At 72.1% G+C, this 114,137-nt stretch carries 101 protein-coding genes (2 of these 101 only partly in view); 37 read left to right on the top strand and 64 right to left on the bottom strand.

All coding sequences use genetic code 11. The features are described from left to right. Window positions 1-725 carry the 3' portion of an enoyl-CoA hydratase/isomerase family protein gene (locus KV381_RS32215; RefSeq protein WP_086777583.1) on the top strand. Its footprint begins 43 nt before the window's first position, so only the last 725 of its 768 coding nucleotides appear in the window; its start codon lies off the left edge, out of view; the stop codon is at window positions 723-725. Window positions 726-743: 18 nt separating this feature from the next. Here the strand turns inward: KV381_RS32215 and KV381_RS32210 are convergent, their stop codons facing one another. Together KV381_RS32210 and KV381_RS32205 are read right to left on the bottom strand one after the other, a co-directional pair. Next, on the bottom strand, window positions 744-1,379 hold the full coding sequence (locus tag KV381_RS32210) for a DJ-1/PfpI family protein (protein ID WP_218786907.1): 636 nt from the start codon (window positions 1,377-1,379) through the stop codon (window positions 744-746). A gap of 100 nt (window positions 1,380-1,479) precedes the next feature. Continuing rightward, window positions 1,480-2,451, bottom strand: a complete 972-nt coding sequence (locus tag KV381_RS32205; RefSeq protein WP_218786906.1) for a GlxA family transcriptional regulator — start codon at window positions 2,449-2,451, stop codon at window positions 1,480-1,482. 126 nt (window positions 2,452-2,577) lie between these two features. Between KV381_RS32205 and KV381_RS32200 the strand changes: the two genes are divergently transcribed. Further along, window positions 2,578-3,447, top strand: coding sequence for a hypothetical protein (locus KV381_RS32200; RefSeq protein WP_218786905.1), 870 nt, complete (start codon window positions 2,578-2,580; stop codon window positions 3,445-3,447). A 202-nt stretch (window positions 3,448-3,649) separates the two neighbouring features. Continuing rightward, complete coding sequence (locus tag KV381_RS32195) at window positions 3,650-6,100, top strand: Tex family protein (protein WP_218786904.1); 2,451 nt, start codon at window positions 3,650-3,652, stop codon at window positions 6,098-6,100. Between the two features lie 108 nt (window positions 6,101-6,208). Here KV381_RS32195 and KV381_RS32190 read toward each other — a convergent pair whose 3' ends face one another. The 3 genes from KV381_RS32190 to KV381_RS32180 form a co-directional block, all read right to left on the bottom strand. After that, window positions 6,209-7,846, bottom strand: coding sequence for an ABC-F family ATP-binding cassette domain-containing protein (locus KV381_RS32190; RefSeq protein WP_218786903.1), 1,638 nt, complete (start codon window positions 7,844-7,846; stop codon window positions 6,209-6,211). 93 nt (window positions 7,847-7,939) lie between these two features. Beyond that, entirely contained in the window at window positions 7,940-8,674 is a 735-nt protein-coding gene (locus KV381_RS32185) for a carbonic anhydrase (protein WP_030076374.1), read from the bottom strand. Window positions 8,675-8,854: 180 nt separating this feature from the next. Beyond that, window positions 8,855-10,105 (bottom strand): glycoside hydrolase family 64 protein, encoded by a 1,251-nt coding sequence (locus tag KV381_RS32180; RefSeq protein WP_256995191.1) that lies wholly within the window; start codon window positions 10,103-10,105, stop codon window positions 8,855-8,857. 258 nt (window positions 10,106-10,363) lie between these two features. Between KV381_RS32180 and KV381_RS32175 the strand changes: the two genes are divergently transcribed. Beyond that, on the top strand, window positions 10,364-11,296 hold the full coding sequence (locus KV381_RS32175) for an FAD-dependent oxidoreductase (protein ID WP_032785703.1): 933 nt from the start codon (window positions 10,364-10,366) through the stop codon (window positions 11,294-11,296). A 96-nt stretch (window positions 11,297-11,392) separates the two neighbouring features. Here KV381_RS32175 and KV381_RS32170 read toward each other — a convergent pair whose 3' ends face one another. Continuing rightward, the gene (locus KV381_RS32170; RefSeq protein WP_030076361.1) at window positions 11,393-13,171 is read right to left on the bottom strand and encodes a BCCT family transporter; all 1,779 of its coding nucleotides are present in this window, start codon (window positions 13,169-13,171) and stop codon (window positions 11,393-11,395) included. A gap of 73 nt (window positions 13,172-13,244) precedes the next feature. Next, entirely contained in the window at window positions 13,245-14,630 is a 1,386-nt protein-coding gene (locus KV381_RS32165) for a M14 family metallocarboxypeptidase (protein WP_030076359.1), read from the bottom strand. 269 nt (window positions 14,631-14,899) lie between these two features. On the opposite strand from KV381_RS32165, the gene KV381_RS32160 reads away from it, so the two are divergent. Further along, window positions 14,900-16,459 carry a M1 family metallopeptidase gene (locus tag KV381_RS32160; protein WP_218786902.1) on the top strand — a complete coding sequence of 520 codons (1,560 nt, stop codon included), beginning with the start codon at window positions 14,900-14,902 and terminating at the stop codon, window positions 16,457-16,459. Window positions 16,460-16,537: 78 nt separating this feature from the next. Here KV381_RS32160 and KV381_RS32155 read toward each other — a convergent pair whose 3' ends face one another. Both KV381_RS32155 and KV381_RS32150 read right to left on the bottom strand, forming a co-directional pair. Continuing rightward, the gene (locus KV381_RS32155; protein ID WP_218786901.1) at window positions 16,538-17,443 is read right to left on the bottom strand and encodes an oxygenase MpaB family protein; all 906 of its coding nucleotides are present in this window, start codon (window positions 17,441-17,443) and stop codon (window positions 16,538-16,540) included. A 131-nt stretch (window positions 17,444-17,574) separates the two neighbouring features. Continuing rightward, window positions 17,575-18,051 (bottom strand): macro domain-containing protein, encoded by a 477-nt coding sequence (locus KV381_RS32150; protein ID WP_098025086.1) that lies wholly within the window; start codon window positions 18,049-18,051, stop codon window positions 17,575-17,577. 147 nt (window positions 18,052-18,198) lie between these two features. Here KV381_RS32150 and KV381_RS32145 point away from each other — a divergent pair, with 147 nt between their 5' ends. Beyond that, a complete protein-coding gene (locus KV381_RS32145; protein ID WP_030076350.1) occupies window positions 18,199-18,936 on the top strand; it encodes a MerR family transcriptional regulator in 738 nt (245 codons plus the stop codon). A 30-nt stretch (window positions 18,937-18,966) separates the two neighbouring features. Here the strand turns inward: KV381_RS32145 and KV381_RS32140 are convergent, their stop codons facing one another. From KV381_RS32140 to KV381_RS32125, 4 genes are read right to left on the bottom strand one after another with little or no spacing between them, the layout of a single operon-like run. Continuing rightward, window positions 18,967-21,144 carry a 3-hydroxyacyl-CoA dehydrogenase NAD-binding domain-containing protein gene (locus KV381_RS32140; RefSeq protein ID WP_218786900.1) on the bottom strand — a complete coding sequence of 726 codons (2,178 nt, stop codon included), beginning with the start codon at window positions 21,142-21,144 and terminating at the stop codon, window positions 18,967-18,969. 40 nt (window positions 21,145-21,184) lie between these two features. Further along, entirely contained in the window at window positions 21,185-22,399 is a 1,215-nt protein-coding gene (locus KV381_RS32135; protein WP_218786899.1) for an acetyl-CoA C-acetyltransferase, read from the bottom strand. A gap of 45 nt (window positions 22,400-22,444) precedes the next feature. Continuing rightward, a complete protein-coding gene (locus KV381_RS32130; RefSeq protein WP_030623319.1) occupies window positions 22,445-23,587 on the bottom strand; it encodes an acyl-CoA dehydrogenase family protein in 1,143 nt (380 codons plus the stop codon). 8 nt (window positions 23,588-23,595) lie between these two features. Continuing rightward, window positions 23,596-24,735: a CaiB/BaiF CoA-transferase family protein gene (locus tag KV381_RS32125; RefSeq protein ID WP_218786898.1), complete on the bottom strand. Its 1,140-nt coding sequence runs from the start codon at window positions 24,733-24,735 to the stop codon at window positions 23,596-23,598. Between the two features lie 208 nt (window positions 24,736-24,943). On the opposite strand from KV381_RS32125, the gene KV381_RS32120 reads away from it, so the two are divergent. Further along, window positions 24,944-26,134, top strand: coding sequence for a trans-acting enoyl reductase family protein (locus KV381_RS32120; RefSeq protein ID WP_218786897.1), 1,191 nt, complete (start codon window positions 24,944-24,946; stop codon window positions 26,132-26,134). Between the two features lie 24 nt (window positions 26,135-26,158). Here KV381_RS32120 and KV381_RS32115 read toward each other — a convergent pair whose 3' ends face one another. The 4 genes from KV381_RS32115 to KV381_RS32100 form a co-directional block, all read right to left on the bottom strand. Next, window positions 26,159-26,722, bottom strand: coding sequence for an O-methyltransferase (locus KV381_RS32115; RefSeq protein ID WP_030623326.1), 564 nt, complete (start codon window positions 26,720-26,722; stop codon window positions 26,159-26,161). A 23-nt stretch (window positions 26,723-26,745) separates the two neighbouring features. Then, a complete protein-coding gene (mmpA, locus tag KV381_RS32110) occupies window positions 26,746-26,889 on the bottom strand; it encodes a morphogenic membrane protein MmpA (protein WP_167396344.1) in 144 nt (47 codons plus the stop codon). Window positions 26,890-26,970: 81 nt separating this feature from the next. Beyond that, window positions 26,971-27,408 (bottom strand): glutaredoxin domain-containing protein, encoded by a 438-nt coding sequence (locus KV381_RS32105; RefSeq protein WP_218786896.1) that lies wholly within the window; start codon window positions 27,406-27,408, stop codon window positions 26,971-26,973. Between the two features lie 75 nt (window positions 27,409-27,483). Then, the gene (locus KV381_RS32100; protein ID WP_030076334.1) at window positions 27,484-28,176 is read right to left on the bottom strand and encodes an endonuclease V; all 693 of its coding nucleotides are present in this window, start codon (window positions 28,174-28,176) and stop codon (window positions 27,484-27,486) included. 108 nt (window positions 28,177-28,284) lie between these two features. Here KV381_RS32100 and KV381_RS32095 point away from each other — a divergent pair, with 108 nt between their 5' ends. Continuing rightward, the gene (locus KV381_RS32095; RefSeq protein ID WP_030623336.1) at window positions 28,285-28,581 is read left to right on the top strand and encodes a YciI family protein; all 297 of its coding nucleotides are present in this window, start codon (window positions 28,285-28,287) and stop codon (window positions 28,579-28,581) included. Window positions 28,582-28,652: 71 nt separating this feature from the next. Continuing rightward, window positions 28,653-29,519, top strand: a complete 867-nt coding sequence (locus KV381_RS32090) for an alpha/beta fold hydrolase (RefSeq protein WP_218786895.1) — start codon at window positions 28,653-28,655, stop codon at window positions 29,517-29,519. Window positions 29,520-29,558: 39 nt separating this feature from the next. On the opposite strand, the gene KV381_RS32085 is transcribed toward KV381_RS32090, so the two are convergent. After that, complete coding sequence (locus KV381_RS32085) at window positions 29,559-30,674, bottom strand: oxidoreductase (RefSeq protein WP_086778895.1); 1,116 nt, start codon at window positions 30,672-30,674, stop codon at window positions 29,559-29,561. A gap of 206 nt (window positions 30,675-30,880) precedes the next feature. Between KV381_RS32085 and KV381_RS32080 the strand changes: the two genes are divergently transcribed. From KV381_RS32080 to KV381_RS32065, 4 genes are all read left to right on the top strand, one after another. Beyond that, window positions 30,881-31,300: an SsgA family sporulation/cell division regulator gene (locus tag KV381_RS32080; RefSeq protein WP_218786894.1), complete on the top strand. Its 420-nt coding sequence runs from the start codon at window positions 30,881-30,883 to the stop codon at window positions 31,298-31,300. Between the two features lie 231 nt (window positions 31,301-31,531). Further along, window positions 31,532-33,163: an ABC-F family ATP-binding cassette domain-containing protein gene (locus KV381_RS32075; protein WP_218786893.1), complete on the top strand. Its 1,632-nt coding sequence runs from the start codon at window positions 31,532-31,534 to the stop codon at window positions 33,161-33,163. 67 nt (window positions 33,164-33,230) lie between these two features. After that, window positions 33,231-35,618: an excinuclease ABC subunit UvrA gene (locus KV381_RS32070; RefSeq protein WP_218786892.1), complete on the top strand. Its 2,388-nt coding sequence runs from the start codon at window positions 33,231-33,233 to the stop codon at window positions 35,616-35,618. Window positions 35,619-35,805: 187 nt separating this feature from the next. Further along, complete coding sequence (locus KV381_RS32065) at window positions 35,806-36,780, top strand: acyl-ACP desaturase (RefSeq protein ID WP_098025077.1); 975 nt, start codon at window positions 35,806-35,808, stop codon at window positions 36,778-36,780. A gap of 13 nt (window positions 36,781-36,793) precedes the next feature. Here KV381_RS32065 and KV381_RS32060 read toward each other — a convergent pair whose 3' ends face one another. The 3 genes from KV381_RS32060 to KV381_RS32050 form a co-directional block, all read right to left on the bottom strand. Then, window positions 36,794-40,174 (bottom strand): hypothetical protein, encoded by a 3,381-nt coding sequence (locus KV381_RS32060; protein WP_218786891.1) that lies wholly within the window; start codon window positions 40,172-40,174, stop codon window positions 36,794-36,796. 97 nt (window positions 40,175-40,271) lie between these two features. Beyond that, the gene (locus tag KV381_RS32055; RefSeq protein WP_030076314.1) at window positions 40,272-40,526 is read right to left on the bottom strand and encodes a WhiB family transcriptional regulator; all 255 of its coding nucleotides are present in this window, start codon (window positions 40,524-40,526) and stop codon (window positions 40,272-40,274) included. A gap of 71 nt (window positions 40,527-40,597) precedes the next feature. Further along, a complete protein-coding gene (locus KV381_RS32050) occupies window positions 40,598-41,392 on the bottom strand; it encodes a VOC family protein (protein ID WP_218786890.1) in 795 nt (264 codons plus the stop codon). Window positions 41,393-41,766: 374 nt separating this feature from the next. Here KV381_RS32050 and KV381_RS32045 point away from each other — a divergent pair, with 374 nt between their 5' ends. Next, complete coding sequence (locus KV381_RS32045; RefSeq protein WP_218786889.1) at window positions 41,767-43,998, top strand: DEAD/DEAH box helicase; 2,232 nt, start codon at window positions 41,767-41,769, stop codon at window positions 43,996-43,998. Between the two features lie 39 nt (window positions 43,999-44,037). Here the strand turns inward: KV381_RS32045 and KV381_RS32040 are convergent, their stop codons facing one another. Then, window positions 44,038-45,108, bottom strand: a complete 1,071-nt coding sequence (locus tag KV381_RS32040) for a multicopper oxidase domain-containing protein (RefSeq protein WP_218786888.1) — start codon at window positions 45,106-45,108, stop codon at window positions 44,038-44,040. A 302-nt stretch (window positions 45,109-45,410) separates the two neighbouring features. Here KV381_RS32040 and KV381_RS32035 point away from each other — a divergent pair, with 302 nt between their 5' ends. Continuing rightward, entirely contained in the window at window positions 45,411-47,915 is a 2,505-nt protein-coding gene (locus KV381_RS32035) for a ThuA domain-containing protein (RefSeq protein ID WP_234024515.1), read from the top strand. Next, complete coding sequence (locus tag KV381_RS32030) at window positions 47,912-50,152, top strand: OmpL47-type beta-barrel domain-containing protein (protein ID WP_256995190.1); 2,241 nt, start codon at window positions 47,912-47,914, stop codon at window positions 50,150-50,152. Before KV381_RS32035 ends, KV381_RS32030 begins: the two co-directional genes overlap by 4 nt. 27 nt (window positions 50,153-50,179) lie before the next feature. Here the strand turns inward: KV381_RS32030 and KV381_RS32025 are convergent, their stop codons facing one another. Both KV381_RS32025 and ligD read right to left on the bottom strand, forming a co-directional pair. Then, a complete protein-coding gene (locus tag KV381_RS32025) occupies window positions 50,180-51,265 on the bottom strand; it encodes a hypothetical protein (RefSeq protein WP_103536659.1) in 1,086 nt (361 codons plus the stop codon). Then, window positions 51,262-52,284, bottom strand: coding sequence for a non-homologous end-joining DNA ligase (gene ligD / locus KV381_RS32020; RefSeq protein WP_230543496.1), 1,023 nt, complete (start codon window positions 52,282-52,284; stop codon window positions 51,262-51,264). Before ligD ends, KV381_RS32025 begins: the two co-directional genes overlap by 4 nt. A gap of 76 nt (window positions 52,285-52,360) precedes the next feature. On the opposite strand from ligD, the gene KV381_RS32015 reads away from it, so the two are divergent. After that, on the top strand, window positions 52,361-53,422 hold the full coding sequence (locus tag KV381_RS32015; protein ID WP_030623364.1) for an ATP-dependent DNA ligase: 1,062 nt from the start codon (window positions 52,361-52,363) through the stop codon (window positions 53,420-53,422). Here the strand turns inward: KV381_RS32015 and KV381_RS32010 are convergent. The 17 genes from KV381_RS32010 to KV381_RS31930 all read right to left on the bottom strand — a co-directional run bounded on the left by KV381_RS32010 (window position 53,411) and on the right by KV381_RS31930 (window position 71,084). Continuing rightward, on the bottom strand, window positions 53,411-54,664 hold the full coding sequence (locus KV381_RS32010; RefSeq protein WP_218786887.1) for a lytic transglycosylase domain-containing protein: 1,254 nt from the start codon (window positions 54,662-54,664) through the stop codon (window positions 53,411-53,413). The genes KV381_RS32015 and KV381_RS32010 overlap by 12 nt on opposite strands. Window positions 54,665-54,685: 21 nt before the next feature. After that, complete coding sequence (locus tag KV381_RS32005; protein ID WP_218786886.1) at window positions 54,686-55,447, bottom strand: hypothetical protein; 762 nt, start codon at window positions 55,445-55,447, stop codon at window positions 54,686-54,688. A gap of 76 nt (window positions 55,448-55,523) precedes the next feature. Next, complete coding sequence (locus KV381_RS32000) at window positions 55,524-56,102, bottom strand: nuclear transport factor 2 family protein (protein WP_050495438.1); 579 nt, start codon at window positions 56,100-56,102, stop codon at window positions 55,524-55,526. A 59-nt stretch (window positions 56,103-56,161) separates the two neighbouring features. Then, window positions 56,162-56,782 carry a hypothetical protein gene (locus KV381_RS31995; protein ID WP_078611028.1) on the bottom strand — a complete coding sequence of 207 codons (621 nt, stop codon included), beginning with the start codon at window positions 56,780-56,782 and terminating at the stop codon, window positions 56,162-56,164. A 23-nt stretch (window positions 56,783-56,805) separates the two neighbouring features. Then, window positions 56,806-57,327 (bottom strand): hypothetical protein, encoded by a 522-nt coding sequence (locus KV381_RS31990; protein WP_030076288.1) that lies wholly within the window; start codon window positions 57,325-57,327, stop codon window positions 56,806-56,808. Continuing rightward, window positions 57,324-58,559 (bottom strand): MCE family protein, encoded by a 1,236-nt coding sequence (locus tag KV381_RS31985; protein WP_030076286.1) that lies wholly within the window; start codon window positions 58,557-58,559, stop codon window positions 57,324-57,326. The genes KV381_RS31990 and KV381_RS31985 overlap by 4 nt, the downstream gene beginning before the upstream one ends. Then, on the bottom strand, window positions 58,556-59,761 hold the full coding sequence (locus KV381_RS31980; protein WP_030076284.1) for an MCE family protein: 1,206 nt from the start codon (window positions 59,759-59,761) through the stop codon (window positions 58,556-58,558). Before KV381_RS31980 ends, KV381_RS31985 begins: the two co-directional genes overlap by 4 nt. Next, entirely contained in the window at window positions 59,758-60,888 is a 1,131-nt protein-coding gene (locus KV381_RS31975) for an MCE family protein (RefSeq protein ID WP_030076282.1), read from the bottom strand. Before KV381_RS31975 ends, KV381_RS31980 begins: the two co-directional genes overlap by 4 nt. Window position 60,889: 1 nt before the next feature. Next, window positions 60,890-61,909: an MCE family protein gene (locus tag KV381_RS31970; protein ID WP_030076280.1), complete on the bottom strand. Its 1,020-nt coding sequence runs from the start codon at window positions 61,907-61,909 to the stop codon at window positions 60,890-60,892. Continuing rightward, complete coding sequence (locus KV381_RS31965) at window positions 61,906-62,937, bottom strand: MCE family protein (protein WP_030076277.1); 1,032 nt, start codon at window positions 62,935-62,937, stop codon at window positions 61,906-61,908. The genes KV381_RS31970 and KV381_RS31965 overlap by 4 nt, the downstream gene beginning before the upstream one ends. Then, window positions 62,934-64,232 (bottom strand): MCE family protein, encoded by a 1,299-nt coding sequence (locus KV381_RS31960; RefSeq protein ID WP_086777083.1) that lies wholly within the window; start codon window positions 64,230-64,232, stop codon window positions 62,934-62,936. Before KV381_RS31960 ends, KV381_RS31965 begins: the two co-directional genes overlap by 4 nt. After that, a complete protein-coding gene (locus KV381_RS31955) occupies window positions 64,232-65,035 on the bottom strand; it encodes an ABC transporter permease (RefSeq protein WP_030076273.1) in 804 nt (267 codons plus the stop codon). Before KV381_RS31955 ends, KV381_RS31960 begins: the two co-directional genes overlap by 1 nt. A 3-nt stretch (window positions 65,036-65,038) precedes the next feature. Beyond that, the gene (locus KV381_RS31950) at window positions 65,039-65,920 is read right to left on the bottom strand and encodes an ABC transporter permease (protein ID WP_030076271.1); all 882 of its coding nucleotides are present in this window, start codon (window positions 65,918-65,920) and stop codon (window positions 65,039-65,041) included. Next, window positions 65,917-66,903, bottom strand: a complete 987-nt coding sequence (locus KV381_RS31945) for an ABC transporter ATP-binding protein (RefSeq protein WP_030076269.1) — start codon at window positions 66,901-66,903, stop codon at window positions 65,917-65,919. Before KV381_RS31945 ends, KV381_RS31950 begins: the two co-directional genes overlap by 4 nt. Window positions 66,904-67,372: 469 nt before the next feature. Next, window positions 67,373-68,863, bottom strand: a complete 1,491-nt coding sequence (locus tag KV381_RS31940; protein WP_086777082.1) for a DUF6801 domain-containing protein — start codon at window positions 68,861-68,863, stop codon at window positions 67,373-67,375. A gap of 463 nt (window positions 68,864-69,326) precedes the next feature. After that, on the bottom strand, window positions 69,327-69,983 hold the full coding sequence (locus tag KV381_RS31935) for a hypothetical protein (RefSeq protein WP_030076266.1): 657 nt from the start codon (window positions 69,981-69,983) through the stop codon (window positions 69,327-69,329). 165 nt (window positions 69,984-70,148) lie between these two features. Next, on the bottom strand, window positions 70,149-71,084 hold the full coding sequence (locus tag KV381_RS31930; RefSeq protein WP_030076264.1) for a hypothetical protein: 936 nt from the start codon (window positions 71,082-71,084) through the stop codon (window positions 70,149-70,151). An 809-nt stretch (window positions 71,085-71,893) separates the two neighbouring features. Between KV381_RS31930 and KV381_RS31925 the strand changes: the two genes are divergently transcribed. The 8 genes from KV381_RS31925 (at window position 71,894) to KV381_RS31890 (ending at window position 79,715) form a co-directional block, all read left to right on the top strand. Continuing rightward, entirely contained in the window at window positions 71,894-73,108 is a 1,215-nt protein-coding gene (locus KV381_RS31925; RefSeq protein ID WP_030076262.1) for a helix-turn-helix domain-containing protein, read from the top strand. A gap of 201 nt (window positions 73,109-73,309) precedes the next feature. After that, window positions 73,310-73,573, top strand: coding sequence for a hypothetical protein (locus KV381_RS31920; RefSeq protein WP_030076261.1), 264 nt, complete (start codon window positions 73,310-73,312; stop codon window positions 73,571-73,573). 105 nt (window positions 73,574-73,678) lie between these two features. Continuing rightward, complete coding sequence (locus tag KV381_RS31915) at window positions 73,679-74,152, top strand: SCP2 sterol-binding domain-containing protein (RefSeq protein ID WP_218786885.1); 474 nt, start codon at window positions 73,679-73,681, stop codon at window positions 74,150-74,152. Between the two features lie 4 nt (window positions 74,153-74,156). Continuing rightward, window positions 74,157-75,371 (top strand): acyl-CoA dehydrogenase family protein, encoded by a 1,215-nt coding sequence (locus KV381_RS31910; RefSeq protein WP_086777080.1) that lies wholly within the window; start codon window positions 74,157-74,159, stop codon window positions 75,369-75,371. Between the two features lie 165 nt (window positions 75,372-75,536). Further along, window positions 75,537-76,061: an excalibur calcium-binding domain-containing protein gene (locus KV381_RS31905; RefSeq protein WP_181007823.1), complete on the top strand. Its 525-nt coding sequence runs from the start codon at window positions 75,537-75,539 to the stop codon at window positions 76,059-76,061. Between the two features lie 344 nt (window positions 76,062-76,405). Beyond that, complete coding sequence (locus KV381_RS31900; RefSeq protein WP_158101219.1) at window positions 76,406-76,582, top strand: hypothetical protein; 177 nt, start codon at window positions 76,406-76,408, stop codon at window positions 76,580-76,582. Between the two features lie 127 nt (window positions 76,583-76,709). Continuing rightward, complete coding sequence (locus KV381_RS31895; RefSeq protein ID WP_030076242.1) at window positions 76,710-77,564, top strand: hypothetical protein; 855 nt, start codon at window positions 76,710-76,712, stop codon at window positions 77,562-77,564. 57 nt (window positions 77,565-77,621) lie between these two features. Next, complete coding sequence (locus KV381_RS31890) at window positions 77,622-79,715, top strand: MDR family MFS transporter (protein WP_030076240.1); 2,094 nt, start codon at window positions 77,622-77,624, stop codon at window positions 79,713-79,715. Between the two features lie 39 nt (window positions 79,716-79,754). Here the strand turns inward: KV381_RS31890 and KV381_RS31885 are convergent, their stop codons facing one another. The 3 genes from KV381_RS31885 to KV381_RS31875 are packed head-to-tail and all read right to left on the bottom strand — an operon-like array spanning window position 79,755 to window position 81,830. Beyond that, window positions 79,755-80,342, bottom strand: a complete 588-nt coding sequence (locus KV381_RS31885; protein ID WP_030076238.1) for a GNAT family N-acetyltransferase — start codon at window positions 80,340-80,342, stop codon at window positions 79,755-79,757. Between the two features lie 59 nt (window positions 80,343-80,401). Continuing rightward, window positions 80,402-80,836, bottom strand: a complete 435-nt coding sequence (locus KV381_RS31880) for a YchJ family protein (RefSeq protein WP_030076236.1) — start codon at window positions 80,834-80,836, stop codon at window positions 80,402-80,404. 28 nt (window positions 80,837-80,864) lie between these two features. Beyond that, window positions 80,865-81,830 carry a GlxA family transcriptional regulator gene (locus tag KV381_RS31875; RefSeq protein ID WP_030076234.1) on the bottom strand — a complete coding sequence of 322 codons (966 nt, stop codon included), beginning with the start codon at window positions 81,828-81,830 and terminating at the stop codon, window positions 80,865-80,867. Window positions 81,831-81,883: 53 nt separating this feature from the next. Between KV381_RS31875 and KV381_RS31870 the strand changes: the two genes are divergently transcribed. Next, complete coding sequence (locus tag KV381_RS31870; protein WP_030076232.1) at window positions 81,884-82,309, top strand: cupin domain-containing protein; 426 nt, start codon at window positions 81,884-81,886, stop codon at window positions 82,307-82,309. Window positions 82,310-82,321: 12 nt separating this feature from the next. Here the strand turns inward: KV381_RS31870 and KV381_RS31865 are convergent, their stop codons facing one another. From KV381_RS31865 to KV381_RS31855, 3 genes are read right to left on the bottom strand one after another with little or no spacing between them, the layout of a single operon-like run. Further along, the gene (locus tag KV381_RS31865; protein WP_030623432.1) at window positions 82,322-83,131 is read right to left on the bottom strand and encodes an SAM-dependent methyltransferase; all 810 of its coding nucleotides are present in this window, start codon (window positions 83,129-83,131) and stop codon (window positions 82,322-82,324) included. Window positions 83,132-83,189: 58 nt separating this feature from the next. Beyond that, complete coding sequence (locus tag KV381_RS31860) at window positions 83,190-83,426, bottom strand: DUF397 domain-containing protein (protein ID WP_030076228.1); 237 nt, start codon at window positions 83,424-83,426, stop codon at window positions 83,190-83,192. Beyond that, window positions 83,426-84,286: a helix-turn-helix transcriptional regulator gene (locus tag KV381_RS31855; protein ID WP_030076226.1), complete on the bottom strand. Its 861-nt coding sequence runs from the start codon at window positions 84,284-84,286 to the stop codon at window positions 83,426-83,428. The genes KV381_RS31860 and KV381_RS31855 overlap by 1 nt, the downstream gene beginning before the upstream one ends. A 207-nt stretch (window positions 84,287-84,493) precedes the next feature. Here KV381_RS31855 and KV381_RS31850 point away from each other — a divergent pair, with 207 nt between their 5' ends. Both KV381_RS31850 and KV381_RS31845 read left to right on the top strand, forming a co-directional pair. After that, window positions 84,494-84,970, top strand: a complete 477-nt coding sequence (locus KV381_RS31850; RefSeq protein ID WP_030076224.1) for an ATP-binding protein — start codon at window positions 84,494-84,496, stop codon at window positions 84,968-84,970. Beyond that, entirely contained in the window at window positions 84,964-85,401 is a 438-nt protein-coding gene (locus KV381_RS31845) for a hypothetical protein (RefSeq protein WP_030076222.1), read from the top strand. The genes KV381_RS31850 and KV381_RS31845 overlap by 7 nt, the downstream gene beginning before the upstream one ends. A 20-nt stretch (window positions 85,402-85,421) precedes the next feature. Here the strand turns inward: KV381_RS31845 and KV381_RS31840 are convergent, their stop codons facing one another. The 9 genes from KV381_RS31840 to KV381_RS31800 all read right to left on the bottom strand — a co-directional run bounded on the left by KV381_RS31840 (window position 85,422) and on the right by KV381_RS31800 (window position 95,361). After that, window positions 85,422-86,768, bottom strand: a complete 1,347-nt coding sequence (locus KV381_RS31840; RefSeq protein ID WP_103537108.1) for a 6-phospho-beta-glucosidase — start codon at window positions 86,766-86,768, stop codon at window positions 85,422-85,424. Window positions 86,769-86,899: 131 nt separating this feature from the next. Then, complete coding sequence (locus KV381_RS31835; protein WP_030076218.1) at window positions 86,900-88,465, bottom strand: cytochrome P450; 1,566 nt, start codon at window positions 88,463-88,465, stop codon at window positions 86,900-86,902. A 161-nt stretch (window positions 88,466-88,626) separates the two neighbouring features. Continuing rightward, window positions 88,627-89,241 (bottom strand): ATP/GTP-binding protein, encoded by a 615-nt coding sequence (locus tag KV381_RS31830; protein WP_010058144.1) that lies wholly within the window; start codon window positions 89,239-89,241, stop codon window positions 88,627-88,629. After that, window positions 89,222-89,593 (bottom strand): DUF742 domain-containing protein, encoded by a 372-nt coding sequence (locus tag KV381_RS31825; RefSeq protein WP_030076210.1) that lies wholly within the window; start codon window positions 89,591-89,593, stop codon window positions 89,222-89,224. Before KV381_RS31825 ends, KV381_RS31830 begins: the two co-directional genes overlap by 20 nt. Beyond that, on the bottom strand, window positions 89,590-89,997 hold the full coding sequence (locus tag KV381_RS31820; protein ID WP_007454741.1) for a roadblock/LC7 domain-containing protein: 408 nt from the start codon (window positions 89,995-89,997) through the stop codon (window positions 89,590-89,592). The genes KV381_RS31825 and KV381_RS31820 overlap by 4 nt, the downstream gene beginning before the upstream one ends. Next, complete coding sequence (locus KV381_RS31815; protein WP_218786884.1) at window positions 89,994-91,634, bottom strand: sensor histidine kinase KdpD; 1,641 nt, start codon at window positions 91,632-91,634, stop codon at window positions 89,994-89,996. The genes KV381_RS31820 and KV381_RS31815 overlap by 4 nt, the downstream gene beginning before the upstream one ends. 486 nt (window positions 91,635-92,120) lie before the next feature. Continuing rightward, the gene (locus tag KV381_RS31810) at window positions 92,121-92,627 is read right to left on the bottom strand and encodes a MarR family winged helix-turn-helix transcriptional regulator (RefSeq protein ID WP_030076203.1); all 507 of its coding nucleotides are present in this window, start codon (window positions 92,625-92,627) and stop codon (window positions 92,121-92,123) included. Beyond that, a complete protein-coding gene (locus KV381_RS31805; protein ID WP_218786883.1) occupies window positions 92,624-94,321 on the bottom strand; it encodes an FUSC family protein in 1,698 nt (565 codons plus the stop codon). Before KV381_RS31805 ends, KV381_RS31810 begins: the two co-directional genes overlap by 4 nt. A gap of 143 nt (window positions 94,322-94,464) precedes the next feature. Further along, complete coding sequence (locus KV381_RS31800) at window positions 94,465-95,361, bottom strand: phospholipid scramblase-related protein (protein ID WP_218786882.1); 897 nt, start codon at window positions 95,359-95,361, stop codon at window positions 94,465-94,467. A 73-nt stretch (window positions 95,362-95,434) separates the two neighbouring features. Here KV381_RS31800 and KV381_RS31795 point away from each other — a divergent pair, with 73 nt between their 5' ends. The 4 genes from KV381_RS31795 (at window position 95,435) to KV381_RS31780 (ending at window position 98,623) form a co-directional block, all read left to right on the top strand. Next, window positions 95,435-95,866: a hypothetical protein gene (locus KV381_RS31795; protein WP_030076196.1), complete on the top strand. Its 432-nt coding sequence runs from the start codon at window positions 95,435-95,437 to the stop codon at window positions 95,864-95,866. 126 nt (window positions 95,867-95,992) lie between these two features. After that, window positions 95,993-96,643 (top strand): DUF3105 domain-containing protein, encoded by a 651-nt coding sequence (locus KV381_RS31790; RefSeq protein WP_218786881.1) that lies wholly within the window; start codon window positions 95,993-95,995, stop codon window positions 96,641-96,643. Next, window positions 96,640-97,299 carry a DUF305 domain-containing protein gene (locus KV381_RS31785; RefSeq protein ID WP_208635512.1) on the top strand — a complete coding sequence of 220 codons (660 nt, stop codon included), beginning with the start codon at window positions 96,640-96,642 and terminating at the stop codon, window positions 97,297-97,299. Before KV381_RS31790 ends, KV381_RS31785 begins: the two co-directional genes overlap by 4 nt. Before the next feature lie 76 nt (window positions 97,300-97,375). Next, window positions 97,376-98,623, top strand: a complete 1,248-nt coding sequence (locus tag KV381_RS31780; RefSeq protein ID WP_098024130.1) for an ROK family protein — start codon at window positions 97,376-97,378, stop codon at window positions 98,621-98,623. A gap of 58 nt (window positions 98,624-98,681) precedes the next feature. On the opposite strand, the gene xylA is transcribed toward KV381_RS31780, so the two are convergent. Then, window positions 98,682-99,848: a xylose isomerase gene (gene xylA, locus KV381_RS31775; RefSeq protein WP_030076188.1), complete on the bottom strand. Its 1,167-nt coding sequence runs from the start codon at window positions 99,846-99,848 to the stop codon at window positions 98,682-98,684. Between the two features lie 244 nt (window positions 99,849-100,092). Here xylA and xylB point away from each other — a divergent pair, with 244 nt between their 5' ends. After that, a complete protein-coding gene (xylB, locus tag KV381_RS31770; RefSeq protein ID WP_218786880.1) occupies window positions 100,093-101,574 on the top strand; it encodes a xylulokinase in 1,482 nt (493 codons plus the stop codon). 29 nt (window positions 101,575-101,603) lie between these two features. Here xylB and KV381_RS31765 read toward each other — a convergent pair whose 3' ends face one another. Next, window positions 101,604-102,218, bottom strand: a complete 615-nt coding sequence (locus tag KV381_RS31765) for a hypothetical protein (protein WP_218786879.1) — start codon at window positions 102,216-102,218, stop codon at window positions 101,604-101,606. A 111-nt stretch (window positions 102,219-102,329) separates the two neighbouring features. On the opposite strand from KV381_RS31765, the gene KV381_RS31760 reads away from it, so the two are divergent. The 3 genes from KV381_RS31760 to KV381_RS31750 all read left to right on the top strand — a co-directional run bounded on the left by KV381_RS31760 (window position 102,330) and on the right by KV381_RS31750 (window position 105,191). Next, a complete protein-coding gene (locus KV381_RS31760) occupies window positions 102,330-103,610 on the top strand; it encodes a VWA domain-containing protein (protein ID WP_030623459.1) in 1,281 nt (426 codons plus the stop codon). Next, window positions 103,610-104,467: a hypothetical protein gene (locus KV381_RS31755; protein ID WP_218786878.1), complete on the top strand. Its 858-nt coding sequence runs from the start codon at window positions 103,610-103,612 to the stop codon at window positions 104,465-104,467. The genes KV381_RS31760 and KV381_RS31755 overlap by 1 nt, the downstream gene beginning before the upstream one ends. Before the next feature lie 253 nt (window positions 104,468-104,720). Beyond that, window positions 104,721-105,191, top strand: a complete 471-nt coding sequence (locus tag KV381_RS31750) for a hypothetical protein (RefSeq protein WP_030076178.1) — start codon at window positions 104,721-104,723, stop codon at window positions 105,189-105,191. Here the strand turns inward: KV381_RS31750 and KV381_RS31745 are convergent. Then, window positions 105,167-105,913, bottom strand: coding sequence for a GNAT family N-acetyltransferase (locus KV381_RS31745; RefSeq protein WP_030076176.1), 747 nt, complete (start codon window positions 105,911-105,913; stop codon window positions 105,167-105,169). The genes KV381_RS31750 and KV381_RS31745 overlap by 25 nt on opposite strands. A 221-nt stretch (window positions 105,914-106,134) precedes the next feature. Here KV381_RS31745 and KV381_RS31740 point away from each other — a divergent pair, with 221 nt between their 5' ends. After that, window positions 106,135-107,502 carry a cytochrome P450 gene (locus KV381_RS31740; protein WP_030076174.1) on the top strand — a complete coding sequence of 456 codons (1,368 nt, stop codon included), beginning with the start codon at window positions 106,135-106,137 and terminating at the stop codon, window positions 107,500-107,502. A gap of 72 nt (window positions 107,503-107,574) precedes the next feature. Here KV381_RS31740 and KV381_RS31735 read toward each other — a convergent pair whose 3' ends face one another. From KV381_RS31735 to KV381_RS31715, 5 genes are all read right to left on the bottom strand, one after another. Continuing rightward, the gene (locus KV381_RS31735) at window positions 107,575-108,549 is read right to left on the bottom strand and encodes an ABC transporter substrate-binding protein (RefSeq protein WP_218786877.1); all 975 of its coding nucleotides are present in this window, start codon (window positions 108,547-108,549) and stop codon (window positions 107,575-107,577) included. A gap of 1 nt (window position 108,550) precedes the next feature. Further along, window positions 108,551-110,536 (bottom strand): proline/glycine betaine ABC transporter permease, encoded by a 1,986-nt coding sequence (locus tag KV381_RS31730; protein ID WP_218786876.1) that lies wholly within the window; start codon window positions 110,534-110,536, stop codon window positions 108,551-108,553. Further along, on the bottom strand, window positions 110,536-111,738 hold the full coding sequence (locus tag KV381_RS31725; RefSeq protein WP_218786875.1) for a glycine betaine/L-proline ABC transporter ATP-binding protein: 1,203 nt from the start codon (window positions 111,736-111,738) through the stop codon (window positions 110,536-110,538). Before KV381_RS31725 ends, KV381_RS31730 begins: the two co-directional genes overlap by 1 nt. Next, entirely contained in the window at window positions 111,735-113,348 is a 1,614-nt protein-coding gene (locus KV381_RS31720) for a GMC family oxidoreductase (RefSeq protein ID WP_218786874.1), read from the bottom strand. Before KV381_RS31720 ends, KV381_RS31725 begins: the two co-directional genes overlap by 4 nt. Window positions 113,349-113,446: 98 nt before the next feature. Then, on the bottom strand, window positions 113,447-114,137 hold the 3' end of the coding sequence (locus KV381_RS31715; protein WP_086777673.1) for an aldehyde dehydrogenase family protein. 812 nt of this gene lie beyond the right edge of the window; 691 of the gene's 1,503 nt are visible here — the last part of the coding sequence; its start codon lies off the right edge, out of view; its stop codon occupies window positions 113,447-113,449.

Here is a 114,137-nt window from a genome sequence, read left to right as displayed (position 1 = left end):
GCGTCGCCACCGTCGTGATCACGAACCCCGCCAAGCGCAACGCGATGACCGCCGCGATGTGGCGGAGCCTGCCGGAGCTGCTGGAGCGGCTGGCGGCCGACCCGGCGGTCCGGGTCCTGGTGCTGACCGGGGCCGGGGACACCTTCTGCGCCGGGGCCGACATCTCCACGCTGCGGGAGAGCGCGGACACCGCCCAGGGCCTGGCGGTGGCGGCCGAGGAGGCGCTCGCCGCGTTCCCCCGGCCGACGCTGGCCGCGGTACGCGGCTACTGCGTGGGCGGCGGCAGCCAGCTGGCCGCCGCCTGCGATCTGCGGTTCGCGGAGGAGGGCGCCTCCTTCGGGGTGACCCCGGCGAAGCTCGGCATCGTCTATCCGGCTTCCTCGACCCGGCGGCTGGTCGCCCTCGTCGGCCCGGGCACGGCCAAGCATCTGCTGTTCTCCGGCGAGCTGATCGACACCGGACGGGCGCTGCGCACCGGCCTGGCCGACGAGGTGCTGCCCGTGGGCGGCCTGGACAAGCGGGTCGAGGAGTACGTACGGGTCCTGGCATCCCGGTCCCGGCTGACCCAGGCCGCGGCGAAGGAGTTCGCGGCGGGCCGGACGGACCGGGACGCGTACTGGGCCGGTGAGGCGCGGAGCAGTACGGACACGGCGGAGGGCGTCGCCGCCTTCCTGGAGCGGCGCGCGCCGGTGTTCACCTACACGACGGGCCCCACCTCCGGGTGAGCCGGTGGGGCCCGGGCCCTACCGGGCGCTGTGACGGCTCCTGGACCGCCACTCCTCGACGAGGGCGGCCGGGGCCTTGTGCGGCGAGCCGGAGTCGTAGGGCGGCTGCGGGTCGTACTCCGTGAGCAGCTGCACCGAGCGCGCCACGTCGTCGCCGGCGATCCGGCCGAGCAGGGTCAGCCCCATGTCGATGCCGGAGGAGACCCCGGCGGCGGTGACGTACTTGCCGTCGAGCACAACCCGCTCCCCGGTGGGCTCGACGCCGAACTCCTCCAGCAGCTCCAGCGCCAGCCAGTGCGAGGTGGCCCGTCGTCCCCGCAGAAGTCCGGCCGCCGCCAGCAGCAGCGATCCGGTGCAGACCGAGGTGGTCCAGGTGGAGGTGGCGTCGACCGTGCGCAGCCAGCCGAGCAGGGTGTCGTTCTCCATCTGGTCGCTCTGGCCGGGGCCGCCGGGCACGATCACCAGATCGGGCGACGGCACCTCGGCGAGCGTCTTCTCCGCGACGAGCGCGAGGCTTCCGCTGTCGTTGCGGACGGGTCCGGTCCGTTCGGCGACGAAGACGGTCTCGGCGCCGGGGGCGCGGCTGAGGATCTCGTAGGGGCCCACCGCGTCCAGGGCGGTGAAACGGTCGAAGAGCAGGATGGCGATCTGCACGGAAGCTGCCTCTCGGTTCGGACGGACGGGCCGGATGGTGGCTGACGGCTGACTGACCGGCTGACCGGCTGGTCGGCCGACCGGCGGTGCGTTTCGGGTGTCAGCTGCCGGCCGCGGGTGTGCGGAAGCGGCGGCGGTATTCGGCCGGTGCCGTCGCGAGGGTCTTCACGAAGGCCCGGCGCATGGCCTCCGGGGTGCCGTAGCCGCTGGCGCGGGCGATCCGCTCGACGCCGTCGGCGGTGTCCTCCAGGAGCCGGCGGGCGTGCTCCAGACGGACGCGTTCGACGTACCGCCCCGGGGTCGTGCCGGTCTCCGACCGGAAGGCGCGGGCGAAGTGCCGGGGCGAGAGCCGGGCGCGGGCCGCGAGGGCGTCGACCCCGAGGTCGGCGTCCGGGTGCTGGGCGATCCAGTGCTGGACCTCGCGCAGCGGTTCGCGCCGGGCGGTCTGGGCGCTGAGCTGGGCGCTGAACTGGGCCTGGTTGCCCGGGCGGCGCAGGAACACCACGAGGTGCCGGGCGATCGTCAGCGCGAGGTCGCGCCCGTGGTCCTCCTCGACGAGCGCGAGGGCCAGATCGATGCCCGCGGTGACGCCCGCCGAGGTGGCCAGCCGCCCGTCCCGTACGAAGATCGGCTCCGGGTCGACCTCGACGGCCGGGTAGTCACGGGCCAGCCGCTCGCAGTAGTTCCAGTGGGTGGTGACCCGGTGCCCGTCCAGCAGGCCCGCCTCGGCCAGCAGCAACGCCCCGGTGCACACGGAGACCAGCCGCTCCGCGCGGGGCGCGTGCTCCCGCAGCCAGCCGGTCAGCCCGGGCTGCGAGCCCCGGGTGCCCTGCCCGCCGGGCACCAGCAGCGTGTGCGGGGCGGGCGCGTCGGCCAGGCTGCTGTCGGGCACCAGGGTCAGACCGCTGGTGGACCGGACCGGGCGACCGTCGAGCGAGGCGGTCCGCAGGTCGTAGGAGACGCCGGGCGACCGGGAGGCGCCGGAGAAGACCTCCATCGGGCCGCTCACGTCGAGGCTCTGAACACCGTCGAAGAGGACGACGAGCACGGTTCGCTGCTTCACGTCCGTCATCCTGGGCGACGGGCGACGATGGCCGCAATGACGAGTACCCCACCTTTCCTGCCATCGGCCTTCCGTGGCACGGCCACCCCTCCCCCGGGGTTCCCTTCCGTACCGACCAGTCGGTAACGTGCCCGTATGAGTTCTCTCCCGGCCCGCGCGGAGCGCCGCTGCCACAACGCCGTCAACCCGCTGCACTCGTGTCTCTTCTTCTCCCCCGACCTGGGCGCGGAGATGGCGAAGATCGGCATCGAGGACCCCAGCGCCGCCTACTTCGCGACCCGGGCCGCCGCGCTCGGCGCGGTGGGCGCGGGGACCGTCAGCGCCACCTTCTACAACTTCAACCCCGCGCTGGTGGCCCGCCATGTGCCCGCCGTCTGGGAGACCGCCGCTCCCGACGTGGTCCTCGGGGCCCGGCTGCGGGCGGCGGACTCGACGCTGCGGCGGCTGCTCGGCGAGGAGATCGTCGCCTCCGCCGAGATGGCGGAGGCGGCCCGGCTCGCGCTGCGCGCCACCGAGGCCTGCACCCCGCACGCCCGCCCGCTGTACGCGGCGCACGCGGAGCTGCCGGTGCCCGAGGAGCCGCACCTGGCGTTCTGGCACGCGGCGACCCTGCTGCGCGAGCACCGGGGCGACGCGCATCTGGCCGCCCTGCTCGCCGCCGGTCTCGACCCGCTGGAGTCACTGGTCAGCCACACCGCGACCGGCAAGGGCATGGCGATCCGCTGGATCCTGTCCTCCCGGGGCTGGCGCCGCACCGACTGGGAGGCGGCGTCCGAGCGACTGCGGGAGCGCGGGCTGCTGGCGGGCGGCGAGGAGTTGGCGCTCACCGAGGCCGGAACGGCGCTGCGCGCGGAGGTCGAGCAGGCGACGGACCGCATGGACGCGGCCCCGTACGAACACCTGGGCGCGGAAGGCGTGGAGCGGCTCACCGAGCTGGGGCGCGGCTTCCTGTTCACGGCCGCGGCGGCGGGCGCGTTCCCGGCCTCGGCGACCGGCCGGGGCTGACCCGGGACGGGCCCCGGCACGGCCCGGGACCCCCGCGCACCGCGTCGGGGCTCCCGGGCGTGTTGCCCGAGGTCACGCGACACGGCCCCCGGCCACCCGGCACAATGCAGGCCTGGGGGATGCCCCCGGCAAGCAAGAACGTGCTCATCACGACCCGGGCACGGCCAGCACAGCCAGTACGAGAAGGCGAGTCGGGAAAACCGTGACGACGTCCATCGAAGGCAGGATCGCCGAGGAGCTCGGCGTACGTGAGCGACAGGTCAGGGCCGCCGTCGAGCTGCTCGACGGCGGATCGACCGTGCCGTTCATCGCGCGCTACCGCAAGGAGGCGACCGAATCCCTCGACGATGCGCAGCTGCGCACGCTGGAGGAACGGCTGCGCTATCTGCGGGAGCTGGAGGAGCGGCGTACCGCGATCCTCGAATCCGTGACGGAACAGGGCAAGCTCGACGCGGCGCTGGAGGCGAGCATCCGGGCCGCGGAGACCAAGGCGCGCCTGGAGGACATCTATCTGCCGTTCAAGCCGAAGCGGCGCACCAAGGCGCAGATCGCCCGGGAGGCGGGGCTCGAACCGCTGGCGGACGGACTGCTCGGCGACCCGTCGGTCGACCCGCTCGCGGCGGCCGCCGCGTTCGTGGACGGCGACAAGGGTGTCGCGGACGCGGCCGCCGCGCTGGACGGCGCCCGCTCGATCCTCACCGAGCGGTTCTCCGAGGACGCCGACCTGACCGGCGAGCTGCGCGAGCGCATGTGGACCCGCGGCCGGCTGGCGGCGAAGGTGCGCGAGGGCCAGGAGGAGGCGGGCGCGAAGTTCGCCGACTACTTCGACTTCGCGGAGCCGTTCACCGCGCTGCCCTCGCACCGGGTGCTCGCGATGCTGCGCGGCGAGAAGGAGAACGTGCTCGATCTGGTCCTGGAACCGGAGGAGCCGGAGGCCGCAGGGCAGCCCGGTCCCTCCTCGTACGAGAACATGATCGCCCGCCGCTTCGAGATCGCCGACCGGGGCCGCCCGGGCGACAAGTGGCTGGGCGACACCGTGCGTTGGGCGTGGCGGACCCGGATCCAGGTGCACCTGGGCATCGACCTGCGGCTGCGGCTGCGCACGGCGGCGGAGGACGAGGCCGTACGCGTCTTCGCCTCGAACCTGCGCGATCTGCTGCTCGCCGCCCCGGCCGGCACCCGCGCCACGCTCGGTCTCGACCCCGGTTTCCGTACGGGGGTGAAGGTGGCGGTCGTCGACGCGACCGGCAAGGTGGTGGCCACCGATGTGATCCACCCGCATGTGCCCGCGAACAAGTGGGACCAGGCGCTGGCCAAGCTCGCGCACCTCGCGAAGGAGCACGCGGTCGACCTGGTCGCGATCGGCAACGGCACGGCGTCCCGCGAGACGGACAAGCTCGCCGGTGAACTGATCGACAAGCACCCGGAGTTGAAGCTCACCAAGGTGATGGTCTCGGAGGCGGGCGCCTCGGTGTACTCCGCCTCCGCGTTCGCCTCGCAGGAACTGCCCGACATGGACGTGTCGTTGCGCGGCGCCGTCTCCATCGCGCGGCGGCTCCAGGACCCGCTGGCGGAGCTGGTGAAGATCGACCCGAAGTCGATCGGCGTCGGCCAGTACCAGCACGACCTGTCCGAGGTGAAGCTCTCGCGGTCCCTGGACGCGGTCGTCGAGGACTGTGTGAACGGCGTCGGCGTGGACGTCAACACCGCGTCCGCACCGCTGCTTTCACGAGTCTCGGGGATCAGCTCGGGGCTCGCGGAGAACATCGTCGCGCACCGCGACACCAACGGCCCCTTCCGGTCCCGGAAGGCGCTCAAGGACGTGGCGCGGCTCGGCCCGAAGGCGTACGAACAGTGCGCGGGCTTCCTGCGGATCCGGGGCGGCGACGACCCGCTGGACGGCTCCAGCGTGCACCCCGAGGCCTACCCGGTGGTGCGGCGGATGGGGAAGAGCGCGGGCGGCGAGGTGGCCTCGCTGATCGGCAACGCGGACGCCCTGCGGGCACTGCGCGCGGCGGACTTCGTGGACGACATGTTCGGGCTGCCGACCGTGACGGACATCCTCAAGGAGCTGGAGAAGCCGGGGCGCGACCCGCGGCCCGCCTTCCGCACGGCGACCTTCAAGGAGGGCGTCGAGAAGCTCGGCGACCTGGAGCCGGGCATGGTGCTGGAGGGCGTCGTGACGAACGTGGCCGCGTTCGGCGCGTTCGTCGACGTCGGCGTCCACCAGGACGGTCTGGTGCATGTCTCGGCGCTGTCGAAGACGTTCGTGAAGGACCCGCGGGACGTGGTGAAGCCCGGGGACATCGTGAAGGTCAAGGTCATGGACGTCGATGTGCCGCGCAAGCGGATCTCACTGACGCTGCGGCTCGACGACGAGCCCGGCGCGGGCGGCGGTCCGGGCGGCGGGCAGCAGGGCCGCGGCGAGCGGGGCGGCCGGCCCCCGAAGCAGCGCCAGGGTCAGGGCCAGGGACAGCCGTCCGGTGGCGGTCAGGGCCAGCAGGGCGGCGGCGGCCGGGACCGGCGCGGCGGTGGCGGTGGCTCGCGGCAGGGCGGCCAGGGTGCTCCGGCTCCGGCGAACAGCGCGATGGCCGATGCGCTGCGGCGGGCCGGGCTGGCCGACCCGAAGCCGGGCGGCGGCCGGGGTCGCTGAACGAGGCGGGAGGTGAGGGGCGGGTCGCCGGGTTCGGCCCGCCCCTCACCGCCTCGCGTGGTTACGGGGGTCGGGGTGCGGGCCGCACCCCGGCCCCCGTAACTCCGCTCAGACCTCCTTGACCTGACCGTCCGTCACTTCGATGCGGCGGGTCGTCCGGACTGCCTCCAGCATCCGCCGGTCGTGCGTGACCAGCAGCAGGGTGCCCGTGTACGTCTCCAGGGCCGCCTCCAACTGCTCGATGGCGGGCAGGTCGAGGTGGTTCGTCGGCTCGTCGAGCACCAGGAGGTTGACGCCCCGGCCCTGGAGCAGGGCGAGGGCCGCGCGGGTGCGCTCGCCCGGGGAGAGGCTGGTGGCCGGTCGCATCACATGGTCGGCGCGCAGGCCGAACTTGGCGAGCAGCGTGCGGACTTCGGCCGGTTCGGTGTCCGGCACGGCCGCGCAGAACGCGTCCAGCAGCGACTGTGCGCCGAGGAACAGCTTGCGGGCCTGGTCCACTTCGCCGACGACGACGCCCGAACCGAGCGTGGCGTCGCCGGAGTCCAGCGGCAGCCGCTCCAACAGGGCCGCCAGCAGTGTGGACTTGCCCGCGCCGTTGGCCCCGGTGATGGCGACCCGGTCCGCCCAGTCGATCTGGAGCGAGGCGGGGCCGAAGGTGAAGTCGCCGCGGGCCACCCGGGCGTCGCGCAGGGTGGCGACGACGGATCCGGAGCGCGGGGCGGAGGCGATCTCCATCCGCAGCTCCCACTCCTTGCGCGGCTCCTCGACCACGTCGAGACGCTCGATCATGCGCTGGGTCTGCCGGGCCTTCGCGGCCTGCTTCTCGCTGGCCTCGCTGCGGGCGTTACGGCCGAGCTTGTCGCCGTCGGTGGCCTTGCGGCGGGCGTTCTTGACGCCCTTGTCCATCCAGGAGCGCTGCATATGGCCGCGCGCTTCGAGGGACGCCTTCTTGTCGGCGTACTCCTCATAGCCCTCGCGGGCGTGCCGGCGGGCGGTCTCCCGCTCCTCCAGATAGGCCGCGTAGCCACCGCCGTACAGATTGATCTGCTGCTGGGCGAGGTCCAGCTCCAGCACCTTGGTGACCGTGCGCATCAGGAACTCACGGTCGTGGCTGATGACGACCGTTCCCGCGCGCAGGCCGGACACGAAGCGCTCCAGACGCTCCAGCCCGTCGAGGTCGAGGTCGTTGGTGGGCTCGTCGAGCAGGAAGACGTCGTAGCGGGAGAGGAGCAGCGAGGCGAGTCCGGCGCGGGCCGCCTGGCCGCCGGAGAGCGCGGTCATGGGCCGGTCGAGGCCCACGGTCAGCCCGAGCTCGGCGGCGACCTGCTCGGCCCGCTCGTCCAGGTCCGCGCCGCCGAGGGCGAGCCAGCGCTCCAGGGCGTCGGAGTACGCGTCGTCCGCGCCGGGCGCTCCCGCGACCAGGGCCTCGGTCGCCTCGTCCATGATGCGCTGGGCATCGGCGACGCCGGTGCGGCGGGCCAGGAAGGCGGCCACGGTCTCGCCGTCGCGGCGCTCGGGCTCCTGCGGGAGGTGGCCGACGGTGGCGGTGGGCGGCGAGAGGCGCAGCTCGCCCTCCTCCGGGCGGTCGAGCCCGGCGAGGAGGCGGAGCAGGGAGGATTTTCCGGCGCCGTTGACTCCGACGAGACCGATCACGTCACCGGGGGCGACGACGAGGTCGAGCCCGGCGAAGAGCGTGCGGTCACCGTGTCCGGCGGCGAGGTCCTTGGCGACGAGAGTGGCAGTCATCAGGGTGCCGATCCTAGTCGCCGGTTCTCGATGCCCCGGCCGGCCGATGCCCTCTCCGGCCGAAGCACCGCGACCCGACGCCCTCTGTGGCGGTCAGCCGACCCGGTGGACCAGCTGGGTGCTCAGTTCGTACCGCGCCCCCACGATCGCCAGCTCCCCGGCGGCCACCTTCGCCGCGAGATCGGCCTCGCGCGCCAGGCGGGACCGGACCAGCCGGACCTGGGCGCTGACCGTGGCGTCCACCCGGGCGTCGCCGTGCTGCCCGTGCACGATCGCGGGCCTGATCTGGTCGGCCACGTACTGGATGTGCGCGGGCAGGTGCTCCCCGGTCTCCTCCGCGTGGACCGCGGCGGCGACCGCGCCGCACGACTGGTGTCCCAGGACCACGACCAGCGGGATGCCCAGTTCGAGGACGCCGTAGGCGATGCTGCCGAGCACCGCCTCGTCCAGTACCTCGCCGGCCGAGCGGACGGTCATCAGGTCGCCGAGTCCCTGGTCGAAGACCAGCTCCGGCGGGACGCGGGAGTCGATGCAGCCGAGTATCAGCGCGAACGGCGACTGGCCGGACACGAGAGCGGTGCGCACCCCGGCGGCCTCGTGGGGATGCCTTTGGTGGAGCGTGCGCCAGCGGCGGTTCCCGGCGGCGAGTGCCTTCAGGGCCGCGGCCGGGGTCGCGGGCCTCGCCGCGGTCGCGGACCGGGTGCGCGGGGCGGCGCCCACGGGCGAGGAGCCCGCGGCGAGCACGCCCGCCGCGGCGGTGGCGGCGGAGGCGCGGAGCAGGGTGCGGCGCGTGGTCGGCGCCGTGCGGGGGGTTCGGGTGATTCTCACGCGCGGACGCTAACCCCCCTGCCCAGGTGGGAAGTTGACGCCGGACAACCCTTGGCCGGACCTTGACCATCTCTTGGACGAGTGAGAACGGAGCAGCGCAGAGCGGTGCGGGGGGCACGGACGGCACCGGCCCGGCGGGATGCTGCGGAACGCGGCCCGCCGGGCCGGAGAGCAGGGCGGTCAGCTGAAGCGGTCGAGCGTGATCAGCGCCTCCTGCGGGTTGCCGTCGTGGACGAGCGACTCGTGGGCGCCCACGTCGTCGAAGGCGAAGCCGTACGCCTTGCCGTCCACCATCTGCGCGTGGATGAGGCGGGAGTAGTGGTTGGTCACGGAGTCCTTGTAGAAGTTCGCCGCGTTGTTGTCGGGCTGGTTCGCGCTGGTCAGCAGGGTCGAGCGGTTGAAGCCCGCGCACAGGGTGCGGGAGATCGGGCCGCGCACCTGGTCGTTCGGCGCGTCCAGGTGCTTGTAGCAGCCGAAGACGCTGTCCGAGTCCGGCTTCTGGAACGAGGTCACGACGGCGCCCGAGCCGTTGGTGAAGTTCATGACGTTGCCGGAGACCCGGCCGTAGTACTTGGTGTTCGGCTCGTGCGCGAACGGCGTCACCGTCAGCACGGAGCTGCTGTAGCGGCTCCAGACCCGGTTGATGTAGTCGTCCATGATCCCGGACGGCAGGCTGCCGCTCCCGACGCCGTGCCCCGGGGACAGGGCGCGCAGCACCGTTCCGTCGGACCGGGTCTGGATGAGGCCGGACCAGCCGCCGGACTGGTTCCTGAGGTTGCTGAAGACGGCGTTGTAGCCGCCCGGCTTGAGCTTGCCGGTGCTCTTGACGGCCCCGCCCGGCGCCTTGACGCCGACGGAGTAGGGGGCGGAGAACATGTCGACCTGGGTGCTGTTGATCCACAGACCCGCGTCGTTGAGCGTGTACTCGGTCCAGTTGAACAGGATGTTCCTGTTCGGGTCGCTCGGGTTCTGCACCGCGGGCTGGACGAGACCGCCCGTGGTGACCTTGAAGACGAGCTTCTGTCCGTACGAGAAGTAGACGCGACCGGAGAACTTCGGCATCCGGATCGTCACCGACCGGCCGTTCCCCGGACCGGCGATCGACGCGTCCGGGGCCGGGGTGGGCGGGTTGCCTCCGGCCGGCCAGGGGTGGAACGTACCGTTCGCGTCCGCCCAGCCCTGACGGCCGGTGGAAAGCTCCGTTCCGAGGTTGTAGACGTAGATCTGGTCGGCGCGTCCCGAGTCGTTCGTGATGGTCAGCGGGATGGTGGCGGGTACCGCCGCCTCGGCGGGCGGCTGGCCGACGCCGGTGGTCAGCCCTAGGGCGAGGGCCAGGGCCGCGGTCAGCGCGCCGAGGCTTCTCCGTGAGCCGGGACTTCTCCGTGAGCCGGGACTTCTCCGTGAGCCGGGATTTCTTCGTAAAGCGGGCATGCTCGTTCTCCTCATCGGGCGGATGCGTGGGTGGAACGGGGGGCACATCACCTGCGAGCCTGAGAGCGCTCTCAGAATCCTGCGGTGGGCGACCTCTGTCAACGAACCTGTCTCAACTTGTCGAACCCGCCGAGCGCCCCGCGCCGTGCCGGCCGGCCGCCGTGTGCCCCCGGCCCCGGGCTTCCGGTTCCGCTGGCCCCGGGATTCCGCTTTCGGTTAGCGTCCGGGCAGCGAGGGGCGAGGGCCGAGCGAAGAGGAGTGACCGTGGTGGCGGATGTGATCGTGGTGGGCGGCGGGGTCGTCGGTCTCACCACCGCCGTGACACTGGCGGAGCGCGGGCTGCGGGTGCGGGTCTGGTCGCGCGATCCGGCCGGGGCGACGACGTCGGCGGTGGCGGGGGCCCTGTGGTGGCCGTACCGGATCGAGCCGGCCGAGCGGGTGGGCGACTGGTCGCTGGAGACGCTGGCGGTCTACGAGGAGCTGTCGGGCGCGCCGGAGAAGACCGGGGTACGGCGGGTGGCGGGGCTGCACGCCGGTGAGCGGTTCGCGGCGCTGGGCGACTGGGCGGCGGGGCTGAAGGACGCGGTGGAGGTGCCCGAGGGGCTGCGGGTGACGCTGCCGCTGCTGGACATGCCGGTCCATCTGGCCTGGCTGGAGCAGCGGCTCGTGGCGGCGGGCGGTGCGGTGGAGCGGCGGACGGTGAAGGGGTTCGACGAGGCGGCGGAGCTCGGCGCTGTGGTGGTGAACTGCACGGGGCTCGGGGCGCGCGAGCTGGTGCCCGACGCCGGGGTGCGGCCGGTGCGGGGGCAGCTGGTCGCGGTGGAGAACCCGGGGATCGAGGAGTGGTACACCGCGGCGGATCCGGCGTCGGCCGCGACGACGTACTTCTTCCCGCAGCCGGGCCGGCTGGTGCTGGGCGGTACGGCCGAGGCGGACGATCGGCGCACCGAGCCCGACCCGGAGACGGCTCGGGAGATCGTGGCGCGGTGCGCCCGGATCCGGCCGGAGATCGCCGGCGCCCCGGTACTCGGGCACCGGGTGGGGCTGCGGCCGGCGCGGGAGGCCGGGGTGCGGATCGAGGCGGAGGCGCTGCCGGGCGGCGGACTGCTGGTGCACAACTACGGGCACGGTGGCGCGGGCGTCACCGTCGCCTGGGGGTGTGCGCGGGCGGCGGCGGCGCTGGTGGACTGACCGCGACCGGAATCCGGCTCCACAACGGCCGCGGAGCCCGCGACCGGTCGATGGTCGCGGGCTCCGGAGCCGTTGTGCGGTTCTGCGGTCACCGGGTCAGTCGGATGGCCGCTTCTCGGTGGAGGTGGACGTGGCCGTCGAGCCCGATCCGCCGGACTCGTGCTTGTGGCGCTCGTCCGAGACCGGAGTCGTCCCGGGGCCGATCCGGATCTCGAAGTCGCCGTCGTACTTGGCGTGCCCCTCGATCACCGCGGACTCGACCGCCTCCACGCCGAACTCCTGGCGGACGATCTGGGGGTCCTTGCGCAGGTCCCGCATCAGGGCCACGCACATACCGATCATCACGATGGTGAAGGGCGCCGCCACCAGGATGGTGAGGTTCTGGAGCCCTTGGAGGGCGTTCTCCTTGCCCTCCCCGATCAGCAGCATGATCGCGGCCACGGCCCCGGTCACGACGCCCCAGAAGATGACGACCCACCTGCCCGGTTCGAGGACGCCCTTCTGCGAGAGGGTTCCCATGACGATCGAGGCCGCGTCGGCTCCGGAGACGAAGAAGATGCCGACCAGGATCATCACGAGGATGGAGGTGACCGTGGCGATCGGGAACTCCTGGAGGACGCCGAACAGCTGCGCCTCGGGGGTGTCGGCGCCCTGGAGCTTGCCGGCCTCGTCCAGCTTCATGGCCGAGCCGCCGAAGACGGCGAACCAGATCAGGCTGACGGTGCTGGGCACCAGGATGACGCCGCCGACGAACTGACGGATCGTCCGGCCGCGGCTGATCCGGGCGATGAACATGCCGACGAAGGGCGTCCAGGAGATCCACCAGGCCCAGTAGAAGACCGTCCAGCTGCCGAGCCAGTCCGCGACGCCCTCGCCGCTGGACGCCTCGGTGCGCCCGACGAGCTGCCCGAGGTCGCTGAGGTAGGCGCCCAAGGAGGTGGGCATCAGATCGAGCACGATGATCGTGGGACCGGCGATGAAGACGAACGCCACCAGGAGCAGCGCCAGCACCATGTTGGTGTTGGACAGCCACTGGATGCCCTTCTCGACGCCGGAGACCGCGGAGAGGACGAAGCAGACGGTCAGCACGGCGATGATCGCGACGAGGAGACCGGTTCCGGTCTTCTCCATCCAGTCCAGCTCCTGGAAACCGCTGCCGATCTGGAGCGCGCCCAGACCGAGCGAGGCCGCGGAGCCGAACAGCGTGGCGAAGATGGCCAGGATGTCGATGAAGCGGCCGAAGCCGCCGTAGGCGTGCCGCTTGCCGATCAGCGGCTCGAAGACCGCGCTGATCGTCTGCCGCCTGCGCATTCGGTACGCACTGTAGGCGATGGCGAGGCCGACCACCGCGTAGATCGCCCAGGGATGCAGCGTCCAGTGGAAGAGGGTCGTGGCCATCGCCGTTCCCATGGCGTCGGCCGCGTCCGCGGGGTCGGTGCCCGGCGGCGGGGTACGGAAGTGGGCGAGCGGTTCGCTCACGCCGTAGAACATCAGCCCGATGCCCATACCGGCGCTGAACATCATGGCGACCCAGGAGATGGTCCGGAACTCCGGCTCCTCACCCTCCTGACCGAGGCAGATCTTGCCGTACCGGCTGACGGCCAGCCACAGCGCGAAGACGACGAACCCGGAGGCGGCCAGCATGAAGGCCCAGCCGCCGTTGTGGATCAGCCCGTCGAGCAGCTTGCTGGACACGCTCTCCAGGGAGTCGGTGGCGGTGGCTCCCCACACGACGAAGGCGAGGGTGAGGACCGCCGTGACGCCGAACACCACCCGGTCGGTGGTCGGAGTCCTGGTACTGACCGGCTCGGGGGGAAGGTCCGCCGTGACCGACAGCCCCTCCCGCCCGTCCGCGGTCTGGTCGTCCTGGGACACAAATGGCACCTTTCACCGAGTCTGAAAAACGCTCTCCGTAGGCAGTACCACACCTGCCCCGGATCTCGAAGGATCAACAAGCAGTTCTGGCTTGACCGTTTGTGAGGTGATATGTCGCCCGCTGATCGAGAAGCAACGGAATCAGGCTTCTGGCCGACTGACGCAGGGACACAAACGCGCCATCTCCGTCCGGCCGGGCCCTGACGCCGTGCAGGGCCAGCTCGTCCTTCACCCGCGCGTACTGGGCCGCGTCCAGCCGGTAGCCGCACGGCGGGTCGGCGAGGATCTCGGCGGGTTCGGCCGGGTCGTTGTCGGCACCGCCGAGGTACACGGGCCCCCGGTCGGCCAGGCCGGTCAGCCGTGAGAGGGCGGTGGCCGTCCGGAGCCGGGCGCGCTGCTCGTCGGTGAAGGCGAAGAGTCCGCCGAGCGCGGTCCGCTGGGAATGCACCCTGCGCCGGTGGTTGAGCGCCGGATCGTCCTTCTCCGCGTCGCTCAGCGCGTCGACCCGGGATTCGATGAGCAGGCCCACCGCGTGCTTGAGGCCGGAGGTGTTGCGCAGGATGCGTTCCTGGCCGTCGCCCGCGACCTGCTTGATCGGGTCCCCGGTGGCCGGATCGGTCCAGATGCCGTAGTGGCCGCTGCTGTAGCCGCCCGCCGTCGCGGCGGGACGGACATAGCGTTCGGAGAGGGTGCGCGAGGCGTCGTGGACCCGGTCGTCAACGTTGAGGTTGCGCGGCCACAGGGCGAACAGGTCCTTGTCGTAGTACGGCGGGGTCGCGCCGTACTCGTGCAAGTCGTAGATCACCTGCGGTCGTTCGTCGCGTACGACGGCGGCGATCGCCCGTGCCTCGGCGGTCTCCAGGGCGATGTGGTCGCGGTTGATGTCGACCCCGTCCGCGTTGCCGCGGGTGTCGGCGGCGCGTCCGTCGGGGTTGGCGGTGGGCAGCACCAGCAGAGTCGTTCGGGCCAGGAAGGCGCGGGTCGCCCGGTCCTCGGCGAACGCCAGGTCACGGACCGTGGTCAGACAGGCCTCGCGCCCGGCGGGCTCGTCGCCGTGCTGACTGCAGATCAGCAGGACCGTGGTGGCGTCGGGGCGCTCCTGGCCGACGCGTACGAGGCGGAGCGGGCGGCCCTGTTCCGTCGTGCCGATCCGGTCCACGGAGACCCGGTCGCTCCCCCGGTCCACCGCGGTGAGGAAGGCCCGCTCCTCCGCCTCGCCGGTCCAGCGGGCCCCGTCGCTCGTCTCGAACCCGGTGCGCGGCGGGCGGTGCGCGGCCTCGGCGGGTGCGATGGCGAACGGCAGGGCCAGCGCGGCGAGCGTCGCCGCCACGGCCGTGCGGCGCATCGCCCTGGCGCCCCGGCGCGGCGGCTCCGACTCCGGCCGGGCGGGTCCGGTGACCGGCGCGAGCCACGGGTGCGGGCTGAGCATGCGGAGTGCACGAGCGACGCGATGGGTCATCGGCGGCTGCCTCCCGGGCATGTGGGGCGGGCACGGGCATGGGGGCGGGTGCTGTGACACCCGTGGGGCCCGCGGCGATGTGCGGACGTTACACCGGTCAACTCCCGTGCAACAGGGGGCGATCACTGCGCCGGGGTGCTGCCGCCCGTGACGGCGGAATGGCGATCGTGTGACGGATGTGCCCGGAATGGGCCGTCCCGCTCCGGCGGGTGCATAGCCTCGTGACGACCGGTCGGAAGATCATCCGCCCCGACTCATTGGAGCTTGTTGTGCACCGCAGATTCATCGTCCCCAGCGCGCTGGCGGCCACCCTTCTGCTGGCGATCCCGGCAGCGGCCGCACCGGGCACCGTGGGCGCCCCGGGTATCGGCGACCCCTATTACCCGGCCAGCGGAAACGGTGGCTACGACGTCTCCCACTACGACCTGCGGCTGAAGTACCAGCCGGTGACCGACCTGCTGGAGGGCACGGCGACGATCCTCGCCACCACGACGCAGGAGCTGTCCCGCTTCAACCTCGGCTTCGGGCTCGATGTCTCCGAGGTACGGGTGAACGGCAGGAAGGCCCGCTTCGCCACGAGCGGCGACCACGAGCTGGAGGTCACCCCGGCCGACCCGCTGGCGAAGGGCAAGGACGTCTCGGTGGTGGTCCGGTACGCCGGGAAGCCCTCCGAGCTGAAGATCAACGGCTGGACCGCCTGGGCCAGGACCCCGGACGGCGGTGTCGCCGCGCAGGAGCCGGAGTCGGCCGTGTGGTGGTACCCGAGCAACGACCACCCGCTGGACAAGGCCACCTACGACGTGTCGGTCTCGGTGCCGGACGGCACCCAGGCGATCAGCAACGGGGTGCTCCAGTCGCAGAGTTCGAAGCTCGGCTGGACCCGCTTCAACTGGCGCTCCGACAAGCCCCAGGCGACCTATCTGACGACGCTCGCCATCGGCAGGTTCGACATCACGACCGACAGGACGGCGGACGGTCTGCCCGTCCTGAACGCCTACAGCAAGGACCTGGGCGCCAACGCCGGTGCGGCCCGCGCGAGCATCGAGCGGACCACCGAGGTCGCCGAGTGGCTGACCGAGGTGTTCGGCCCGTATCCGTTCAACGCGCTGGGCGGTTACGTGCCCAATGTGACGAGCGGTTTCGCCCTGGAGACCCAGACACGGCCCTTCTACAGCCCGCGACAGTTCGCGAACGGCGCCAACGTCTCGGTCGTCGTCCACGAGCTGGCCCACCAGTGGTATGGAGACAGCGTCTCGGTCGACGGCTGGAAGGACATCTGGATCAACGAGGGCTTCGCCCGCTACAGCCAGTGGCTCTGGTCGGAGAAGGAGGGCGAGGGCACCGCGCAGGAGCTGGCCGACTACGCCTACGCCCAGCACCCGGCCGACGATCCGTTCTGGCAGGTGAAGCCGGGTGACCCGGGCCCGGACAACCAGTTCGACATCGCCGTGTACGACCGGGGCGCGCTGGCGCTCCAGGCGCTGCGCAACGAGGTCGGCGACGACACCTTCTTCGAGCTGCTGAAGGGCTGGCCGGCCGAGCACGCGTACGGCAACGCGAACGTGGGCGACTTCGTCCGGTACGCGGAGCGGGTCTCCGGCAAGCCGCTGGCCGCGCTCTTCGACACCTGGCTCTACCGGCCGGCGCGGCCGGCGGCCCCGGCGGCGGCCGACGCGGGACTCGCCGAGGCGGCGCTGTCGGCCCGTTCGGCGGCGCGGGTCGAGCGGCCCGCGTCCTGGAAGAAGATCGCGGCGACGAACACCGTGCACGACCACGGCGACCACACGGCTTCCGCCCACCGGTCCGAAGGCGGTCACGAGCACCGCTGACGGCCGTACGCACGGACACCGGGGCCGTCGGAGCGGCGAAGTCCAGCTGCTCCGACGGCCCTTCGGCCGTTCCGGGGATCAGCCGCCCGGCATGGCCGTACGCCGGGCGGCGCGGGCCGCCCGCGCCCGGGGCAGATAGCGGACCCGTTCCGGAAGGGCGGGGACGACGACCCGCAGGACCGCGCACATCCGGCGCAGCCGCTTCTCCTGGTCGTCGGTCCACGGCAGACCGATGGCGGCGCGGGCGTCGGGCGGCATGAACCCGATGGTGACGAACCGCCGGAAGCGGGCCAGCGGCGGCAGCAGCACCGGCCACAGGGCCCGCAGAACGACGCGCAGCGGCCACGGGCCCCGGTCCGGCGGCGGTACGGGCTGGTCGACGTCGACCAGCTCCCGCACCACGGTGGTCGCCTCGATCTCGCCGGCGAGCATCTTCTGCCAGTACGGCCAGAACTCCTCGATGGTCTGCGGCATGTCCCGGTCGTGGATGCCGAGGATCCGGCCGACCCGGAGCCACTCCGCGTACAGGGCGCGCTCCTGGGCGGGGGTCATGGGCCGGATGAGATAGCGGGCGGCGTGCTGGTAGACGGGGAAGCCGGTGGAGTGCACCCAGGCGTAGTTGGCGGGCGTCAGGGCGTGGTACGGACGGCCGCGGGTGTCGGTGCCCCGGATCGTGCGGTGCAGCCGGCGCAGTCTGCGGCCCTCCTCGGCGGCCTCCGCGCCGCCGTAGACCCAGAGCTGGAGCGAGCGCAGCGAGCGTTCGCCGCGCCCCCACGGATCCGTGCGGAAGACGGAGTGTTCGTCGACCCCGGCGCCGACCGCCGGGTGGGCGACCTGGAGGGTGAGGGCGGCGGGCAGCATCAGCAGGGCGCGGATGTCGCCGGACAGGCTCCAGAGCACCCCGCCGGGCGGAGGCGGCTCGGGGTCCTTCGCACCGCCGGGCTGCGGCGGCTCGGCGGTCCTGGCGTCGGTCGCGCTGCTCATCCGGTGCTCCCGCGGTCCCGGCGGGCCTGCCGTGCGCTGCCCGTCCCCTTCCTCTCCATGATCCCTCGGGTGCGGGAGGACCGCGGTGGCGGGGTCCGGGGCGGTCGCGTCCGGGGTGGTCGGTGAGCCGGTCAGTCGTGGTCGTACACCGTCACCGGCAGGCCGGCGGATATCAGCCGTCGCTCGATCAGCGGCTCGATCCTGGACCAGGTGCCGCCCGCGAGCCCGCAGCCGATCCGGGGCATATGGACCGAGGCCCCGAGCTCGCCCGCCCTGACGGCCACCGCGCCGAGCGCCGCGTCGATCGCCTCGTACCGCACGGGCACCCCCTTGCTGCCGGTGCGCATGCCCCGCTGGCCGATCATGTTGGCCACCCAGAGATAGGGCCCGACCCGCACGAACTGCGCCGCGCCGAGTGCGAAGTCGTTGGCCGCGCGCTCGCGGTGCCAGCGCCGGTAGGCGGCCTCGGGCTCCGGCCAGCGGCGCGAGAGGGCCAGCACGAAGCCCTTGCCCCAGCCGCCCAGGTCGTTGCAGACGTGGACGATCAGCTTGACGCCCTTGCCCTGCGGCGCGGTGGCGTCCCCCCGTACGTACGTGATCTCCGACATGACCTCACCGTACGGGCGGCCACTGACAACGGGCTCGGACCGACCACGGGGCCGGGGTGGACGGCGGGGCGCCGGTGCCGGAGACTTTCGCAGTAGTGGTGAGACAGCGGAACTGTCCGATACGAGGTTCGACCGCGGGGAGCAGAGATGGCGACGGGGACCGACGAGCCGACGCTCACGGTGGACGAGCTGGCGGCGCGCGCCGGAGTCACCGTACGCACCGTGCGGTTCTACAGCACCCGGGGCCTGTTGCCGCCGCCGGTCATCGGGCCCCGCCGGGTCGGGCACTACGGTCCTGACCATCTCTCGCGGCTCGCGCTGATCGAGGAGCTCCAGCAGCAGGGGATGACGCTGGCCGCGATCGAACGGTATCTGGAGCAGCTGCCGCCCGACCTGAGCGCCCACGATCTGGCGATCCACCGGGCGCTGGTGGCGTCCTGGGCGCCGGACAAGACCGAGGACTTCTCCCGGGCCGAGCTGGAGCGGCGGACCGGGCGGGCGCTGTCGGAGCCGGATGTGGAGCGGCTGGCGGCGATGGGGGTGCTGGTGCGGCCGCAGGAGGCCGGCGGGGCGTACCGGGTGGATCTGGGGCTGCTGCGGCTCGGGGTGGAGCTGCTGGACGTGCCGATCGCGCACGAGACGATCCTGGCGGCACGGACCGTGCTGCTGGAGCACACCCGCTCGGCCGCCCAGGAGATGACGCGGCTGTTCCGGGACGAGGTGTGGAACCCCTACCGGGAGCGCGAGGGCGACCCGGAGCATGTGGCGGCGATGAAGTCGCTGTCCGCCGATATGCAGCCGATCGTGGTGCAGGCGCTGGTGACGGCGTTTCAGCGGTCGCTGAAGGAGGAGCTGCGGGCCGCTTTCACCGCCGAGCGACGGTGAAAGCGGCCCGCGGCAGGGCCTGTCGACGGGTCAGTCGTGGAAGGTCTCGCCCTTCTCCGCCTTCTCCACCAGCAGCGCGGGCGGCAGGAAACGGTCGCCGTAGCGCTCGGCCAACTCCCGGGCGCGGGCCACGAAGCCGGGCAGGCCGCCCTCGTACCCGTTGATGTACTGGAGGACGCCACCGGTCCACGGCGGGAAGCCGATGCCCATGATGGAGCCGATGTTGGCGTCGGCGACGGAGATGAGGACGTTCTCCTCCAGGCAGCGGACGCTGTCCAGCGCCTCGGAGAAGAGCATCCGCTCCTTCATGTCCTCGAAGGGCACGTCTCCGTCGGCCGTGGTCGTGAAGTGCTCGCGCAGGCCCGGCCAGAGACCGGCGCGCTTGCCGTCCCCGTCGTAGTCGTAGAAGCCCGCTCCCCCGCTGCGCCCCGTGCGGCCGAACTCGTCGACCATGCGGTCGATGACCTCGTCGGAGGGGTGGCCGGGCCAGGTGCCGCCGGCCTCCTCCACCGCACGCTTGGTCTCGTTGCGGATCTTGCGGGGCAGGGTCAGGGTCAGCTCGTCCATCAGGGAGAGGACCTTGGCCGGGTAGCCGGACTGGGCGGCGGCCTGCTCGATCGAGGCGGGCTCGACGCCCTCGCCGACCATCGCCACGCCCTCGTTGATGAACTGCCCGATGACGCGCGAGGTGAAGAAGCCGCGCGAGTCGTTGACGACGATCGGCGTCTTCTTGATCCGGCGGACCAGGTCGAAGGCGCGGGCCAGCGCCTCGTCGCCGGTGCGCTCGCCCTTGATGATCTCGACGAGCGGCATCTTGTCGACGGGCGAGAAGAAGTGCAGCCCGATGAAGTCGACGGGGCGTGAGACGCCCTCGGCGAGGACGGTGATCGGGAGGGTGGAGGTGTTGGAGCAGAGCAGCGCGTCGGGCTCGATGACGTCCTGGATCTCCTGGAACACCTTGTGCTTGAGGGCGGTGTCCTCGAAGACGGCCTCGATCACCGCGTCGCAGCCCGCGAGGTCGGCGGCGTCACCGGTCGGGGTGATCCGGGCCAGCAGTTCGTCGCGCTTGGCCTCGGTCGTACGGCCCCGGGAGAGCGCCTTGGCGAGCAGCTTCTCGCTGTACGCCTTGCCCTTGGCGGCCGCCTCGGTGGAGACGTCCTTGAGGACGACGTCGATACCGGCCTTGGCACAGGAGTAGGCGATGCCCGCGCCCATCATCCCGGCGCCGAGGACGGCGACCTTCCGGACCGGGCGCTCCGGGATGTCCTTGGGCCGGTTGGCACCGGAGTTGACGGCCTGGAGGTCGAAGAAGAACGCCTGGATCATGTTCTTGGAGACCTGGCCGGTGACCAGCTCGGTGAAGTACCGGGCCTCGATGGTCAGGGCGGTCTCGAAGTCGACCTGCGAGCCCTCGACGGCCGCCGCCAGGATGTTGCGCGGCGCGGGCATGGGCGCGCCCGCGAGCTGCTTCTTCAGGTTGGCGGGAAACGCGGGCAGGTTGGCGGCGAAGCGCGGGTTGGACGGGGTGCCGCCGGGGATCTTGTAGCCCTTGACGTCCCAGGGCTGCTGCGACTCGGGGTTCGCGTCGATGAAGGCGCGGGCCTTCAGAATCATCTCCTCGCGGGTGGCGGCGACTTCGTGGACGAGGGCGTTCTCCAGGGCCCGCCGCGGGGTGTACTGGGTGCCCTGGAGGAGCACCTTGAGCAGGGCGTCGGCGATGCCCATGAGGCGTACGGTCCGGGTGACACCGCCGCCGGCCGGGAGCAGGCCGAGGGTGACCTCGGGCAGGCCGATGCGGGATCCGGGGGCGTCGAGGGCGACGCGGTGGTGGGAGGCGAGCGCGATCTCGTAACCGCCGCCGAGGGCCGCGCCGTTGATGGCGGCGACGACGGGCTTGCCGAGGGTCTCGATGCGGCGCAGCGAGTTCTTGATCTCGGTGCCGGTGTCGAAGGCGGCCTGGGCGTTCTCCGGGCCGACCTTGATCATGTCCTTGAGGTCGCCGCCGGCGAAGAAGGTCTTCTTGGCGGAGGTGTAGATGATGCCGCGGATGGAGTCCTTCTCGGCCTCGGCGCGGTCGGCGATGGCCGCGATGGAGTCCTTGAAGGCCTGGTTCATCGTGTTCGCGGACTGGTCGGGGTCGTCGAGGACGAGGGTGACGACGCCGGTCTCGTCCTGTTCCCAGCGGATGGTGGTGCTCTCGGTCGTCATGTCGGTGTCTTCTCCGTAAGCAGGTGGGGCCGGGAACAGGTCAGATGCGTTCGACGATGGTCGCGACACCCATGCCGCCGCCGACGCAGAGGGTGACCAGGCCGAACCGCTGGTCGCGGCGCTCCAGTTCGTCGATGACCGTGCCGAGGATCATCGCGCCGGTCGCGCCGAGGGGGTGGCCGAGCGCGATGGCGCCGCCGTTGACGTTGACCTTGTCCAGGCTCAGGCCCATGTCCTTGACGAAGCGCAGGACGACCCCGGCGAAGGCTTCGTTGATCTCGACGAGGTCGATGTCGTCGATGGTCAGCCCGGCCTTGGCGAGCGCCTTGCGGGTGGCGGGCGCGGGGCCGGTGAGCATGATGGTGGGCTCGGAGCCGGAGACGGCGGCGGAGACGATGCGGGCGCGCGGGGTGAGGCCGTAGCGCTCTCCGACCTCCTTCGAGCCGATGGCGACGAGGGCCGCGCCGTCCACGATGCCGGAGGAGTTGCCCGCGTGGTGGACGTGGTCGATCTTCTCGACCCAGTGGTACTTCTGGAGCGCCACCGCGTCGAAGCCGCCCATCTCGCCGATGCCCGCGAAGGACGGCTTGAGACCGGCGAGGGAGTCGGCGGTGGTGCCGGGGCGCAGGTGCTCGTCGTGGTCGAGGACGGTCAGGCCGTTGCGGTCCTTGACGGGGACGACGGAGCGGGCGAAGCGGGCGTCCTTCCAGGCCGCCGCGGCGCGTTCCTGGGAGAGGGCGGCGTACTCGTCGACGTCACGGCGGCTGAAGCCCTCGATGGTGGCGATGAGGTCGGCGCCGATGCCCTGCGGGGCGAAGCCGGTCTCGAAGCTGGTCATCGGGTCCATGGCCCAGGCCCCGCCGTCCGAGCCCATCGGCACCCGGGACATCGACTCGACTCCCCCGGCGAGCACCAGGTCCTCCCAGCCCGAACGGACCTTGGCGGCGGCCAGGTTGACCGCTTCCAGGCCGGAGGCACAGAAGCGGTTCTCCTGGACCCCGGCGACGGAGTCGGGCAGCCCGGCCGCGATGGCGGCGATCCGGGCGATGTCGGAGCCCTGGTCGCCGAGCGGGCTGACCACGCCGAGGACGATGTCGTCGATGGCGGCCGGGTCGAGGTCCGGGAAGCGGCCCCGGATCTCGTGGATGAGGCCGACGACGAGGTCGATCGGCTTGGTGCCGTGCAGGGCTCCGTTGGCCTTGCCGCGGCCGCGGGGGGTGCGGATCGCGTCGTAGACGAATGCTTCGGTACTCAAGACAGCTGCCTTTCGAGGGTGGTTGAGGAGCGATCGAGGAGGTCGTCAGGCGAGCAGCGAGCGGCCGATGATCTCCTTCATGATCTCGGTCGTACCGCCGTAGATGGTCTGGATGCGGCCGTCGGTGAACGCCTTGGCGACCTTGTACTCGCTCATGTAGCCGTATCCGCCGTGGAGTTGGAGGCAGCGGTCGGCGACGCGCTTCTGCAGTTCGGTGGCCCACCACTTGGCCATGGAGGCGTGGACGGCGTCCAGGACGCCGTCGGAGTGGTCGACGATGCACCGGTCGAGGAAGGTCCGGGTGACGGCGCACTCGGTGGCCATCTCGGCGATCTCGAAGCGGATGTGCTGGAGCTTGGAGAGCGGGCGTCCGAAGGCCTCGCGCTCCTTGACGTACCGGGTGGTGATCTCCAGCAGGTGTTCGGCGGCGGCGATCCCGGCGACCGCTATGCCCATGCGCTCCTGGGCCAGGTTGGTCATCAGGTGGATGAACGCGCCGTCGAGCTCACCGAGCAGGTTCTCCTTGGGGACGCGGACGTCGTTGAAGAACAACTCGGCGGTGTCCTGGGACTTCTGGCCGATCTTGTCGAGGTTGCGGCCCCGCTCGAAGCCCTCCGCGCCGCGCTCGACGACGATGAGGGAGAGCCCCTTGGCCCCGCCCTCGGGGGTGGTCTTCGCGACCACGACGACGAGGTCGGCGAGGATGCCGTTGGAGATGAAGGTCTTCGAGCCGTTGAGCAGCCAGTGGTCGCCCTTGTCCTCGGCGGTGGTGCGGATGCCCTGGAGGTCGGAGCCCGCGCCCGGCTCGGTCATCGCGATGGCGGTGATGGTCTCGCCGGAGCAGAAGCCCGGGAGCCAGCGGCGCTTCTGCTCGTCGGTGGCGAGGCCGGTGAGGTAGGGGCCGATGATGTCGTTGTGCAGGCCGATGGCGAGTCCGGCGGCCCCCGCGCGGGTGAACTCCTCGGCGAGGACGGCGCTGTAGCGGAAGTCGTCGCTGCCGCCGCCCCCGTACTCCTCCGGGACGGCGAGGCCCAGCAGTCCCGCGCGTCCGGCGGCGAGCCAGGCCTCGCGCGAGACGATGCCGTCCTGCTCCCACTGCTCGTAGTGCGGGAGGACCTCCTTGGCCAGGAAGGCCCGGACGGTCTCGCGGAACGCGTCGTGCTCCTCGGTGAAGATCTGCCGTTGCACGGGGTCTCCTAGTCGTGAGAGGTGGGGCCGAGCCCCGGTACGTCCCAGTCGGCGGCGACGGCGGCCGTGTCGGCGCCGGGCCGCGCGGGCCCGCCGCGGACGGAGACCGGGGTGGCCGAGAAGCGCGGGGCGGGGGCGGGCTGGGTGATGCCGCTGTGCTCGACGAAGGTGGAGCGGGCGGCGAGATGCGGGTGGTGCGGCGCCTCGGTGAGCGAGAGAACGGGGGCCACGCAGGCGTCGGTGCCGGCGAAGACCTCGGTCCACTCGGCACGTGTACGGGTCAGGAACCGGGCGGTGACGGCGGCGCGCAGCTCGTCCCAGCGGGCGAGGTCCCACCGGTCGGGGAAGTCGTCCGCGATGCCGAGGAGGCCGGCGAACTCGGCGTAGAACTGCCCTTCCAGCGGGCCGACCGCCATATGGCCGCCGTCGGAGGTGGCGTAGGTGCCGTAGAACGGGCAGCCGCCGTCCAGGAGGTTGGCGCCGCGCCGGTCCTGCCAGCTCCCGGCGGCCAGCATGCCGTGGATCATCGAGGCGAGGTGGGCGGCGCCGTCCACGATGGCGGCGTCGACGACCTGCCCCTCGCCGTGGGCGCGGGCGTGCTGGAGGGCGGCGAGGACGCCGACGACGAGGTAGAGCGAGCCGCCCGCGTAGTCGCCGACCAGGTTGGCGGGGACGGTGGGCGGTTCGTCCGGCTTGCCGATCATGGACAGGGTGCCGGTGAGCGCGAGGTACGCGATGTCGTGCCCGGCGCGCTCGGCGAGCGGCCCGTCCTGGCCCCAGCCGGTCATCCGCCCGTAGACCAGCTTCGGGTTCCGGGCGAGGCAGGGCTCGGGGCCGACGCCCAGCCGCTCCGCGACGCCGGGGCGGTAGCCCTCGATCAGGATGTCGGCGCGTTCGACGAGGTCCAGGACGCGGGCCGGTCCTCCGTCGCTCTTGAGGTCCAGGAGGACGGAGCGCTTGTTGCGGTTGGTGAGGTCGTACGCGGGATCGATGCCGAGCCCCGCGCCGCCGGGCCGGTCGACGCGTACGACGTCGGCCCCGAGGTCCGCCAGCAGCATCGCGGCGAACGGTCCGGGGCCGATGCCGGCCAGCTCGACGACCCGGACACCGGTCAGCGGACCGTGTTCGGGCCTTGGGCCTTGCGCCATCTGTGAGCCCCCAGGGGTGTGACACAACTGATGTAACACCTGTGATGCTAAGAACGCGCCCGGCTCCGCACAACCCCTCGGGCCGAGCAAGCGCTTAGTTCCTTCTCCCGATCCTCTCGCATCCGCCCCGCCCGGCCGCACGGCGCCACGTGGCTCTCCGCTACCCTCTGCCTGCCACGTCGGCACCAGGCTCGCAGCGGAGGTACTCGTGAACAGGCAGAACGACACGACACGCCCCTTGGACGTCGTCCTCTTCGGTGCCACCGGCTTCGTGGGAACACTCACCGCCGAATACCTGGCGGCCCACGCCCCCGCCGGCCTCCGCTGGGCACTGGCCGGACGCAGCCGGACCAAGCTGGCGGCGCTCCGCGAACGGCTCACCGCCATCGCTCCGGGCTGCGCGGAGCTGCCGCTGCTGGACGCCGACGCGGACGATGCGGAGGCGCTGGCCGAACTGGCGGCCTCCACCCGGGTGGTGGCCTCGACGGTGGGCCCGTACATCCGTTACGGCGAGAAGCTCGTCGCCGCCTGCGCGGAGGCCGGCACGGACTACGCGGACCTCACGGGCGAGGCCGAGTTCATCGACCGGACGTATCTGGAGCACGACGCGCGGGCCCGCGAGACGGGGGCGCGCATCGTGCACGCCTGCGGCTTCGACTCCGTACCGCACGACCTCGGGGCGTACTTCACCGTCAAGCAGCTGCCCGAGGACGTCCCCCTGGCCGTCGACGGCTTCGTCCGCACCAACGCGGTGTTCTCCGGCGGTACGTTCGCCTCGGCGCTGACCGCGATGGGCCGGGGCCCGCAGATGCTGGCCGCCGCCCGGGAGCGCCGGCTGCACGAGCCCCGCCTGGTCGGCCGCCGCGTCCGCACCCCCGCGGGCTCCCCGCACTTCAACGGGTCCGTCGGCACCTGGGCACTGCCGCTGCCGACGGTGGACCCGACGATCGTGGGCCGCTCCGCACGGGCCATGGAGCGCTACGGCCCCGACTTCCGCTACCGGCACTTCGCCTCGGTCAAGACCCTGCCGATGACGCTCGGCGCCCCGGTCGCGATCGGCGCGCTGGTGGCCGCCGCACAGGTGGAGGGCGTACGGGAGTGGCTGATGGGGCGCTACGAGCCGGGCCAGGGGCCGGACGAGGAGCGCCGCGAGCGCAGCTGGTTCACCATCCGCTTCGTCGGCGAGGGCGGCGGGCGGCGCGTCTTCACCGAGGTGTCGGGCGGCGACCCGGGCTACGGCGAGACGGCGAAGATCCTCGCCGAGTCGGCGGTGTCCCTGGCCCTGGACGAACTGCCGGAGACCTCCGGGCAGGTGACCACGGCGGTGGCCATGGGCGACGCGCTCCTGGACCGGCTGACGGCGGCGGGGCTGCGGTTCCGGGTGGCGGCGGTGCGGTAGGCCGCATCGGCCGCCGGCGCGCGGCTACCGGCGGGCGGCGACGATCACCGAGCTGCTGGGAGTGGTGAGCACTTCCGTGGCGTCCAGCTCCGGGTGGGTGAGGTAGAACAGGCGGAGTTCGTCGACCTCGCCGCCGAACCGGGGCGGCCAGTCGGGCGACGGAGTGAAGTCGTCCAGCAGGAGCAGCCCGCCGGGGGCGAGCAGCTCGACCACGCGCCGGGGGTCGTCCCGCTTGCCGCCGCCGTCGCAGAAGAAGACGTCGAACGGGGCGTGCTGTTCGAGCAGCCGCCAGTCCCCCGTGAGCACGGTGACGCGTTCGTCGTCCGCGAAGACATCGGCCGCCCGCCGGGCCAGTCCCTCGTCACGCTCCACGGTGACCAGGCGCGCACCGGCGCCGAGGCCGCTGTGCAGCCACGCGGTGCCCACTCCGGATCCGGTGCCGCTCTCCGCGATGACTCCGCCCGGTTTGGCGGCGGCGGCGAAGCCGAGCAACCGGCCCACTTCGGGGGTGCAGCTCTTCGTGAACCCCGCCCCGGCGGCGACCTCTTCCGCCGCGACCACACGCGGCGGAACCACTCGTTCGAACATGCGACGCCCTCCCCAACGGGCCGCTAGAACACCCACCCGGCCAGCGTATAGAGCATCGCACCCAGCCAGACGAGCCCGACGGCGCTCCCGAGGAGCATGCCGAGGGCCATACGGCGCTGAGCAGGGTCGACGGGCGCGGGGCGGACGGCTGTGCGCGTGGCGTTCATGTGTGTCAGCCTGCCCAGTCGTACGGATCTACGCCATCCGTACGGGTACTCAGTTGCAGGACTGTTCCACGCTCGGGACCGTCACGTGGGCGGCGGCAGCTGTTCGCGTACCCATGCCGGGTCCGGGTTGGTGTGCGGCCCGTCCGTCACGACGACGGTCGGCACGGTCTCGTTGCCGCCGTTGGCCGCCCGTACGACGGCGGCTCCCGCCGGATCGCGCCAGATGTCGACCCAGTGCAGCCGGGAGGCGTCGCGGCCCAGCCGGAGGCGGAGCCGCAGGCAGTAGGTGCAGCCGGGCCGCCAGTAGACGACCGGGCGGCCGTCGGCCGCGCTGCGGCGCTGTGCCTCGGCGGCGGGGACCGGCCGCGGAAAGATCAGGGGCGAGTTCACGCCGGCGAACAGCACGAACAGCGGCAGGAGTACGGCCGCCATGGCGAGGTCGCCCCTGCGGGCGATCCCCGTCGCGAGAACCGCACCGCTGAGCAGCAACAGGACCGGCAGCACCCATACGCGCATCATGACGACGCACGCTACCGGGGCGCGGCCGCGCTCATCGAGGCGGCCTCCGGCCCGCCGCCGGGTCGCCCGCCCGCGTCACGCGGTCGCTTCCTTCAGGGTCTGCCGGCAGAGCGCGTCCGCCCGGCGGGTGCTCTCCGGCTGGCGGTAGCGGCCGGCGAGGCGAAGTGTGTGGGCGCAGGCGTTGTCGAGGCTGATGCGGTGGCCCACCGAGACGAACACCGGGCTGGTGTTCTCCCGGGTGCGCAGCGCCCGCCCGACCACCTCTTCGCCGTCCAGCAGCGGGGAGAAGTCGCCGCGCCGCGGGCCGGGAGCCTCGTAGGTGAAGGTGAAAGGGTTCTTGCCGACGCCGATCACCGGCAGCCCGGTGAGCACGCCCAGGTGGCTGGCGAGGCCGAAACGGCGCGGGTGCGCCAGACCGTAGCCGTCGCAGACGACGAGACCGGGGCCGACGCTCAGCTCCTCCAGGGCCTCCAGCACGGTGGGCAGCTCCCGGAAGGCCAGCAGCCCGGGAACGTACGGGAAGGCGATCGTGCCGACGGCGGTGGCCTCGTCGACCGTCTCCAGTGTGGCGGCGTCCAGCACCACGGCCGCCGCGACGACGACGTCCTTCTCGTCGTCGTAGGCCACGTCCACCCCGGTGACCAGCCCGGTTCCGGGCTCCGGCCCCGCCTCGTCCAGGATCACCCGGCCGCGCAGCCGGTCCTGGATCGCCCGGCCCTCGGCTTCGTCGGCGGGGGTCTCGTGGGCGGGGGTGGGGGAGGTCGTCATGTCCGGAAGCTTATGCGGTGGCCAGGGCTCCGCTGTTACGCGGAGTGCCGGAGGCCGCCCGCCACGACACCTCGGAGCGACCGGCCGGCATCCCGTAGCCTGACGATCATGTTCGTACTCGAATTGACCTACACGGCCCCCGTCGAGCGCGTCGACGCGCTCATGCGGGAGCACATCGCCTGGCTCGACGAGCAGTACGCGGCCGGTGTCTTCATCGCCTCGGGGCGCAAGAACCCCCGGGACGGCGGGGTGATCCTGGCCGTCGGGGACGACCGGGCGGCGATCGAGAAGATCGCGGCGGCCGACCCCTTCGCCGAGCACCAGGTGTGCGCGTACCGGATCACCGAGTTCATCGCCACCAAGACCTCACCCGAACTCGCCCCGTACCAGCAGCGGTTGCCGTAACGGGCGGAAGCTTCACCGATGGCCGCCGCCGTCGGCGATGAGTTTTCGGCGCGGGGCCGGTCTGTACGGGTATGGAGACCTTCACCCTCGCCACAGCCGGCGCCGGCCTCGTGTACGACGTCCGAGGACCGCTGCCCACCGCCGACGGCCGCCCGCCGTTGTTCCTGATCGGCCACCCCATGGACGCGAGCGGGTTCGCCGCGCTCGCGGCCCGCTTCCCCGACCGGACCGTCGTCACGTACGACCCCCGGGGGCTCGGCCGCTCCACCCGCCAGGACGGGCGGGTCGACTGGACGCCCGAGATCCTGGCCGACGACGTGCACGCGGTGGTCGCGGCGCTCGGGGCCGGGCCGGTCGAGATGTTCGCCAGCAGCGGCGGGGCGGTCACCGCGCTCGCCCTCGTGGCGCGCCACCCCGACGACGTGACCACCCTCGTCGCGCACGAGCCGCCGCTCAACACCATCACCCCGGACGGCCCGGCAGCCGTCCGGGCGCGGGCCGGGGTCCGGGACGCGTACGAACAGCGGGGGTGGGGCGCCGGAATGGCCGCGTTCGTGGCCATGACCTCCTGGGAGGGCGAGTTCACCGACGCGTACTTCGCCCGGCCCGCGCCCGATCCCGCCGCGTTCGGCATGCCCGCCGAGGACGACGGCTCACGTGACGACCCGCTGCTGTCCGACCGGTCCTGGGCGGTCAGCGACCACCGGCCGGACGTCGACGCCATCGCGGCGGCCCCCACCCGCGTGGTCATCGCCGTGGGCGAGGAGTCCCGGGCGGTGCAGACCGGGCGGACGTCCGACGCGGCCGCCGAACTGCTCGGGCAGCGGGTGACCGTCTTCCCGAGCCATCACGGCGGCTTCCTCGACGGGGAGTTCGGCTATCCGGGCAAGCCGGACGAGTTCGCGGCGCGGCTGCGGGAGGTGCTGGACGCTTCCTGAGGCCGCCCGGGCGTCAGGAGGCGTCCGGACGCCCGGGCGTCAGAAGCCCAGCCGCGCCACCCGCCCCTTCTCGCCCGCCGCCCAGCAGCCCAGGTCGGGCGTGCAGTCGACGGTGTCGTACGAGCCGGAGTCCACCGTGTGCCAGGTGCGCCCGCCGTTCAGCGTGAGGTCGGTGCCCGTGGGGCCGACGGCCACGGCGGCGGTGCGGCTGTACGGGAGCCATGTGACGCCGGAGCGGTAGGCGGGCGGCGGGGTGGCGGACTGCCGCCAGGTGCGGCCGCCGTCCCCGGTGACGGCGGCGGCCCGCGGGGATGCCTGGTCGGGGCGGTAGTCGCCGCCGACGGCGATGCCGTGGCCCCGGTCGCGGAAGGCGACGGCGAAGACCCCGCGGGCCGGGTCGCCCGCCGGGAGGGTCGATGCGCTGGCCGTCCAGGTCAGGCCCCGGTCCCCGGAGTGCAGGACGCGGGCGGTCTCCGCTCCCCCGGTGGTCAGCCAGACGTCCTTGGCGCCGGAGCTGACCAGGCACTGGCCGCTCGCCGCGAACCCCGCCTCGCCCGGCAGGGCGGCGGGCATTCCGGCGTCGGGCAGGACCCGCCAGGAACGGCCGCCGTCCGCCGTGGACAGGATCCGGAACTTCCCGTCCACCGGGTCGCCCGCCGCGAGACCGTGCCGGCTGTCGAAGAAGGTCAGGCAGTTGAAGAAGGCCCGTGGATCGGTGTTGCGGAAGGACTCGGTCCAGGTCGCTCCGCCGTCCTCGGTACGCAGGACCCGGGAGGCCTCGCCCTCGCCGATGGCCAGGGCGACGGCGCGGCGGCCGTCGAACGCCTCGATGTCCCGCAGTTCGAGGTCGGCGGCGCCCGGCGGTGACACATCGCGCCAGGTGCGGCCGCCGTCTCCGGTGCGCAGCACCGTGCCCTTCGATCCGGCCGCCCAGGCGGTGGTGCGGCTGACGGCGGCGAGCCCCCGGAAGCGGGCGTCGGTGCCGGTGTCGGTGAGCTTCCAGCCGGGCAGGAGCCCGCGGGTCACCTCTCCGGACACCGCCCCCGGGCCTTCCGCCTGCGCCGCGTACGCGCCCGGTGCGACCAGTACGGCGGCCAGGGCCGCGCCGCCGGTCACCAGTGCCATCAGCCGTCTCGTGTTCCCCGTGGTCCTCATGGCGCTGGAAGCTAGCCCACGGGTTCCGGCCCGTCCAGGGTGCGTTGCCGCCGACGGGGCAGGAGTGCGGGGTGCGTGGAGGTCCGGACGGGGCCGCCCGTGACCGGTGACGCAGCTCACGCCGCACGCCGGTGCACGAAACGAGGAGTTCCGTCGTCTACTCCAGTGCCGGGAACCGTTCACCCGGCAGGGAGAGGGAGCAGGTCTTGTCCAGCGTCATCGAGCAGTCCGTGCAGGCCCGCATGGTCGCGTCCGCACCGCGGATGGAGACCCTGCCCGCCACCCTGAGCTACGACCGCCAGTACCCCTTCGCCGTACGCATGGCGTTCCCGGCTCCGGCGACGCTGGAGGGCACCGAGGTGTCCTGGGAGTTCTCGCGCGAGCTGCTGACCACCGGGGTGGACTCGCCCGCCGGGCAGGGAGACGTGCGGGTGCGGCCGTTCGGGTACGAGCGGACCGTGCTGGAGTTCCACGCCCCCGAGGGCATCGCCATGGTCCACGTACGCACCGAGGAGCTGCGGCGCTTCCTCCAACGGGCGCAGGAGCTGGTTCCGGTGGGCGAGGAGCACCGGTACCTGGACCTGGACCGGAGTCTGAGCGACCTGCTCGGCGGCGGCTCCCGCTGACCCTGCCCCCGGGCCCTTCTCCCCGGCCGTGAATCCGGTTGCCCCGCCCGCTTCCTGGGCCTACCTTCGTGATGGTTCCTGTTGTCGTCGATCGGAGTAGGACGTTGCTGATCTGAGGTCCTGTGCACACCGTGCAGCGCCCGCCGCGCCCACCGCGGCCGGAGCGCCCGTGTGCGATCTCAGTCGTCTTCAGCCGTCCTTGTCGTTCCCCGACGCTCACGGGAGATCCGTATGTCTGCTTCCGACACCCACATCATCTGTGCCTCCCTCGCCTTCTCCTGGCCCGACGGCAGCGAGGTCTTCACCGGTTTCGATCTGGCCGTGGGCCCGGGCCGCACCGGGCTCATCGGCCTCAACGGCTGTGGCAAGTCGACCCTGTTGCGCCTGATCGCCGGTGAACTCGCCCCGCAGGAAGGGGTGATCACCGTCCGGGGCGAGCTGGGGTACCTGCCGCAGACCCTGGTCCTGGACACCGCGCTGCGGGTCGACGAGGTGCTCGGCATCGCGGACCGGCGCGCGGCGCTCGACGCGGTCGAGTCCGGCGACGTACGGGACGGGCACTTCGAGGTGATCGGCGACGACTGGGACATCGAGGAACGGTCGCTCGCCACGCTGGACGGGCTCGGCCTCGGCCACATCGGGCTCGACCGCACCATCGGGGAGATGTCCGGCGGCGAGTGCGTCCTGCTGCGGCTGGCCGCGCTGCTGCTGGACCGGCCCGGGGTGCTGCTGCTGGACGAGCCGACGAACAACCTGGACGCGTACGCCAGGCGGCGGCTGTACGACGCGGTCGACGCCTGGACCGGGGCGCTGCTCGTCGTCAGTCACGACCGGGAGCTGCTGGAGCGGGTCGACCGGATCGCCGATCTGCGTGAGGGCTCGGTCACCTGGTACGGCGGGAACCTGTCGGCGTACGAGGAGGCGCTCGCCGTCGAGCAGGAGGCGGCGCAGCGCATGGTGCGGGCCGCCGAGTCCGACGTACAGCGGCAGAAGCGCGAACTGGCGGCCGCGCACGTCACGTTGGCCCGTCGCAAGCGGTACGGGCAGAAGATGTGGGACACCAAGCGGGAGCCCAAGGTCGTGATGGGGCAGCGCAAACGCGCCGCCCAGGTGTCCGCCGGCAAGCACCGCATCCTGCACACCGAGCGGCTGGCGGCGGCCGAGGAGCGCCTGGACGAGGCGGAGTCGGCGGTGCGCGAGGACGAGGAGATCCGGATCGAACTGCCGGGCACCCGGGTCCACCCGGGCGGCGAGGTGCTGCTGCTGCGCGATCCGGTACCGCCCTACGGACCGTCGCTGCGGGGCGAGTTGATGGTGCGGGGCCCGGAGCGGATCGCGCTGACCGGACGCAACGGAGCTGGCAAGACGGCGTTGCTGCGGACGATCGCGGGTGATCTGACGCCGCTCTCGGGGGAGGCGAGCCCCTTGGTCGCGACGGGGTTCCTGCCGCAGCGGCTGGATGTGCTGGACGACGCGTCGTCGGTGGTGCGGAACGTGGCCCGGTCGGCGCCCGGCAGCACGGACAACGCCGTCCGGGCACGGCTGGCCCGCTTCCTGTTCAAGGGGGCGGCGGCGGACCGCCCGGCGGGGACCCTGTCGGGCGGGGAGAGGTTCCGGGCGACGCTGGCGACGCTGCTGCTGGCCGACCCCGCACCCCGGCTGCTGCTGCTCGACGAGCCGACGAACAGCCTCGATCTGGCGAGCGTACGGCGGCTGACCGAGGCGCTGGAGGCGTACGAGGGGGCGCTGATCGTGGCGAGCCACGATGTGCCGTTCCTGGAGTCGATCGGCATCACCCGCTGGCTCCGGCTGGACGGCGGGCTGCGGGACACGACGGCGGAGGCGGTGCGCGCGGGCGGGTGACCACGGCGGCGAATCACGCGGGAAAAGGCGACAGAAGCTGTCCGGTATCCCGCCTAGCGTCGCCCTCATGGACCGCTTTCCCCTGCGCGGTGCGGAGCCGGACACCCTCGGCTCCGCCCACCGCGACATCGTCATCACCGGCGCGCGCGAGAACAATCTGCGCGACGTCTCCCTCCGGATTCCCCGGGGCCGGATCACCGTCTTCACCGGTGTGTCCGGTTCGGGCAAGTCCTCGGTGGTCTTCGACACGATCGCCGTGGAGTCGCAGCGGCAGCTGAACGAGACCTTCACCTCGTTCCTGCGCAACCGGCTGCCGAAGTACGAGCGGCCGCACGTCGAGTCCGTCGAGGACCTGTCGGTGGCCATCGTCATCGACCAGAAGCCGCTGGGCGGCAACGTCCGCTCCACCGTGGGCACGGCGACCGACATCTGGTCGGTGATCCGGGTGCTGTTCTCCCGGTGCGGGACCCCGAGCGCGGGCGGGGCGACCGCGTATTCGTTCAACGATCCCGCCGGGATGTGCCCGGAGTGCGACGGGGTGGGGCGGACGGTCCAGCTGGATCTCGACCGGGCGATCGACTGGTCGAAGTCGCTGAACGAGGGGGCCCTGCTGCTGCCCGGTCTGTCGGTGGGCAGCTGGGAGTGGAATCTGTACGGGGGCTCGGGGCGGTTCGACAACGACCTGCCGCTGGCCGAGTTCGGCGAGCGGGAGCGTCAACTGCTGTTGCACGGTTCAGGATTCACCGTCCGCCTCGACTTGCGGACCGGGTCGGCGGACATGAAGTTCGAGGGGGTCGTGACCCGCTTCGAGCGCCTGTATCTCAAGCGCGACACCGCCGCCCTCTCCGAGAAGCGGCGCGAGGCCGCCGCCCGGTTCACCGTGGAGCGGGTGTGCGGGGCCTGCGGCGGGGCGCGGCTGAACGCGGCGGCGCTCGCCACCCGGATCGACGGGCTCTCACCCGCCGACTACGGACGGATGGAGGTCGCCGAACTCGTCGGCGTACTGGAGCGGATCGGCGATCCGGTGGGCGGGCCCATCGCGGCCGCCGCCCGTGAACGGCTGGAGCGGCTCGTCGGCATCGGGCTCGGGTATCTGAGCCTGGACCGGGAGACCACGACGCTGTCGGGGGGCGAGGGGCAGCGGCTCAAGATGGTTCGGCATCTGGGCAGTTCGCTCACCGGGCTGACGTTCGTCTTCGACGAGCCCAGCGTCGGCCTGCACCCGCGTGACGTCGGGCGGCTGGGCGATCTGCTGGTGCGGCTGCGCGACAAGGGCAACACGGTGCTGGTCGTCGAGCACGACCCGGACGTGATGGCCGTCGCCGACCATGTCGTCGACATGGGGCCGCGGGCCGGGGCGGACGGCGGGCACATCGTCTTCGAGGGGCCCTTCGAGCGGCTGCGGGAGGCCGACACGCTCACCGGCCGTTCGCTGCGCCGCCGTATCCCGCTGAAGGAGACCGTCCGCTCCCCCACCGGCCGGCTGCCCGTGCGCGGGGCCGATCTGCACAACCTCAAGGGCCTGGACGTGTCATTCCCCACCGGGGTGCTGACCGCGGTGACGGGGGTGGCGGGGTCCGGGAAGTCGACGCTGGTGTCGCGGGTGTTCACGGCGGCGTACCCGGAGGCGGTGGTGATCGACCAGAGCGCGATCACCGCTTCGTCGCGCTCCACCCCCGCCTCGTACATCGGCGCGCTGGACGCCATCCGCAAGGTGTTCGCCCGGGAGAACGGCGTGGACGCGAGCCTGTTCAGCTTCAACTCCGCCGGGGCGTGCGCGGGTTGCTCGGGGCGCGGGGCGATCTCGACGGATCTGGCGTTCATGGATCCGGTCACCACGACCTGCCCGGAGTGCGAGGGCCGCCGGTTCCACGACGACGTGCTGAAGCACCGGGTCGGGGGCCGGTCGATCGTGGACGTCCTGGACATGACGGCGGCGCAGGCGGCCGGACTGTTCGAGGATCCGGTGCTGTCGCGGAAGCTGCGCACCCTCGACGCGGTGGGTCTCACCTATCTCGCACTGGGGCAGCCGCTCTCCACCCTGTCCGGCGGCGAGCGGCAGCGGATCAAGCTCGCCACACAGCTGCACCGCACCTCCAGCGTGTACGTGCTGGACGAGCCGACGACCGGACTGCACCTGGCGGACACGGGCGCGCTGGTGGATCTGCTGGACCGGCTGGTCGACGCCGGGAACACGGTGATCTGCGTGGAGCACAACCTGGAGGTGGTCAAGCGGGCGGACTGGGTGATCGATCTGGGTCCGGACGGCGGCAAGGGCGGCGGCGAACTGGTCTTCGAGGGGACGCCCGCCGCGCTGCTCGCACATCCGACGTCCGTCACCGGCCGGTATCTGCGCAGGGATCCGGGGGTGGACCCGGGGGCGTTTGCGGGCGTGGATCCGGAGGCGTTTCCGGGGGTTGATCCGGGCATGGAACAAGCCGTTCCGGAACGGTGAAACGAGGCCCGGAAGGGCTCCGGGAGGGCTCCGAGGGGGCCGTCACGTGGCCATTCACCTGGGCTGATGACCGTACGTGGCCGATCACTGGCGGGAGCGGGCTTGGCTTTGACCTTACGACCGCCTTAACCTACGGTCTCGTAACCTACGAAGCCGTAGGTAATTCTCCCGTCCCCAGGAGCTCCCCGTGACGATCACCTCTCCCCACCTCGGCAGTTCGAAGGCGTGGACCGACGCCCAGCTGCTGTACGCGCTGGAAGAGGTGGTGGAGAAGGAACTCAACCGCCATCTCAAGGTCGCCAAGGACTGGATGCCGCACGAGTACGTTCCGTTCTCGGACGGCCGGAACTTCCCCGGCATCTTCGAGGACGGCGAGGCGTGGGCGGCGGACCAGTCCAAGGTCACCGACATCGGCAAGATCGCTCTCGTGGTGAACCTCCTCACCGAGGACAACCTCCCCAGCTACCACCACGAGATCGCCTCCCTCTTCGGCCGCGACGGCGCGTGGGGCACCTGGGTGCACCGCTGGACCGCCGAGGAGGGCCGCCACGGCATCGTGATGCGCGACTACCTGCTCACCTCGCGCGCCGTGGACCCGGACAAGCTGGAGCAGTTCCGCATGGCGCACATGGCGGAGGGCTTCGAGTCAGACAACCGGCACTCGATGCTGCACTCCGTCGCGTACGTCGCCTTCCAGGAGCTGGCCACCCGCGTCTCGCACCGCAACACCGGCCACCAGTCCGGCGACCCGGTCTGTGACCGGATGCTGGCCCGGATCGCGACCGACGAGAACCTCCACATGGTCTTCTACCGCAACCTCCTGGGCGCCGCCTTCGAGCTGGCCCCGGACCTCACCATGCAGGCCGTGCGCGATGTCGTCGTCAACTTCCGGATGCCCGGACACGGCATGCCCGGCTTCGAGCGGGCCGCCGCGCAGATGGCGATCGGCGAGATCTACAACATGCGCATCCACCACGACGACGTGATCCAGCCCGTGCTGCGCTTCCTGAAGGTCATGGACATCGACGGGCTCGGCCCGGAGGGCGCCAAGGCCCAGGAGGAGCTCGGTCTGTACATGGGCGGGCTGGACAGCGAGGCGTCGAAGTTCGACGAGAAGCTCGCCACCCGCAAGGCCCGGATGGCGGCGCGCGGCCGCGCCTGATCCTTCGGCGGCCTCATTCCTCGGCGGTGGCCGCGGCGTACGCCACGTCGCGGACGTCGTCCGAGGGGTGCTGGCGGAGCATGCGCAGCTGGGTGCGCCACGGCCCGGTCCACCCGGTGCGCAGACCGCATGCCACCGTCAGTTCGGCCGCGAGCAGTCCCTCGGCCGGATCCCCCGACGCGGCCAGCCGTGCGACGACCAGCAGCAGCGTGTCCGGGTCGCCGGTCTCCGCGCCCCGGTATCCGGTCACCCGCCTGCCGACGGTCTGCGCGGTCCTGGCGGCGAGCGCCGGGCGGCCGGTGTGCAGGGCGGCGAGCGCGACCAGCCCGGTGTGCAGGGTGTCCGGGTCCCCCGCCAGGTCCAGGGAGCGTGCGAGCAGGGCCACGGCGTCCGGCACGAGGTCGCGGTGGGCCGCCAGGGTCCGGCCCGCTTCCGCCAGCACCGCCGCGACCTGCCGGTCGTTCGTCCCGGAGCGCAGCGTCAGACTCCTGGCCAGATGGCCGATCCGCCGGCGGGCGGGCCGGTCCCGCTCCGCCCCCGCGTCGTCCGCCGTCTCCCCCGTGGCCAGCAGGGACAGGGCGCGGATCAGGGACCGGTTCGTGTCCGGGACCGTCCGGGCGGCGTCCGCGAGCGCTTCGGCGGCCGAGCGCCACCTCCCCCGCCGGTCCAGATCGGTGACCGTCTCGACCAGGACCTCGGCCGCGTGCGGGGCCCAGGGCAGCCAGGGGACCAGCTGGGTGTGGGCGAGGACGGCCAGCGTGTCGTCGTCGGTGCGGCACAGGTCCTGGATCAGCCGGGCGTAGCGCGGCCGCAGGGCCGGGTCCAGCTCCGTCGGGTGCGCCCCCAACACCGCCACCCGCAGCGCGCGTTCGCCGCCCGCCGCGTCCTCGGTCACCTCCCACATCCGTACGTCGCCGAGCAGCGGCGTACCGGCGGCCACGCAGGCGGCCCGTACGTCGAGGTGCTGGCCGGGCTGTGCGTACGCGTCGGCGAGGAGGCCGGCCGCCTCCGCGCGCGGCAGCAGATCGGCGGCGAGCCGGACCATCTCCTTGCGGCTCGTCACCTTGCCGGTGCCCGGAGCCGTACGGGCGGCGAGCAGAGGGGCCAGCCGGGAGGGCCGGGTGCGTGCGGCCGCCCGGCGCGCCGCGTACACCGCGACCCGGGCCCGGTCGTCGTCCGCGTGGGCGAGCAGGTCGGGCAGCGCGTCGGCGGGCCGGTCGGTGTGCGCGAGGGCGGCGAGCGCGGCCTCGGCGATCACCACGTCCCGGTCCTCGGTCCAGGCGCGTACGGCGTCGGCCCCCCTCCCGGGTATCCGGGCGAGCTGCCCCAGGGCGGCGGTGCGCGCGTACAGCGGCAGTTTCTCGTCCGCCACCGTGCACTCCACCGAGCGCAGTACGGCCCGCTGTTGACGGGGCGTCCAGCACCCGGCTCCGGCGACGCCGAGCGTCCAGGACGTGCCGGGCGCGAGGAACCGGCCCCGGGGCGGTGTCCCGTCGAGGTACGCGTCCAGCAGGTCCGTCCGCCGGGCGGTCACCACACGCCGGACCTCCGGCAGCGCGACGGCGGAGGGGTGCCGGGCGAGCAGCCGCTCCACCCGCTCGTCCCGGCCGGCCGGGGCCCGGAGCCAGAGAGCGGCGGCGCTCCGGGCGGCGGAGGGCTCGCCGTAGTTCACGGCCTGCCACAGCAGGTCCTGGAGGCCGGGCATGGCGTCGGCGCGACGGCCCACGGCGCGGGCGAGCGCCAGCACCAGGCCGTAGTCCGAGCGTTCCGCGCCCGCTTCCAGCCAGGGCCGCAGCGCGTCGAACACCGTGTGCTCCTGGCCCCGGCGCAGCGCGTGGTCCAGCCGGCCCAGGTCGGCGCTGCCGCTGGTGCCGGTGATCCGGACGAGGGTGCGCAGCGCCCAGTTGAGCAGGTCGCGCTGTCCGGTCACCGCGTGCTCGCGCAGCACGCCGACGGCCAGGGAACCGAGGGCGGAACGGGTGGCGGCGGAGGAGTCGCGGGCCTCCACGGCGTCGGCGGCGACCCGGTCGAGCAGCGGTTCCACCGCGTCGGTGAAGAGGGCGGGGTCCACGCCGGTCAGGGCGGTGAGGGCGGCGGAGCGGACGGGATCCTGCTCGTTGCGCAGGCGCAGCAGGTCCTCCAGCACGGTGGCGACGCCGGCCGGATCGCCGGAGCGGCCCGCGCTGCCGACGAGCAGCGACCAGGCCCTGGCGCGGTCGTCGGCGGCGGACCCCCGGGTGGCGGCCAGCAGCGGCGGGCGTCCCTCGTCGAAGGGGAGGTAGGACGTGGCGTCGAGGACGGCCGCGGCGTCTCCGCGCGCCCCGGCCCGCTCCGCCGCTCGCCGGGCGACGGCCACCACGCCGCTACGGGGCAGCGCGTCCAGCAGCCGGGTGTCGACGGTGCCCCCCGACGCGCCCTCGCCCCGGACCTCGGTGACCGCTTCGTGGAGCGCGGTGCGGCGGCCGGGCGGCAGGGCGCGCAGGAGCCGGGGCAGCCCGTCGAAGTCCGGTGCGCCGCGGCCCAGTTCGACGAGGAGGGGTTCGGGCAACGCCCGGACGAGGCGGCGCAGTTCGGTTCTGCTGAGCGCGCGGAGCAGGTGGGCGCAGACGTCGGGCCTGATGGCGAGCCGGGCGACCCGTACGGGGTCGGCGACGACGAGCCGTCCGACGGGGCGGTGCAGGTCGGCCGGGAGCCGGCCGGGGCCGAAGCGTTCGAGGAGGTCGAGGACCCGGTGCGGGAGGGCGGCCGTCGCGGCGGCGATGCCCCGGGGGTGGCCGCACCCCTGCCACCAGGCATCCCGCCCGGCCGCGGGCAGGCTGGTCAGTTCGTCCTCGGCGGAGTCCAGGACCGGTCCGGGGTGGCGGTGGCCGAGGGAGGACCAGCAGGCCGTCGAGCGCCGCAGTTCCGGCAGGAGCGCCTCGACCGTGGCGGCCGAGCAGCCGGGCAGCAGACGGGCCGCCTCGATGTCGCCCCAGGTGTCGCGCAGGACGGTGATCAGCCGGTCGGCGAGCGCGGTGCGGCGGTCGGCGATGATCGCCCGCACGAGATGGCGGCGCACGACGGCGGGCGCGTCCACGAAGGCCTTCTCGTACGCCGTGTCCGGCACTCCGAGCGCCCGTGCCGCGCGCAGGGCGTGCCCGCGTACGACGGCGTCCTCGTCGGCGAGGTGCGCGGCGATCCACTCGGCGTCCCGGCCGGCCGAGGCGGCAATCACGGCGATCCCGCGCTCGTACGGGTCGCCGTCCTCCAGCTCGTCGAGGACCGCGCGCAGGGAGCCCTCGGCGGCCAGTCGGCTTGCCCGCACCGCCAGTTCGTTTCCGCGCCCCGCGTAGGGCAGCGGTTCGAGCGCGTCGAGGAGGGCGGCGGCGAGGACGAGCGGCGGGGCGTCGGTCATGGTCCGATTGTGCCGGGCTCCGCGCGATCACCCCAAGGGTTTACCGTGCGCCGGTGCGACCGGGGGTCGACCGGGGTGCGTCGACCCGCTGGACGGTTCAGCTCCGGTCGCGTCCCTCTCTGCGCAGCCGCTCGCGCTCCTTCTCGGACATACCGCCCCAGACCCCGAACCGCTCGTCGTTGGCGAGCGCGTACTCCAGGCAGGCCAGACGCCCTTCGCAGGCGTTGCACAGCTGCTTGGCCTCGCGGGTCGAACTGCCCGGGGCGGGGAAGAAGAACTCGGGCCCGGCCTGCGCGCACAACGCGGTCTCCTGCCAGGCGAGTGCGTCGTCGGTCACGGTGTTGATCAGCATGGTGCCCACGGTGCCCGGTGGCGATAAACGACTGATCAACGATTCATCAATCCGCCTCGCCGGTCCCGCGGCTACTGCCTCGGCTCGGGCCTCATGACCGCGAGGACCGCCCCGTACGGATCGGCGATGTTGGCCATCTTGCCGACGCCGGGCACCTCCATGGCGGCCAGGGTCTCCGTGCCGCCGAGCCGCTTGGCCTCGGCCACCGTGGCGTCCACGTCGGCGACGTCGAAATAGGGCAGCCAGTGGGGGCCGCGGGCGGCCTCGGTCGGGACGTCGCCCATCCGGACCAGGCCGCCGAACGACGCCTCCGGACCGGCGCCGGCCGGGTGGACCGTGGTGTAGGTGTAGTCGGTGCCCTCCACCTTCAACTGGTCGGTCCCCCAGCCGAAGACGGCGTTGAAAAACGCGGCCGCCGCCGGGACGTCGGAGGTGTACAGCTCGGCCCAGAGGAACGAGCCGGGCTCCTGGACGACGCCGAAGCCGGGGTGCTTCTTGGGCTGCCAGGCGGCGAAATACGCTCCGGCCGGGTCCGTGAAGCCGCCCATGCTGCCCAGGTCCAGGACGTCCATCGGCTCGAACGCGGCGCTGCCGCCCGCCCGCTCCACCGCCGCGGCGGTGGCGGCGATGTCGGGCGACTGGAAGGAGATCGACCAGGCGCTCGGCGATTCCTCCTCCGACACCGTCATCACCCCGCCGACGTACCGGCCGTCCAGGGTGAGCATGCCGTAGCCGCCGACCTCGGGGCCGCCGGGGATCAGGTCCCAGCCGAACAGGCCCCGGTAGAACGCGACGGCCCCGTCGAGATCGGGCGTGCCGAGATCGACCCAACTGGGCGCTCCGTCGAGGAAGGTGGGGCTGATCATGGCGTGCTCCTCAGTCGATCCGGTGGATTCCGCTCGTCCGGTCCGGGTGGTCCCGCTCGTCGGTACTTCCGGGGTGGTTCCTCTCGTTCCGAGTCTTGCACCGGGCACGGACGACCGCAGTCCGCGCGGGGCCGACCGGGGCGTTCCACCGGCGGTGCTCGCCTCCGCCGTGCGGCCCAGGGTAGGCATCGCGCGGCCGCCGGGGCCAAGCGTTGGACCGGCGCGTCGCACGCCCGTCCCGCCGCTCACCTCCCGCGCGCCGGACCCGTCGCGACGGGTCCGGGGGTGTCGGCGGGGCGTGGCACGATGGCGGGGAGGCCACAGGAGCGGGGTCCCGGGGCTGCGAGACGCCCCTCGGGAACAGAAGGACGCACATGAAGCAGAGCGGGGCGGCGGGCGGCACGGCCCTCGGGACACTCGCGCACGGGGCCGCCGGGAGCCCGGTGCCCACCGGCGGCGCGGCCCGTGAGCTGCTGGCACGGGCGGAGCGGCTCCTGGAGAGCGCCCGGGCGGTACCGGCGGACCGGGCGGCCGCCGGCGACGCCGTACGGACCGTCCTCGATCCGCTGCTCGACGCCCTGGTGGACCAGGAGCTGGCCCACATCCCCGTCGGCCGGCTCAAGGACGTCACGGAGGGGCGGCTGCGGCTCGGCGCGCTGGAGCAGGCCGGGTTCGGCACGGTCGGGCAGGTCCACGGCACCGGTCGCTACGAGCTGCGGCAGCTCCCCGGGGTCGGTGCGCACACCGCCGACCAGGCGCTGGCCGCCGCCGGGCAGATCGCCCACGCCGTGCGCGACACCGTCTCGGTGCGGATCGACGTGGACGCCCCGGACGACACCAGCACCGCCCTGGTGATCGCCCTGCACCGGCTGGTCGAGGCCGGAGCGGAGGCGCGGCGGGCGGTGGACGCGGCCCGTCGGCTCGGCGAGCGGCTCGGCCCCGCGGTGGCGACGGCAGCGCCGGCCGGCAGCCGGATGCGGATGCTGTTCAGCGGGCGGGAGAAGCGGGCTCGGGTGCGGGAGGCGCTCGACGCGGTGCGGTCGGCCGTGGCGGAGGCGGTGGAGCGGGAGCTGCCGGTGCTGTTCGCGCAGGCGTCGGCCGATCTGCTGCGTTCACCCGCGTCGCCGGCCGAGGCCTGGGTGGATTTCGAGCTGCGCTCCGCCGAGTACTACAGCCTGCTCGCCGAGCTGTCCGGCAGCGGTCCCGACCGCGATGCCGCCGAGGGCTTCCTGCCCGCCGGAATCGCCGACCGGGTGCGCGCGCTGCGCCTGGACGACACGCGTCTCCGGGTGTCCCTGCGCGGCTACCAGGCGTTCGGGGCGCGCTTCGCGCTGACGCAGAAGCGGGTGATCATCGGCGACGAGATGGGGCTCGGCAAGACCGTGCAGGCCATCGCCGCCCTCGCCCACCTCGCCGCCCACGGCGAGAGCCACTTCCTCGTGGTGTGCCCGGCGAGCGTGCTGATCAACTGGACCCGGGAGATCCGGGCCCGCTCCACCCTGCGCGCCGTTCCGGTGCACGGCGCGGAGCGGACCGAGGCGTTCGCGGACTGGCGGGAGACCGGCGGGGTCGCGGTGACCACCTTCGACGCGCTGCATCTACTGCCCGAGGGGGCGGCGGCCGAGGTGCGGCCCGGGATGCTGGTGGTGGACGAGGCCCACTTCGTGAAGAACCCCGAGGCCCGCCGGTCCCGGGCGGTCGCCGGCTGGGCGGAGCGGGTGGAGCGGGTGCTGTTCCTCACGGGCACCCCGATGGAGAACCGGGTGGAGGAGTTCCGCAGCCTGGTGCGCCAACTGCGCCCCGAACTCGCGCCGTCGGTCAGCTCCACACACGGGGCGGCCGGTTCGCGGGCCTTCCGCCGGGCCGTCGCCCCCGCCTATCTGCGCCGCAACCAGGTGGATGTGCTGGCCGAACTCCCGGCGCTGGTCCAGGTGGACGAGTGGGAGGAGTTCGGGGCCGAGGACCGGGCGGCCTACCGCGAGGCGGTCGCCTCGGGACGGTTCATGCGGATGCGCCGGGCCGCCTATGCCGTTCCGGAGTCCTCCGCCAAGCTGGAGCGGCTGCGTGAACTGGTCGACGAGGCACGGGACAACGGCCTGAAGGTGGTCGTCTTCTCCTACTTCCGCGAGGTTCTCGCGACGGTCGGCGACGCGCTGGGCCCGGACGCCTTCGGACCGCTCTCCGGAAGTGTCCCGCCCGCCCGGCGGCAGGAACTGGTGGACGCGTTCTCCGCGGTGGACGGGCACGCGGTGCTGCTGAGCCAGATCCAGGCGGGCGGCACCGGGCTGAACATGCAGGCCGCCTCCGTGGTCGTCCTGTGCGAGCCGCAGATCAAGCCCACCCTGGAGCACCAGGCCGTCGCCCGCGCCCACCGGATGGGCCAGGTCCGCACGGTCCAGGTGCACCGGCTGCTGGCCACGGACAGCGTGGACCAGCGCCTGGTGGAGCTGCTGGCCCGCAAGGACCGGCTCTTCGACGCGTACGCCCGGCGCAGCGACCTCGCGGAGACCACCCCGGACGCGGTGGACGTCTCCGACGCCGAGCTGGCCCGGCGCATCGTCGAGGAGGAGCAGCGGCGACTCGTGGACGACTCCCGCAGGCCGTGACCGGGCCCGCCCCCTCCGCGGGCCCCGCGACGGCCGGGGTCAGTGCTGGTGCTCCGCCGCGCCCGTGTCGGCGCTCTTCTTCTCGGCCTTCTCCGCCTTCTCGCCCTTCTCGCCCGTCTTCTCCCCGGCCTTCTTCTCCGTGGCCCCGGCCGTGTGGTGGTGGGGCTCGTAGCCCGGGATCGTGCCGTCGGGCTTCTTGATCAGCAGGAGCCCCGCCATCCCCATGTCGGAGTGGCTCTGGACGTGGCAGTGGTACATCCACGCGCCCGCGCCCACGCGTTCGCCCGCGATGATCTGGAGGCCGAAGGAGTCCGCGGGTCCGCAGATCTTGTTGTCGATGACCCGGCTGGGGTCGTCGGGGCCGGTCAGCAGACCGGTGCGGTTGTCGGCCCAGCGGTGACCGTGGATATGGAAGGTGTGGTAGTACTCGCCGTGCGTGATCATCACGAATTCGAGCCGGTCGCCCACCGTGGCCTCGAAGTTGACGCTGTTGTGCTCCGCCTTGTTGTTGATCGTCATGTCGTTGAAGACGACCGTGCACGTCTGGTCCGGCAGGATGTCGCCCTTGCGGCGCACGATGACCGGCCCGTAGAGGCCCTTGCGGATGCCGCCGGTGCCGTGGTCCGTGCCGACGACGTGGTCGTGGTAGTGCCAGTAGCCCGCGCTGCCCGGCTCGTAGGTGCCGTCCTTGCGGTTGCCCGGCTTGTGGGTGCGCCAGGTGTACGTCCGGGTGCCGCCGGGCTCCACATGGCTCTTGTTCATCCGGGTGCCGTCGTTGGCGATGTCGTAGTCCACACCGTGCACATGGAGGCTGGCGTCGACGTCGGTGAGGTTCTCGAACTCGATGTGCAGGGTGTCGCCCTCGTTCAGCTCGATGAGGGGCCCGGGGATCGAGGCCTTGCCCTTCTCGAAGCCGTAGCCCAGCTCGCCGTTCGGCAGCTTCTCGGCGTACATCTTCAGTCGGCGGGTGACGCCGCCCGCCGGGGCCGTACGCGGCGGGTTCTCGGCCGAGCTTGCCTCCACCGCCCCGAGCGACAACGATGTCACTCCGGTCGCGGCGACCGCCGCGCCGCCGACCAGCATCCGCCGGCTGAAGGTCCTTCGGTCCATGTCGAACTCCCCACTGCGATAAGGAAACTGGCGAAGCCGCCGGTACGGGACAGCGCTCACGGGATCCCCGGAACGGGCCACACCGTAGCCGGGGCATCCCCGTTTATCCACACTCAGGACAAAGTTCGTGCGATTGCTGCCGTAGCTATTGGCGGACCGCGAAAAGAGGTCTAGCTTCGTGCGCTGTCGCCATGAATCAAGAGCCGGCGAACCACGAGCCAGTAGGCCAAGGGCTCCTGACGAAGAGTGAGCAAGCCACAGTCACCGAGAGGTGCAGTGACCACAGAGGGGTGGGTGACCACATGCAGCGCGCATCACATCACCGGTCCAGATCACGACGCGGCCTCGCGGCGGCCGTGGCGGCCGGCGCACTGACCGTGTCCATGCTGGGCAGCGGCGGCCCGGCCAGCGCCGACACATCGCCGGACCGGGCCTTGGTGGAGAAGATGGCGACAACGTTGTCGCTGCCTTCTCCGCCGGGCGCGAAGAGCCAGGTGAAGGTGCTGGTCTTCCACGCTTCGGCGGGTGACGAGGCCCCGTACACCGACGCCGGGATCGCGGCGATCGAGAAGATCGGGCTCTCCGGGCCCGAGGCCCAGCGGTTCACCACCGTGGCCACCGCCGACCCGAAGGTGTTCACCAACGGCAAGCGGCTCGGCTCCTTCCACGCCGTCGTCTTCCTGACCGGCGGCGGCGACGTCCTCGACCCGGAGCAGGAAGCGGGCCTGGAGGCGTACATGGAGGCCGGCGGCGGCTTCCTCGGCATCCATGACGCGGCGCGCACCGAGCCCTACTCGGACTGGTTCACCGGTCTGGTGGGGGCCCGCCCGGCGGCGAACAGCCCGGCCACCGTGCAGCGCGCGACGGTCGAGATCGGCGACCGGGTCCACCCGGCCACCAAGAACCTGCCGTTGGAGTGGAAGCGCCCCGACAAGTGGCTGAACTGGACGAAGAACCCGTCCGGCGACGTCCACACCGTGGCGCGCGTAAGGGAGTTGACGTACAAGCCGGGCGCGAGCGCCAACGGCTGGGACCACCCGGTCTCCTGGTGCCGCGACTACGACGGCGGCCGCTCCTTCTACACGGCCATGGGCGGTACGGCGGACAGCTTCGCCGAGACCGACTTCCGCGACCATCTGCGCGGCGCGCTCTCCTGGACGAACCGGACCTCGCAGGCCGACTGCAAGGCGACGATCACCTCCAACTACACCGCCGAGCGGGTCACCGAGCCCAACCAGCCGGGCCAGAACGACCAGATCGGCGAGCCGCACGGTCTGGTGACCGCGCCGGACGGACGGGTCTTCTACATCGGGCGCGGCGGGGCCGACAGCTCCCAGCCGGTCGTCATCGACTGGAACGACCCGAACATCGGCAAGGGCAAGGGCGAGATCCACGTCTACGACCCGAAGACCGAGAAGGTCACCCTGGCCGGTGCGCTGGACGTCTTCGGCAACAAGGGCGGCGGCGACGAACTGGTCAAGGTCGAGGAGGGGTTGCTCGGTATCGAGCTGGACCCGGACTTCGCGTCCAACGGCTGGGTGTACCTCCACTACACGCCGCACGCGAAGATCGACCGCGACAAGCGCATGGCGACCCGGCAGGTCTCCCGCTTCACCTTCGACTCGGCGAGCAACAAGCTGGACCTGGCCTCGGAGAAGGTGCTGCTCGACTGGCCGGTGCAGATCAACAGTTGCTGCCACGCGGGCGGCGGCATGGCGTGGGACTCGAAGGACAACCTGTACATCGCGACCGGTGACAACAACTCCTCCGGTTTCAGCGACGGTTACTCCGGCAACAACCCGCAGCCGAACTACAAGGGCGTCTCCTTCGCCGACGCGCGGCGCACGGCCGGCAACACCAACAACCTCAACGGGAAGATCCTGCGGATCCACCCCGAGGACGACGGCACGTACACCCTGCCCTCCGGCAACCTCTTCACCGGCGAGGAGCCGGACGAGGGCGGCGGCAAGACGCGCGGCGAGATCTACGTGATGGGCGTGCGCAACCCGGCCCGGATCTCGATCGACCCCTCGACGGACACGCTGTACGCGGGCTGGGTCGGCCCCGACGCGGGCGCGCCGTCCACCACCTGGGGTCCGGCGAAGTACGACACGTTCGCCGCGATCACCAAGGCGGGCAACCACGGCTGGCCGTTCTGCATGGGCAACAACCAGCCCTACCGGGACCGTAATCTGCCGGATCCGACGAAGCCGCTGGGCTGGTACGACTGCGACGCCCCGAAGAACGAGTCGCCGAACAACGACGGGCTGGTCAAGCTGCCGCCGGTGACCCCGAACACCATCTGGTACTCGCCGCAGGGCGGCGGGGTCGACTACCCGCGCGACGAGAACGGCGTACCGAGCTACAAGGCGGAGGAGGGCAAGGAGCTGCTGCCCTGGCTCAAGGGCGGCGGGCAGGCCACGATGAACGGCCCCGTCTACCGCTACGACGCGCAGAGCGAGTCCACCGCCAAGTGGCCCGCCTACTGGGACGGCAAGTGGTTCGTCGGCGACTTCTACGACGACACCCAGCCCCGGCACGCCGTGCTCACCGACCCGAAGACGGTCGGCAAGGGCGGACTGCCCACGCACGCCGAGTCGTTGAAGAAGATCATCCCGGTCGGGGCGGACGGCATCCGCAATCTGATGGACTGGAAGTTCGCGCCGGACGGTTCGCTGTACGTCCTGGACTACGGCCGCGGCTTCTTCACCTCCGACTCCAAGTCCGCGCTGTGGCGCGTGTCGTACAAGGGCGGCGGCGCGACGCCGGCCGCCGCGGATCTCGTCGGAAAGGCAACGGCGAAGTGAGACATCTCCCCTACCTCGCACGCAGGCGGCACCGTCCGCCGAGCTTCTGGGTGGCCCTGCTGGCCTCCCTGCTGATGGTCCTCGGGCTGACCTCCACGGCCGCGTACGGCAAGGGCGGCGACGCTCCCGGGGCGAAGGCGGCGGACCAGGTGCTGACCTGGACCGCGGGCGATCCGATCGACCACTATCTGACCGCGCCGAAGACGGCGGTGGCCGGCAAGGCGACGATCGTCTTCGAGAACAGCACGGCGACCGGGAACACCACGAGCATGCCGCACACGCTGACGTTCAGCGTGTCGGACCCGGAGTTCAACAACGACGTCCAGCTGAACATCCTGGCCAACCCCGGTGACTCCGAGGGCGGCAAGCACAGCGTGGAGGTCACGCTGTCGCCCGGCCGGTACTTCTACCACTGCACGATCCCCGGGCACGGCCAGATGCAGGGCATCCTGACCGTCACCGAGGGCGGTGGCGGCGAGGACACCGAGGCCCCCGCGACCTCGGCGAAGGTCGAAGGCGACCAGAACGGCGACGGCGCGTACATCGGCCAGGCCACGGTCACCGTCGAGGCCACCGACGAGGGCTCCGGCGTCGACACCGTCGAGTACGCGCTCGGCGCTGACGGCGAGTGGCAGCCCTACACCGCGCCCGTCGTGGTGAACGAGGTCGGCGACCACACGGTCCGCTACCGGGCCACCGACAAGGCGGGCAACGCGGCCGAGGAGAAGTCCGTCGACTTCGCGGTGGCCGCCCCGCCGACCGACGACGAGACGCCGCCGGAGACCTCGGCGACCGTCTCCGGCGAGAAGGACGACGCGGGCGCGTACCTGGGCATGGCCACGGTCACCGTGACCGCGTCCGACACCGGGTCCGGCGTCAACACCATCGAGTACGCGCTCGGCGCGGACGGCGAGTGGCAGCCGTACACCGCTCCGGTGATGGTCCACGAGGTGGGCGAGCACACCGTCCGCTACCGGGCCACCGACCGGTCGGGCAATGTCGCGGACGAGAAGTCCGTCGACTTCACCGTGGTGGAGCCGCCGTCGCAGGACCAGACGGCTCCGGAGACCTCGGTGAAGGTCGAGGGCGACAAGAACAGCGACGGCGCGTTCATCACCAGCGCCAAGGCGACCGTGACCGCGACCGACGACGACTCGGGCGTGGACAAGGTCGAGTACAGCCTGGACGGCGGACCGTACCTCGCCTACACCGCCCCGGTGATCGTCGACCGGGTGGGCTACCACTCCATCGCCCACCGGGCGACGGACAAGGCGGGCAACACCTCCGAGGCGAAGAAGGTGTCGTTCACCATCGCCCAGGGCGGCGGGGTTCCCGCGCCGAACTGCGCGGAGTTCGACGAGCGGCACACCGTGTTCGTCGGCACGATCGACACGGGCGTCCCGAACCGGATCACCCGTAACCGCTGCACGATCAACGAGCTGATCGAGGACGAGAAGGACTGGTCCTCCCACGCCTTGTTCCTCAAGCACGTGACGGCGGTCCTCGACAAGCTGAAGACCGACGGCGTCATCGACCAGCGCGAGCGCCGGGCGATCAACCAGGCCGCCAAGCAGTCGGGCATCGGCAAGCCGGGGCAGTCCGAGGGCTACACCAAGCTCTTCGACGGCACGGCGGCCTCGCTCGCCAAGTGGGAGCAGGTGGGCGGCGGCAAGTTCGAGCTGAACGAGGAGGAGGGCTCGATCACCAGCTCCACCACGGTGGACGGGATGGGCATGCTGTGGCTGCCGAACCGGGCCTACGGCGACTACTCGCTCAAGCTCCAGTGGCGGGACGACGCCCCGGGCTCCGGCAACGCCAACGGCGGGGTCTTCGTCCGCTTCCCGAAGGTCCACGACCACCCGGAGGAGTCGCGTCCGGAGTGGGTCGCCATCAAGTACGGCCATGAGATCCAGATCAACGACCGGCCGGACGGCGACATGTACAAGACCGGTTCGGTGTACGGCTTCGACCGGGTGGGTCTCGGCGGCGCCGGGGTCACCCCCAAGGGCACCTGGAACGACTACGAGATCAAGGTGGTCGACCAGCACTACGAGATCTACCGCAACGGTGTCCTGATCAACGAGTTCGAGAACACCGGCGGTCAGCTCTTCGAGCCGCCGCGCGGCGACGACCCGGGCACCGACGGCCGGCGGTTCGCCTCCGGTTACATCGGGCTCCAGGTCCACGGCGTCACCGACGTCATCTCGTACCGCGACATCCGGATCAAGGAGCTGTAAGCCGTGCTGTAACCCGTAGGGAAGGTCTCAGGTGGCCGCGGCCGCATGCTCCGGCGTGCGGCCGCGGCCACCTGGGTGTCGGTGCCGCCACACCCAGAAGACCGTGCAGGAGACCAGCGCCCAGGCGGCGAGCACCAGATACGGGAAGACGAACTGGTGGCCCTGGTAGTACACGGCGGTGTGCTGGGCGTTGACGGACGCGCCCGGCGGCAGCCAGCGGCCGATGTGGCCGAGCGCCGAGGGCAGCAGCGGCCAGGACACCGCCCCGCCGGAGGACGGGTTGCCGAGCAGCACCATGACGCCCCAGGTCGGGATCATCGCCCAGCGGCCCATCAGGGTGTTGAACATGGTGAAGACCATGCCGGAGGTGAACATCGTGAACGCCAGAATCAGCCAGGACTGGACGAACGGCAGGTCCACCGCACCCAGCCACCAGTCCACGGCCGCCGCGATGGCGAAACCCCCGAGCAGGGCGTACGCGGCGGTGAAGGCGATCCGCTCGGCCGGGTTGAGCCCGTGGGCGTGCACGCTGAGCTGGATCGCGCCGAGGAAGCCCATGATCACGGCGGCCAGCGAGATGTAGAACAGGGCGAGCCCGCGCGGATCGCCCCGCTGGAGCGGCTTGACGTCCCGGACGGTGACCTCGACCCCGGTGGCGTCCCCCACCTCGAGACCCGCCTTGCCGAGCAGTTCGGCCACGGACGCGCCGGAGGCTCCGGCCACGTCGAGCGCCACCCCGTCGTCGGCCGCGCGCACGATGGCGAAGACCTTCTGTTCGTCCAGGGCACGGCGGGCGTCGGCGACGTCCGGGTAGTCGCGCAGCTCCAGCGAGGCGTCGAGCGCCTTCTCCATCCCGGCGACGAACGCCTCGCCGCGCTCCACCTCCGGCTGGGTGACCAGGGCGGCCGGGATGCGGTGCGGGGTGGGGTTGGCCATCGCGTACGTGTAGGAGCCGGCGAAGAGACCGGCCGCGGCGGCGACGATCAGGACGAGGACGGTCGCGGGCAGGAACGGGCTGTTCTTGTACGCCTCCCAGCGCTCGCGGAGCGTGAGCGGCCGCCCGTGCGCGCCGTGCCGCTCGCCGCTCCCGCCCTGCTCCGTGGATCCGCTCACGCGGGGTCACCGTCGTCGTGGCGGGCGCGGCTGGGCTGGACGCGCTTGGGCTCGCCGGGCATCTTCGGATACTCCGGCGGGTAGGGCATGTCCCCGAGCCCGCGCTCCTTCTCGTCCCGGTCGGCCAGCTCCAGCAGCCCGTCCAGCCGGAACGCCTCCTGGTCCATGTCCGCGTGGACGTCGCCGAGTTCGGCGTACCGCCCCGGCATCGTGCGGAGGTCGAAGTCACGCGGCTCCGCGTCGTCGATCTCGTCCCAGCGCAGCGGTGCCGAGACCGGGGCGTGCGGGAAGGGGCGTACGGAGTAGGCGGAGGCGATGGTGCGGTCGCGGGCGGTCTGGTTGAAGTCGACGAAGATCCGCTCGCCGCGCTCCTCCTTCCACCAGGCGGTCGTCACCCGCTCGGGCATCCGCCGCTCCAGCTCGCGCCCGGCGGCGATGGCCGCGCGCCGCACCTCGACGAAGGTCCAGGCGGGCTCGATGGGCACGAAGACGTGCATCCCGCGCCCGCCGGAGGTCTTGGGCCAGCCGCGTACGCCGTGGTCCTCCAGGACCGAGCGCAGCTCGTGGGCGGCGGTGACCGCGTCGGCGTAGTCGGTGCCGGGCTGCGGGTCCAGGTCGATGCGCAGTTCGTCCGGGTGGTCGGTGTCTCCCGCGCGGACCGGCCAGGGGTGGAAGGTGAGGGTGCCGAGGTTGGCGGCCCAGATCACGGCGGCGAGTTCGGTCGGGCAGATCTCGTCGGCGGGACGGCCGCTGGGGAAGGCGATCCTGGCGGTGGGGATCCAGTCGGGGAGGTTCTTCGGGGCGCGCTTCTGGTAGAAGAAGTCGCCCTCGACCCCGTCCACGAAGCGCTGGAGCGTGGTCGGCCGGTGGTTCAGGGCACGCGTGATCCCGGGGCCGACCGCCAGGAAGTACTCGGCCACGTCCCTCTTGGTGTAGCCCTTCTCCGGGAAGTACACCTTGTCCGGGTTGGACAGCCTCACGGCCCGTCCGCCCGCGTCCAGCTCCACCGCTGCTCCCATGACGGCCACCGTAGGCCGGTCGCACATATGCCGCACATCGGGCGACATGGGTGGGTGTGCGGTCCAGAATCGGACCATGGACCTGCCGGTGATGCCGCCCGTGAAGCCGATGCTCGCGAAGTCGGTGGCCAAGATCCCGCCGGGCATGGCCTACGAGGCGAAGTGGGACGGCTTCCGGGCGATCGTGTACCGGGACGGCGACGAGGTCGAGATCGGCAGCCGTACGGGCAAGCCGCTGACCCGCTACTTCCCCGACCTGGTCGACGCCGTACGGGACAACCTTCCGCCGCGCTGTGTGATCGACGGGGAGATCGTCATCGCCCACGAGGGGCGGCTCGACTTCGAACGGCTCAGCGAGCGCATCCATCCGGCGGACTCCCGGGTGCGGATGCTCGCCGAGCAGACCCCGGCGAGCTTCATCGCCTTCGACGTCCTCGCGGTCGACGACACCTCTCTTCTCTCCACCCGGCAGGCGGACCGGCGGGAAGTGCTGAAGGCGGCGCTCTCCGGTGCCTCCGCACCCGTCCTCCTCGCCCCGTCCACCACGGACATCGAGGTCGCCCGGGAGTGGTTCGACCGGTACGAGGGCGCCGGGCTCGACGGGATCGTGGCGAAGCCGCTCGACCTCCCCTACCGGCCCGACACCCGGGCCATGTACAAGATCAAGCACGAGCGGACCGCCGACGTCGTGGTGGCGGGCTACCGCGAGCACAAGAGCGGGCCGGTCGTCGGCTCGCTGCTGCTCGGCCTGTACGACGCCGACGGCGTGCTCCAGCACGTCGGTGTCTGCGCGGCCTTCCCGATGAAGCGGCGTGCCGAGCTGGCCGAGGAACTCGCGCCGCTGCGCTGCGCGTTCGCCGAGCATCCGTGGGCCGCGTGGGCGGACGCGGCGGCCCACGAGCAGTCCCGGCTGCCGGGCACGCAGAACCGCTGGACGGGCAAGAAGGACCAGTCCTGGGTGCCGCTGCGCCCGGAGCGGGTGTGCGAGGTGGCCTACGACCACATGGAGGGCGACCGGTTCCGGCACACCACCCAGTTCCGTCGGTGGCGGCCGGACCGGTCACCCGCCGGCTGTACGTACGCGCAGCTGGAGGAGGTCGTCTCCTACGACCTGTCCGAGGTGCTGTCAGGCGGCTGACTCCGGGTCACCGGTCGGCGTGGCGCAGGGCTCGTCCGACCCGCCCGGGTCAGGTGTGCCGGCGTCGTCGGACGGGGACGGCGACGGGGTTTCGCCGGGGCAGCCCGGGTCGGTCCCGCCGGGGTCGGGCGGTGTGGTGGGCCCGGTCGGGTCGGGGCTGGGGCTCGGGCCGGGCTCGGTGGGGCCCGGGTCGGTCGGGTCCGTCGGATCGGGGCTGGGGCCGGGGTCGGTCGGGCCGGGGTCCGTCGGGTCGGGGCTCGGGCTCGGCGAGCCGGGGCCCGTGGGGCGCGGGGTGGGTGTCGGGCTCGGCGGGCGCGTGGGCTGCGGGCCGACGATGACGCCGCCGTCGTCCTTGCCGGGGCGTTCCGGCGCGCCGGGGCCGCCGACCGGGGCCTTGGGCCGGGTCTTTCCGCCGGGGCCGGGGCTGACCGGGAGGACGCCCTCGCCGTCGGCGACCGGGTGGCTGCCCTTGCGGTAGAACTCCAGCCAGGACAGCACCGTCCGCAGATAGGTGTCGGAGCGGTTGTAGCTGAGGACGGCCCGGTCCAGGTCGGAGCGCCGGTTCAGATCGCGCGGCCCGGCGCAGAGGTAGTGCCCGGCGGCGAGCGCCGCGTCGTAGACGTTGTTCGGGTCCTTGCGGCCGTCGCCGTTGCCGTCCGCGCCCCAGGACGCCCAGGTGGACGGGATGAACTGCATGGGCCCGACGGCCCGGTCGAAGGCACGGTCGCCGTCGTACACCCCGTTGTCGGTGTCCCGGATCAGCGCGAAGCCGTTGCCGTCGAGCGCCGGGCCGAGGATCGGGCTGAGCGTCGTCCCGCGGGCGTCGACCCGCCCGCCGGATGCCTGGCCGGACTCCACCTTGCCGATCGCCGCGAGCAGCTGCCACGGCAGTCCGCAGCCCGGGTCGCTGCGGCCCACCGCGCTCTCGGCCTTGCGGTAGGCGTCCAGGACGGTGGCCGGAATGCCCGCCTCGGACCAGGCGCGGACCACCACGGGGTCGGGTTTCGTGCCGGGCTTCAGGGGCCGCGGCGGCTTCGGGGACCGCAGCGGCGGCAACTCGGTGTGGTAGACGTCGTCGCCGGGCACCTCGGTCCACACGACGTCGTCGGCGGCCGCCGCCTTCTCCTGCCGGGGCTCGGGCAGGGCGAACCCCGGTGCCTGGGACGCGGTGAGCGCGGTCATCGCGGCGACGGCGGTGGCCGTGGTGCTCAGCCGGCGGCGCACGGTGCGGTCGAACCTCATGGGGGCTCCCCTCTCCGGGGCTCAGCGAGTGAACGTGTCGATGGCGGCGATCAGCCAGCTGTCCCCGCGGCGGACGGCGTCCACGGCGAACATGGCCGCCGCGTACGTCGTCTCCTCGTCCTTGCCCGTACGGGTGTTGCTCTGGTCGGCGAAGACCAGCAGCCGGGCCCGGTCGCCGTCGAGGAACTCGACCCCGCTCTCGGTGACGGTGGTGGTCAGGACGAGCTTCTGCTTCGGGGCCTGCTCCCGTACGTCGGCGAGCATGTCCTTGTGCTGCTGCACGGCCCGGCCGGTCAGATAGGTGCTCGCCGCACGGTCGGAGCGGGCGGGCGAGGCGTAGTCGTAACTGAACACCGCGCCGACGGCCTCGCTGATCCGGCCCTTCACCTCACTGGTCCGGCCGATGTCGGTGAGCGCGGTGTTCTGCCGGGCCGGCTCGTCACGGAGACTGCCCGCCGAGGCGAACGCCCAGGCGGCGAAAGCCCCCAGGAGCACGGTGAGGGCGCACAGCAGGACGGGCAGCGTGACGCGGAGTCGGAGCGTCCTGGCGCGGGGGGTGTCCGCCGGGGCTTCGGAGCCGACGTCAGTGTCGGTGTCGGTACCGGTGTCGGTACCGGTGCTCGCTTCGGCGTCGGTGTCCGGGGCGGCCGGTGGGTCGGGCTCGGCCGTGGTGACCGGGCCTGCGGTCGCCCCGGACACCGGTTCCGGTCCGGTCTCCGCCGTACGCGGTGGTGCCGTGGCCAGCCGGCGGCGGCGGTTGACGAGGTGGCGGGTCGTCGACATGGGCGGGGTCCTCTCCGGGGCGTACGGGGCGGTGCGGGGCGGTGCGGGGCGGGGCGGGCGGATGCGGGAGCGGAGGTCAGCCGGCCGTGGAGCCGACGGGCGCCTGGCCCAGCGCGCTGAGCTTCCACCCGCCGGCGGTCCGGGTGAGGCTCCCGAGCAACCGGCTCTCCTTCACCGCCGGTTCGCCCTTCGGCGCGGTCACGGTGACCCGGATCGCCACCATCACCCCGGCCCGGCCCGCCCGTTGGTCCAGTTCGGTCACCGCGCCGGAGAGGACCTTGGCCGTGCTCACCGTCTTCGCCTCGGTGATCTGTTTCGCGAACGCGTCGCGCCCGTCGATGAGTTGGCGGTGCAGATCGCCGGTGGTGGACTGCTCCCAGCTGTCGAGCCCTTTCTCCAGCGAGCGGTGGTCCAGGGTGTTCATGTTCTGCACCGCCTGTTCGCCCGCCGCCAGCGCGTCGTCCCGCGCCTGCGCGAAGGACGCCGCGTCGTCGTGCGCCGCCTCGTAGCGCGACCAGCCGCCCCAGCCCGCCGCTCCGGCCGCGCACACGGCGAGGGCCAGCGCGACAATCACGAGCGGATTCCTGGTCCCGGTCCGTACCTCCCCGGCCTGCGCGTCCGCCGTGTCCTGCTCCGCTTTCCGCTGCCGTGCCATGTGCTGCCTCTCCCCTGCCTGCCGAACCGGACCGGTGCGCCAACGTCTCCGAGCCGCCGTCATGTGGAGCCGATCTCGACGATCCACCAGCGTCCGTCGCGCAGTTCGGCGGTCACCGTGAGCTGCGCGGAGGCGGTGGTCGGCGCGCGGCCCCGGCGCTCGTAGACCTGGTCGAGGAAGACCAGGAGGTGGGCGCTGCTGCCGGTCAGCCGGGTCACCCCGGCCCGGACGACCTCGGTGGTGAGCATCAGCTTCTGGTCGGTGGACTGCCGCTCGACCTGGCCGAACAGGGCCGCGTACTGCTGGAGCGCCTTGCCCGCCAGGACCTCTTTCGCCGCCGCCCTGGTGACGGCGGTGGCCCCGGGACCGTACGAGAAGATCTTTCCGAGCGCGCTGCTGACGTCGCCGGTGACCCGGGCGGTCGCCTCCGCGTCGGTGAGGGCGAGGTTCGCGGTGGCCGGGGTGTCGCGCAGCCGGCTGCCCTCGGCGTACAGGGCGGCGCCCGTGGCGGTCAGGGCGACCGTCAGCAGGACGCCGAGGACGCGGGGCCACCGGCGGCGGGGCGCGTCGCCTTCTTCCTTCGCAACCGGCTCGGCCGTATCAGCCGTTTCGGTCTTCCGGTGGCCGGGGACGTCGGCGTGCTCCGCCTCCAGGTCCGTGTCCGTCGTCGTGCTGTTCATCGTCGGCGTTCCTCCCCGCGGCCTCATCGGCCGCCGCCCGTTCCGATCGCCGTGAGCGCCTTGACCTTCCAGCCGTCGGCCGTACGGGCGAGGGTCGCCGTGAACCGCTTGCGCTGGGTGCCGGCCGCGCCGGTGCGCGGAGTGACCCGGACGTCCACGGTGGCGATCAGCTCCGCCGTGCCCGTGCGCTCGTCCAGTGCGGTCAGCGCCGCCGATGTGACCTTGCCGCGGGCCGTGTCGCCCGCTGTCGTCAGGGACTTCGCGTCGGCCTTCCGGGTCCGTTCCAGCTGGTCGTGCAGCGGCCCCGTGGAGGAGTCCAGCCAGGCCCGCAACCCCTCGTCGACCCGCTTCGCGTTCTCGCCGTCCAGGCTGTTCAGCGTGGCGAGGTGCCGCTTGCCCTCGGTCAGGGCGGTGTCGCGGGCCTTCGCGTAGGACAGGGAGCGGTCGCCGCGCGCCTGGCCGTACGACCAGGCCCCAAGGCCGCAGAGGAGCGCGGCGACGAGGAGGACGGCCCAGCCGGCCCGGCTTCGGGTGCGGGGCGTCATGAGCCGCCTCCCAGACCGAGCAGTCCGGCCATGCCCTCGGCCGGCGGCTGCGAGGCCCCGGCCGCGCCGGCCTCGGTTCCGGGCAGCTTCATCGAGCCCGGCACTGCGGGCTTCGGCACCGGGCCGCCCTTGGGGGCGTTGGCGCTGCCCCGGACGTTGATGCCGGTGCCGGGCGAGGAGGTGCAGCGGGCGGCGGTGTTCACGGCGGGCCCGGCCGAGGTGTTGAGGCCGTTGCGGTAGACCGTGCCGCCGTAGCCGGCGGTGCAGGGCAGCGGTTCGAAGAAGGTGACGGACATGCCGAACCGGGCCCCGTCGTCGTCGACCGCGCTCGCTCCGGCGGCGGCGACGGCGGGCAGCTTCACCAGCAGTTCCTCCAGTCCTCGCTGTCGGGTGACGGCGACCTCCGAGGTGGTGAGGAGGTTGGCGACGACGACGCCGAAGGCCGGGTCCAGGTCGCGGAGCAGTCCGCTGATCTGGACGGCGGCGTCCGGGGTGGTCGCGATCAGGCGGCGCAGGTCGGTGTCGGAGCCCTTGAGTTCGGCGGCCAGTTCCTTGGCTCCCGAGGCGAAGCCCTTGAGTGCCCGCCCCTGTTCGGCCTGGGTCCGCAGGACGCGCTCGCCGTCGGCCATCAGCCGGGTGGTGACCGGCAGGGCCCGGTCCGCGGACTCGATGAAGTCGCCGCCGGTGTCCAGCAGGACCTGAAGGTCGTCGCCGCGCCCTTCGAAGGCGGCGCCGAACTCCTCGACGACGGTCCGCAGGCTCTCCAGGTCCACCGAGCTCGCCAGGTCGTCGACGCTGGTGAGGACGTCGGTCGGAGGTGCCGGGATGGTGGTGTCGGCCTCGTCGATGACCGAGCCGTTGCCCAGGTAGGGCCCGTCCGCGCGGGTGGGCCGCAGGTCGACGTACTGCTCGCCGACGGCCGAGAGGTTCGCGACGACGGCGGTGAGGCTGTCCGGGATCGGCGGGGCGTCCTTCTCGATCCGCAGCTGGGCCTCGACGCCCTCGTCGGTCAGCTCGATCGGGCCGACGCGGCCCACGGAGACGCCCCGGTAGGTGACGTTGGAGTGCGTGTACAGGCCGCCCGTCTGCGGGAGCTGGACCGTGACGGTGTAGTAGCTGCGGAGTCCGACGTAGTGGCCGAGATCGGCGTACCGCACGCCGAGATAGCCGAGGACCAGGACGGCGATGACGAGGAACGCGAGGTTCTTCAGCCGGATGGCGAGGGTGATCACGGTGTCGCCTCCTTCTCGGTCTCCGGCGTGCCCGGTGGGGTGGTCCTCGGTGTGCCCGACACGGCCGGCAGGGGCAGCGGGAGTGGGCTGCGGGCGGCTGCCGCCGCGCCCTCGCCCTCGGCCGGGGGCAGCGGGATGCCGGGCTCGTCCGGAGTGAGCGGCGGGATGATCTGCGTACCGGGCAGGGCCGTCACGTCCAGGTAGACGTTGAGGTAGTCGCCCTTGACGCCGCGCAGCACCTCGTCCGTGAAGGGGTAGGTCAGCAGCACCTGGAGGGAGTTGGGAAGGTCCTGGCCGGAGTCGGCGAGCGCCTTGAGGGTCGGGGCGAGCGCCTTGAGGTCGGCGATCATGTCGGCTTTGCTCCGGTTGATCGTGTCGACGGCCACGGTGGAGAGGGTGTCGAGGGAGCGCAGCATGGTCAGCAGGGAGCCGCGCTGCTTCTCCAGGACCTTGAGTCCGGGGCTGAGCCCGGTCAGGACGGTGCCGACGTCCTGCTTACGGGTGGCGAGGGTGGCGGCGAGCCGGTTGACGCCGTCGAGGGCCTTGGTGATGTCGCCCTTGTTCTCGTCCAGGTTGGTGACGAGGGTGTCGACCCGCTTGAGCATGGAGCGGATCTGCGGTTCCTGTCCGGCGAGCGCCTTGTTCAGCTCGGTGGTGATGGTCTTGAGCTGGTTGACGCCGCCGCCGTTGAGGAGCAGGGACAGGGCTCCGAAGACCTCTTCGACCTCCGGGTTCCGGTTGGTTCGGGAGAGCGGGATGCGGCCGCCGGCGGCGAGCGAGCCCTGTGCGGTGCCCTCGGGGGGCGGGGCGAGCTGGATGAACTTCTCGCCGAGCAGGCTGGACTGTTCGAGACGGGCGTAGGCGTTGGCGGGCAGCTTGATCTTCCCGTTGACGCGCATGGTGACCCGGGCCCGCCAGCCGTCCGGGGCGAGGGCGATCTTCGTGACCCGCCCGACGGACACGTCGTTGACCTTGACCGAGGACTGCGGGGCGAGGCTGAGGACATCGCCGAACTCGGCGGTCACCTCGTACGGGCGGTCGCCGAGGTCCGCGCCGCCGGGCAGCGGGATCTGTTCGATGCCGGTGAAGGAGGGGGTGTCGGGGCGGACCGCGACCAGGGCGATCAGGGCGCCGGTGGCGAGCAGGGCCACGGCTCCGACAGCGGCCCGTACGACGGGTCTGCGCCGGGCGTCGTCGTTCATCGTCGCGCCCCCTTCTGCCGGCCGGGCTGCTTCTCGGGGGTGCCGTAGACCGTGCCGACCTCGGGCAGCGGCAGGACGGGCAGGGCCTTGCGGCGGGTCGCGTCGACGGGGGCGAGGCCGGTGAGCCGGCCGGCCGCTTCGGCGGCCCCGGGGTCGACGAGCGGTCCGCCCATGGAGAGTTCGTTGAGGTTGGTGCGCCCGTTGAGGGTGCGGTTGGCCGGGTCGTAGGCGTTGAGCACGTTTCCGGCGGCGAGCGGCAGGGTGTCCATCGCCTCGGCGAGCGAGGCGCGCTGGTCGACGAGGGCCTGGGTGACGGGCACCAGGGCCTCGACGTTCTTCTTGAGCGCGCCGCGGTTCTTCGCGATGAAGGCCTTCACCTGGCCGAGGGCGGTGCCGAGTTCCTTGAGGGCGGCGCTGAGGTTCTTCTTGTCGTCGGCGAGGAAGGAGGTGACCGTGTTCAGCTGCTGCTCGGCGCTGCGGACGTTGCCGTCGTTCTCCTTGAGCATGGTGGTGAAGGTCTGTAGGTGGGCCAGGGTGTCGAACAGGTCGCCGCTGCTCTTGTCGAGCGTCTTGGTGGCCTTGCCGAACTGCTCGATGGAGTCCCCGATGGCCTTGCCGTTGCCGTCGAGGTTCTTCGCCCCGGTGTCCAGGAGCCGGGCGAGCGCCCCGTCGGCGTTGGCCCCGTTCGGGCCGAGCGCGGTGGAGAGTTCGGTGATGGAGGCGTACAGCTCGTCGACCTCGACGGGGGTGGCGTTGCGGGCGGCGGGCAGGACCGCGTCGTCGGCGAGGCGGGGGCCGCCGTCGTAGGCGGGGGCGAGCTGGATGTAGCGGTCGGCGACGAGGCTGGGCGCGACGACGACGGCGTGGGCGTCCTCGGGGACGTCGATGCCCCGGTCGAGACGGAGCACGACCTTCACCTCCTTGCCGCGCGGTTCGACGGAGTCGACGGTGCCGACCTTGACGCCGAGGATCCGCAGGTCGGATCCGGCGTAGACGCCGGTGGCCCGGTCGAAGTAGGCAGTGACGGTGGTCTTCCCGTCCTCCTCCAGAGCGCTGACGCCGGTGGCGGCCGCGACGGCGACGAGGGCGAGTCCGGCTCCGATGCCGGTGATACGGGTGCGTCTCATGTCAGCGGCCCCCTTGCTGCCGGGGTGGCATGCAGCCGGTCGCCGGGGGTGTGCCGGCGGGGAGGTAGTTCTTGGGCACGACGCCGCAGACGTAGTTGTCGAACCAGCGTCCGCTGCCGAGGGTGTTGCCGACGAGCCGGCTGTAGGAGCCGGTGGCGGCGAGGACCTTGTCCAGGCTCTTGCGGTTCTTCACCAGGACGGCGGTGACCCGGCCGAGGGAGTCGAGCGTCGGCCCGAGCTGTTTCTCGTTGTCCTTGACGAGTCCGGAGAGCTGGGTGCCGAGGTCGCGGGTGCCGGTGAGCAGCAGATGGATGGAGTCGCGGCGGGCCCGGATCTCGCCGAGCAGCAGGTTGCCGTCCTCCAGGAGCGTTTCGAAGCTGCTCTTCTTTCCGGCGAGGGTCTTGGTGAGCTGCTTGCTGCTGCGGAGCAGGGTGGCGAGCTGGGCGTCGCGTTCGGAGACCGTACGGGAGAGGGCGGAGAGCCCGTCGGCGGCGCTGCGGACGTGGGGCGGGGAGTCCTTGAAGGTGGCGGAGATCGCCTCGAAGCTCTTGGCGAGCTGTTCGGTGTCGATCTCGCCGATGGTGTCCCCGAGTCCGTTGAACGCCTGGGTGACGTCGTACGGGGAGGTGGTGCGGCTCGCGGTGATGCGGGAGCCGGGGTCCTGCGGGGCGTCGCCGAGCGGGTCGACGGCGAGGTACTTCTCGCCGAGCAGGGTCTTGATGGCGATGCCCACGGTGGAGGAGTCGCCGATCCAGGCGTCCTTGACCCGGAAGTCGACGCGGACCTTCGCGCCGTCGAGGGAGACGCCGGTGACCTCGCCGACCTTCACTCCGGCGATCCGCACCTCGTCGCCGTCGGCGAGTCCGGCGGACTCGGTGAAGTCGGCGCTGTAGGAGGTGCCGCCGTCGAGGAAGGGCAGCGAGTCGGCGCGCCAGGCGGCGAGGCCGACCAGCGTCAGGACGAGGAGCCCGACGACGGCGACGGCGACCGGGTTGCGCTCCCGGATGGGGGTGATTCTCATGCCAGGCACCTCGGTTGGGTGATCGCGATGCCGGTGGGCGGCGTGCTGCCGTCGTCGTGGGTGACGCCGCTGACCTTCGCTTCGCAGAGGTAGAGGTTGAGCCAGGATCCGTAGGACGTCAGCCGGGTGATGGCCGCCATCTTGGCCGGGGTCTTCTGGAGGAAGTTCTCGATCTGCGGGGTGCCCTTCTCCAACTGGCCGCTGAGCCGACCGAGTTGGCGGATGTCGTCCTTGAGCGGCTTTCTGCCGTCCTGGAAGAGGTCGGCGGTGACGGTGGTGAGCGCGCCCATCGCGGTGATGGCCTCGCCGAGCGGCTTGCGGTCGCCGGAGAATCCGGTGACGAGCTTCTGGAGGGTGACGACGAGGTCGTCGAAGCCCGCCTCCCGGTCGTTGACCGTCTTGAGCACCGTGTTGAGGTTCTTGATCACCTCGCCGATCACCTTGTCCTTGGCGGCGACGGTGGTGGTGAGCGAGCCGACGTGCCGCAGGATGCTGTCGACGGTGCCGCCCTCGCCCTGGAGGACCTGGACGATGGAGCCGGCGAGCTGGTTGACGTCGGGCGGCGAGAGCCCTTCGAACAGGGGCTGGAAACCGTTGAAGAGCTGGGTGAGGTCGAGCGCCGGAGTGGTGCGGGAGAGCGGGATGGTGTCTCCGGGCGCGAAGTCCCGGCCGACGGGCCCTGCTCCCTGGTCGAGGTCGACGTACCGCTGGCCGACCATGTTGAGGTATTTGATGGACGCCGTCACCGAGGCGGGCAGCGTGCGTCCTTTGCGTACGGCGAAGGCGACTTCGGCGACCCGCCGGTCGGCGACCTTCACGGATTCGACCTGGCCGACCTTCACCCCGGCGATCCGGACGCTGTCGCCGGGGATGAGGCCGGTGGCGTCGGTGAACCGCGCCTTGTACGTGGTGGTGTCGCCGACGCCCGTGTTGGCGATGGAGAGTCCGAGGACGGTGGTGGCCAGCACGGTGACCACGATGAAGACGAGGGACTTGGTGATCGGTCCGGCGAGCGAGCGGCGTTTCACTTGAGCTTCACCTCCGCACCGCGGAAGGCCGGGCCGATGAGCACGCTGCTCCAGTCGGCGAGGTCTCCCGGCCGGACCTTCAGCGAGGGTGCGACCAGTTCGTTGACGAGCCGGGACTCCTGAGGCGAGTTGGGCAGTCCGAGCGCGGTGTCCGTGCCGTCGCCGCCGTTGTCGGGGGTGGGCGGTGGGGCGGTGACCTCGGCGGCCCGGCGGGTGTCGGCGGTCGGGGCGTGCTTGCCGACGTACGGCACCGAGTAGCAGTGCGGTCCACCGGTGGCGTCGTAGACCGGGGCGTCCTTGCCGGGGACGTACTTGCCCTTGGATGCAACGGCCTTGACCGACACATGCAGTCCCGGCTGGTCGGTTCCCTTGCCGAGGGCCTTGTCCATGGCGGGTACGAAGCCGGCCATGGTGCGCAGGGTGCAGGGGAACGACTCGGCGTATTCGGCGAGGAGTTGGAGTGAGGGACGGCTCGACGCGGAGAGCCGGATGAGGTTGTCCTTGTTCTCCCGCAGGAAGGAGGTGACGTCCTGCGCGGCGGCCGTGGTGGTGCCGTACAGGCCGGCGAGCCGGGCCTCCTGGTCGGCGAGGGTGGAGCTGGTGACCGTGGCGTCGGTCAGCGCGTCGAGGACGTCCGGCGCGGCGTCCGCGTACAGCGTGCTCACCTTGACGAGTTCCTTGATGTCGGCGTTGAGGGTGGGGAGTTGGGGGTTGAACTTCTTCAGGTGACCGTCCAGCGTGGTCAGCGTCTCGCCGAGGCGTTCACCGCGGCCCTCCAGTGCCTGGGAGACGGCGTTGAGGGTGGCGGAGAGCTTCTCGGGCTTCACGGCGGTCAGCAGCGGCAGGACGTTGTCCAGGACCTGTTCCAGCTCGATGGCGTTGGAGGAGCGGTCCTGCGGGATGACGGCCCCGGCCCGCAGCGTGGAGCCCGTGGGGATGCGGGGCGGGACGAGCGCGACGAACCGTGCGCCGAAGAGGGTGGTGGGCAGCATCTGGGCGGTGACGTCGGCGGGTATCCGCCCGAGCTTGTCGCGGTCGATGGCCAGGGTGAGGCGGGCGCCCTCGCCGTCGGTGGCAATGGAGCGGACCTGCCCGATGACGACGCCGCGCAGTTTCACGTCGGCGTGTGTGTGCATCTCGTTGCCGACCGAGCCGGTGCGGACGGTGACGGTGGCGTCGTCGGTGAAGTCCTTCTGGTACACGGAGACCGAGACCCACACCAGGACGGCGGGCACCAGCAGGAAGGTGACTCCGGCCAGGCGCCGGCGGGCCGTGCGGGTGCTGGAGGTACGCATCAGCCGGCCACCTTCACGGTTGTCGTGGCGCCCCAGATGGCGAGCGAGAGGAAGAAGTCGGTGACGCTGATGAGGACGATGGCGTTGCGCACCGACCGGCCGACCGCCACGCCCACGCCGGCCGGTCCGCCGGTGGCGTGGAAGCCGTAGTAGCAGTGGGCGAGGATCACCAGCACGCTGAAGATCAGCACCTTGAGCACCGACAGCAGTACGTCCTCGGGAGAGAGGAAGAGATTGAAGTAGTGGTCGTAGGTGCCCGCCGACTGCCCGTTGAAGAGGATGGTGATGTAGCGGGAGGCGACGTACGAGGAGAGCAGCCCGATCGCGTACAGCGGGATGATCGCGACGACTCCGGCGATGATCCGGGTGGTGACGAGGTAGGGCATGGACCGCACGCCCATCGCTTCCAGGGCGTCGACCTCCTCGTTGATCCGCATCGCACCGAGCTGCGCGGTGAAGCCGGCGCCGACGGTGGCGGAGAGGGCGAGGCCGGCGACCAGCGGGGCGATCTCCCGGGTGTTGAAGTAGGCGGAGATGAATCCGGTGAAGGCCGAGGTGCCGATCTGGTTGAGTGCGGCGTACCCCTGGAGTCCGACGACCGTGCCGGTGAAGAGGGTCATGGCGACCATCACGCCGATGGTGCCGCCGATGACTCCGAGTCCGCCGCTGCCGAAGGCGACCTCGGCCAGCAGCCGTTGCACCTCGCGCAGATAGCGGCGCAGGGTGCGCGGGATCCAGACGAGCGCCTTGACGTAGAAGGTGAGTTGGTCGCCCGATCGGTCGAGCCAGCTGAGCATCGCCATGGGTCAGCTCCCCTTCGCGGGGACGATCTGGAGGTAGATCGCCGTGAGGACCATGTTCACGAAGAACAGCAGCATGAAGGTGATGACGACGGACTGGTTGACCGCGTCGCCGACGCCCTTGGGGCCGCCGCGCGGGTTGAGGCCGCGGTAGGCGGCGACGATGCCCGCGATGAAGCCGAAGATGAGTGCCTTGAACTCGCTGATGTAGAGGTCGGGCAGCTGGGCGAGGGCGGAGAAGCTCGCGAGGTACGCGCCCGGGGTGCCGTCCTGCATGATCACGTTGAAGAAGTAGCCGCCGAGCGTGCCGACCACCGAGATCAGCCCGTTGAGCAGGACGGCGACGAGCATGGTGGCCAACACCCGTGGCACGACGAGGCGTTGGATGGGCGAGACGCCCATGACCTCCATCGCGTCCAGCTCCTCGCGGATCTTGCGCGAGCCGAGGTCGGCGCAGATCGCGGATCCGGCGGCGCCGGAGATCAGCAGGGCCACGATGATCGGGCTCGCCTGCTGGATGACCGCGAGGACGCTGGCGCCGCCGGTGAAGGACTGGGCGCCGAGCTGCTGGGTGAGCGAGCCGACCTGGAGGGCGATGACCGCGCCGAACGGGATGGAGACGAGGGCGGCGGGCAGGATGGTGACGCTCGCGACGAACCAGAACTGCTCGATGAACTCCCGTACCTGGAACGGCCGGCGGAAAATGGCCCGGGCCACGGCGACGGCGAGCGCGAACAGCTTCCCGGTCTCGCGGAGCGGCGCGAGCAGCCGGGAGGGCCGGCGCTGCTCGGGGCCCTTCCCGGTTGCCTTCCCGGAGGCTTCCCCGGAGACGGCGGGCGGGGGTTTCTCGGGCGGCTCGGGCGGCCGCACCGGCATCGGGGCGGTCACGCGCGCGCACCTCCCGCGGCCGGGGCGTAGCTGTTGAGGATGGCCGTACGGGCGGCCTCCGGCAGCTGGCCCATCATCGACATGACCCGCTCGCGGCGGCGCAGCGCGCCCTGGCGTACGGGCATCCCGGGCGAGGGCTCCAGCTGCGGGACGACGGTGCGGGGCCCGGTGGGCAGCGGGGCGGTGTCGCCCAGCTGCTCGGCGGCGAGGGTGGCGGCGTCCTTCTCCTCGGACATGCCGATGGGTCCTTCGCGGCGTCCGGCGAGGAACTGCGAGACGACCGGGGTGTCGCTGGTGAGCAGCACCTCGCGCGGGCCGAAGGTGACGAGGTTGCGGCAGAACAGCATGCCCATGTTGTCGGGGACGGTGGCCGCGATGTCGAGGTTGTGGGTGACGATGAGCATCGTCGCGTCGATCTGCGCGTTGAGGTCGATGAGGAGCTGCGAGAGGTAGGCGGTGCGGACCGGGTCGAGGCCGGAGTCCGGCTCGTCGCAGAGGATGATCTGCGGGTCCAGGACCAGGGCGCGGGCGAGGCCGGCCCGCTTGCGCATACCGCCGGATATCTCGCCCGGCAGTTTGCCCTCGGCGCCGAGGAGCCCGACGATGTCGATGCGCTCCATGACGATGCGGCGGATCTCGGATTCCTTCTTGCGGGTGTGCTCGCGCAGCGGGAAAGCGATGTTGTCGAAGAGCGACATCGAGCCGAAAAGAGCCCCGTCCTGGAACATGAGGCCGAAGAGCTTCCGGGTCTCCATGATGTCGCGCTCGGAGCTGTTCACCATGTCGACGCCGTTGATGAGAACGCGTCCCTGTTCGGGCTTCAGAAGCCCGATGATGGATTTCAGGAAAACGGTCTTTCCGGTTCCGGAAGGACCGAGCATGACACTCACTTCACCGGCGGGCAGGGTGAGGCTGACGTCCTGCCAGATGTTCTGCTTGCCGAAGGACTTCGTCAGGCCCTCGACGACTACTTCGATACCCATCGGCCCTCCCTCCAGATGGCGGTGAACGTGTTCATCGTTAAGCGCTCCGGCTCTGAGAAAAGCGATGGCGGCTCGTCACACATGCACCGGGGGGCGCACGTTATGTCCGCCGAAACCGCCAGGGCAAGCCGTTGAACAGCGGAGATCGACGAACGCGGTGCTGAGAATGGATCACTTGTCATTCGGTGACAAAACCGGTCCCCGGCCTTGTCGAAATCTGCGCAAGCATCCGGGCGTTCCCGATCGGCACGACTGGGACGCTACGGGCCGGTAACCTGACTTCGCAATACTGGGTACAGATTTTCCTCGGCGAGAATTCATGTGGCCCGAAGGATTGTTGCCGGGTGAGCAATCCGCCCGTCAAACCTGTCGGATGATGAGGAGTCACCTGCCCGCCGGACCGGCCCGGCGGGCATGAAAAGAGCCCTTCCGGTCCTGTGGAACCGGAAGGGCTGGGAGTTTTTTCGGGTCACCGCTCGGGGTCGGGCACCCTCGGCGGGCAGTCCGGCCCTTCCGGGTTCGTCGCCACGCACAGCGGCGCCTGCGTCATCTTCGTGTAGTTGTCGGCCTTCTTGCCCGGGCTGGAGATGGCCGAGGTGAAGATCGGGTCGAGGTCCTCGCCCACACCGCAGCCCTCGAACGGCGGGATGTGCGCGTAGCCGGTCAGGGTGCCGCCGAACGCCACGAGATAGCCGGCCGGCGGATAGCTCTGGCCGTACCCCCGCAGCACCTGTTCGAAGGGCCGTTCCGTGCGGCAGTCGGGGCCCACGTCCAGGGGCACCCCGTTCACCTTCACATCGGAGAGCCGCATGACGAGCTGCGCCGTGACCGTCGTCTCCTCCGGGTAGGTCGGCGTGTTGGTGACCGTGTGGGTGTGGATCGCGGCCGGGGGGCCGACCTGCTCCAGGGTCATCGTCGCGGTCGTCGGCATGAACCCGTAACTGAGGAACGTGGCCTTCGTCGGCGGGAGTTGGCGGCGGCCCTCGTAGTCGAAGTTCACCTCCGAGGAGACGTCGACGGTGGAGGCGCAGGAGTCGTTGATGTAGCGCTTGTTCAGCACGACCTTCATGAACGCGGGCCCCAGCGCCGCCGCGCCGTCCAGCTTGGCGGCGTTGGCGTAGCCGGCCGCGTAGGTCTCGGCGGTGGTCATCACCCACTCGGGCGGGATCTCGATCGGGCAGCTGCCCGGGTCCTCGTCGGCGAGGGCTTCGCGCCGCTTGTCGGTGAGGGCGTCGATCTTCTCCCGTGCGGTGGGTGGCAGCCCTTCGTCCGGCCGGGTGGGCTCGGGCTCCGGTGCGGGGCCGCTCTCCCCGGGGCGGGGTGCGGGCGCCGTGGGGTCGGTGTCGCCGCGGATCGTGATCGCGGCCAGTTCGGGCTCCTGGCCCGGGACCGGTTCGCAGGCGACGTCGAGCCCCGGCGGCTCGGTCGGCTCGCCGTCGGCCGTACGGGAGGAGAGCGCGAGGGTGAGCCCTTCGGGGGCCAGTGTCGCGCGTCCGGGGCTGCCGAAGGCGACCGTCGGCACGTCCCCGGTGGCGGTGAGCGCCAGTTCGCCCTCGTCGGGCAGGGGCACGGGCGGGGCGGTCAGGTCCTGCCAGGAGGCGTCGGCGGACCGGTCGCCGACGGTGTTGCGGACGGTGAGCCGTGCGACGGCCGACAGGGTCCCGGTGTCGAGGTCGCGGAACCGGGCGAGCGCCGTGGGCGGCAGGGTGACGTCCACCGCGACCTGGTCGGGGCGGATCTCCTCGCCCGTACGGGCCGAGGTGGGCAGCACCGCCGAGACGACGACGTCCACCTCCTCGGGCCCGGAGGGGAACGGGCAGGCGTAGCGGAGGGCGACCTCCGACTTCTGTTCCGCGGCGGCCGATTCGGCGCTGGGAACGAGCGCGGTGGCGACGACGAGCGCCCCGCCCACGGCCCAGTGGATCGGTCGTCTCGCTGCGGCGCGTGCATCGACGGTCATACGGATGTGTCCTTCCGGCGCGCGTGGGCCCAGAGGAGGGGGTGGCTGCGGACAGCGGGTCCGCTTCCCGGCGACGGCCTCGCGGCGGGGCCGGGCGGACCGCGAACGGACGTCGGGCGGGGTTCGGTTCGGCTGTGGCTCGGTCGGGTGCGGCCGTACGTCGAGCGGGTTCCGCCGTACGCCGGCCGCGGTCCGGCCGGGCTTCGGATCCCCTACCGACGGGTACGGTACGCACGCCGACGGCGCCTGGGAAGGGCCGGGTTCCCGATCGGATCACCGGCCGGCGGAGTTTGGCAGACGGTGACAAATCCGCCGTCGCGCCCTTGTCGGCGGGTGCGCGAAAAGAGCGTCGTGCCCGGCCGGTCGCCGCCGGTCGTGGTCGTGCCCGGCCGTGGTCGTGCCCGGCCGCCGGGTGCGCACGGCCGGGCACGACGCTCGGGTACGGGACGTCAGCGGCGGTGGGTCACCCGCTGATCACCGGGGACTGGCCCGATGTCCCGTTCACAATGGTGTACAGCCCCTGGAAGCTGGCGGTGGTGCCGACGATGCCGCAGCCGCCGCCGACCTTGTTGGCGATGGCCAGGGTCAGTCCGCCGCCCGCGGTGTTCAGGGTGCCGTTGCTGCCGCCGGCGCTCGGGTTGTTGTACTTGGCCGCGACCTTGCCGGTCACGTCGAAGGTGCAGGGGCCGAGGATGCTGCTCCCGGTCACCTTCGCCTTGATCGCCCTGATCTCACCGGTCGTCTGGCCCGTGGAGTTGGTGCCGGCGCCCGCCGCGTAGTCCAGGCCCCAGATCTCCCACGACGGCGTGGTGGACACCGTCCAGGTGGAGCTGAACGGCCCGGTGCACGGCGAGTTGAACGAGATCGCCGAGATGGACGCGAGCTTGGCCGGGCTGCCGGCGACCGGGGAGGTCGGCGCGTTGCCCGAGGCGGCCGAGGTCGCACACTGGATCTTGTTGCCGTTGTTGTCGGTCAGGACGGTCACTCCGGCGGTGCCGTTGAAGTCACCGGTCGGGCTGATCGTCCAGCTGGTGGGCGCTGCGACGGCCGAGGGGGCGGCCAGGACCACGGATGCCGCGGCGGCGCCGATCGCGGTCAGGAAACCGGTTCGCTTGAACATGGGGGTACTCCCTTTTCTCGTCCCGTTGGGGATTCGGCTGAACGTGACTGGAGAGGTTCGTGCGCTGTTCTCCACCGTGCCGGACGGTGCGGCACATGCGGCGGGGTCCACTGGGCTGGACGTGAGGGCGGCTCTCGCATCACCTCCTCGCACCGGGGGTGAGGCCTACCGCTTCGCGGAGTGCCAGAATTCCGACAGCTTCCGGCCCTCGTCCGGCGCGAGGCCTGCGGGGTCGTAGGGGCTGCCGAAGTAGGTCGTGGTGGCGTCGAGGGAGACGCTGTTCTTCCCGGCGGCGGACGGGAGACCGGTCTTGAGGTTCACCGCCCAGTCCAGGAGCCCGGCACCGCAGCCGCTGGCCCCCGGCACCGCGAAGGTCGCGTCGCCCTGGTCGGCGCCGTCGAAGGTGTAGCGCCCCATCTCGCCCTCGTCGTCGTTCGGGGTTCCGTCGGCCGAGAACCGCTGGAGCGAGAGGGTCGGCGCCGTCGTGTTCTGCGGCTTCAGGAGCACCGGATTCGCGGTGGTCCCGATGTAGCACTTGTCACCCAGGAACGGATTCTTGAGGTGGATGCGGACCGGGATGGTGAGAATGGGCTCACCGGTGGAGAAAGCGGCGCTCATATGGAAGTCGCGCGGCGCCCCGGCCGGTTCGATGGTGGCGGTCACCCGGTTGAGATTGTTGTCGGTGAGCTGACGGCAGATTCCTGATACGAGGGGAATTCCGCTGGGGCACATCAGCCCGAGCAGCCCGCCCGGGATCTCCGCCGGGTCGGCGGTCAGGGCCCCCTCGGGCGGGGCCACCAGGGCGGCGGTGCCGTCGGCGCGCTGGACGACTCCGAGCTGCAGATCGGTCTTTCCGGTGGCCACCTCCGTCTTGCCCAGGGTGATGGATCCGGTGGCCGAGCTCGACGCTATGCAGGTGGCGATGGTGTTGATGCCGTCCGCGGCCAGCATGGCGGGCGCGTCGACAGGGCAGCGGTCGAAGGGCGCCCAGTCGCCGTTGAGCTGGGTGGCGGCGGTGGCCGACCCGGTGGAGAGCAGAGCGCTGAACGCCGTGAATGCCGCGAGCAGACCTACGCGGGTTCGATTGGAAACGGATCTCATGTCGTCCCCTCTGTCGGCCGCCGTGGCGCGGCCTCGTGCACGAAGTTGACCGGTTCTGCAACGCATGCCCGCACCGCGACGGATCTCGACGGTGATGGAGCCTCGGGTGGGCCCGGGGGCGGAGGATCGGAGCATCAAATTTCGGGCAGATTTCGTGACCGAATTGATCGAGGCGTGATGTTACTCGCGGGAAACAGGGCGACACAATCCGTCCGCCTAAGATTCTTTGTGCCGCACTCTTTTTGATCCGGAAATGAGCATCGGAGCGTCGTGCCCTTATCAAGGAATGCGTACCCGGAGGCGTGGAATTACGCGGCGAGGGCCGGAACCCCCGCGCGTCGTGCGCACCCGGCGCGCTCGGGGCGGGGGCCGGGGAAGCCCCGCCTCCGTTCACTCACGAACAGCCCGAGATTCAGCCATCCGGCCGGAAATACTCGCCCGGGAGGGGCTGTTCACCCGCGTTCGCCGTGGTGAGCCGCCTGTGCGCACGGCCACCGGGGACGCCGGCCGACCGCGCTCACACCGGGCCGGGAACAACTCGGCCGCCAGGGAACGGCTTTGTTGTCATCACCGGAGCAGGCGGCCGAAATTCATTGTCCGAAAGCGCGCAGTACCGCCCGACCTGCACGGAAGTCGCACAGTGCGGCCAGGATGTGTGCCCCTTGCACGTCGATCTTGTCCAAGTGGTGTGCAGTGCCTGTTCCTTGGTCTATCTTCGTCGCGAACTTGGTACGCACCTGTCGGTTCGTGGGAGCGCTTTCCCCCCACCGCCTCACCCCCACCGGGCGCCGAGAGCAAGGGGACATGTCATGGCACATCTCATACAGCCGCTGGACACCGAGGACCCGCTGGGGCCGCTTCCCCAGGAATTCGCGGCGATCATGCGGCCCGAACTGCCCAGCCTCATCAAGGAAATCGGCGTCGAGGTCACCCGGGCGTATCCGGAATACGCCCGGCTGCTCGACGGGCCGAACGGGCAGGCCATCCGGGTGGGCGTGGAACAAAGCCTCGCCTCCTTCGTCGATCTGGTGGCCGAGCCCTCGTCCTCCACCACGCTCCGGGACGACATGTGCCGGCGCTTCGGACGGTTCGAGGCGTACGAGGGCCGGAGCATGGACACCCTCCAGGGGGCCTACCGGCTGGGCGCGCGGGTGGCGTTGCGGCGGGCGAAGAAGGTCGGGCAGAGCTATCACCTCTCCCCCACGCTGATGCTGAGTTTCGCCGACGCGCTCTTCGCCTACGTCGACGAACTGGAATCGCTTTCCCGCGAAGGCTTCCTGGAGGTGCAGTCCCAGTCCGGCGAGCACAGCGAGGCGCTGCGCCGCCGCCTGCTCCACCTGATCCTCGCCGGACGCCCGGCCCCGGGCAGCGCCATCGCCGATCTGTGCGAGCAGGTCGGCTGGCCGCTGCCGGAGGAGGTCACGCTGATCGCCGTCCGCGCCCCGGCGGAGCTGGACCGGCTCAGCGCGGACCGTGACCTGCTCGTCGACCTCAGCGCCCCGCAGCCGCACCTGCTCGTCCCGGGGGCGCTGGACGACGCGCGAAGATCCATGCTGGAACAGGCTCTGCCGGCCGGCCGCGCGGCGATCGGCCTGACCGTGCCAACCGCCCTGGCCTGCGAGTCGATCCGCTGGGCCCGCCGGGTCCTGGAGCTCGTCGACTCCGGCGTGATCGACGACGCCCCGCTGATCCGCTGCGAGGACCACCTCATCACCCTGTGGCTGCTGTCCGACCCCGCGCTGCTGGACCAGCTCGCCCAGCGGGAGCTGGCCGCCGTCGCGGGGATCAGCGCCACCCGGCGTGACCGGCTGGTCGAGACGCTGCGGATCTGGCTCGACACCCGGGGCACGGCGGCGCAGATGGGCGCGCTGCTGGATGTCCATCCGCAGACCGTGCGCTACCGCATGCGGAGCCTGGAGACCATCTTCGGTGACCAACTCGTCGATCCCGAAAGCCGTTTCGCCACCGAGGCGGTGTTACGGGCGCTGCGCCTGCGGTCCCGCGCGACCGGCACATCCCCCTGATCCGGATCACGTTCGGCGCGGCAGGTCAACTTACCGGCGCGTAAGGCGAAATAGACGGTCAGTCCCAAACGGTTGCGACACGGAGACGTATCCGACGAGAAACCCGGAACCGCGTCCCGTAGACAGGAAGGAACCTGCCGCCCATCAGGCGACAGGCCCCGAGCACCGCCTCCTGGCCAACCATCCGAGAGGGAACACCCCATGACCGCCTCGCACCTCCTCGTCCCCGTGCCGATCCCGGACCGGGTCGCCGCGCTGATCGGTTCGTGCATTCCGCCGCACATCCTCCAGGCGGAGTTCGACGCCGACTGCGCGGCCCGCGAGGTCCGCAGGTTCCGCGGCCCCCGGCTCGGCGTCGAGGACCAGGCCGACCGGGAGCAGGCGCTGTCCGACCTGGCCCGCGCCAACAAGGTGCTGGCCGCACACCATCCGCGACTGGCGGTGCTGCCCGGCTCGCCCTTCTGAGCCCACCGCCCCATCGAGCACCCCGGCGGCGGACCGGTCTTGCGACCCGCCGCCGCCCCCCTTACCTTACTCCAAAGTAAGTTTACTCCGGAGTAAGGAATTGGCGTGGACGGAACCAGCAGCGGCAACCTCACCGACGGCCTGGCCGGGCTCGACTTCGCGGCGGTCGGGCCCGAGGAGTTCGCACGGATCGTCAAGGGACTGTCCGCCAAGCAGCTCACCGAGGTCATGCGGGGCGAGCTGCGCACCCGGATACTCGGCGAGGTCTTCGGCCGGATGCGGCAGCAGTTCCGGCCCGAGGCGGCCGGCGGCCTCACCGCGCTGATCCGCTGGAAGATCACCGGCGAGGACGACGTGGTCTACGAGACGGCGATAGCCGACGGCGTCTGCCGGGTCACCTCCGGCCGCTCCGATGCCGAACCCCGCACCACACTGGTGATGGGCGACGCCGAGTTCCTCAAGCTGGTCTCCGGCAACGGCAATCCGGTCACGATGTTCATGACGCGCAAGCTGAAGGTCGCCGGTGACGTCGGCCTCGCCTCCGGCCTGACCCGCTACTTCGACATCCCGAAGGCGTGAGGGCATGAGCTTCTTCTCCCTCGCCCTGACCGAGGAGCAGCAGGACCTCCGTAACTGGGTGCACGGCTTCGCCGCCCAGGTGGTCCGGCCGGCCGCCGCCGAGTGGGACGCCCGCGAGGAAACCCCCTGGCCGGTGATCCAGGAGGCCGCGCGGATCGGTCTGTACGGTTTCGAGTCGCTCGCCGATCTGTACGGGGACCCGACCGGGCTGTCCCTCCAGATCGCCAACGAGGAGCTGTTCTGGGGTGACGCGGGCATCGGCATGGCCCTGTTCGGCACCTCGCTCGCGGTCGCCGGCATCTTCGCCTCCGGCACCCCGGACCAGCTCGCCGAGTGGGTGCCGCAGTGCTACGGCGACGAGGACGATCCGAAGGTCGCCGCCTTCTGCGTCTCCGAACCGGGCGCCGGTTCCGACGTCTCCGCGATGACGACACGGGCCCGCTACGACGAGGCGGCCGACCAGTGGGTGATCTCCGGTCAGAAGGCGTGGATCACCAACGGCGGCATCGCCGAGGTCCATGTCGTCGTCGCCTCGGTCGACCCGTCGCTCGGCTCCCGCGGCCAGGCCGCGTTCATCGTGCCGCCCGGCACCAAGGGCCTGACGGCGGGCCGCACGGTCAAGAAGCTCGGCCTGCGCGCCTCGCACACGGCGGACCTCTTCCTCGACGAGGTCACCGTGCCGGGCCACTGCCTGCTCGGCGGCAAGGAAAAGCTGGACGCCCGCCTCGCCAGGGCCCGCGAGGGCACCACCGCCAAGGGCCAGGCGGCCATGGCGACGTTCGAGGTCAGCCGCCCGACCGTCGCCGCGCAGGCACTCGGCATCGCGCGCGCCGCCTATGAGTACGCCCTGGAATACGCCGGTGAACGCGAGGCGTTCGGCAGGCCGATCATCGAGAACCAGTCGATCGCCTTCGCCCTGGCCGATATCCGCACCGAGATCGAAGCCGTACGCCTGCTGATCTGGCAGGCCGCCTGGATGGCCCGCAACGACCGCACGTTCGACGCGGGCCAGGGCTCCATGTCGAAGCTGCGGGCCGGTGAACTCGCGGTCGCGGCAACGGAGAAGGCGGTCCAGATCCTCGGCGGCGCGGGCTACAGCCGGGAGCATCCGGTGGAGCGGATGTACCGCGACGCGAAGATCTACACGATCTTCGAGGGGACGAGCGAGATCCAGCGGCTGGTGATCGCACGGGCGATCTCGGGGCGGCACATCCGCTGAGGCCGGGTCCGGTCCCGCGGCGACCGCCGCACCGTCCGCGCAACAGCAACTCACCACCCCTCCCCCGCTGTTTCATCACGACTCCATCACCAACGGAACAAGTCGCTCCCCAGGGTCCGGTCGCATCGCTACCGTCGGGCTTCCGCACAGCACCCTGGGGGGATCATGGACTGGAACAGCCCGCAGCACCCGTCGCGTCGGCCCGGCTGGGGCCAGGGCGACGGCTTCACGCCGCAGCCGCCTCCGACGGGTGGACCGCGGTGGGCACGCAAGCGTGTCGTACTCCCGGCGGCCGGCGCGTTGTTCGTGCTCGGTGTCGGGATCGGCGCCACCGGTGAACAGCCGCGAGAAGTGCGCACCGTCGCGGCGAAGACGAAGCCCGGGCCGACCGTCACGGTCACGGAGACCGCGACGGTCACGGTGACCGCGACTCCGGAACCGGCCCCGACCGTCACGAAGGTCAAGAAGGTGCGGGTCACGGTCACCGCCGCTCCCCCGGAGCCGGAGCCCGCGAAGAAGCCCGTCGCCCAGGACGACGCCTCCGGCAGCGGTGGGGGCTCGGGCAGCACGTCGGCGTACTACAAGAACTGCGATGCGGTGCGTGCCGCCGGTGTCGCACCCATCCGGTCCGGCCAGCCCGGGTACGGGCGGCATCTGGACCGTGACGGCGACGGAGTGGGCTGCGAATAGGGGGAGCAGGACGTCGGCATATGTGATTCTCGTCGCCCTGACTCGTGCGACGGCACCGGAACCGAAGCCCGGACTTCGGCCTCCGGTGCCGGCGGCAGGGGCCGTCACCGAGCGCGTCGGGAAGCGCACGCGACCGCGTCGACGGCCCGTCACACGCCGTCGACGTGCGGCAACAGCGTTCCGGACGCCCGGCCATGGCGATGCGTGACGACGGTGTGGAGACGCCCGCGGTGCGCGAGGGCGGTGCGCCGACGCGGGCGTCGGGCCGGGGCGAGCGGTGCGCGTGGCGGGTTCCACACGCTTGTTCGGCGACCGGACCGGCTCCGTGCCACTAGCCTCTTCACATGACCTCCACTTCGACCGAGCCGACGTCTGCCCGCCCGATGGTTGAACTGAACGCGGAGATCCGCGCGCTGGTCGCCGACGGCGGTGTGGTGTCGCCGGAGGGCCGCCGGGAGTACGAGCGGCTTCTCGTCGAGTGGGTGGCGGCCGTGCGGGGCGGATCCACCGAAGCCGTCTGACGTACGGGTACGGAGGCGAGCGCGCCCGGAGCGGGGCAGGCTCCGGGGGACCACCCCCTCCGCGTGGCCCGGCCGGGGTGTCGGCGATAGTGAGCGTCCGTCCGCGTCCTCACCCCGGGAGAACCCCATGACCGCCGCGTCACCCGCCGGCGCCCGCCGCCCGTCCCTCCTGCTCGTCACCGATCTGGCGTACGAGGCGCGCGGCCGCCGCTACTGCGACGAGGACATCCACCTCGCCTCCCGGCTGCGCGAGACGTTCGACGTGGCGCTGTGCCATCCGCGGGACGCGGCCGCGCTGCTGGACCGCTTCGACCTCGCCCTCGTACGCAACAGCGGGCCCGTGCTGCACTACCGGGAGGCCTACGACGCGTTCCGCGCGCGGGCCCGGGAGCTGGGGACGCCGGTCTACAACCCGCTCGGCGGGCGCGGCGACATGGCGGGCAAGGAGTATCTCGTCGAGATGAGCCGGGCCGGTCTCCCGGTCATCCCCACCGTGGACCGGGCGGCGGACCTGCCGGGGCTGCCCGACGTCCCCCGGTACGTGGTCAAGCCGAAGCTGGGGGCGGACTCGGTCGGGCTGCGGTTCGTCACGGCGGCGGAGGCCCGGGCCGGGCTGGAGCGGGCGGCCGAGGGCTCCCTCCTCGTACAGCCGCTGATCGACTTCCGCCACGAGGTGTCCTTCTACTTCGTCGACCACGACTTCCAGTACGCGCTGTACGCCCCGGACCCGGAGCGCCGCTGGGTGCTGGAGCCGTACGCGGCGAGCGCGGCGGACCTGGAGTTCGCCCGGCGCTTCATCGCCTGGAACTCCCTCTCGCACGGCGTCCAGCGCGTCGACGCCTGCCGTACGGCCGAGGGCGGTCTGCTGCTCGTGGAGCTGGAGGACCTCAATCCGTATCTCTCGCTCGACCGGGTCGGCGAGGAGGCCCGGGAGGCGTTCGTCGCGCGGCTGACGAGGTCGCTGGCCTCGCTGCTCCGCTGACCCCCGTCCGGCCCGCCCCCGCATGCGGGGGCGGGGGGCCGGTGTGAGGGTGCAGAGGTGACCACTGCCAGCGAGCAAGCCCCCGCCGCGCAGAGTGCCGCCGCGCCGCCGCCCGTCCTCGACCGGCGGCGGCGCAACATCGTCTTCGCCACGATCGTGCTCGGCATGCTGCTCGCCGCACTGGACCAGACGATCGTGGGCACGGCCCTGCCGACGATCGTCTCCGACCTGGGCGGCGCCGCGCACATGTCGTGGGTGGTCACCGCCTATCTGCTGGCCGAGACGGTGGCCACCGTCCTGGTCGGCAAGTTCGGCGACCTGTTCGGGCGGAAGCTGGTCTTCCAGGTCTCGGCGATCATCTTCATCACCGGATCGTTCCTCTGCGGCCTCGCCTCGGACATGCTGCTGCTGATCATCTGGCGCGGTATGCAGGGCATCGGCGCCGGCGGTCTCATGGTCACGTCGATGGCGCTGATCGCGGATGTGATCCCGCTGCGCGAGCGGGGCAAGTACCAGGGCGCGATCGGGGCGGTCTTCGGTATCTCGACCGTGATCGGGCCGCTGCTCGGCGGCCTGTTCACCGACCATCTGACCTGGCGCTGGGCGTTCTACGTCAATGTGCCGATCGCCATCGTGGTGGTCATCGCCGCCGCCCGGAACATCCCGTCGGTGAAGGCCGCGGGCCGGCCGGTCATCGACTACCGGGGCATCGCCCTGGTCACCGTCGGGGCGAGCGCGCTGATCCTGGCGACGAGCTGGGGCGGGAACGAGTACGCCTGGGGCTCGGCGGTGATCATCGGGCTGTTCGTCGGCGGGCTGATCGCCCTGGCCCTGTTCTGTCTGGTGGAGACGCGGGCGAAGGAACCGATGCTGCCGATGCGGCTGTTCCGGAACCCGGTGTTCACCGTCTGCTCGATCCTCAGCTTCATCGTGGGCTTCGCGATGCTCGGCTCGATGATCTTCCTGCCGACCTATCTGCAGTACGTGGACGGGGACTCGGCGACGCTCTCGGGGGTGCGGACGCTGCCGCTGGTCGCCGGTCTGCTGGCCGCCTCGATCTTCAGCGGCAACGTGGTGAGCAAGACGGGCCGCTACCGGGTGTTCCCGATCGTGGGGACGCTGGTCATGGCGGCCGGGCTGTTCCTGCTGTCCAGGATGGGGCCCGGCACCGGCGTCTGGCTGGAGTCGCTCTACATGGTGGTGCTGGGGCTCGGCATCGGCCTGGCCATGCAGGTGCTGACGATCGCCGTGCAGAACACCGTCGACTACGAGGACCTGGGCACGGCCACCTCGGGCGTGACGTTCTTCCGTACGCTGGGCAGCGCCTTCGGCACGGCCGTGTTCGGCACCATCTACGCCAACGCGCTCAAGCCGAACCTCACCGACGGGGTCGCGCAGGCGGTGGCCGCGGGCGGCGATCCGGCGGTCCTGGCCACTGCCTCGCAGAGCCCGCAGGCCCTGCACGCGCTGCCCGCCGCCCAGTCGGAACCGCTGGCGCTGGCCTACGCGGACACGCTGCACACCGTGTTCCTGTGGACGGTGCCCGTCGCGCTGATCGGCTTCGTCGTGGCGCTGTTCCTCAAGGAGGTGAAGCTGCGGGACTCGGCTCGGCTCGGGTCGACGGACATGGGCGAGGGCTTCGCGCAGCCGGGCAGCGGGGACTCGGCGAAGCTCCTCGAGTACTCGGTGGCCACGATCCTGCACAGCGCGGGCCCGGACACCGCCCGCCGGATTACCGCGGAGTGCGACACCCGGCTCGACATGGCGGGCGCCTGGGCGGTGATGCAGGTGGACCTGTTCACCAGGATGGTCGGCCACGCGGGACTCGGTCTGATCGCCGCCCGGCACCGCATTCCGCCGGAAGTGCTGGTGCCCGTCTTCGACCGGATGATCGAGGAGGGCTATCTGACGGGCGACGGCCGGATCTTCTCGCACACGGCGGCGGGCCGGCGCGAGGCGGCGGTGATCTCCGACGCCTGGGGCCGCTGGCTCAACGACCGTCTGGCCGAGGACGGCGCACGCCCCGACGACCGTCAGCTCCGGGCCACCGTGGACATGATCGCCAAGCGGCTGCTGGCGGAGGACCTGGCGCAGGAGCTGTCACCCGCGGCCGGACCGGGCGGTTCGACGCGGGTGGGGGCTCCGGTCTGAGGAACGCCCGGCCGGCCCCGTACAGGCGGAGCGCCGCTCTCAGTGTTCCCAGGACCGGGGGCGGGTCAGCGCCTCCCACTCCTCGCGGAGCAGGCCGAGGATCGCGTTGTCGTAGCGGCGGCCGCGGTGCAGGCACGAGGACCGGCGTACGCCCTCCTGCACGAAGCCGGCTCCGCTCAGGGTGGCCAGGGCCGCGGTGTTGCTCGTGTGGGTGACGGCCTCGATCCGGTGCAGGGGCAGCTCGCCGAAGGCCAGGTCGGTGAGGGCGGCGAGCGCGTCGGCGCCGAGACCCCGGCGGCGGTGTCCGGGGGCGAGCAGGAGATAGGCCTCGGCGGTGCCGTCGGCGAAGTCCTCCCCGATGAGGGCGATGTGACCGACCGGGGTGCCGTCCTCCAGGAGGACGAGGAAGTCGTCGCGGTCGCGGTTCTCGACGTTGGCCTCGACGCGTTCGCGGAGTTCGTGCAGCGAGCCGGGCCAGACGCCGATCTCGTGGGTGGCCACCGGGTCGGCGCGCCAGTGGTGGAGCAGCTCGGCGTCGTCCGGCTCGACCGGGGTGAAGACGACGTCACGGCCCCGCCAGAATCGTTCCCGCCCGGCGTACGGGTTCGCTGCCTCGTCCTCGTTCATGCGCGGATCGTACGGTCGCGCGCGGTCGGCCGGGAAACGGATTTCCGTGGCCGGCCGGCTCAGTCGACGAAGACGGCCGTCGTGTAGACCCAGGCTCCTTCGATACGGGCGAACCGGCTCTTCTCGTGGAGGGAGTCGGGGCGCCCGTCGTCGGTGTAGTGGGCGCGGAAGGTGACCGTTCCGGTGGAGTGGAAGGCGCTGCCCTCGGTGGTGTCCAGGATCTCCAGGCCCACCCAGCGCATCGCCGGGTCGAAGTCGACGCCGGGCGGCCGGGTCTCGGGGTGCCAGGTGCGCAGCAGGTACGCCGCGTCCCGGACGACGAAGGCCGCGTACCGGGAGCGCATCAGGGCCTCGCAGGTCGGCGCGGCGGCGCTGCCGGAGTGGAAGCGGCCGCAGCACTCCCCGTAGCCGGCGGGCAGGCCGCAGGGGCACGGGGAGGCGGCGGTGATCCGCGGGGCGGCGGAACCCCGGGGCCGGGAGGTGCGTCGTGACATGGCTCCATTGTTACGCGTGGGGACGGGCTCAGGGAGCCGGGGCGAAGCGGCGTCGGTATTCGGTGGGCGTCAGTCCGGTACGGCGGCGGAGCTGGGTGCGCAGGCTCGTCGCCGTACCGAGTCCGCTGGCGCGGGCGATCACGTCGAGGCGTTCCTCGCCTCGCTCCATGAGGCGGCGGGCGAGGGTGACGCGCTGCTCGGTGAGCCAGGCCAGCGGGGTGGTGCCGAGCTGGGCGCGGAAGCGGCGGTGGAGGGTGGCGGGGCTGACGGCCGCGTGGGCGGCGAGGGCCGCCACGTCCAGGCCGTCGGCCAGGTGCTCGGTGGCCCAGTCGAGGAGCGGTGCGAGCGAGGCGTCGGCGGTGCCGGGCACGGGGTGCTCGACGAACTGGCGCTGGCCGCCGTCCCGGTGGGCCGGGTGGACGAGCCGTCTGCTGACGGCCGCCGCGGTCTCGGCGCCGTGGTCGGCGCGGATGAGGTGCAGGCCGGTGTCCAGGGCCGCGGCGCTGCCGGCCGCCGTGATCACCTGCCCGTCGTCGACGAAGAGGACGTCCGGGTCGAGATCGACCCGTGGGTACCGGGCGGTGAAGGAGTCCGCCCACCGCCAGTGCGTGGTGGCCCGCCGGCCGTCCAGCACCCCGGCGGCGGCCAGGGTGAAGGCGCCGGTGCAGAAGCTGACGAGGCGGGCGCCGCGGGCATGGGCGCGCCGGATCGCCGCCAGGACGTCCGGGTCGGGCTCCTCCAGTGGGTCGGGCCGGTTCGGCACGATGACGGTGTCCGCGCGGTCCACGGCGCTCAGCCCGGGGACGTCGGAGAGCTGGAAGAAGCCGGAGTGCATGCGGACCGTGGGGGTGGGCGAGCAGAGGGTGAAGTCGTACCAGTCGACGGGCAGCTCGGGCCGGCGCAGGCCGAAGAGCTCGGTCGCGACACCCATCTCGAACGGGTTGGAACCGGCCGAGACGATCATCACCACCCGGTGCGAGGATTCTTTCGCCATATGCGATTCGTAGCACTCACGGGCGGCGGCGTCCAGCGCCCAGGATGGAGCCCATGAGCAACGAGAACGCGGCGTCGGCCGCCACCGAACCCCTTGCGCTGACCGCCGCCCTGGCCTCCTTCGACGCGCTGTGGAGCCCGCGCATCGTGGCCCGGGTCAACGACTACGACGTACGCGTGGCCAAGGTGGCCGGCGAGCACGTCTGGCATGTGCACGAGGACACCGACGAGTTCTTCCTCGTCCTGGACGGCACGCTGCACATCGCTCTGCGCGACGGCGGCAGCGGCAGCGAGCGGTCCGTGACCCTGGAGCAGGGCGCGGTCTTCGTCGTCCCGCGCGGCGTCTGGCACCTGCCGCGTTCGAGCGGCGGCGCCTCGATCCTGCTCTTCGAGCCGTCGGGTACGTCGACGGTGGGCGACGCGCACGACGTGGTGCCCGGGCACGTGGACGTCACCACGGGCCACGCGCTCGGCGCCTGAGCGCGGATCCGGTCAGGGCTTGCGGGCGACACCCGCGTATCCGGGGATCGGCTCGTCGCCCGGGACGTCGATGGCCTCGCCGAGCTCCGGACGCCACTCGGCGGAGAGCGTGACGCCCGGCTCGACCAGTTCGAGGCCGTCGAAGAACGCGGTCAGTTCGGCGCGGCTGCGGGGCCGCAGCGTCATCCCGCGCGCCTTGTACATCGCCCGCGCCTGCGCGGCGCCCTCCGGGTTGAAGTCGCCGGTGGTGTGCGAGAGCACCAGATAGCTGCCGGAGGGAAGCTGCCCGACCAGCTTGTCGACCAGCTCGGCCGCGCCGTCCTCGTCGTCGATGAAGTGCAGCAGGGCCAGCAGCGACAGGGCGATCGGCTGCTCGAAGTCCAGGACCTCGCCGGCCTGCGCCAGGATCGTCTCGGGCTTGCGGGCGTCGGCCTGGATGTACTCCGTGGCGCCCTCGGGCGTGGAGCGGAGCAGGGCCGCCGCGTGGGCGAGCACGATCGGGTCGTTGTCGCAGTAGACGACGCGGGCGTCGGGGGCGGCCTGCTGGGCGATCTGGTGGAGGTTCGGCTCGGTGGGTATGCCCGTGCCGATGTCCAGGAACTGGCGTACGCCGCTCTCGGCGAGCCAGCGGGTGGCCCGGTGCATGAACGCCCGGTTGACCCGCGCCATGTCGCGTCCCCGGGCGTCGAGGGTGAGCAGCTGGCGCGCCATCTGTTCGTCGACCGGGTAGTTGTCCTTGCCGCCGAGGAACCAGTCGTACATCCGGGCCGGATGCGGCGTGCTGGTGTCGATCTCGATGGAATGGGGTTCTTGCCCGGTCATGGCGCGCTCCGTGGTCGAGGGTCCGCACGGAGGAACCGTACGGAGGAGGGGTGCGATGTCAGGTGAGAAGGAAGTCCGCCTGGCCTGCCTTGGCGCCTTGGATGAACGCGGCGATCTCGCCGTTGGAGTAGATGAGGGCGGGGCCGTCCGGATCGGCCGACTGGCGTACGGCGACCCGCCCGTCGGCGAGCTTCATGGCCTCGACGCAGTTGCCGCCGTTCCCGCCGCTCCACGGCTTGTACCAGCCTTCGGAGCCGAGGTCACCGGCGGGCATGCCGTTGTATATCTGGTTCATCACAGCTCCTTGCGGAAGTCCCGGAGGATTTCCTTCGTGCGTTGTGCAGTCGCGGCCTGAGCCGCCATGCGGTCCATGACTTCGAGGTAGGAGGCCACCTCGGGGCGGGCGTCGAAGTAGACGGCACCGGTCAGGTACTCGCTGTAGACCATGTCGGGGAGTTCGGGGACGGCGAACCGGAAGAGCACGAACGGTCCGTAGGTTCCCGGGTGGTGGCCGGTGGCGAACTCCGCGATCTGAAGCGTGACGTGGGGAAGCTCCGTGGCCTCCAGCAGCTTGTCGATCTGCCCGCGCATCACCTGCGGGCTGCCGACGGGCCGCCGCAGCACGGTCTCGTCCATGATCGCCCACAGTTTGGGGGCGTCGTCCTTGGCCAGCAGGGACTGGCGTTCCATCCGCAGCGCCACATGGCGCTCGATGTCCTCGGGGCGGGTCTGGCCGACCGCTCCGGTGCGCATCACGGAGCGTGCGTAATCCTCGGTCTGGAGCAGTCCGGGCACGAAGTGCGGTTCGTACATGCGCAGCAGGCTCGCCGCGCCCTCCAGGCTGACGTACATGCTGAACCAGTCGGGCAGGACGTCGTGGAAACGCTGCCACCAGCCCGGCTTGTTCGCCTCCTCCGCCAGCTCGACGAAGGCGTCGGCCTCCTGTTCGGCGACGCCGTACGCCTTCAGCAGCGACTGGACGTAGGGGATCTTCAGCCCGACCTCGGCCGTCTCCATTCTGCGTATGGTCGCCGGGGCGACCCTGAGCACCTTCGCCGCCTGGTCACGGGTCAGGCCGACACGCTCACGCAGATCCTGCAGGCGCTTGCCGAGAACGACCTGGCCCACGGTCGGGGCGGACCGCGGTTCGCTCACTTCAGACCTCCCCATGCGCTGTTTTGCGAGCAGTGTGCCATGCGTGCGCCCCCAACGACACAGTCACTCTGGAAATTTCAGAGTGCCCCTTGCCAAGTGTCATCGTCAGGGGGAGAGTTGACTCCCGAACCAGTTCGCTCAGTCATGCCCGCCCCCGGCCGTCCGGGGAACGAAGCGTGACGCAGCCCCCACTGTGAGGAATCGGTCGTGGCACCTGGCAGTGCGCTCATCCCCCGGCTCATGGACCTCAGCCCCGGGACGGAGGCCCTCCGTTACTGCTTCGCGCTGCCGGCGCACCCCGAGTCGGTGGCCGGCGCGCGCGAGCTGACGCGAGCCAGGCTGGACGCCTGGAAGCTGGGCCGCGACGCCTGCGATTCCGCCGTCCTCATCGTCTCGGAGCTGGTGACCAACGCGGTCGTGCACACGGCGAGCACCCGGGTGGTGTGCGAGCTGAGCCGGCTCGGCAGACGACTGCGGATAGCCGTGCAGGACCAGGGGCACCAGCCCGGCGGACCGCGGCTGCGCCGGTCCTCCGACGACGAGCACGGCCGTGGTCTGCTCCTCGTCGACGCGATGAGCAGCGCCTGGGGTTCGCACGACGCGGGGTACGCCTCCGGGCGCATCGTCTGGGCGGAGCTGCCGCACGACGCCGAGCAGCCGTCCGGCACGGAGCGGCCATGCTGAAGAACGCGCTGTCCCGGCTCCGTGCTGCGCACCGGGCCCGGACGCCCGAGCAGACCCGCGGCGGCCGGGTGCGGCTGGCGCTGCCCGCCTCGATGTCGGCCAGCCTGGGCTGCGACGCGGTCGGGGTGCCCGCCCGGCACGGCTTCCGCCTCATGTCCCATCTGCCGCGCACCGGATGCGTCTTCGCCGACGCCGACCGCTGGTGGTGGATCGTCCCGGCCGGCTCCGACCTGGATCTCGACTGGCCCGAGCAGGTGACGTACGCCCGGGACGCGGATGTGCCCGGCGGTCGGCCCCGGTTGATCCACTCACCGGACGGCCTCACTCCGTACACCCCGCCCATTCCGCTCTTCCTGATGGTCTGCCAGGTGACCGGGGTGGCGCCGAGCTGGGCGGCCGCCGGCGCGCCGAGCGTCGTGTCCGCACCCTGACCCGTCGTCGGCCCGGTGGTTCAGGGCCGGTCGAGGTAGGCGAGCCCCGGGTGCACCTCGGTGTACCGGTCGAGCAGCCGCCGGGCCACCGTCACCGAGTCGACCAGCGGGTGCAGCGCGAACGCCTGCACGGCCGCCGCGCGCGATCCGCTCTCCGCCGCCGCCAGCACCGCCCGCTCCACGGCCTTCACCGCGGTGACGAGACCGACCGCGTGGTACGGGAGGGGCGAGACGGCCACCGGATGGGCCCCGTTGGCGTCCACCAGGCAGGGCAGTTCGACGACGGCGTCCGCGTCCAGGGCCGAAAGGGCGGTGCGGTTGCGGACGTTGAGGATCAGCGAGGTGCGTTCGTTGCGGGCGACGGCCCGCATCAGGGCGAGCGCGACCTGTTCGTAGCCGCCGGACTCCAGGTCGCTCTCCGCCCGCTCCCCCGCCCCGGCGACCTCGCGGTTCTCCGCCATGTACGTCGCCTCCCGTTCGGCGCGGGTGCGGTCCCAGGTGGCCAGGGCGGGGGTGCCGGGCTCCCGCATCCGGGCGTAGAAGCCCTCCTGCTGGTCCCGGAGGAAGGCGCCCCGGGTCTGGTCGGCCTCCTGGTAGGCGCGTACCGCTTCGCGGTTGAAGTAGTAGTAGTGCAGGTACTCGTTGGGGATCGCGCCCAGCGAACGGAGCAGTTCCGCGCCGAAGAGGCGGCCCTCCTCGAAGGAGTCGAGCAGCTTCGGGTCGGCGAGCAGCCGGGGCAGTTCGTCGCGCCCGTCCACGTACAGCCCCCGCACCCACCCGAGGTGGTTGAGCCCCGCGTAGTCGATCCAGGCCCGGTCCGGGTCGGCGCCCAGGACGCGGGCGATGCGCCGACCGAGGCCGACCGGCGAGTCGCAGATGCCGATGACCCGGTCGCCCAGGTGCCGGGACATGGCCTCGGTGACCAGGCCCGCCGGATTGGTGAAGTTGATGACCCAGGCGTGCGGGGCGAGCCGGGCGATGCGCCGGGCGAGGTCGAGGGCGACGGGGACGGTGCGCAGCCCGTACGCGATGCCTCCGGCGCCGACGGTCTCCTGGCCGAGGACGCCTTCGTCGAGGGCCACCCGTTCGTCGGCGGCGCGTCCGGCGAGGCCGCCGACGCGGATGGCGGAGAAGACGAAGTCGGCGCCGCGCAACGCCTCGTCGAGCTCGGTGGTGGCGACGACGGCGGGGGCGTCCGCGCTGTCCCGCCCCTGTTCCGCGAGGACGCGGGCGACGGCGGTGAGCCGGTCGGCGTCGGTGTCGTACAACGTGACCCGGGTGACGCGGCCCTCGGCGTGATCTCCGAGGAGGGCCCCGTACACGAGAGGCACCCGGAATCCGCCACCGCCAAGAATTGTCAGCTTCACGCTGCTCGATGGTACGGGCAGACCGGGGCCGTCCGGTGGGGGCCGCGCCCGGCCCCGGCGGGGACGACGCGGCGGCCCCGGGCCCGTGGGCGTGATCCGGGGCCGCCGCGTCCGGGCGGTGCGACGAGCGGTCAGTAGCCGCTCCACCAGCGGGTGACCGCCTGCCAGAGCCGGGCCGGGGCGGCCGGGCGGCGCTGCCGCGGGATCGTGGCCACCGGAGCGGGCTCGGAGGCGGGGGACGGTTCGGCGGCGGGGGGTGCGGCCGGGGTGGTCCGGGAGGCCGCGCCCGGGGCGTGGGCGGGCTGCGCGCCGGCCGCCTCGTGCCGGGGCTCGGGGACGGTCCTGGCCGGGGAGGAGATCTCCCAGGCGTCGGCCGGGCGGGCGGTGCGGCTCATCACGGCGAGCGGGTCGGCGTCCAGCTTCTGCTGCGGGCTGGGGGCGAACTTCACCGGCAGCTCGACCAGGTGGCGGGACATGATGTTGCCGACCCAGCGCAGTTCGCTCTCGCCGACGCCGAGCTCCAGGTCGGGCAGGCGCATCAGGAGGGCGTCGACGCCGACGTCGGCGATGGCGCGGCCGATGTCCTGGCCCGGGCACTCGTGGGGGCCGCCGCTGAAGGCGAGGTGGGCGCGGTTGCCGCCCATGTCGGCGCTCAGGTCCGGGCGGACGGTGGGGTCGGTGTTGGCGGGGGCGATCCCGACGAGCAGGGCGTCGCCCGCCTTGATCTGCTGGCCGCCCAGCTCGGTGTCGCCGACCGCCCAGCGACCGAACACGGCGGTGAACGGCGGCTCGTCCCACAGCGTCTGCTCCACCGCCTCGGGCACGGTCATGTGCCCGCCGCTGAGCCGGGCGCGGAAGCGCGGGTCGATCAGGACCATGCGCAGCACGTTGGCGATGAGGTTGGCGGTGGACTCGTAGGCGGCGATGAGGATGAGCCGCAGATGTTCGACGACCTCGATGTCGGTCATCGTGGCGGGGTGCTCGACCAGCCAGCTGGCGAAGTCGGGCGCGGGGTCGGCGCGACGCCGCTCCACCAGGCGCGTCAGCACGGCCACGATGTGGGCGTTGCTGGCGACGGCGGTCTCGGTGCCGCGGGTCATGTCCCGGGCCGCCTGGACGAGGCGCTCGTCGTACTCCTCGGGCATGCCGAAGATCGCGCACATCACCATCATCGGCAGGTGCTCCGCGAACTGGCTGACCAGGTCGGCGGTGCCCTTCTCGCAGAAGTCGTTGACGAGACGGTTACTGAAGCGGTTGATGTGCCGGCGCACGCCGCGGGTGTCGATGCGCTCCATGCTGTCGGTGACCGCGCCGCGCTGCCGCTCGTGCTTGGCGCCGTCGGCGAACACACAGACCGGCTGCCAGGTGAAGATCGGGGCGAGCGGGTGGTCCGGGGCGACGCTGCCGTCCTGGAGGGCCCGCCAGCGCCGCGAGTCCCGGGAGAACTGGGAGGGCGTACGGGTGAGGTGAAGGTTCTCGCTGTGGCCGAGGACGAGCCAGGCGGGGACGTCGCCGTGGAGCAGGACCGGGGCGACCGTGCCGTGTTCGGCGCGGAGCTTGTCGTAGAGGCCCGCGGGGTTGTTCTCCGCCTCGGGGCCGTAGAGCCGGCGCAGTCCGCCGGGGCCGATGTCGAGGTTGTGGGCCGGGCACTGGGGCGGCGGCACGGCGCCGGGTTCGTGGTGGAAGGGGGTTGTCACAGGGGCTCCAGGGATCAGGATTCCAGGGCTGGTGCACAAGCGGGCGGGACGGGACGGGCCGTCGGGGCGCGGACCGGGCGGGACCGGGCCGGGGGCGTACGCCGGGGGTTGGCGTACGCCCCCGGGGCGGACCCGTCGCCGGACCCCGGGGTGCGGGGGCGTCAGGCGAGCGGGACGGCCAGGCTGTGCAGATAGCGCATCAGGGTCATCAGCACATCGCGGCTGGAGGCCCGCAGCCGGGCGTCGCAGTCGATCATCGGGACCTCGTCCGGCAGGTCGAGCGCCCGGCGCAGGGCCTCGACCGGGTGGTGCGGTGCGTCGGGGAAGGTGTTCACGGCCACCACGAACGGCACTCCGCGCTCCTCCAGCCGGCCGATGACGTCGAAGCTGACTTCGAGCCGTCTCGTGTCGATGAGGACGACCGCGCCGAGGGCGCCCTCGAAGAGGCCGTTCCACAGGAACCAGAAGCGTTCCTGGCCGGGGGTGCCGAACAGATAGAGGATCAGTTCCTCGCTGAGGCTGATCCGGCCGAAGTCCATGGCGACGGTGGTGGCGGTCTTCGTCTCCACCCCGGCGTTGTCGTCCACGCCCACGCCGGCCTGGGTCATGGTCTCTTCGGTCGTCAGGGGCCGGATCTCGCTGACCGAGCCGACCATGGTCGTCTTGCCGACGCCGAACCCGCCGACGATCACGACCTTCACCGCGGCGGTGGCCGTGGTGGGGAGGACGTCCTCGGTGCGTGGTCCGGTGATCGTGTCAGAGCTTCTGAAGTCCATGCATCACCGCTTCGAGAAGGGACCTGTCGGGGAGGGTGGCGCGGACGATCGGCGCGCGCGACTCGATGAGTTCGGTCGCGAGGAGATCGCTCAGGAGCGAGGTGACCACGCTGAACGGCAGGCTGAGATAGGCCGAGATCTCGGCGACGGACAACGGGGCCTGGCAGAGCCGCAGGATGGCCGCCTGCTCGGGCTGGAAGGTCGGCGAGGGCTCCGCCTGCGCGACGACCATCGTGACCAGGTCGAGCGCGGCCCGTTCGCTGTCGTCGAGATCGCCGGTGATCACGTACAGCCGTTCCGGATCGAGAAATTCCGGGTCGGCCTTGCGGCGTTCTCGTCGAGGTCCACTCATCCGGACTGCCCGCCGTGGCGGGGCGGACTGGTCAGGTGGGCTCCGATCCGCACGACCATGTCCCGCATCCGGGCGCCGACGAGTCCGGCGTCGACGGTCTCGCCGGCCAGGACCGCGAGATAGGCGCCGGCCCCGGCGGCCATCAGGTAGAAGAACCCGCCCGTCACCTCGATGACGACGAGCTTCATGAGGCCGTCGCTGTACGGGATCTCGGTGGCCACCGCGGCGGCCAGGCTCTGCAGTCCGGCACAGGCCGCGGCGAGCCGGTCGGCGACGTCGGGGTCACCGCCGTGCATCGCGATGCGCAGGCCGTCCGAGGAGAGCACCACGATCTGGTGGATGCTCGGAACGTCGTCGGCCAGCTCCTTGAGCATCCAGTCCATGTTTCCCCGCTGCTGGATCACTTCAGGTCTCCCTTGTCCCACGCGTCATCGGAGTCTTCGCCGTGCTTTCGTTCCTGCGGTACGCCGTTGACGGCCTTGGTGAAGGCCTCCAGCCAGAGGCCGGGGGGCTTCTCCTCGCCGCGTCCGCCGTCCGTGCCCTCGTCCGGGCCGGGCTGGAACCCGTTGGCGGGGGCGGGGGGCGGCGGGGGCTGCTGCGGCAGGTTGTGCGAGCCGAGCGGGGCGCGGCCCCGGCTGCGGCGCTGCGGCAGCCCGTTCTCGGTCCACTCGGTGACCACGGGAACGTCGTCCTCCATGGCCGCCGGAGGCACGGCCGGGCGCGAGGTGGCCGCGGGGGCTCCGGTGGAGACCGGTGCGGCCACGGACGGCACGGGGCCGGTGGCGGCGGGCTTGGGCTTGCGCTTGCCGGGCGGCGGCACCACGTGCTGGAGCTGCGACATGTCCAGCGAGCTGGTGGGCCGCGAGGTGGCGCCGATGCCGTGGGCGATGCCCGGGGCGGGCCCGGTGGTGATCATGTCGCGCGGCACGATGAGGACGGCGCGGACGCCGCCGTACGCCGACTGACGCAGCGACACCTGGAGCTGGTACATCCGCGAGAGCCGGCCGACGACGGCCATGCCGAGGCGCGGGGACTCGCCGAGGTCGTTCATGTTGATGCCGGCCTGGGCCTGGGCGAGCATGTTCTCGGCGCGGGCACGGGCCTCCTCGCTGAGGCTGACGCCGCCGTCCTCGATCTCGATGGCGATGCCGGTCTGTACCTCGACCGCGGTGACGTGCACCCGGGTCTGGGGCGGCGAGTAGCGGGTCGCGTTGTCGAGGAGTTCGGCGCAGGCGTGGATGAGCGGCTCGACCGAGGTGCCGACGATGGCGACCTTGGCGATCGAGTGCAGATCGACGCGCTGGTACTCCAGGATGCGGGACATGGCGCCGCGCAACACGCTGAACAGCGGTACGGGCTTGGGCCACTGGCGGCTGGGACGCGCGCCGCCGAGCACGGCGATGGAGTCGGCGAGACGGCCGATCAGCGCGGTGCCGTGGTCGATGCGCAGCAGGTCGTCGAAGACCTCGGGGTTGCGCCCGTAGTGGTTCTCCATCTCCCGCAGTTCACTGGCCTGGCGGTGCACGATCGCCTGGACGCGGCGGGCGACGCTGACGAAGGCGCGCTGAGCGGAGTCACGCCGCGCCTCCTCGTTGTCGATGACTTCGAGGACCTGGTAGATCTGCTCGCGCAGCGCCTTGGGCAGATGGCGGTTGGCCACGTCCGCGTCGACGATGTCGCGCATCACTTCTTCGGGCGAATTGCCCACCCGCAGCCGCCGGATAGCGGCGGGCATGACGTCCTTGGTGAGCCGGACCGTCTCGGCGTCGTGCGAGAGGATGCGGTGTTCCAGGTAGGCGATGCGCTGCTCGTACTCCGCGCGCTGGACGCGCATGGCGCGCCGGCGGCGGTGCAGCGCCGCGGTGAGTACGGCGACCACGAGCGTGGTGATCGCGCCGCACACGGCGACTGGTATCCGCGCGGCCGGTGCGACCAGGGCCGATCCGGCGGCGGTTGCGCCGAGGAGCAGGACCACGGGCAGCAGGACTACGCGGACGACGGGAATTTCTCTGTCGGTCGGCGGTGATTCAACACGGACCATCTAAAACCCTCTGGCGGTTGATTCCGGGATGTATGCGCACGTGAGCGGAGACTCGGGAACAAGTGCTCGAATTCATCTCAACTCGACTTCACTGCGCGTGAGCTTAGCCAGATCAGAACAGTGCTTCGGCATATTCACCCAACCCCCTGCGGAAGCCCGCCGAGAGGAATACACTCGCCAGTTTTCCTACTCTGCGCTTCGGAGCGTGCGCGGTGAGTGATCGAGGCCGAAAATATCCGCTCCCTGAGGTCGCTCACGCCGAAGAAAATGAGGCGAGACAGCCCAAATCGCCCCAGACGCAGGCGAAGTGACATCTCATCAGTGGCTCACACCACAGAGAACAAGCCAAAGGCACAGGTGATCGAACCGGATCGAAAGGAGCAGATTCCTCGGCGACGCACGGGTGGCGCGAGAATGCGCCGTGCTGACGCGTATGCGGAGACCTCGCACCCGGGTCTTCCGCCGCACACGTTCCGCCCGGCCTCCTCAGCGCCGGGCGCCGCCGATCCTGCCCTCCAGCTGTACGAGCAATTCGCCCAGGCGGGAGCTGAGTGCGTCGCGGCTCGCCTCGTCGAGACCGGCGAGCACCGCGCGTTCGTAGGCGAGCTGCTCGGGCAGCAGCCGGTCGACCAGGGCGCGGCCCTCGTCGGTGAGGCGGACATGGGCGACCCGTCGGTCGCGGTCGTCGCCGCGGCGGTCGACCAGGGCACGGTCCTGGAGGGCGCGCAGCCGCTTGGTGACGGCGGCCCCGGAGGAGAAGGTCTCGCGGGCCAGCTCGCCGGGGGTCAGCTCCCGGTCCGTCCGGCGTACGGCGCCGAGGAGGTCGAATTCGGCGCGGGTCAGTCCGGCGGAGCGCAGCGGGGCGTCCTCCGCCTGCTGGAGGAGGGCGGCGCAGCGGTTGATCCGGCCGATGATCTCCATCGGTCCGGTGTCGAGCTCGGGGTTGACGGCCTGCCACTGCCGGACCACCGAGGCAACGATGTCGTCGGTCACTCCGCTCCGATCGAAGGGGCGCGGACCGCGGGTCCCCGCCGTTGTGCTGTCGCCGCGAGCGTACGGTGTCCGGCCTGCTCGGCCGCGAGAAGGCGCTGCTCGGGCAGGGCGCGCTGCCACCATTCGCCCGCAGCGGTGTCACCCGCCTCGCGCAGTTCGACGAGGCTCGCGGTGAGCGTCCGGCGCACCCGGTCCCGTTCGGCGGGGGCGGCCGCGGGGTCGGCGCCGGTCCGCTCCGCGTCGGCGCGGGCCCGGTAGGTGGCGTCGAGGGCCCGCTCCACCCGCCCGGCCGCCCGCCGGTTGGTGACGAGCGTCGCGGCCAGGAAGCCGGCGACCGCGCCGAGGACGGTGTCCAGAACCCGGTCGCCGATCAGCTCGCCGGCCGGGTGGGTGCCGCCGAACTCCAGGACCAGCAGGGCCATCGGGGTCACCGCGACGGAGCCGAGCCAGTAGTTGCGGGTGATGAGGGCCTCGGCGGCGAAGCTGAAGAAGAGGCAGCAGCAGACGAGGGCGAGCGGGCTGACGCGGGACACCGGCAGGACGGCGGCGAAGACGAGTACGCCCAGGAGGTTGCCGAGGGTGCGCTGGAGGGCCCGGTTCCAGGAGAGGGTGATGTTGGCCTGGTAGAGGGAGGCGGCGGTGACGATCGCCCAGTAGGGGCGTCCGACGCCGAGCGCGGCGCAGAGGTACCCGGCGAGCGCGCAGCCGGTCAGGGTGCGGACGGCGACGGGCAGCAGCGGCGATCCGGGGCCGAGACGGCGCAGCAGAGTGCGGCGGGCGGCACGGCGGCCGTCGGGGCTCCGCAGGGCGGCGCGTTCGGCGTCGATCCCGTACAGCTCCTCGGCGGTGCCGGGGGCCTGCGGCGGAGCGGGCACCGGACCCCGGGCCCGGGTCAGAGCGGCCCAGCCGCGCAGCCGGTCCGGGTCCGCCGCTCCGTATCCGGGGCGCGGGGCCGCGAAGGCGGCTTCGGCATGCACCACCAGGCGTTCCAGCGACCGGCGTACGGGAGTGGGGCGGCCGGAGGCGAGCAGGCACTGCCAGGCGGCGTGCACGGCGGCGGCCGCGGCGTTGCGGGTATGGGGGCCGGGGTCGGCGGCGCACGCGGCCGCGGCCTCCAGGGCGCGGGCGACGGCCCGGCGTTCGGGGCCCTCCAGGCGGACCAGGGCGGGTGCGACGGCGACCAGCCAGGCGACCGCGCCGGCGCCGAGGGTCAGGGCGAGGTGGCCGGGGATCTGCGCCAGGTGCTGCGGGGCGAAGAGGGCGGCGGAGCTGACGAAGGTGAAGATCACATGGCCGGGCGGTCCGATCCGGGTGGCGTCGCACAGCACCTTCTGGGCGGCGGCGAGCAGCGCCCCGACGGCGATGAGTACGGCGGTCGATCCGGTGAGGGAGGCGGCGAGCAGGGCGAGCGCGAGCCCGGCCGTCATGCCGAGCACCACGCCCGCGACGGACCCGACCCGCCGGGCGTACGGCAGGCCGTGTCCGTAGAGCGCACAGAGCGAACCGGCCATCGTGTACATCACGAGGTCGAGGCGGCCGAGGGCCAGGAGCGCCAGATGGGGTACGGCGGAGGCGACGACCACGCTGAGGGCGGGCTTGAACCAGGTGTCCGAGGGCCGCGAGAGCCGGAGGGCCGAGGCCAGCGGAAGGCTTCGGACGGAGGGCCGCCGAGGCCGTACGGATGTATCACTCACCCTTATACGTTAACAGGTGTTACACCCGTAAAATATCTACCCTCACTCCTGCCCTCGGCCCGGCCCTCCCCCGGTACACAGCAGGACGCCGCCGCCCGGTTCGGGGCGGCGGCGTCCTGAGGGGTGACGGCGAAGGCGGCCGGTCAGCCGAGACCCCGGGCGTCCTGCTTCAGAGCGGTGTCCACCGTCAGCGCCGTGGCGACGACGAGGCTGAGCAGCGGCTCGGGCAGCCGCTGGTGGATCTGGAGCACATAGTTGTCGGCCGTCGTGAACATGGTCTTCGCGAGGCCTTCCCAGGTCTTGGTGATCCGGGCGATCTCGGCGCCGTTGTGGTCGACGATGGCGAAGTTCCAGGCGCGCCAGTTCTCCGCCTTGATCGCGCCGACCTGCGTACCGCCGGCCGTCATCGCGAAATTGATCTTCCCGATGGCGTTCTGCTGGACGATCTCGCCGACCGGCTGCCCGTCGGGGCGCTGGACGATGACGCGCGACTTGATGAACTTCGCGGGGCGGGTCAGCAGCAGCTGCGGCCGGCCGTGCGCGTCGCGGATCTCCAGGCGGTGCGTCAGGTACTGGTCGATGCTGGAGACGAACCGGAGCACCTTGCGCAGCGCGCTCTGGCCGACCTGGACGACCGAGCCGACGGTAGCGCCGTGCTGGTCGAACACGCGGTACTCGTTCGTCACCTCGATCAGCTTGGCCTTCTGGTTCACCACCAGGACCGGCTGGTCGAAGAGCGAGCCGGCGGACACGGCCGGCTGACCGGGGGCTCCGGCGGCGACCGGCGCCTGCTGGGCGGGATAACCCCCGCCGGCCGGCGCCTGCTGGGCCGGATACCCGCCGGCGCCCGGGGCCTGCTGCTGGGCCGGGAACCCTCCGGCGTTCGGCGTCTGCTGGGCGGGGGCGGCGGCAGCAGCCTGCTGTCCGTCGGCCGGGTGCGTGTGCTCGGTCCACCGGGTCCCGTCCCAGTAGCGCAGCAGCTGCGGGGCGCCATGGGGATCAGGGAACCAGCCCGCGGCTATGTTCGATTGCGTGGTCACTCGGGCACACTATCCCGCGGACCACGGGACCCATATTCTTTGAATCTTCATACACCCACTACGATGACGGGCGATGACCAGGGTGAGCACGCGGACCGACCGGCAGCGGTACCGCTCCCGTGCGCCTCTGGCCCTGGGCTGGGTGTTCTTCCTGCTCGCCATGCTCTTCTGCTGCTCGGTCACCACCTCGTCCGCCGCCGTGCCGGTCGCGGCGGGCCCGGCCGGCGCGGGCGCCGTCCGTGCGTTCACCCCGACGCCCGACGCGGCCTTCGAGCCGGTCGTCACGGCCACCGCGGCGGACCGCGGACTCGGGACCTCCTGCCACGGCGGCTCGACGCACACGGCGGCCGTGGTGCTTCCGGCGTCGTCCGCCCCCGTGGCCGTCCCCTCCCCCGTGGCCCAGGTGCCCGCCTGCCCGCTCACCGGTGCGGCGGCCATCCGGGGTCCCGCGCACGACGGTGTGCGTTCCGTCGATCAACTGCGCCTGCAGATCCAACGGATCTAGAGGCCGGATCCGCTCTCCCGCCGCGCCCTGGCGCCGGTTCACCGGGAGCGGCTTTCCGTATGCACCGCATCCCTTTCCCCCTCATGCATCGCCCCGTATGCATCGGTTGAACGACGAGGACTTCCCATGGCTTCCGCCAAGAACCAGAACAACCCGGCCTCAGCACGTCGCGCCAAGCTGGAGGAGGCGCGCCGCAAGGAGCGCGCCCGCGAGCGCCGGGTCCGCATCATCACCATCAGCGCGTCGGTGGCCGTGGTCGGCGCCCTGGTCGCCGGAGGCGGCTATCTGATGGTGCAGGCGAACGAGAAGGACAAGAAGGAGGAGCAGGCCAAGACCTCGCCCGTCACCGGCGAGCGCAGCTGGGACAAGCTGACGCAGGAGCACGTGGCGAACAAGGTCGACTACCCGATGAACCCGCCCGTCGGCGGCGACCACAACCAGGTCTGGATGAACTGCAACGCGGACGTCTACACCGACGAGATACCGAAGGAGAACGCCGTGCACTCGCTGGAGCACGGCGCGGTCTGGGTCACGTACAACGACGTGGCCTCGGACGCCGACGTCGAGGCGCTCGCCAAGAAGGTCAAGTCGACCCCGTACTCCCTGATGAGCCCGGTCAAGGACCAGAAGGACCCGCTGATGCTCAGCGCGTGGGGCAAGCAGGTCACGGTCGAGAGCGCGTCGGACGACCGGGTCGCGCAGTTCTTCACCAAGTACGTGCAGGGCCCGCAGACCCCCGAGCCGGGGGCCGCCTGCACCGGCGGGCTGGACAAGTGACCGTGGCGACGCCGTCCGCCTCCACCCGCCGGATGGTCCTCGCGGGAGCCGGTGTCCTGCTCCTGGCGCTGGGCCTGGTGGCGCTGATGATCCAGCGTCCCTCCGCGGCCTCCCCGTCCGGGGCGTCCGCGGCGGCGCGGTCCGCTCCGGCGGAGGACTCCGTGGACGCGGGCTTCGCCCGGGACATGGCGATCCACCACCAGCAGGCGGTCGAGATGTCGTTCATCGTGCGGGACCGCACCGACGACGAGGACGTGCGGCGGCTCGCGTACGACATCATCAACACCCAGGCCAACCAGCGCGGCATGATGCTGGGCTGGCTGGAGATCTGGGGCCTGCCGAAGAGCGCGGCCGGGCCGCCGATGGCGTGGATGGGGCACACCGTCACGCCGACCGACGACGGTTCGCTGATGCCGGGCATGGCCACCGACGCGGAGCTGGAGGAGCTGGGTGCAGCCGAGGGCAGGGCGGCCGAGGTGCTGTTCCTGCGGCTGATGACCGTGCACCACCGCGCGGGCGCGGACATGGCGCGGGCGGCCGCCGGCGCGGCGGAGACGGACGCCATCCGCGACCTGGCGGCGGGCATGGTCCGCGGCCAGCAGTCGGAGATCGGCCTGATGGCGGACATGCTGAAGGCCCGGGGCGCCAAGCCCTGAGCGAGGAGGGGCGGTTCCGGCCGGACGGCCGAACCGTGCCGCCGGGCGCCCGACATCACATAGGCTCGGCGACGATATGAAGAGCATCCTCACTCCGCTGGGGCCCAAGGCCGACAAGGACACCGTGCGACGGCACAATCTCAGCCTGGTACTGCGCGCCGTGCGGGACGAGGGCGAGCGCGGCGAGGCGACCCGGGCCGGAGTGGCCGCCCGGGTCGGGCTGACCCGGGCCGCGGTGTCCTCGCTCGTCGAGCAGCTGATGGACAGCGGGTTCCTCACCGAGTCGGGCAAGACGTTCAGCGGGCACGCGGGCCGGCCCGGCACCGCGCTCAAGGTGGCCCGCACCGGCCCGGCCGGGCTGGGCGTGGAGATCAACATCGATTACGTGTCGGTGTGCGTGGTGGATCTGGCCGGCACCGGCCGGGTCCGGCAGACCGAGCACCTCGACAACCGGGGCGCGTCAGCCGAGGAGGCCCTGGAGCGGGCGGCCCGGATCGCCGCGCGGACCCTGGAGTCGGCGTACGAGCAGGAGTTGCGTCCGGTGGGCGCGGCGCTGGCGCTGCCGGGGCTGGTCTCCGCCGGCTCGGTGCGGCAGGCGCCCAACCTCGGCTGGAACGAGGTCCCGGCGCAGAAACTGTTCGCCGACGCCCTCGCCGCCCTGCGCCCGGGCCGCCCGGTGCTGCCGGTCGCCTCGGAGAACGAGGCCAATCTCGCGGCACTGGCCGAGCTGTGGTTCGGCGGGCTCGACGACGTACGCAGCTTCCTCTATCTGACCGGCGAGATCGGGGTCGGCGGGGCGCTGGTCCTGAACGGCGAACTGCTGCGCGGGGCGCACGGTTTCGCCGGGGAGATCGGCCATGTGGTGGTGGACCCGGCGGGCCCGGAGTGCCGGTGCGGCTCGCGCGGGTGCCTGGAGCAGTACGCCGGACAGGCGGCGCTGCTGCGGGCGGCCGGCATCGACGGTCTCGGCGGCGCCTCCGGGGTGCTGGAGCTGGAGCGGCGCGCGGAGGCCGGTGACCCGGACGCGGTGGCGGCCGTCGGCCGGGCGGGCCGGATGCTGGGCCGGGTGCTGTCGGGGGCGGTCAATCTGATCGACCCGGACGCGGTGGTGCTCGGCGGGATCTACCGGGGCCTGATGCCGTGGCTTGCGCCGCCCGCCGACGAGGAGCTGACCGGTCGCGTGGTGTCGGGGCTCTGGTCCCCGGGCAGCGGCCGGCTCCGCGCGTCGTCGGTGGCGGGCGACGCGGCGCGGGGCGCGGCGGCGCTCGTGGTGCAGAACGTGCTGGACGATCCGGTGGCGTACGCGGAGCCGTCGGGCGGGTGAGCCGGGGGCGGGGGCCGGGCCCCTTCGCCCCGGCTCACCCGGTGCGTCGGCCCGTACGTCAGTGCACGCCGAGCAGGTGGTCCATCGCGAGCTGGTCCAGCGCCTCGAAGGCCATGCCGCGTGCGGCGGCGGCGTCCACGTCGAAGTCCTCGTACGCGCTGCGGTCCGCGAGGAGGCTCGCCAGGCCCTCGCCCGCGGTGGGGCGCGCCAGTTCGTCCAGGCGGGAGGCGCGCAGGGCCTCCCGCACCGCGGGGTCGGCGCGGAAGGCGGCGGCCCGCTCCTTGAGGATGAGGTAGTTGCGCATGCAGCCCGCGGCCGAGGCCCAGACGCCCTCGTAGTCCTCGGTGCGCGGGGGCTTGAAGTCGAAGTGGCGGGGGCCTTCGTAGCCGCTCTCCAGCAGGTCGACGAGCCAGAACGCCTGGCGCAGGTCGCCCGCGCCGAAGCGCAGGTCCTGGTCGTACTTGATGCCGGACTGGCCGTTGAGGTCGATGTGGAAGAGCTTGTCCGCCCACATCGCCTGGGCGATGCCGTGCGGGAAGTTGAGCCCGGCCATCTGCTCGTGCCCGGTCTCCGGGTTGACGCCGACCAGCTCCGGGCGCTCCAGGCGCTCGATGAAGGCCAGCGCGTGGCCGATGGTGGGCAGCAGGATGTCGCCGCGCGGCTCGTTCGGCTTGGGCTCGATGGCGAAGCGGAGGTCGTAGCCCTGCTCGGTGACGTACTCGCCCAGCAGGTCGAAGGCCTCCTTCATCCGGTGCAGTGCGAGACGGACGTCCTTCGCCCCGCCGGACTCGGCGCCCTCGCGGCCGCCCCAGGCGACGAAGGTGGTCGCGCCCAGCTCGACGGCGAGGTCGATGTTGCGCAGGGTCTTGCGGAGCGCGTACCGGCGTACGTCACGGTCGTTGGCGGTGAACCCGCCGTCCTTGAAGACCGGGTGGGTGAAGAGGTTCGTCGTCACCATGGGCACGACGAGTCCGCTGCTGTCGACCGCCTGCCGGAAGCGCTTGACGATCGCCTCGCGCTCCGTCTCCGGTGCGCCGAAGGGGATCAGGTCGTCGTCGTGGAAGGTCACACCCCAGGCGCCCAGCTCCGCGAGCCGCTGGACCGACTCGACGGGGTCGATGGCCGCACGGGTCGCGTCGCCGAAGGGGTCCCGGCCCTGCCAGCCCACGGTCCACAGACCGAAGCTGAACTTGTCCTCGGGGGTGGGGGTGAAGCGTTCCGTCATCGTCGTCCGACCGCCTTCGCCTGCCGTCGGGACACCCGGCGGCAGGCCTGGCACCCCTATTTGTTCAGTGTCATGACTAATCAAGCACACCGCACCCCGGGCGCGGAAGCCCCCTGGCGTACGGAGCTCCTCCGACCCCCTGTGCAGAGCGCCGCGCATCCCGTAATTTGTTCGTGCCGCAGCCGAATGATCAGCTCCCGTGCACACCGGCACCGCACGCACCCGCAGCGCGAAAGAGGCCCCCATGCCGTCACCCGCCGTCGTCATCGGCGTGGACAGCTCGACCCAGTCCACCAAGGCCGCCTTCATCGATGCCGTGACCGGCGAGCAGCTCGCCGTCGGGCGCGCCCCGCACGTGGTCACCGGCGAGGCCGGGGCCCGGACGAGCGATCCGGAGATCTGGTGGCGGGCCCTGTGCGAGGCGGTGGCCGCCGGGCTGAAGGAGTCCGCCCTCCCCGCTCGCGCGGTCACCGGTATCGCGATCGCCGGGCAGCAGCACGGGCTCGTCGTGCTGGACGCGGCGGGCCGCCCGCTGCGCTCCGCACTGCTGTGGAACGACACCCGCTCCGCACCGCAGGCCGCCGCCCTCACCGAGGCGCTCGGCGGGCCCGGGGCCTGGGCCGAGCGGACCGGGTCCGTGCCGGTGGCGTCCATCACCGCCACCAAGTGGCAGTGGCTGCGCGAGAACGACCCGGCGAGCGCCGCCAACGCGGCGGCGGTCCGGCTACCGCACGACTTCCTGACCGAGCGCCTCGCGGGCGTCGCCGCCACCGACCCGGGGGACGCGTCGGGCAGCGGCTGGTACTCCACCGCCACCGGCGCGTACGACCCCGAGCTGCTGGAGCTCCTCGGCCTCGACGCGGCCCTGCTCCCGGAGGTCGCGCCGACCGGGGCGGCCCGGATCGGCTCGCTCACCGAGGCGGCGGCCCGCGCGCTCGGGCTGCCCGCGGGCATCGCGGTGGCGGCCGGCACCGGCGACAACATGAGCGCCGCCGTGGGCCTCGGGCTGGGCGGCGCGGGCCTGCTGGACCACCCGGCGCTCAGCCTCGGCACCTCGGGCACGGTGTTCGCCGCCTCCCGCACCCGGCCCACGTCCACCGCGCTGAACGGCTTCGCCGCCGCCGACGGTACGTACCTGCCGCTGGCCTGCACCCTCAACTGCACGCTCGCGGTGGACAAGGTGGCCGCCCTGCTCGGCCTGGACCGCGAGGACGCGGCACCCGGCGGCGAGGCGGTCCTCCTCCCGTACCTCGACGGCGAGCGGGCCCCCGACCTGCCGACCGCCTCCGGGCTCCTGACCGGGCTGCGCCACGACACGAGCCGGCAGCAACTGCTGGGCGCCGCCTACGAGGGCGCGGCCGTCACCGTGCTGCGGGCCATGGACGAACTGCTGTCGGCCTGCGGCCTCGACCCGGACGCGCCCGAGGTCGCCGCCCGCCCGCTGCGGCTGATCGGCGGCGGGGCGCAGGGGCGGATGTGGGTGGAGACGGTGCGCCGGCTCTCGGGCCGCCCGCTCGTGATCCCGGGCAGCGGGGAGCTGGTGGCCCTCGGCGCGGCGGCGCTCGCCGCGTCGGCGGCGGGCGGGGGCGATCCGGTGGCGCTGGCGACGGCCTGGCGGAAGTCCGGCACGGACCGCCGACTGGAGCCGGTGGAACGGGACGTGGAGACCTGGCAGCGGGTCACCTCGGTCCTGGAACGGGCCTCGCGACCGCTGCTGGGCGGCTGAACGGGCGGGCTCCGCTCGTCGGATACTCCCTAGGGCAGCCCCACCAGACCCCAGCCCCGGCGGGCGGCCGCCCCGGTCACGTCACCCCACTCCCGCAGCAGTGCGACGAAGTCCTCGAAGGTGTCCGGGCGGCCCGCCCAGCCCTCGCACGCGGCGGTGAACGGCGCTCTCAACTCCTCGAGCCGCGGCTCCAGCCGCTCCCAGGCCCGTGCCTTGCCCGGCAGCACTTCCGGTGGGCAGGCCAGCAGGACGTGCCGGTGCCATCGGTCGGCGGAGGCGGGTGGGAAGAATCCCCGGCCACCGCCCGAGGCCTGGTCCACGTTCCGGAGCAGACCGTCGAGAAAGGCGTCCATCGGCTCACGGACGGAAGCGTCGACGAGCGGCCGCAGGTCCGCCCATGCCGCGCCGGCGCGGGCATGCGGCGCGTGGGCGCCGGTGGTGGTGGAGAAGCCGTACACGGCGCACCACCGCGACCCCGGTCCCGGCGGCCGGCTCCAGCCGTCGTCGCGGCCGTGCCCGGCCTCGTACGGGACATCGGCCCCCGACGGCCAGACCGCGTCCTCCAGCAGCTCGATCCGGCTCTCGGCGGGTACGGCCCCCAGCCACCCCCAGTCCGCCATCAACAGCGTCAGATCCCTCCCCATGACCGCAGCATAGGCAGGATCCGCTTGCCGCGATCGGAGTATCCGGGCCCCCTCGGCGGGCTCCAAGTCCCCCGGTTGGGAATACGAACTGATTTTCCATAAGATCCGGCGATGATCACTAGAAAACGGCTGACGACCGGGGTGGGCATAGCGCTCGCCACCCTGGCCGCCGGGCTCGGCACCGCGATCCCCGCCGCCGCCGACGAACCCCCCGCCGCCCCCTCCCCCAAGGTCGAGCTGGTGCTCGACGTCAGCGGCTCCATGCGCACCCGTGACATCGACGGCCAGTCCCGGATGGCCGCCGCCAAGCAGGCGTTCAACGATGTGCTCGACGCGGTGCCCGAGCAGGTGCAGCTCGGCATCCGGACGCTCGGCGCGGACTATCCGGGCGAGGACCGCAAGGTCGGCTGCAAGGACACCCGGCAGCTCTACCCGGTCGGCCCGCTGGACCGCACCGAGGCCAAGACCGCGGTCGCCACCCTCGCCCCGACCGGCTTCACCCCGATCGGTCCTGCCCTGCTCGGCGCGGCCGACGATCTGGAGGGCGGGGAGGGTTCGCGGCGGATCGTGCTCATCACGGACGGCGAGGACACCTGCGGGCCGCTCGACCCGTGCGAGGTGGCCCGGGAGATCGCCGCGCGCGGCACCCACCTGGTCGTGGACACCCTCGGCCTGGTGCCCAACGCCAAGATCCGCCAGCAGCTGACCTGTATCGCGGAGGCCACCGGCGGCACCTACACCGCCGTCCAGCACAAGGAAGAACTGTCCGGCCGCGTGAAGCAGTTGGTGGACCGGGCCGCCGAGCCCGTGGTCACTCCGGTGGCCACCGAGGGCGCCAAGAGCTGTTCCGCCGCGCCCGAGCTGAAGCCGGGCCTCTTCACCGACCGCTCGGAGATCGGCCAGCACCGCTGGTACCGCGTCGATGTGCTGCCCGGTCAGGAGCTGCGCGCCTCGGCGAGCGTCGCGGCCGACCGTGCCGTGGACGACGACTACGGGGTCCTGCTGCGCGCGGTGACCGTGCACGGGCGCGAGATCGTCCGGGGTTCCGAGGCCGGGACCGGCCGTACCGACGTGATCTCGTCCGGGCTGCGCTATCCGAAGCCCGAGGCGGAGGACGGCGACGACGGTGACGGCAAGCCCGCCGCCGAGACCGTCTGCCTCCAGCTCGCCCATTCCTTCTCCGCGCCCGCCTCGGTGAAGAAGTCCCCCGGTCTGCCGGTCGAACTGACCGTGGATGTGGTGGACGGCCCGGACACCGCGTCCGACGTGGCGGCCTTCGGGCTCGGCCGCGGCTGGTGGCTGCTCGGTGTGCTGGTCCTGACCGGCCTGGTCGCGGGCCTGCTGACCGGCTGGATCTCGCGCTGGCGCGTCGCCGTATGGAGGACCAACTGATGCGTACGACAACACGCCGCACCCACGGCGTACGACGCGCTCTCACCGGAGCGCTGCTCGCCGGACTGACCCTGCTCACCTCGGCCGGCGCGGCGGTGGCCGACGACCCGTCGGCGAGCGCGAGCCCCGCCGGGGACGAGGCGGGCCCGACGGAGGCCGGCACCACCTTCCGTACGGCCACCGCGCTGAAGCCGGACCAGACCGGCACCGCCCAGGCCTCCGCGGGCGACTACCTGTACTGGGTGTTCCCGGCCGACGCCGGTCAGCGGCCCACCGTCCGGGCCACGGTGAAGCTGCCCGAGAACGCGGCCCGGCGCTCCACGTCCACCTGGCAGATCGATGTGTACGACGGGCTGCGCCGCCGCCAGGCCTGCATGTACGGGCACCAGACCAGGAAGGCGGCGGCCGACGCGGCCACCGTGGAGCTGTCCTGCGTCCTGCGGCCCGTGCGGGCCTGGTCCGAGCCGTGGGCGAACGACCCGCTGCCCGGCAGCTACTACGTCCGCCTCACGGTGGTGGACCTGCCCGCCGACGAGCTCGGACTGCCGGTCGGCGCCGAGGTGAGGGCGACCGTCAAGGAGCAGGGCGGGGCCCACGACGTGGACGGCGCGCTCTCCGAGCCGCTGGTGCCGGGCGTCTCGGTCGCCTCGGCGGGCGACACGGGTGACGAGGACGCCTCGGCCGCACCGCGGGTGCCGTCCGCCGGTGAGCCGGAGGACGGCTGGGCCTCGGGCTGGTGGACCGACCGCTGGCTGTGGACCGTGGGCGGCGGCGTGCTCGCCGCGCTGGCGGCCGTGTTCGGCTACTCGCTGACACGGGGCCGGGGCAGGCCGGCCCGGGTGCCGCAGGGCGTCTGACGGCCCCACCGCCGCTCCCCCGGGCGGCGGCCGCCCCGGACCTCGAAGATCCTGACCCCCGGCAGGGGGCGGGATCTTCGAGTTCGGGGAGGCACAGCCGGCCTGGCAGTTCTTCGCGGACAACCCGTGGGTCACAGTGTTCGCCGTGATCACGGGCGGCCACGCGGGCATCGGGACCACCACCCCGGGACCGTGCGAGGGCCGGGCCGCTCTAGGCTGGCCTCTTCACGGGCGGCGGCGAAGGGCGACGGGGTTGAGCGGGACGACGGCGTACGTACGGTTCCAGAGCACCGGGCGCAGCCCCCGGGGCCACTTCCCCGGCATCTTCGCGCTGGCCAACGGCCTGGCCCGGGAGGGCCGTCTGACCGAGGAGCAGCACCGCGTCTGGCGGGCGGGCAACGACTGGTACGACGCCGCCTACGCCGATCCCTCGCGCGTCGATCCGACGGTCTACGACCCGGCGGTGAACCCCGGTGCGGTCGCCTGGTTCAAGACGTCGGCGACCCGTCTGCTGGACCGGATCCCGGACTATCTCGCGCTGCTGGCCGCGCACGGGGTGCCGTGCGAGCGGCTGGAGTCGGCGGATCCCGGCCGGGTCGTGTACGAGGACGACGTCCAGATCGTCGTGGTGCCCCGGACCGGTGGCGGGCACGGGGCAGGACCGGACGCCGAGGCGGATGCGGATGCGGCGGAGCGCGTTCAGGGCAGCCGTACGCTCAGCTGACGGCCCGCTTCCCGGTAGCCCAGCGCCTGTGCGACCCGGCGGGAGGCGGGCGGGCGGGCCCGCCACTGCGGGAGCAGCCCGGCGGCGAGGGCGTGTGCGGTCGCCGTGTGCGCCACCTGTCGGGCGAGGCCACGGCCCCGTGCGGCCGGTGCGGTCAGCACGCAGAGGTGGGCGGTGTCGCGCGGCCAGCGCTCGTAACCGGCGGCGGCGAGCACCTCCGGGCCCTTCCGTACGACGAACGCCGGTGAGGTGACGTCCGCGAGACCGCTCTCGCCCGCGTCCGCCTGCCCCGCCTCCGCGAGCAGCGCGCGCAGGGCGGGGTGCCCGGCGGCCAGGCTCCCGACCGGGCCGGCCGCGTCCGTCGTGACGGGGCGGAGGCCGTCCGGGGTCAGATAGCCGAGGACGGCGGGGCCGAGCGTGTCGGCCACCGGCAGCAGTCCGGCGACGGTCGCGGGGTCGGTGAGTTCGTCGGTGGCCAGGCCGTCCAGCGCGGACCGTACGGAATCGGCGGCCCGTCCGGTCGGCGCGGTGATCAGCGCGGCGTCCCCGACGGCCACCACACCCACCCAGGACGGCGGGGCCAGCGACGACCCTGGTGCGACGAACACCGCCGGGCGGCCGGGAGTTCCGAAGGCAGCGGCCGGTTCGGCGGACAGCTCCTGCCACAGCGCACGGGCACGGGACACCAGCGGGTCGGCCGGGTCGGCCGGGTCGGTCGGCATGGCGGGATTCTCGCACGGCGGGCGAAACTCTCGACGAAACCGTCGTTCGAATGGGGGGCGTTCTCCGGTTACGCTCGACAACTCGCGTCATCCGCACGGCTGGTGATGGTTTCCGGCCACGCCGTGCCGCCGCCCTGGTGGAGCGCCCACCCCGTCCTGTTCGATGGGGTTCGAACGAGCGCGCGCCGGCCGTGGCGCGCCCCAGGGAGCGGAGTTCCTCGATGTCCACGCAGACCGGCCCGGCGCTCGACACCCAGCCTCGCGGCCATGCGTTCGCCCCCGGCCCCAAGGGGCTGCCGCTCGTGGGGAATCTGCCGCAGTTCGGGAAGAATCCGCTCGCCTTCTTCGAACTCCTCCGCGAGCACGGGGACATGGTGCGCTGGCGGTTCGGCCGCAACCGGTGCGTCTTCCTCACCGACCCCGACTGCATAGGCGAGTTGCTCACCGAGACGGAACGCACCTTCGACCAGCCGAAGCTCGGCATCGCGTTCCGTACGGTGCTGGGCAACGGAATGCTCGTGGCACGGGGCCGGGAGTGGCGGCGTAAACGCTCGCTGGTGCAGCCCTCGGTGCGGCCCAAGCAGGTGAAGTCGTACGCGGCCACGATGGCGGCCTCGGCGGTGGAGCTGGCGGACCGCTGGACGGACGGCCAACGCGTCGACGTCAAGCGGGAGATGGCCGAGCTGACGCAGAAGATCGCGGTGCGCACCATCTTCGGGGTGGACACCCCGGCGGACTCGGAGGCGATGGGCCGGGCGATGGACGTCGCCCAGCTGGAGATCGGCAAGGAGTTCGCCGGGATCGGCGCGCTGCTCCCCGACTGGGTGCCGACGCCGGGCCGGGCGCGCATCAGGAAGGCGGCCGCCGTCATCGACGCCGAGGTGGGCCGGGTGGTCGCCCGGCACCGGGAGGGCGAGGAGGAACGCCCCGATCTGCTCAGCCGGTTGCTCACCGCGGTCGACGAGAGCGGGACGCACCTCAGCGACGAGGAGATCCGCGACGAGGCGGTCACGCTGTACATCGGCGGCCACGAGACGACGAGCACGACGCTGGTGTGGGCGTGGTATCTGCTCGCCCGCAACCCCCGCGTCCGCGACGCGCTCGCCGAGGAGCTGGACCGGGTGCTCGGCGACCGGGAGCCCGGCTTCGAGGACTACGCCCGGCTGACGTACGCCCAGGCCGTGGTGAAGGAGACCCTGCGGCTGTATCCGGCGGTCTGGCTGATCACCGGGGTCGCGAAGGAAGGGGCGACGATCGGGGGCCTGCCGATCGAGGAGGGCACCCGGGTGTGGAGCAGCCAGTGGGCCACGCACCGCGACCCGCGGTGGTTCCCCGAGCCGGAGGAGTTCCGGCCCGAGCGCTGGGACGCGGAGAGCGGCGACGAGATCGCGGAGTACGCGTGGTTCCCGTTCGGCGGCGGTCCGCGGGTCTGCATCGGTACGCGCTTCGCGATGGTGGAGGCGGTGCTCCTGCTGGCCGTGCTGGCCCGCCGCTTCACCCTGGACGTCGACCCGGGCGAGATCGGTCCGGTGACGGGTCTGACGCTCCAGCCGGACCGGGATGTGCTGGCGACGGTCCGGGCGCGGTAGCGGAACGGGACGGGAAAGCGGTCGGCGCCCGGCCCCTCGTGCGAGGGGCCGGGCGCCGTGCTGCCGGTCGCGTCAGTCCTGCGGAAGCCACTTCTTCCAGACGTCCGGGTGGCGCTCGATCCAGCGCTCCGCCGCCTCCTGCGGGGTGAGCTTCTGCGAGGCGATCATCTCGGAGACCTCGTTCTGGTCCTTCTCCGACCAGTGGAACTTCTTCAGGAACGCGGACGCGTCACCGCCGCGCTCGGCGAAGTCGGCGTTGAGGAACTTCTGCAGCGGGGTCGTCGGGTACGCGCAGTCGATGTCCGCCGGGTCCTTGGCCGCGCACGCGTCCGTGTACTCGGGGAGCTTCACCTCGACCATCGGCACCTCGTTGAACAGCCACTGCGGCTGGTACCAGTAGCTGAGGAAGGGCTTCTTCTCCTTGGCGAACTGCTGGATCTGGGTGATCTGGGCCGCCTCGGAGCCGGCGAAGACCACCTTGTAGTCCAGGTCCAGGTTCTTCACCAGGGCCACGTCGTTGGTGACGTAGGACGGCGAGCCGTCCATCAGCTGGCCCTTGCCGCCGCTCTCGGCGGTCCGGAGTTCCTTCGCGTACTTGTTGAGGTTCTTCCAGTCGGTGACGTCCGGGTGCTCGTCGGCCCAGTACTTCGGGACGTACCAGCCGATGTGGCCGGTGACTCCGAGGTCGCCGCCGCGGACGATGGTCTTCTTCTCGTCGACGTACAGCTTCTCCTGGTCCGGGTGGCCCCAGTCCTCCAGGATCGCGTCGACGCGGCCCTGGCTGAGGGCGTCCCAGGCGGGGACCTCGTCGGTCTGGACGAGGTCGACGCGGTAGCCGAGCTCCTCCTTGAGGAGCTGCTCGGCCACCGCGACGTTGGCCTGGGCACCGACCCAGGACTGGACGGAGAGCGTGACCGTCTTGACCCCGGCGGGGGCCGCGAACGGCGAGGCCTGCTTGGTCATGTCGGCGGCGCCGCAGCCCGCCGTGGCGAGCAGCGCGGCGGCCGACGACAGCGCCGTGATCAGGCGCGTACGGGAGCGGTTCATCTCAGCTCTCCTGTCGCTGGCGGCGGGTGGTGGGCTGGGTGACCCGGTCGAGCATCAGGCCCAGGCAGACGATCGCCGCTCCGGCGACGAGTCCGGTGGCCAGATCGCCCTGGGCGAGGCCGAGGACGACCTCGTAACCGAGGGCGCCGGAGCCGACGAGTCCGCCGATGATGACGACGGCGAGGACCAGCACGACCGCCTGGTTGACGGCGAGCAGCAGGGAGGGCCTGGCCAGCGGGATCTGGACCTGGCGCAGCTGCTGACCCGGGGTCGCGCCGAGCGAGCGCGCGCACTCCATCGCCGCCGGGTCGACTCCGCGCAGGCCCTGGGTGGTGATGCGGATGACGGCGGGCAGCGCGTAGACGACCGCGGCTGCGGCGGCGGGGGCGCGGCCGACGCCGAACAGGGCGACGACGGGGATCAGGTAGACGAACTGCGGCATGGTCTGGAAGACGTCCAGGACCGGTCGCAGCAGCCTCTCCAGCCGCTCGCTGCGGGCCGCGCCGACGGCGACGCCGAAGCCGATGACCAGAGTGACCGCGACGGCGGCGAGCACCTGGCTGAGGGTGTCCATGGAGGGTTCCCACACGCCGAGCACACCGATCGCGGCCATGGCGAGGACGGCGGTGGCGGCGGTGCGCCAGGTGCCGATGGTCCAGGCGAGGGCGGCGACGATGAGGAGCACCGACCACCAGGGCAGTCCGGTGAGCCCGCTGCGCAGCGGGTTGAGGACGCCGCCGGTGAAGTGGGAGGCGAGGTCGGCGGTGCCGCCGACGACGGGCACCCCGGTGTAGAGGTGGTCGACCATCCAGTCCTTGGCGGTGTTGACCGGTCCGGCGATGGCCACGGTCACGTCCTCGGGCCAGACCCGGCCGTCGGTGGCCCGTCCGACGACGGCGACGGCCGCGGTGACCACGGCGGCCAGGGTCCAGCCGCGCCATCCCCGGAGAAAGGCCGGGCCGGTGGGCTCGGCGCCGATGCGGCGTCCGGCCGCCTCCGTCGTACGGTCCAGCACGACGGCCAGCAGCACGATCGGGATGCCTGCGGCGAGGGCGGCGCCGACGTCCACGGAGGAGAGCGCCTGGTAGACGCGGTCGCCGAGGCCGCCCGCGCCGATCACGGACGCGATGACGGCCATCGACAGCGCCATCATGATGGTCTGGTTCAGGCCGAGGAGCAGTTCCTTGCGGGCCAGCGGCAGCCGGGCGCTCAGCAGGCGCTGCCTGCCGGTCGCGCCGAGCGAGGCGACGGCCTCCATGACCCCGCTGTCCGCGCCGCGCAGGCCGAGCGCGGTGAGCCGGGCCATCGGCGGAGCCGCGTACACCACGGTGGCGAGGACCGCTCCGGGCACGCCGATGCCGAAGACCAGCACCACGGGCAGCAGATACGCGAAGGCGGGCAGCACCTGCATGGTGTCCAGGACCGGGCGCAGGATGCGGAACACCCGGTCGGACAGACCGGCGGCGAGGCCGAGGAGCAGACCCAGCACGACGGAGGCGAGGACCGCGACGACCATCAGCGCGAGCGTCTGCATCGTCGGCACCCACATGCCGAGCAGTCCGCAGACCAGGAACGAGACGGCCGCGGTGAGGGCGAGCCGGAGACCGGCGACGCGCCAGGCGACGGCGGCGGCGAACACCGTGACACCGGCCCAGCCGAGGGCCAGGAGGACCAGATAGACGCCGCGTACGGAGAGCACGACGGCGTTGCTGATGTGGCCGAAGAAGTAGAGGAACAGCGGGTGGCTGTCGCGGTTGGAGACGATCCAGTCCGTCACGTCGCCGAGCGGCGCGGAGAGGTCGGCGGTCAGCGCGTCGGGCCAGACGCCCCCGCCCCAGCGGCCGTGCACGACGGGGACGACGACCGCGGCGACGAGCGCGAGCAGCAGGAGCTTGGCGGCGGCCGGACGGTCGCGGAGCGCGGCCACCGGTCCCCGGCGCGCGCCCGCCGGCACGGCGCGGGCCCCGGTGGCCTGTGCGGAGGCCATCAGAGGGTCACCTCGCGGGAGCCGTCCGGTGCGTCGGGCGCGTCGGGCGCGTCAGGGGCATCGGTGACGGTGGAGGCGCCCGGGGCGGTGGCCGTGGTGGTCGCCTCGCCGGGGCCGGATGTTCCGGCGACGACGTCGAGCAGGCAGGCGTGGTCGACGACGCCGACGAGCCGGCCGCCGTCCATCACCCGGGCGGCGGGGTCGCCGGAGCGGGAGACCGCCTCGATGGCCTCGGAGACGGTGGCGTCGGGGCGTACGGCCGGGCCGCGCTCGCTCTCCCCGGCGAGCGCGGGGCGCATGGCGGTGGCGACGGTGAGGACCTGCTCGCGCGGCACGTCACGGACGAACTCGCGGACGTAGTCGTTCGCGGGCGAGCCGACGATCTCCTCGGGGGTGCCGAGCTGGACGATGCCGCCGTCGCGCATGAGCGCGATCCGGGTGCCCAGGCGCAGCGCCTCGCTGAGGTCGTGGGTGATGAAGACCATGGTGCGGCCCTCCTCGCGGTGCAGCCGGACGACCTCGTCCTGCATCTCACGGCGGATCAGCGGGTCCAGCGCGCTGAACGGCTCGTCGAAGAGGAGGACGGAGGGGTCGACGGCGAGCGCGCGGGCGAGCCCGACGCGCTGCTGCTGGCCGCCGGAGAGCTGCGACGGGCGCCGGTCCTCCAGACCGGCGAGACCGACCTTCGCCACCAACTCGGCTGCCTTCGCGCGGCGTTCGGCCTTGCCCAGGCCCTGGATCTCCAGGCCGTAGGCGACGTTGTCCAGCACCGTGCGGTGCGGCAGCAGTCCGAAGTGCTGGAAGACCATCGCGGCGCGGTGGCGGCGCAGTTCGCGCAGCCGGGCCCGGTCCATCGCGAGGACGTCCTCGCCGTCGATGGAGAGGGTGCCGCTGGTCGGCTCGATCAGCCGGGTCAGACAGCGTACGAGGGTCGACTTGCCGGAGCCCGACAGGCCCATGACGACGAAGACCTCGCCCTTGCGGACGTCGAAGGAGACGTCGCGGACGGCGGCGGTGCAGCCGGTGGCCTCGCGCAGTTCGGCGGGCGGCAGCGCGGCGTGCTCGCTGCCGGGGATCCGGTCGGCCTTGGGGCCGAAGACCTTCCAGAGGTTGCGTACGGAGAACACGGCGTTCTCGTCGACTCCGGTGGCTCCCGTGTTCCCGTTGGGCTCGGTGGCCTTGAGGGTGTCGGTTACGGTCATCGGGCATCGCCTCCGGTGCTGGTGCTGGTTCCGGCGGCCGGCGCGGTTCCGTGCGCCCGGTCCGCGAGGAGTTCGGCGCACTTCTCGCCCACCATGAGGACGCCGATCATCGGGTTGACGGCGGGCATGGTCGGGAAGACGGACGCGTCGGCGATCCGGATGCCCTGAAGGCCACGAATGCGCAACTGCGGGTCCACGACGGCCTCTTGGTCGCCGGTCGCACCCATCCGGCACGTACCGGCCGGGTGGTAGACGGTGTGGGCGACCTTACGGGCGTACTCGCTGATGTCCTCGTCCGATGTGACCTCGGGGCCGGGGCAGACCTCGCGCTTGAGCCAGTGGGCGAGCGGTTCGGTGCGGGCGATCTCCCGGGCGAGCTTGATGCCGTCGACCAGTGTGCGGCCGTCGTGGTCGTCCTCGTCGGTGAAGTAGCGGAAGTCCAGGGCCGGCTTGACCTCGGGGTCGGCGCTCGTGAGGTAGAGGCGGCCCCGGCTGCGCGGCTTGGGGATGTTCGGCGTCATCGACACCCCGTGCTCGGGCTTCTCGTAGCCGAGCCGCTCCGGGTTGTCGGTGAACGGGATCTGGTAGAAGTGGAACATCAGGTCCGGGCCCCGCGATCCGGGGTCGCGGCGGACGAAGAGGCCCGCGTCGGAGTCCATCGCGGAGTTCTCCGGGATGGGCCCGTCGGTCTCCCAGACGATGACGGACTCGGGGTGGTCGAGCAGGTTCTCGCCGACACCCGGAAGGTCGTGGTGCACCTCGATGCCCAGCGCCTCCAGGTCCTCGCGCGGCCCGATCCCGGAGTGCAGCAGCAGACGCGGGGTGTCCACCGCGCCCGCGCAGACGATGACCTCGCGGGCGGCGCGCAGCAGGATCTCCTCGCCGTCCTTCGTTCGCACGTGTACGCCGGTGGCGCGGGTGCCGTCGAACTCCAGCCGGTACGCCCAGGTCTCCAGCAGGATCTTGAGGTTCGGGCGGTCGCCGGCCTCGATGTGCGGGTGGAGATAGGCGACCGAGGCGGAGGAGCGCTTGTTGTTCTCGGGGTGGTAGGCGAGGTCGAAGAAGCCGACGCCCTCGTGGAACGGCTTGCTGTTGAAGCTGTCCACGCGCGGCACTCCGGCCGCCTCCTGGGCGGCGTCGACGAAGTCGCGGGCGATGGCGTTGCGGTCCTTCTCGTCGACCGGGACGATGTTGTTGCGCAGCTTGGCGAAGTACGGGTCCATCGCGGCCGCGTCCCAGCCCTCGGCGCCCGCCTCGGCCCACTCGTCCCAGTCGCCGGGCAGCGGCTTGAAGCTGATGAGGGTGTTGTGCGAGGAGCAGCCGCCGAGCACCCGGGCGCGGCTGTGCCGGATGTGGCTGTTGCCGCGCGGCTGTTCGGTGGTGGGGTAGTCGTAGTCGAGGTCGCCGCCGAGGAGGCCGAGCCAGCGGCGCAGGGTCAGCACGTCGTCGCGGTCGATGTCGGTGGGGCCGCCCTCGATGACCGTGACGGTGACGTCCGGGTCCTCGGTGAGCCGGGAGGCGATGACCGATCCGGCGGTGCCGCCGCCGACGATCACGTAGTCGGCCACGGGGCCGTCGGGGACTGCGGTGCTGCGAGGGGTGGAAGGCATCGGTCACTGCTCCTTCTGCAAGGTTCGTGCGTGTACGTGGTGCTGCGAACAGCCGGGTGGGGCCGGACGGCGGGTGTTCCGCCCGGCCCCCGCAGGCGTCAGCCGGCGAACCAGCGCTGGGGGCGCGGGTTGAGGTTCTGGTAGATGTGCTTGGACTCGCGGTACTCGGCGAGCCCCGTCGGGCCCAGCTCACGGCCCGTGCCGGACTTCCCGAAGCCGCCCCACTCGGCCTGCGGGAGGTAGGGGTGGTAGTCGTTGATCCAGACGGTGCCGTGGCGCAGCCGTCCGGCGACCCGGCGGGCCCGGCCCGCGTCGGTCGTCCAGACCGCGCCGGCGAGACCGTAGTCGGTGTCGTTGGCCAGCGTGATGGCCTCTTCCTCGGTACGGAAGGTCTCGACGGTGAGAATCGGGCCGAAGGTCTCCTCGCGGACCACCTTCATCCCCCGGTGGCAGCCGTCGAGGACGGTCGGCCGGTAGAAGTAGCCGCCCTCGGGGCGTACGTCGTTCGGCTCCGGGCGCTCGCCGCCGGCCCGGACGATCGCACCCTCCTCGCGGGCGGAGGCGACGTACATCTCGACCTTGGCGAGCTGCTGGGCGGAGACGAGGGGGCCGCACTCGACGCCCTCGAAGGTGCCCCGGCCGAGGCGGATGGCGTCGGCGCGGCGGGCCAGCTCGGTGACGAACCGGTCGCGGACGCTCTCCTCGATGATCAGGCGGGCGCCGGCGGAGCAGACCTGGCCGCTGTGGAAGAACGCGGCGTTCAGCGCCTGGTCGACGGCGGTGTCGAAG

Origin of the sequence: Streptomyces sp. WY228, from assembly GCF_019287315.1 — a bacterium.
GTDB lineage: Bacteria > Actinomycetota > Actinomycetes > Streptomycetales > Streptomycetaceae > Streptomyces > Streptomyces caviscabies.
The sequence above is the reverse complement of the archived record's forward strand: the minus strand, read 5'-3'. Positions and strand labels throughout refer to the sequence as shown.

Coding starts and splice junctions, on each gene's coding strand:
- KV381_RS32205 (WP_218786906.1), bottom strand. CDS start 2,451: ATGACGGACGTGAAGCAGCGAACCGTGCTCGTCGTCCTCTTCGACGGT.
- KV381_RS32200 (WP_218786905.1), top strand. CDS start 2,578: ATGAGTTCTCTCCCGGCCCGCGCGGAGCGCCGCTGCCACAACGCCGTC.
- KV381_RS32190 (WP_218786903.1), bottom strand. CDS start 7,846: ATGACTGCCACTCTCGTCGCCAAGGACCTCGCCGCCGGACACGGTGAC.
- KV381_RS32180 (WP_256995191.1), bottom strand. CDS start 10,105: ATGCCCGCTTTACGAAGAAATCCCGGCTCACGGAGAAGTCCCGGCTCA.
- KV381_RS32165 (WP_030076359.1), bottom strand. CDS start 14,630: ATGACCCATCGCGTCGCTCGTGCACTCCGCATGCTCAGCCCGCACCCG.
- KV381_RS32155 (WP_218786901.1), bottom strand. CDS start 17,443: ATGAGCAGCGCGACCGACGCCAGGACCGCCGAGCCGCCGCAGCCCGGC.
- KV381_RS32150 (WP_098025086.1), bottom strand. CDS start 18,051: ATGTCGGAGATCACGTACGTACGGGGGGACGCCACCGCGCCGCAGGGC.
- KV381_RS32145 (WP_030076350.1), top strand. CDS start 18,199: ATGGCGACGGGGACCGACGAGCCGACGCTCACGGTGGACGAGCTGGCG.
- KV381_RS32140 (WP_218786900.1), bottom strand. CDS start 21,144: ATGACGACCGAGAGCACCACCATCCGCTGGGAACAGGACGAGACCGGC.
- KV381_RS32125 (WP_218786898.1), bottom strand. CDS start 24,735: ATGGCGCAAGGCCCAAGGCCCGAACACGGTCCGCTGACCGGTGTCCGG.
- KV381_RS32115 (WP_030623326.1), bottom strand. CDS start 26,722: ATGTTCGAACGAGTGGTTCCGCCGCGTGTGGTCGCGGCGGAAGAGGTC.
- mmpA (WP_167396344.1), bottom strand. CDS start 26,889: ATGAACGCCACGCGCACAGCCGTCCGCCCCGCGCCCGTCGACCCTGCT.
- KV381_RS32105 (WP_218786896.1), bottom strand. CDS start 27,408: ATGATGCGCGTATGGGTGCTGCCGGTCCTGTTGCTGCTCAGCGGTGCG.
- KV381_RS32100 (WP_030076334.1), bottom strand. CDS start 28,176: ATGACGACCTCCCCCACCCCCGCCCACGAGACCCCCGCCGACGAAGCC.
- KV381_RS32095 (WP_030623336.1), top strand. CDS start 28,285: ATGTTCGTACTCGAATTGACCTACACGGCCCCCGTCGAGCGCGTCGAC.
- KV381_RS32090 (WP_218786895.1), top strand. CDS start 28,653: ATGGAGACCTTCACCCTCGCCACAGCCGGCGCCGGCCTCGTGTACGAC.
- KV381_RS32085 (WP_086778895.1), bottom strand. CDS start 30,674: ATGAGGACCACGGGGAACACGAGACGGCTGATGGCACTGGTGACCGGC.
- KV381_RS32075 (WP_218786893.1), top strand. CDS start 31,532: ATGTCTGCTTCCGACACCCACATCATCTGTGCCTCCCTCGCCTTCTCC.
- KV381_RS32070 (WP_218786892.1), top strand. CDS start 33,231: ATGGACCGCTTTCCCCTGCGCGGTGCGGAGCCGGACACCCTCGGCTCC.
- KV381_RS32060 (WP_218786891.1), bottom strand. CDS start 40,174: ATGACCGACGCCCCGCCGCTCGTCCTCGCCGCCGCCCTCCTCGACGCG.
- KV381_RS32055 (WP_030076314.1), bottom strand. CDS start 40,526: ATGCTGATCAACACCGTGACCGACGACGCACTCGCCTGGCAGGAGACC.
- KV381_RS32050 (WP_218786890.1), bottom strand. CDS start 41,392: ATGATCAGCCCCACCTTCCTCGACGGAGCGCCCAGTTGGGTCGATCTC.
- KV381_RS32045 (WP_218786889.1), top strand. CDS start 41,767: ATGAAGCAGAGCGGGGCGGCGGGCGGCACGGCCCTCGGGACACTCGCG.
- KV381_RS32040 (WP_218786888.1), bottom strand. CDS start 45,108: ATGGACCGAAGGACCTTCAGCCGGCGGATGCTGGTCGGCGGCGCGGCG.
- KV381_RS32035 (WP_234024515.1), top strand. CDS start 45,411: ATGCAGCGCGCATCACATCACCGGTCCAGATCACGACGCGGCCTCGCG.
- ligD (WP_230543496.1), bottom strand. CDS start 52,284: ATGGGAGCAGCGGTGGAGCTGGACGCGGGCGGACGGGCCGTGAGGCTG.
- KV381_RS32015 (WP_030623364.1), top strand. CDS start 52,361: ATGGACCTGCCGGTGATGCCGCCCGTGAAGCCGATGCTCGCGAAGTCG.
- KV381_RS32010 (WP_218786887.1), bottom strand. CDS start 54,664: ATGAGGTTCGACCGCACCGTGCGCCGCCGGCTGAGCACCACGGCCACC.
- KV381_RS32005 (WP_218786886.1), bottom strand. CDS start 55,447: ATGTCGACGACCCGCCACCTCGTCAACCGCCGCCGCCGGCTGGCCACG.
- KV381_RS32000 (WP_050495438.1), bottom strand. CDS start 56,102: ATGGCACGGCAGCGGAAAGCGGAGCAGGACACGGCGGACGCGCAGGCC.
- KV381_RS31995 (WP_078611028.1), bottom strand. CDS start 56,782: ATGAACAGCACGACGACGGACACGGACCTGGAGGCGGAGCACGCCGAC.
- KV381_RS31990 (WP_030076288.1), bottom strand. CDS start 57,327: ATGACGCCCCGCACCCGAAGCCGGGCCGGCTGGGCCGTCCTCCTCGTC.
- KV381_RS31980 (WP_030076284.1), bottom strand. CDS start 59,761: ATGAACGACGACGCCCGGCGCAGACCCGTCGTACGGGCCGCTGTCGGA.
- KV381_RS31975 (WP_030076282.1), bottom strand. CDS start 60,888: ATGAGACGCACCCGTATCACCGGCATCGGAGCCGGACTCGCCCTCGTC.
- KV381_RS31970 (WP_030076280.1), bottom strand. CDS start 61,909: ATGAGAATCACCCCCATCCGGGAGCGCAACCCGGTCGCCGTCGCCGTC.
- KV381_RS31960 (WP_086777083.1), bottom strand. CDS start 64,232: ATGCGTACCTCCAGCACCCGCACGGCCCGCCGGCGCCTGGCCGGAGTC.
- KV381_RS31955 (WP_030076273.1), bottom strand. CDS start 65,035: ATGGCGATGCTCAGCTGGCTCGACCGATCGGGCGACCAACTCACCTTC.
- KV381_RS31945 (WP_030076269.1), bottom strand. CDS start 66,903: ATGGGTATCGAAGTAGTCGTCGAGGGCCTGACGAAGTCCTTCGGCAAG.
- KV381_RS31940 (WP_086777082.1), bottom strand. CDS start 68,863: ATGACCGTCGATGCACGCGCCGCAGCGAGACGACCGATCCACTGGGCC.
- KV381_RS31935 (WP_030076266.1), bottom strand. CDS start 69,983: ATGTTCAAGCGAACCGGTTTCCTGACCGCGATCGGCGCCGCCGCGGCA.
- KV381_RS31930 (WP_030076264.1), bottom strand. CDS start 71,084: ATGAGATCCGTTTCCAATCGAACCCGCGTAGGTCTGCTCGCGGCATTC.
- KV381_RS31925 (WP_030076262.1), top strand. CDS start 71,894: ATGGCACATCTCATACAGCCGCTGGACACCGAGGACCCGCTGGGGCCG.
- KV381_RS31920 (WP_030076261.1), top strand. CDS start 73,310: ATGACCGCCTCGCACCTCCTCGTCCCCGTGCCGATCCCGGACCGGGTC.
- KV381_RS31910 (WP_086777080.1), top strand. CDS start 74,157: ATGAGCTTCTTCTCCCTCGCCCTGACCGAGGAGCAGCAGGACCTCCGT.
- KV381_RS31905 (WP_181007823.1), top strand. CDS start 75,537: ATGGACTGGAACAGCCCGCAGCACCCGTCGCGTCGGCCCGGCTGGGGC.
- KV381_RS31900 (WP_158101219.1), top strand. CDS start 76,406: ATGACCTCCACTTCGACCGAGCCGACGTCTGCCCGCCCGATGGTTGAA.
- KV381_RS31895 (WP_030076242.1), top strand. CDS start 76,710: ATGACCGCCGCGTCACCCGCCGGCGCCCGCCGCCCGTCCCTCCTGCTC.
- KV381_RS31885 (WP_030076238.1), bottom strand. CDS start 80,342: ATGAACGAGGACGAGGCAGCGAACCCGTACGCCGGGCGGGAACGATTC.
- KV381_RS31880 (WP_030076236.1), bottom strand. CDS start 80,836: ATGTCACGACGCACCTCCCGGCCCCGGGGTTCCGCCGCCCCGCGGATC.
- KV381_RS31875 (WP_030076234.1), bottom strand. CDS start 81,830: ATGGCGAAAGAATCCTCGCACCGGGTGGTGATGATCGTCTCGGCCGGT.
- KV381_RS31870 (WP_030076232.1), top strand. CDS start 81,884: ATGAGCAACGAGAACGCGGCGTCGGCCGCCACCGAACCCCTTGCGCTG.
- KV381_RS31865 (WP_030623432.1), bottom strand. CDS start 83,131: ATGACCGGGCAAGAACCCCATTCCATCGAGATCGACACCAGCACGCCG.
- KV381_RS31860 (WP_030076228.1), bottom strand. CDS start 83,426: ATGAACCAGATATACAACGGCATGCCCGCCGGTGACCTCGGCTCCGAA.
- KV381_RS31845 (WP_030076222.1), top strand. CDS start 84,964: ATGCTGAAGAACGCGCTGTCCCGGCTCCGTGCTGCGCACCGGGCCCGG.
- KV381_RS31830 (WP_010058144.1), bottom strand. CDS start 89,241: ATGGACTTCAGAAGCTCTGACACGATCACCGGACCACGCACCGAGGAC.
- KV381_RS31825 (WP_030076210.1), bottom strand. CDS start 89,593: ATGAGTGGACCTCGACGAGAACGCCGCAAGGCCGACCCGGAATTTCTC.
- KV381_RS31815 (WP_218786884.1), bottom strand. CDS start 91,634: ATGGTCCGTGTTGAATCACCGCCGACCGACAGAGAAATTCCCGTCGTC.
- KV381_RS31795 (WP_030076196.1), top strand. CDS start 95,435: ATGACCAGGGTGAGCACGCGGACCGACCGGCAGCGGTACCGCTCCCGT.
- KV381_RS31790 (WP_218786881.1), top strand. CDS start 95,993: ATGGCTTCCGCCAAGAACCAGAACAACCCGGCCTCAGCACGTCGCGCC.
- KV381_RS31780 (WP_098024130.1), top strand. CDS start 97,376: ATGAAGAGCATCCTCACTCCGCTGGGGCCCAAGGCCGACAAGGACACC.
- xylA (WP_030076188.1), bottom strand. CDS start 99,848: ATGACGGAACGCTTCACCCCCACCCCCGAGGACAAGTTCAGCTTCGGT.
- xylB (WP_218786880.1), top strand. CDS start 100,093: ATGCCGTCACCCGCCGTCGTCATCGGCGTGGACAGCTCGACCCAGTCC.
- KV381_RS31765 (WP_218786879.1), bottom strand. CDS start 102,218: ATGGGGAGGGATCTGACGCTGTTGATGGCGGACTGGGGGTGGCTGGGG.
- KV381_RS31760 (WP_030623459.1), top strand. CDS start 102,330: ATGATCACTAGAAAACGGCTGACGACCGGGGTGGGCATAGCGCTCGCC.
- KV381_RS31755 (WP_218786878.1), top strand. CDS start 103,610: ATGCGTACGACAACACGCCGCACCCACGGCGTACGACGCGCTCTCACC.
- KV381_RS31745 (WP_030076176.1), bottom strand. CDS start 105,913: ATGCCGACCGACCCGGCCGACCCGGCCGACCCGCTGGTGTCCCGTGCC.
- KV381_RS31740 (WP_030076174.1), top strand. CDS start 106,135: ATGTCCACGCAGACCGGCCCGGCGCTCGACACCCAGCCTCGCGGCCAT.
- KV381_RS31735 (WP_218786877.1), bottom strand. CDS start 108,549: ATGAACCGCTCCCGTACGCGCCTGATCACGGCGCTGTCGTCGGCCGCC.
- KV381_RS31730 (WP_218786876.1), bottom strand. CDS start 110,536: ATGGCCTCCGCACAGGCCACCGGGGCCCGCGCCGTGCCGGCGGGCGCG.
- KV381_RS31725 (WP_218786875.1), bottom strand. CDS start 111,738: ATGACCGTAACCGACACCCTCAAGGCCACCGAGCCCAACGGGAACACG.
- KV381_RS31720 (WP_218786874.1), bottom strand. CDS start 113,348: ATGCCTTCCACCCCTCGCAGCACCGCAGTCCCCGACGGCCCCGTGGCC.